This is a genomic window from Microbacterium sp. Ag1, assembly GCF_001005635.1.
GTDB lineage: Bacteria > Actinomycetota > Actinomycetes > Actinomycetales > Microbacteriaceae > Microbacterium > Microbacterium oxydans.
In genome coordinates this window covers 1-110,362 of record NZ_LBCR01000023.1, presented here as the reverse complement: position 1 = coordinate 110,362, position 110,362 = coordinate 1, and the positions used below count along the sequence as shown (strand labels likewise).

Annotated in this window: 113 protein-coding genes (1 of these 113 cut by a window edge); 71 read left to right on the top strand and 42 right to left on the bottom strand. The window is 68.5% G+C overall.

Annotation, left to right across the window (positions count from 1 at the left end; genetic code table 11):
• A protein-coding gene (gene hutI, locus AAY78_RS03495) for an imidazolonepropionase (protein WP_046746963.1) crosses the window boundary here: on the top strand, nt 1-289 show its end. The gene continues 875 nt to the left of window position 1, outside the view; 289 of the gene's 1,164 nt are visible here — the last part of the coding sequence; the start codon falls outside the window, past its left edge; its stop codon occupies nt 287-289.
• Between the two features lie 45 nt (nt 290-334).
• Here the strand turns inward: hutI and AAY78_RS03490 are convergent, their stop codons facing one another.
• Genes AAY78_RS03490 through AAY78_RS03475 form a run of 4 tightly spaced genes read right to left on the bottom strand, consistent with a single transcriptional unit; the run spans nt 335 to nt 5,383 of the window.
• Nucleotides 335-2,200, bottom strand: a complete 1,866-nt coding sequence (locus tag AAY78_RS03490; protein WP_046746962.1) for a glycogen debranching N-terminal domain-containing protein — start codon at nt 2,198-2,200, stop codon at nt 335-337.
• Nucleotides 2,197-3,039: a carbohydrate ABC transporter permease gene (locus tag AAY78_RS03485; protein WP_113680247.1), complete on the bottom strand. Its 843-nt coding sequence runs from the start codon at nt 3,037-3,039 to the stop codon at nt 2,197-2,199. Before AAY78_RS03485 ends, AAY78_RS03490 begins: the two co-directional genes overlap by 4 nt.
• A complete protein-coding gene (locus AAY78_RS03480; protein ID WP_045262335.1) occupies nt 3,036-4,130 on the bottom strand; it encodes a carbohydrate ABC transporter permease in 1,095 nt (364 codons plus the stop codon). Before AAY78_RS03480 ends, AAY78_RS03485 begins: the two co-directional genes overlap by 4 nt.
• 2 nt (nt 4,131-4,132) lie before the next feature.
• Entirely contained in the window at nt 4,133-5,383 is a 1,251-nt protein-coding gene (locus AAY78_RS03475; RefSeq protein WP_046746961.1) for a sugar ABC transporter substrate-binding protein, read from the bottom strand.
• A 166-nt stretch (nt 5,384-5,549) separates the two neighbouring features.
• On the opposite strand from AAY78_RS03475, the gene AAY78_RS03470 reads away from it, so the two are divergent.
• Complete coding sequence (locus tag AAY78_RS03470; protein ID WP_046746960.1) at nt 5,550-6,554, top strand: LacI family DNA-binding transcriptional regulator; 1,005 nt, start codon at nt 5,550-5,552, stop codon at nt 6,552-6,554.
• A 15-nt stretch (nt 6,555-6,569) separates the two neighbouring features.
• Here the strand turns inward: AAY78_RS03470 and AAY78_RS03465 are convergent, their stop codons facing one another.
• Nucleotides 6,570-7,805, bottom strand: coding sequence for an MFS transporter (locus AAY78_RS03465; protein WP_046746959.1), 1,236 nt, complete (start codon nt 7,803-7,805; stop codon nt 6,570-6,572).
• A gap of 82 nt (nt 7,806-7,887) precedes the next feature.
• On the opposite strand from AAY78_RS03465, the gene AAY78_RS03460 reads away from it, so the two are divergent.
• From AAY78_RS03460 to AAY78_RS03430, 7 genes are all read left to right on the top strand, one after another.
• Complete coding sequence (locus AAY78_RS03460; protein ID WP_045262331.1) at nt 7,888-8,193, top strand: ArsR/SmtB family transcription factor; 306 nt, start codon at nt 7,888-7,890, stop codon at nt 8,191-8,193.
• A 59-nt stretch (nt 8,194-8,252) separates the two neighbouring features.
• Nucleotides 8,253-8,819 (top strand): TetR/AcrR family transcriptional regulator, encoded by a 567-nt coding sequence (locus AAY78_RS03455; RefSeq protein ID WP_046746958.1) that lies wholly within the window; start codon nt 8,253-8,255, stop codon nt 8,817-8,819.
• Nucleotides 8,820-8,926: 107 nt separating this feature from the next.
• Complete coding sequence (locus AAY78_RS03450) at nt 8,927-10,351, top strand: DHA2 family efflux MFS transporter permease subunit (protein WP_046746957.1); 1,425 nt, start codon at nt 8,927-8,929, stop codon at nt 10,349-10,351.
• Nucleotides 10,352-10,569: 218 nt separating this feature from the next.
• Complete coding sequence (locus AAY78_RS03445) at nt 10,570-11,346, top strand: DUF2520 domain-containing protein (protein ID WP_046746956.1); 777 nt, start codon at nt 10,570-10,572, stop codon at nt 11,344-11,346.
• Nucleotides 11,343-12,227 (top strand): pantoate--beta-alanine ligase, encoded by an 885-nt coding sequence (gene panC, locus AAY78_RS03440; protein ID WP_046746955.1) that lies wholly within the window; start codon nt 11,343-11,345, stop codon nt 12,225-12,227. The genes AAY78_RS03445 and panC overlap by 4 nt, the downstream gene beginning before the upstream one ends.
• On the top strand, nt 12,224-13,093 hold the full coding sequence (panB, locus tag AAY78_RS03435; protein WP_046746954.1) for a 3-methyl-2-oxobutanoate hydroxymethyltransferase: 870 nt from the start codon (nt 12,224-12,226) through the stop codon (nt 13,091-13,093). Before panC ends, panB begins: the two co-directional genes overlap by 4 nt.
• Before the next feature lie 123 nt (nt 13,094-13,216).
• Nucleotides 13,217-14,437 carry a hypothetical protein gene (locus AAY78_RS03430; RefSeq protein ID WP_046746953.1) on the top strand — a complete coding sequence of 407 codons (1,221 nt, stop codon included), beginning with the start codon at nt 13,217-13,219 and terminating at the stop codon, nt 14,435-14,437.
• Between the two features lie 76 nt (nt 14,438-14,513).
• Here the strand turns inward: AAY78_RS03430 and AAY78_RS03425 are convergent, their stop codons facing one another.
• The gene (locus tag AAY78_RS03425; protein ID WP_052748629.1) at nt 14,514-16,124 is read right to left on the bottom strand and encodes a glycosyltransferase family 2 protein; all 1,611 of its coding nucleotides are present in this window, start codon (nt 16,122-16,124) and stop codon (nt 14,514-14,516) included.
• A gap of 163 nt (nt 16,125-16,287) precedes the next feature.
• Nucleotides 16,288-16,566, bottom strand: coding sequence for a helix-turn-helix domain-containing protein (locus AAY78_RS03420; RefSeq protein WP_046746988.1), 279 nt, complete (start codon nt 16,564-16,566; stop codon nt 16,288-16,290).
• 66 nt (nt 16,567-16,632) lie between these two features.
• Here AAY78_RS03420 and map point away from each other — a divergent pair, with 66 nt between their 5' ends.
• The 4 genes from map (at nt 16,633) to AAY78_RS03400 (ending at nt 21,998) form a co-directional block, all read left to right on the top strand.
• A complete protein-coding gene (gene map, locus AAY78_RS03415; RefSeq protein WP_046746952.1) occupies nt 16,633-17,406 on the top strand; it encodes a type I methionyl aminopeptidase in 774 nt (257 codons plus the stop codon).
• Nucleotides 17,407-17,495: 89 nt separating this feature from the next.
• A complete protein-coding gene (locus AAY78_RS03410; RefSeq protein ID WP_171010932.1) occupies nt 17,496-18,131 on the top strand; it encodes a PadR family transcriptional regulator in 636 nt (211 codons plus the stop codon).
• Between the two features lie 45 nt (nt 18,132-18,176).
• Nucleotides 18,177-19,871 carry an ABC1 kinase family protein gene (locus AAY78_RS03405; protein WP_046746951.1) on the top strand — a complete coding sequence of 565 codons (1,695 nt, stop codon included), beginning with the start codon at nt 18,177-18,179 and terminating at the stop codon, nt 19,869-19,871.
• Nucleotides 19,872-20,006: 135 nt separating this feature from the next.
• Nucleotides 20,007-21,998: a BCCT family transporter gene (locus AAY78_RS03400; protein ID WP_046746950.1), complete on the top strand. Its 1,992-nt coding sequence runs from the start codon at nt 20,007-20,009 to the stop codon at nt 21,996-21,998.
• 39 nt (nt 21,999-22,037) lie between these two features.
• Here AAY78_RS03400 and AAY78_RS03395 read toward each other — a convergent pair whose 3' ends face one another.
• A complete protein-coding gene (locus AAY78_RS03395; protein ID WP_046746949.1) occupies nt 22,038-23,735 on the bottom strand; it encodes an SDR family oxidoreductase in 1,698 nt (565 codons plus the stop codon).
• A 149-nt stretch (nt 23,736-23,884) separates the two neighbouring features.
• On the opposite strand from AAY78_RS03395, the gene AAY78_RS03390 reads away from it, so the two are divergent.
• From AAY78_RS03390 to AAY78_RS03380, 3 genes are all read left to right on the top strand, one after another.
• A complete protein-coding gene (locus AAY78_RS03390) occupies nt 23,885-25,108 on the top strand; it encodes an MFS transporter (RefSeq protein ID WP_046746948.1) in 1,224 nt (407 codons plus the stop codon).
• Between the two features lie 292 nt (nt 25,109-25,400).
• Entirely contained in the window at nt 25,401-25,883 is a 483-nt protein-coding gene (locus tag AAY78_RS03385) for an SRPBCC domain-containing protein (protein ID WP_046746947.1), read from the top strand.
• Entirely contained in the window at nt 25,880-26,197 is a 318-nt protein-coding gene (locus tag AAY78_RS03380) for an ArsR/SmtB family transcription factor (RefSeq protein ID WP_045262318.1), read from the top strand. Before AAY78_RS03385 ends, AAY78_RS03380 begins: the two co-directional genes overlap by 4 nt.
• A gap of 8 nt (nt 26,198-26,205) precedes the next feature.
• Here AAY78_RS03380 and AAY78_RS03375 read toward each other — a convergent pair whose 3' ends face one another.
• Together AAY78_RS03375 and AAY78_RS03370 are read right to left on the bottom strand one after the other, a co-directional pair.
• Complete coding sequence (locus AAY78_RS03375) at nt 26,206-26,760, bottom strand: MarR family winged helix-turn-helix transcriptional regulator (RefSeq protein ID WP_046746946.1); 555 nt, start codon at nt 26,758-26,760, stop codon at nt 26,206-26,208.
• Nucleotides 26,760-26,999, bottom strand: a complete 240-nt coding sequence (locus AAY78_RS03370; protein WP_046746945.1) for a hypothetical protein — start codon at nt 26,997-26,999, stop codon at nt 26,760-26,762. The genes AAY78_RS03375 and AAY78_RS03370 overlap by 1 nt, the downstream gene beginning before the upstream one ends.
• Before the next feature lie 149 nt (nt 27,000-27,148).
• On the opposite strand from AAY78_RS03370, the gene AAY78_RS03365 reads away from it, so the two are divergent.
• Nucleotides 27,149-27,571 carry a MarR family winged helix-turn-helix transcriptional regulator gene (locus tag AAY78_RS03365; protein ID WP_227751321.1) on the top strand — a complete coding sequence of 141 codons (423 nt, stop codon included), beginning with the start codon at nt 27,149-27,151 and terminating at the stop codon, nt 27,569-27,571.
• Nucleotides 27,572-27,642: 71 nt separating this feature from the next.
• A complete protein-coding gene (locus AAY78_RS03360) occupies nt 27,643-27,969 on the top strand; it encodes a DUF7882 family protein (RefSeq protein WP_046746943.1) in 327 nt (108 codons plus the stop codon).
• Nucleotides 27,970-28,116: 147 nt separating this feature from the next.
• Here the strand turns inward: AAY78_RS03360 and AAY78_RS03355 are convergent, their stop codons facing one another.
• Nucleotides 28,117-28,869 carry an SDR family NAD(P)-dependent oxidoreductase gene (locus AAY78_RS03355; protein WP_046746986.1) on the bottom strand — a complete coding sequence of 251 codons (753 nt, stop codon included), beginning with the start codon at nt 28,867-28,869 and terminating at the stop codon, nt 28,117-28,119.
• 107 nt (nt 28,870-28,976) lie between these two features.
• Nucleotides 28,977-29,111, bottom strand: a complete 135-nt coding sequence (locus tag AAY78_RS20160) for a hypothetical protein (protein ID WP_269430544.1) — start codon at nt 29,109-29,111, stop codon at nt 28,977-28,979.
• A 48-nt stretch (nt 29,112-29,159) separates the two neighbouring features.
• On the opposite strand from AAY78_RS20160, the gene AAY78_RS03350 reads away from it, so the two are divergent.
• Nucleotides 29,160-29,348: an SDR family oxidoreductase gene (locus tag AAY78_RS03350; RefSeq protein ID WP_331454394.1), complete on the top strand. Its 189-nt coding sequence runs from the start codon at nt 29,160-29,162 to the stop codon at nt 29,346-29,348.
• Between the two features lie 57 nt (nt 29,349-29,405).
• Here AAY78_RS03350 and AAY78_RS03345 read toward each other — a convergent pair whose 3' ends face one another.
• Nucleotides 29,406-30,548: an epoxide hydrolase family protein gene (locus AAY78_RS03345; protein ID WP_046746942.1), complete on the bottom strand. Its 1,143-nt coding sequence runs from the start codon at nt 30,546-30,548 to the stop codon at nt 29,406-29,408.
• Between the two features lie 121 nt (nt 30,549-30,669).
• On the opposite strand from AAY78_RS03345, the gene AAY78_RS03340 reads away from it, so the two are divergent.
• From AAY78_RS03340 to AAY78_RS03330, 3 genes are all read left to right on the top strand, one after another.
• Nucleotides 30,670-31,050 carry an ArsR/SmtB family transcription factor gene (locus AAY78_RS03340; RefSeq protein WP_046746941.1) on the top strand — a complete coding sequence of 127 codons (381 nt, stop codon included), beginning with the start codon at nt 30,670-30,672 and terminating at the stop codon, nt 31,048-31,050.
• Between the two features lie 2 nt (nt 31,051-31,052).
• Complete coding sequence (locus AAY78_RS03335; RefSeq protein ID WP_046746940.1) at nt 31,053-32,030, top strand: SRPBCC family protein; 978 nt, start codon at nt 31,053-31,055, stop codon at nt 32,028-32,030.
• A gap of 159 nt (nt 32,031-32,189) precedes the next feature.
• Nucleotides 32,190-33,542, top strand: a complete 1,353-nt coding sequence (locus tag AAY78_RS03330; RefSeq protein ID WP_046746939.1) for a flavin monoamine oxidase family protein — start codon at nt 32,190-32,192, stop codon at nt 33,540-33,542.
• Here the strand turns inward: AAY78_RS03330 and AAY78_RS03325 are convergent.
• The 5 genes from AAY78_RS03325 to AAY78_RS03305 all read right to left on the bottom strand — a co-directional run bounded on the left by AAY78_RS03325 (nt 33,533) and on the right by AAY78_RS03305 (nt 37,335).
• Nucleotides 33,533-34,258: a Pr6Pr family membrane protein gene (locus tag AAY78_RS03325; RefSeq protein WP_046746938.1), complete on the bottom strand. Its 726-nt coding sequence runs from the start codon at nt 34,256-34,258 to the stop codon at nt 33,533-33,535. The genes AAY78_RS03330 and AAY78_RS03325 overlap by 10 nt on opposite strands.
• Nucleotides 34,259-34,338: 80 nt before the next feature.
• Entirely contained in the window at nt 34,339-34,728 is a 390-nt protein-coding gene (locus AAY78_RS03320) for a DoxX family protein (RefSeq protein WP_046746984.1), read from the bottom strand.
• A 29-nt stretch (nt 34,729-34,757) separates the two neighbouring features.
• On the bottom strand, nt 34,758-35,486 hold the full coding sequence (locus AAY78_RS03315; RefSeq protein ID WP_046746937.1) for a ribonuclease H family protein: 729 nt from the start codon (nt 35,484-35,486) through the stop codon (nt 34,758-34,760).
• Nucleotides 35,487-35,520: 34 nt separating this feature from the next.
• Nucleotides 35,521-36,303: an ABC transporter ATP-binding protein gene (locus AAY78_RS03310; protein WP_046746936.1), complete on the bottom strand. Its 783-nt coding sequence runs from the start codon at nt 36,301-36,303 to the stop codon at nt 35,521-35,523.
• 78 nt (nt 36,304-36,381) lie between these two features.
• Nucleotides 36,382-37,335: an ABC transporter substrate-binding protein gene (locus AAY78_RS03305; protein ID WP_046746935.1), complete on the bottom strand. Its 954-nt coding sequence runs from the start codon at nt 37,333-37,335 to the stop codon at nt 36,382-36,384.
• A gap of 40 nt (nt 37,336-37,375) precedes the next feature.
• Here AAY78_RS03305 and AAY78_RS03300 point away from each other — a divergent pair, with 40 nt between their 5' ends.
• The 3 genes from AAY78_RS03300 to AAY78_RS03290 are packed head-to-tail and all read left to right on the top strand — an operon-like array spanning nt 37,376 to nt 40,270.
• The gene (locus tag AAY78_RS03300; protein ID WP_052748627.1) at nt 37,376-38,425 is read left to right on the top strand and encodes a FecCD family ABC transporter permease; all 1,050 of its coding nucleotides are present in this window, start codon (nt 37,376-37,378) and stop codon (nt 38,423-38,425) included.
• Nucleotides 38,422-39,471 (top strand): FecCD family ABC transporter permease, encoded by a 1,050-nt coding sequence (locus AAY78_RS03295; protein ID WP_052748626.1) that lies wholly within the window; start codon nt 38,422-38,424, stop codon nt 39,469-39,471. Before AAY78_RS03300 ends, AAY78_RS03295 begins: the two co-directional genes overlap by 4 nt.
• Nucleotides 39,464-40,270: a siderophore-interacting protein gene (locus AAY78_RS03290; protein ID WP_046746934.1), complete on the top strand. Its 807-nt coding sequence runs from the start codon at nt 39,464-39,466 to the stop codon at nt 40,268-40,270. The genes AAY78_RS03295 and AAY78_RS03290 overlap by 8 nt, the downstream gene beginning before the upstream one ends.
• A 23-nt stretch (nt 40,271-40,293) precedes the next feature.
• Here the strand turns inward: AAY78_RS03290 and AAY78_RS03285 are convergent, their stop codons facing one another.
• From AAY78_RS03285 to AAY78_RS03270, 4 genes are all read right to left on the bottom strand, one after another.
• A complete protein-coding gene (locus AAY78_RS03285) occupies nt 40,294-40,539 on the bottom strand; it encodes a hypothetical protein (RefSeq protein ID WP_046746933.1) in 246 nt (81 codons plus the stop codon).
• An 82-nt stretch (nt 40,540-40,621) separates the two neighbouring features.
• The gene (locus AAY78_RS03280; protein WP_046746932.1) at nt 40,622-40,957 is read right to left on the bottom strand and encodes a hypothetical protein; all 336 of its coding nucleotides are present in this window, start codon (nt 40,955-40,957) and stop codon (nt 40,622-40,624) included.
• 61 nt (nt 40,958-41,018) lie between these two features.
• Nucleotides 41,019-41,324 carry a protealysin inhibitor emfourin gene (locus tag AAY78_RS03275; protein ID WP_046746931.1) on the bottom strand — a complete coding sequence of 102 codons (306 nt, stop codon included), beginning with the start codon at nt 41,322-41,324 and terminating at the stop codon, nt 41,019-41,021.
• Entirely contained in the window at nt 41,299-42,369 is a 1,071-nt protein-coding gene (locus AAY78_RS03270; RefSeq protein ID WP_046746930.1) for a M4 family metallopeptidase, read from the bottom strand. Before AAY78_RS03270 ends, AAY78_RS03275 begins: the two co-directional genes overlap by 26 nt.
• 336 nt (nt 42,370-42,705) lie before the next feature.
• On the opposite strand from AAY78_RS03270, the gene AAY78_RS03265 reads away from it, so the two are divergent.
• From AAY78_RS03265 to AAY78_RS03220, 10 genes are all read left to right on the top strand, one after another.
• The gene (locus tag AAY78_RS03265) at nt 42,706-44,022 is read left to right on the top strand and encodes a hypothetical protein (protein WP_046746929.1); all 1,317 of its coding nucleotides are present in this window, start codon (nt 42,706-42,708) and stop codon (nt 44,020-44,022) included.
• A gap of 39 nt (nt 44,023-44,061) precedes the next feature.
• On the top strand, nt 44,062-44,574 hold the full coding sequence (locus tag AAY78_RS19470) for an HIT family protein (RefSeq protein ID WP_082108556.1): 513 nt from the start codon (nt 44,062-44,064) through the stop codon (nt 44,572-44,574).
• Nucleotides 44,571-45,230 carry a methyltransferase domain-containing protein gene (locus AAY78_RS03255; RefSeq protein ID WP_046746927.1) on the top strand — a complete coding sequence of 220 codons (660 nt, stop codon included), beginning with the start codon at nt 44,571-44,573 and terminating at the stop codon, nt 45,228-45,230. Before AAY78_RS19470 ends, AAY78_RS03255 begins: the two co-directional genes overlap by 4 nt.
• A 41-nt stretch (nt 45,231-45,271) precedes the next feature.
• Nucleotides 45,272-45,730, top strand: coding sequence for an HIT family protein (locus AAY78_RS03250; protein ID WP_046746926.1), 459 nt, complete (start codon nt 45,272-45,274; stop codon nt 45,728-45,730).
• Complete coding sequence (locus tag AAY78_RS03245; RefSeq protein WP_082108555.1) at nt 45,648-47,102, top strand: PfkB family carbohydrate kinase; 1,455 nt, start codon at nt 45,648-45,650, stop codon at nt 47,100-47,102. The genes AAY78_RS03250 and AAY78_RS03245 overlap by 83 nt, the downstream gene beginning before the upstream one ends.
• On the top strand, nt 47,103-47,711 hold the full coding sequence (locus tag AAY78_RS03240; protein ID WP_052748625.1) for a 3'-5' exoribonuclease domain-containing protein: 609 nt from the start codon (nt 47,103-47,105) through the stop codon (nt 47,709-47,711).
• Nucleotides 47,708-48,706 (top strand): asparagine synthetase A, encoded by a 999-nt coding sequence (locus tag AAY78_RS03235; RefSeq protein ID WP_046746924.1) that lies wholly within the window; start codon nt 47,708-47,710, stop codon nt 48,704-48,706. The genes AAY78_RS03240 and AAY78_RS03235 overlap by 4 nt, the downstream gene beginning before the upstream one ends.
• Before the next feature lie 41 nt (nt 48,707-48,747).
• Nucleotides 48,748-49,422, top strand: coding sequence for a hypothetical protein (locus tag AAY78_RS03230; RefSeq protein ID WP_046746923.1), 675 nt, complete (start codon nt 48,748-48,750; stop codon nt 49,420-49,422).
• 356 nt (nt 49,423-49,778) lie between these two features.
• On the top strand, nt 49,779-50,669 hold the full coding sequence (locus tag AAY78_RS03225; RefSeq protein ID WP_164734070.1) for an alpha/beta hydrolase family protein: 891 nt from the start codon (nt 49,779-49,781) through the stop codon (nt 50,667-50,669).
• Between the two features lie 13 nt (nt 50,670-50,682).
• Nucleotides 50,683-51,897 carry an MFS transporter gene (locus tag AAY78_RS03220; protein WP_046746921.1) on the top strand — a complete coding sequence of 405 codons (1,215 nt, stop codon included), beginning with the start codon at nt 50,683-50,685 and terminating at the stop codon, nt 51,895-51,897.
• Between the two features lie 87 nt (nt 51,898-51,984).
• On the opposite strand, the gene AAY78_RS03215 is transcribed toward AAY78_RS03220, so the two are convergent.
• On the bottom strand, nt 51,985-52,428 hold the full coding sequence (locus AAY78_RS03215) for a hypothetical protein (protein ID WP_231589646.1): 444 nt from the start codon (nt 52,426-52,428) through the stop codon (nt 51,985-51,987).
• A 161-nt stretch (nt 52,429-52,589) separates the two neighbouring features.
• Here AAY78_RS03215 and AAY78_RS03210 point away from each other — a divergent pair, with 161 nt between their 5' ends.
• The 5 genes from AAY78_RS03210 (at nt 52,590) to AAY78_RS03190 (ending at nt 58,882) form a co-directional block, all read left to right on the top strand.
• Nucleotides 52,590-53,906, top strand: coding sequence for an ABC transporter substrate-binding protein (locus tag AAY78_RS03210; RefSeq protein ID WP_052748624.1), 1,317 nt, complete (start codon nt 52,590-52,592; stop codon nt 53,904-53,906).
• Between the two features lie 2 nt (nt 53,907-53,908).
• Nucleotides 53,909-54,871, top strand: a complete 963-nt coding sequence (locus tag AAY78_RS03205; protein ID WP_052748623.1) for a carbohydrate ABC transporter permease — start codon at nt 53,909-53,911, stop codon at nt 54,869-54,871.
• Nucleotides 54,868-55,812: a carbohydrate ABC transporter permease gene (locus AAY78_RS03200; protein ID WP_082108554.1), complete on the top strand. Its 945-nt coding sequence runs from the start codon at nt 54,868-54,870 to the stop codon at nt 55,810-55,812. Before AAY78_RS03205 ends, AAY78_RS03200 begins: the two co-directional genes overlap by 4 nt.
• Nucleotides 55,809-57,446 carry an amylo-alpha-1,6-glucosidase gene (locus tag AAY78_RS03195; RefSeq protein ID WP_156172606.1) on the top strand — a complete coding sequence of 546 codons (1,638 nt, stop codon included), beginning with the start codon at nt 55,809-55,811 and terminating at the stop codon, nt 57,444-57,446. Before AAY78_RS03200 ends, AAY78_RS03195 begins: the two co-directional genes overlap by 4 nt.
• A 260-nt stretch (nt 57,447-57,706) precedes the next feature.
• A complete protein-coding gene (locus tag AAY78_RS03190; protein WP_197077666.1) occupies nt 57,707-58,882 on the top strand; it encodes an ATP-binding protein in 1,176 nt (391 codons plus the stop codon).
• Here AAY78_RS03190 and AAY78_RS03185 read toward each other — a convergent pair.
• The 5 genes from AAY78_RS03185 to AAY78_RS03165 all read right to left on the bottom strand — a co-directional run bounded on the left by AAY78_RS03185 (nt 58,851) and on the right by AAY78_RS03165 (nt 61,677).
• Nucleotides 58,851-59,276, bottom strand: coding sequence for a hypothetical protein (locus AAY78_RS03185; protein WP_156172605.1), 426 nt, complete (start codon nt 59,274-59,276; stop codon nt 58,851-58,853). The genes AAY78_RS03190 and AAY78_RS03185 overlap by 32 nt on opposite strands.
• A 23-nt stretch (nt 59,277-59,299) precedes the next feature.
• Nucleotides 59,300-59,572 carry a DUF6510 family protein gene (locus AAY78_RS03180; RefSeq protein ID WP_046746918.1) on the bottom strand — a complete coding sequence of 91 codons (273 nt, stop codon included), beginning with the start codon at nt 59,570-59,572 and terminating at the stop codon, nt 59,300-59,302.
• The gene (locus AAY78_RS03175) at nt 59,572-60,297 is read right to left on the bottom strand and encodes a ferredoxin reductase (RefSeq protein WP_082108553.1); all 726 of its coding nucleotides are present in this window, start codon (nt 60,295-60,297) and stop codon (nt 59,572-59,574) included. The genes AAY78_RS03180 and AAY78_RS03175 overlap by 1 nt, the downstream gene beginning before the upstream one ends.
• Entirely contained in the window at nt 60,294-60,887 is a 594-nt protein-coding gene (locus AAY78_RS03170; protein ID WP_046746916.1) for a sulfite oxidase-like oxidoreductase, read from the bottom strand. Before AAY78_RS03170 ends, AAY78_RS03175 begins: the two co-directional genes overlap by 4 nt.
• Nucleotides 60,888-61,020: 133 nt before the next feature.
• Nucleotides 61,021-61,677: a GntR family transcriptional regulator gene (locus AAY78_RS03165; RefSeq protein WP_046746915.1), complete on the bottom strand. Its 657-nt coding sequence runs from the start codon at nt 61,675-61,677 to the stop codon at nt 61,021-61,023.
• A gap of 149 nt (nt 61,678-61,826) precedes the next feature.
• On the opposite strand from AAY78_RS03165, the gene AAY78_RS03160 reads away from it, so the two are divergent.
• The 5 genes from AAY78_RS03160 to AAY78_RS03140 are packed head-to-tail and all read left to right on the top strand — an operon-like array spanning nt 61,827 to nt 68,947.
• On the top strand, nt 61,827-63,926 hold the full coding sequence (locus AAY78_RS03160; RefSeq protein WP_046746914.1) for a beta-galactosidase: 2,100 nt from the start codon (nt 61,827-61,829) through the stop codon (nt 63,924-63,926).
• A complete protein-coding gene (gene gcvPA / locus AAY78_RS03155; RefSeq protein WP_046746913.1) occupies nt 63,923-65,302 on the top strand; it encodes an aminomethyl-transferring glycine dehydrogenase subunit GcvPA in 1,380 nt (459 codons plus the stop codon). The genes AAY78_RS03160 and gcvPA overlap by 4 nt, the downstream gene beginning before the upstream one ends.
• On the top strand, nt 65,299-66,885 hold the full coding sequence (gcvPB, locus tag AAY78_RS03150) for an aminomethyl-transferring glycine dehydrogenase subunit GcvPB (RefSeq protein WP_046746912.1): 1,587 nt from the start codon (nt 65,299-65,301) through the stop codon (nt 66,883-66,885). Before gcvPA ends, gcvPB begins: the two co-directional genes overlap by 4 nt.
• 5 nt (nt 66,886-66,890) lie before the next feature.
• The gene (locus AAY78_RS03145) at nt 66,891-68,138 is read left to right on the top strand and encodes an ATP-NAD kinase family protein (RefSeq protein WP_046746911.1); all 1,248 of its coding nucleotides are present in this window, start codon (nt 66,891-66,893) and stop codon (nt 68,136-68,138) included.
• 50 nt (nt 68,139-68,188) lie between these two features.
• Entirely contained in the window at nt 68,189-68,947 is a 759-nt protein-coding gene (locus AAY78_RS03140) for an SDR family NAD(P)-dependent oxidoreductase (RefSeq protein ID WP_046746910.1), read from the top strand.
• On the opposite strand, the gene AAY78_RS03135 is transcribed toward AAY78_RS03140, so the two are convergent.
• Nucleotides 68,944-69,345 (bottom strand): VOC family protein, encoded by a 402-nt coding sequence (locus tag AAY78_RS03135; protein ID WP_046746909.1) that lies wholly within the window; start codon nt 69,343-69,345, stop codon nt 68,944-68,946. The genes AAY78_RS03140 and AAY78_RS03135 overlap by 4 nt on opposite strands.
• Nucleotides 69,342-69,623 (bottom strand): ArsR/SmtB family transcription factor, encoded by a 282-nt coding sequence (locus AAY78_RS03130; protein WP_171010931.1) that lies wholly within the window; start codon nt 69,621-69,623, stop codon nt 69,342-69,344. Before AAY78_RS03130 ends, AAY78_RS03135 begins: the two co-directional genes overlap by 4 nt.
• 70 nt (nt 69,624-69,693) lie before the next feature.
• On the opposite strand from AAY78_RS03130, the gene AAY78_RS03125 reads away from it, so the two are divergent.
• The gene (locus AAY78_RS03125) at nt 69,694-71,214 is read left to right on the top strand and encodes an SDR family NAD(P)-dependent oxidoreductase (RefSeq protein ID WP_046746908.1); all 1,521 of its coding nucleotides are present in this window, start codon (nt 69,694-69,696) and stop codon (nt 71,212-71,214) included.
• Nucleotides 71,215-71,226: 12 nt separating this feature from the next.
• On the opposite strand, the gene AAY78_RS03120 is transcribed toward AAY78_RS03125, so the two are convergent.
• Nucleotides 71,227-71,565 (bottom strand): winged helix-turn-helix transcriptional regulator, encoded by a 339-nt coding sequence (locus tag AAY78_RS03120; protein WP_046746907.1) that lies wholly within the window; start codon nt 71,563-71,565, stop codon nt 71,227-71,229.
• Between the two features lie 77 nt (nt 71,566-71,642).
• Between AAY78_RS03120 and AAY78_RS03115 the strand changes: the two genes are divergently transcribed.
• Nucleotides 71,643-72,299 carry an FMN-dependent NADH-azoreductase gene (locus AAY78_RS03115; protein WP_046746906.1) on the top strand — a complete coding sequence of 219 codons (657 nt, stop codon included), beginning with the start codon at nt 71,643-71,645 and terminating at the stop codon, nt 72,297-72,299.
• A gap of 81 nt (nt 72,300-72,380) precedes the next feature.
• On the opposite strand, the gene AAY78_RS03110 is transcribed toward AAY78_RS03115, so the two are convergent.
• Both AAY78_RS03110 and AAY78_RS03105 read right to left on the bottom strand, forming a co-directional pair.
• Nucleotides 72,381-73,460 (bottom strand): sensor histidine kinase, encoded by a 1,080-nt coding sequence (locus AAY78_RS03110; protein WP_046746905.1) that lies wholly within the window; start codon nt 73,458-73,460, stop codon nt 72,381-72,383.
• A gap of 10 nt (nt 73,461-73,470) precedes the next feature.
• A complete protein-coding gene (locus AAY78_RS03105; protein WP_046746904.1) occupies nt 73,471-74,142 on the bottom strand; it encodes a response regulator transcription factor in 672 nt (223 codons plus the stop codon).
• Between the two features lie 87 nt (nt 74,143-74,229).
• Here AAY78_RS03105 and AAY78_RS03100 point away from each other — a divergent pair, with 87 nt between their 5' ends.
• The 6 genes from AAY78_RS03100 to AAY78_RS03075 are packed head-to-tail and all read left to right on the top strand — an operon-like array spanning nt 74,230 to nt 77,968.
• Entirely contained in the window at nt 74,230-74,892 is a 663-nt protein-coding gene (locus AAY78_RS03100) for a M15 family metallopeptidase (protein ID WP_046746903.1), read from the top strand.
• A complete protein-coding gene (gene alr / locus AAY78_RS03095) occupies nt 74,889-76,013 on the top strand; it encodes an alanine racemase (RefSeq protein WP_046746902.1) in 1,125 nt (374 codons plus the stop codon). Before AAY78_RS03100 ends, alr begins: the two co-directional genes overlap by 4 nt.
• On the top strand, nt 76,010-76,957 hold the full coding sequence (locus tag AAY78_RS03090) for a D-alanine--D-alanine ligase family protein (RefSeq protein WP_046746901.1): 948 nt from the start codon (nt 76,010-76,012) through the stop codon (nt 76,955-76,957). The genes alr and AAY78_RS03090 overlap by 4 nt, the downstream gene beginning before the upstream one ends.
• A gap of 53 nt (nt 76,958-77,010) precedes the next feature.
• Nucleotides 77,011-77,400, top strand: a complete 390-nt coding sequence (locus tag AAY78_RS03085; RefSeq protein WP_046746974.1) for a VOC family protein — start codon at nt 77,011-77,013, stop codon at nt 77,398-77,400.
• Nucleotides 77,401-77,447: 47 nt separating this feature from the next.
• Nucleotides 77,448-77,708, top strand: coding sequence for a type II toxin-antitoxin system prevent-host-death family antitoxin (locus tag AAY78_RS03080; RefSeq protein ID WP_046746900.1), 261 nt, complete (start codon nt 77,448-77,450; stop codon nt 77,706-77,708).
• The gene (locus tag AAY78_RS03075) at nt 77,705-77,968 is read left to right on the top strand and encodes a type II toxin-antitoxin system RelE family toxin (protein WP_046746899.1); all 264 of its coding nucleotides are present in this window, start codon (nt 77,705-77,707) and stop codon (nt 77,966-77,968) included. Before AAY78_RS03080 ends, AAY78_RS03075 begins: the two co-directional genes overlap by 4 nt.
• A 92-nt stretch (nt 77,969-78,060) precedes the next feature.
• Here the strand turns inward: AAY78_RS03075 and AAY78_RS03070 are convergent, their stop codons facing one another.
• The 5 genes from AAY78_RS03070 to AAY78_RS03050 are packed head-to-tail and all read right to left on the bottom strand — an operon-like array spanning nt 78,061 to nt 83,998.
• Nucleotides 78,061-79,077, bottom strand: a complete 1,017-nt coding sequence (locus AAY78_RS03070) for an ABC transporter substrate-binding protein (protein ID WP_046746898.1) — start codon at nt 79,075-79,077, stop codon at nt 78,061-78,063.
• Between the two features lie 10 nt (nt 79,078-79,087).
• Complete coding sequence (locus tag AAY78_RS03065) at nt 79,088-79,870, bottom strand: ABC transporter ATP-binding protein (RefSeq protein ID WP_046746897.1); 783 nt, start codon at nt 79,868-79,870, stop codon at nt 79,088-79,090.
• Nucleotides 79,867-81,012, bottom strand: coding sequence for a FecCD family ABC transporter permease (locus tag AAY78_RS03060; RefSeq protein WP_197077665.1), 1,146 nt, complete (start codon nt 81,010-81,012; stop codon nt 79,867-79,869). The genes AAY78_RS03065 and AAY78_RS03060 overlap by 4 nt, the downstream gene beginning before the upstream one ends.
• Complete coding sequence (locus tag AAY78_RS03055) at nt 81,009-82,799, bottom strand: prolyl oligopeptidase family serine peptidase (protein ID WP_046746896.1); 1,791 nt, start codon at nt 82,797-82,799, stop codon at nt 81,009-81,011. Before AAY78_RS03055 ends, AAY78_RS03060 begins: the two co-directional genes overlap by 4 nt.
• Entirely contained in the window at nt 82,796-83,998 is a 1,203-nt protein-coding gene (locus tag AAY78_RS03050; protein WP_046746895.1) for a hypothetical protein, read from the bottom strand. The genes AAY78_RS03055 and AAY78_RS03050 overlap by 4 nt, the downstream gene beginning before the upstream one ends.
• A gap of 110 nt (nt 83,999-84,108) precedes the next feature.
• Between AAY78_RS03050 and amiA the strand changes: the two genes are divergently transcribed.
• The 7 genes from amiA (at nt 84,109) to AAY78_RS03020 (ending at nt 91,862) form a co-directional block, all read left to right on the top strand.
• Nucleotides 84,109-84,207, top strand: coding sequence for a streptamidine family RiPP (gene amiA / locus AAY78_RS20155; RefSeq protein WP_017831216.1), 99 nt, complete (start codon nt 84,109-84,111; stop codon nt 84,205-84,207).
• Between the two features lie 85 nt (nt 84,208-84,292).
• Nucleotides 84,293-85,102 carry a hypothetical protein gene (locus AAY78_RS03045; RefSeq protein WP_046746894.1) on the top strand — a complete coding sequence of 270 codons (810 nt, stop codon included), beginning with the start codon at nt 84,293-84,295 and terminating at the stop codon, nt 85,100-85,102.
• A complete protein-coding gene (locus AAY78_RS03040; protein ID WP_046746893.1) occupies nt 85,099-86,088 on the top strand; it encodes a CocE/NonD family hydrolase in 990 nt (329 codons plus the stop codon). Before AAY78_RS03045 ends, AAY78_RS03040 begins: the two co-directional genes overlap by 4 nt.
• Nucleotides 86,085-87,488, top strand: coding sequence for a YcaO-like family protein (locus AAY78_RS03035; RefSeq protein WP_046746892.1), 1,404 nt, complete (start codon nt 86,085-86,087; stop codon nt 87,486-87,488). The genes AAY78_RS03040 and AAY78_RS03035 overlap by 4 nt, the downstream gene beginning before the upstream one ends.
• Nucleotides 87,489-87,526: 38 nt before the next feature.
• Nucleotides 87,527-88,531 carry a hypothetical protein gene (locus AAY78_RS03030; RefSeq protein WP_156172604.1) on the top strand — a complete coding sequence of 335 codons (1,005 nt, stop codon included), beginning with the start codon at nt 87,527-87,529 and terminating at the stop codon, nt 88,529-88,531.
• The gene (locus tag AAY78_RS03025) at nt 88,528-90,171 is read left to right on the top strand and encodes an ATP-binding cassette domain-containing protein (RefSeq protein WP_046746890.1); all 1,644 of its coding nucleotides are present in this window, start codon (nt 88,528-88,530) and stop codon (nt 90,169-90,171) included. The genes AAY78_RS03030 and AAY78_RS03025 overlap by 4 nt, the downstream gene beginning before the upstream one ends.
• Nucleotides 90,168-91,862, top strand: coding sequence for an ATP-binding cassette domain-containing protein (locus tag AAY78_RS03020; RefSeq protein WP_046746889.1), 1,695 nt, complete (start codon nt 90,168-90,170; stop codon nt 91,860-91,862). The genes AAY78_RS03025 and AAY78_RS03020 overlap by 4 nt, the downstream gene beginning before the upstream one ends.
• Here the strand turns inward: AAY78_RS03020 and AAY78_RS03015 are convergent.
• Complete coding sequence (locus AAY78_RS03015) at nt 91,840-94,374, bottom strand: DEAD/DEAH box helicase (RefSeq protein ID WP_046746888.1); 2,535 nt, start codon at nt 94,372-94,374, stop codon at nt 91,840-91,842. The two genes, AAY78_RS03020 and AAY78_RS03015, sit on opposite strands and share 23 nt — an antisense overlap.
• 169 nt (nt 94,375-94,543) lie before the next feature.
• On the opposite strand from AAY78_RS03015, the gene putP reads away from it, so the two are divergent.
• The gene (putP, locus tag AAY78_RS03010; RefSeq protein ID WP_046746887.1) at nt 94,544-96,055 is read left to right on the top strand and encodes a sodium/proline symporter PutP; all 1,512 of its coding nucleotides are present in this window, start codon (nt 94,544-94,546) and stop codon (nt 96,053-96,055) included.
• Nucleotides 96,056-96,107: 52 nt separating this feature from the next.
• Here the strand turns inward: putP and deoD are convergent, their stop codons facing one another.
• The 3 genes from deoD to AAY78_RS02995 form a co-directional block, all read right to left on the bottom strand.
• Entirely contained in the window at nt 96,108-96,818 is a 711-nt protein-coding gene (deoD, locus tag AAY78_RS03005; protein WP_046746886.1) for a purine-nucleoside phosphorylase, read from the bottom strand.
• Nucleotides 96,819-96,918: 100 nt separating this feature from the next.
• Nucleotides 96,919-97,578 (bottom strand): DNA alkylation repair protein, encoded by a 660-nt coding sequence (locus AAY78_RS03000; protein WP_046746885.1) that lies wholly within the window; start codon nt 97,576-97,578, stop codon nt 96,919-96,921.
• A gap of 84 nt (nt 97,579-97,662) precedes the next feature.
• Nucleotides 97,663-98,700, bottom strand: a complete 1,038-nt coding sequence (locus tag AAY78_RS02995) for an FUSC family protein (protein WP_046746884.1) — start codon at nt 98,698-98,700, stop codon at nt 97,663-97,665.
• A 184-nt stretch (nt 98,701-98,884) separates the two neighbouring features.
• Here AAY78_RS02995 and AAY78_RS02990 point away from each other — a divergent pair, with 184 nt between their 5' ends.
• The 10 genes from AAY78_RS02990 (at nt 98,885) to AAY78_RS02945 (ending at nt 110,203) form a co-directional block, all read left to right on the top strand.
• Entirely contained in the window at nt 98,885-99,340 is a 456-nt protein-coding gene (locus tag AAY78_RS02990; protein WP_046746883.1) for an SRPBCC family protein, read from the top strand.
• Nucleotides 99,341-99,476: 136 nt separating this feature from the next.
• Nucleotides 99,477-100,055 (top strand): TetR/AcrR family transcriptional regulator, encoded by a 579-nt coding sequence (locus tag AAY78_RS19150; protein ID WP_052748621.1) that lies wholly within the window; start codon nt 99,477-99,479, stop codon nt 100,053-100,055.
• Nucleotides 100,056-100,238: 183 nt separating this feature from the next.
• Nucleotides 100,239-101,555 (top strand): cytosine permease, encoded by a 1,317-nt coding sequence (locus tag AAY78_RS02980; protein WP_231589645.1) that lies wholly within the window; start codon nt 100,239-100,241, stop codon nt 101,553-101,555.
• Nucleotides 101,552-102,700 carry a DUF917 domain-containing protein gene (locus AAY78_RS02975; protein WP_046746881.1) on the top strand — a complete coding sequence of 383 codons (1,149 nt, stop codon included), beginning with the start codon at nt 101,552-101,554 and terminating at the stop codon, nt 102,698-102,700. The genes AAY78_RS02980 and AAY78_RS02975 overlap by 4 nt, the downstream gene beginning before the upstream one ends.
• Nucleotides 102,700-104,250: a hydantoinase/oxoprolinase N-terminal domain-containing protein gene (locus tag AAY78_RS02970; RefSeq protein WP_046746880.1), complete on the top strand. Its 1,551-nt coding sequence runs from the start codon at nt 102,700-102,702 to the stop codon at nt 104,248-104,250. The genes AAY78_RS02975 and AAY78_RS02970 overlap by 1 nt, the downstream gene beginning before the upstream one ends.
• A 66-nt stretch (nt 104,251-104,316) precedes the next feature.
• The gene (locus tag AAY78_RS02965) at nt 104,317-105,384 is read left to right on the top strand and encodes a DUF998 domain-containing protein (RefSeq protein WP_082108552.1); all 1,068 of its coding nucleotides are present in this window, start codon (nt 104,317-104,319) and stop codon (nt 105,382-105,384) included.
• A gap of 73 nt (nt 105,385-105,457) precedes the next feature.
• A complete protein-coding gene (locus AAY78_RS02960; protein ID WP_046746879.1) occupies nt 105,458-105,706 on the top strand; it encodes a hypothetical protein in 249 nt (82 codons plus the stop codon).
• Nucleotides 105,707-105,774: 68 nt separating this feature from the next.
• A complete protein-coding gene (locus AAY78_RS02955) occupies nt 105,775-108,657 on the top strand; it encodes a helix-turn-helix transcriptional regulator (RefSeq protein ID WP_046746878.1) in 2,883 nt (960 codons plus the stop codon).
• Between the two features lie 74 nt (nt 108,658-108,731).
• Nucleotides 108,732-108,935: a cold-shock protein gene (locus AAY78_RS02950; RefSeq protein WP_017831237.1), complete on the top strand. Its 204-nt coding sequence runs from the start codon at nt 108,732-108,734 to the stop codon at nt 108,933-108,935.
• A 242-nt stretch (nt 108,936-109,177) separates the two neighbouring features.
• On the top strand, nt 109,178-110,203 hold the full coding sequence (locus AAY78_RS02945) for an iron-siderophore ABC transporter substrate-binding protein (RefSeq protein WP_046746877.1): 1,026 nt from the start codon (nt 109,178-109,180) through the stop codon (nt 110,201-110,203).
• The last annotated feature ends 159 nt before the right edge of the window (nt 110,204-110,362 follow it).

The window sequence follows — 110,362 nt, the reverse complement described above, 5'->3', positions numbered from 1 at the left end:
GACCGTGGCGCTGGCCTGCGACACGAACCCGGGGTCGAGCTTCACCTCGTCGATGCCGTTCTGCATCGCCGTGGCCGTGCGCGACATGGGGATGACCCCGGCCGAGGCCGTGTGGGCCGCGACGGCGGGCGGGGCGAAGGCACTGCGCCGCGACGACGTCGGCGTGATCGCGCCCGGGGCCAGAGCCGACCTCGTGCTGCTGAAGGCGCCGACCCGCATCCACCTCGCCTACCGGCCGGGCGTTCCCCTCGTCGACACCGTCTGGAAGGACGGACGAGCGATCGACTGAGGCCCGCGGGCGCTCAGCCGATCGCTCGTCCGATCCGTCCGGGTGTCAGCCCAGGGCTTGCGTCACGACGACGGCCGCGGCCGCCGACCACGCTTGCGGGCGGCACGCGGCGGGGTAGGGAAGGGGCGCGCCCCCGGGCACGCGCGCATCACCTGCGTGCAGCTCGGGCACGCGGTAGTCGAACCCCTCCGCCAGGTCGAGCAGCTGCTCGGCGACCACGCGTGCTTCGGCATCGAGCCCGGCGCGGATCATGCCGTGCGCGGCGATCGCGGTGTCGTGCGCCCACACGCTGCCACCGTGATAGCTGAGCGGCCAGTATCCGGCAGCATCGGTCGACATGGTGCGGATGCCGTAGCCGCTCGACATGCTCGGCGCGGTCAGCAGCGCGGCGCAGGCCCGCTCCTCCTCGGGGTCGAGAATGCCGGTGCCGATCAGGTGTCCGATGTTGCTGGTGAGGGTGTCGACCGGGGCGCCGTGGGCGTCGAGGGCGATCGCGGGGTAGCGGCCCTCTGGCGTGGTGATCCAGTACGCAGCACGGAAACGTTCGCGCAGGTCGGCAGCCCACGCCCGCAGCTCAGCGCCGCCGGGTTCGCCGAACGTGTCGAGCAGATCCGCGCCGCGCACAGCAGCCTCGTACGCATAGCCCTGCACCTCGCTCAGCGCGATGGGGCCCTCGGCCAGGCGTCCGTCTCGCCACTGGATCGAGTCGCCGGAGTCCTTCCAGCCCTGGTTCGCGAGTCCGTGGCCCGACTCGTCCGCGTAGTCGATGAAGCCGCTGCCCGAGGCGTCGCCGTGCACCGTCATCCACGTCAACGCGGCGCGAAGTGCCGGGAGCAGTGCCCGCACCTCTCGCTCGGGCATGCCCTCGGCGTGGGCGTCGGCGAGCAGACAGATCCAGAGCGGGGTCGCATCCACCGTGCCGTAGTAGAGCGGCGGCAGGCGCACGCCCTCGTTCGGCAACGACAGGGCGCCGCTGCGCAGCTCATGCGCGATCTTGCCCGGAGCCTCGGCCGTCGAGGCGTCGTGCCCGGTGCCCTGGAGCCGGGCCAGCACCCGCAGCGTCGAGGCCGCCATGTCGGGGTCGACCGCGAGGGCGAGGCGGGCTGCCCACAGCGAGTCCCGACCGAAGAGAGTGAAGAACCAGGGGGCTCCTGCGGCGTAGAACGCGTCGTCCGGATGGTCGGGCAGCGCGAGGCGGAGCGCCGAGAGGTCGGCGGTCGCCTGCGCCATCCAGCGGGCAGCGCGCGAATCCGCGGGGACGGCGGGCTGCGGAGCCCGCGACGGACGGGCAGCGGTGACAACGAGCGTCGGGTCGTCGAGGTCGACCGCCCAGCCGAGGGCGACGGATCCGCGTGGCGGCACCACCGCATCCCACCGCAGCATCAGAGCCTCCCCGTCCTGCGTCACCGCGGCTTCGGGAGCGGTGAGCGTGAACGACGCCTCGCCTGCACGGCAGATGGATCCGTCCCAGCTCCACGTCGCCTCGGTACCCAGCCCCGCCTTGACCTCCTGCATCGGCGCGAAGTCCGGGAGCACCCGCACTGTCACCGCTGTGGCGACCGGTGCGTCGAGGTGGGAGGTGATCGTGATCCGCTCCGAGAACGCACCGGCGGCGACCCGGCGATCACGGTCCATCCGCACCTTCGGGTCGGCCGTTTCGTCGTCGAGCCCGCGCAGCAGGTCGGTCAGCACCGTCTGCTGCGGCACCGCCGACACGCACCCGATGGACTCGAGCGCGGTGCCGTCGACGGTGATCTCGATGCTCCGGATGTGCCGGACGTCGCCGTGGTAGATCCCGTGGATCGGTGCGGTACCCATGCGGCCGATGTCGTCGGACCAGGCCTGGGTCGGCGCCTCGAGCATGATCACGGCGTCGTCCAGCAACGGCTGGAGGGGCGGGGTGGGGGTCATTCCTTGACGGCTCCTTCTGTGGAGTTCATGATGCGGCGCTGGAAGACGAAGAACATCACGGCGACGGGGATCGTCATGATGAGCGCGGCCGCCAGCTTGAGCGGATACTGGGTGCCCTGGCTGAGTCCACCGCTGGCGAGGGACGCGACGCCCTTGGTCAGGGTGGTCAGGGCCGGGTCGTTGGTCGACACGATGAAGTGGCTGAGCTCGTTCCAGGAACCCTGGAACGACAGGATCACGATCGTCACGAGTGCGGGCGTCGCCATCGGCAGCACCACCGACCAGAACAGTCGGAACGTGCCGGCGCCGTCGATGCGCGCCTGCTCCTCGACCGACTCGGGGATGGACTCGAAGAAGTTCTTCATGATGAACACCCCTGCTGCATCGACGAGCAGCGGCAGGATCATCCCGGCATAGGAGTTGAAGATGCCGAGCTGGTTGATCACGAGGAACTTGGGGATGAGCAGCACCACGGTGGGAACCGACATCACCGCCACGAGTGCCGCGAACACGACACCGCGCCCGCGGAAGCGCAGTCGGGCGAGCGCGTACCCGGCGAGCGAGTTGAAGAACACCCGACCCGCGGTGACGAAGATCGTCACGATGGCGCTGTTCACGAACCACGACGGGAAGTCGGAGTTGCGGAACAGGCGCTCGTACGCCGCGAACGTCCAGACGTCGGGGATCAGCGTGATCCCGCTGGACGCGGCATCCTCATCGGTCTTGAAGCTCGTCGCGACCTGGATCAGGAATGGGTAGATGTAGATGATCGCGAGGATGATCAACAGCGCGTAGAGGGCGATCTGCCAGGTCAGCTGCTTCGACGAGAGCCGCCTCATGAGGATGCTCCCTTGGACGACTGGTACGCGCGGATGCGACGCTTCGACACAGGCCGGTCCCGCAGCACCCAGCGCTGCAGGAGCGTGAAGATCACGATGATGACGAACAGGATGAACGCGATCGCCGCACCCTGCCCCCACTCCTGGTTCTGGAACGCGGTCTGGTACGAGAGGTAGGCGGGGGTGAGCGTGGTCTTGCTCGGCGCACCCCGCGTGCCCGTGTAGATCTGGTCGAACACCTGCCAGCAGCCGATGAGGCCGAGGGTCAGCACGGTGAACAGGGTCGGGCGCAGCTGCGGGAGCGTGATGCGCCAGAAGCGCTGCCAGCCGTTCGCGCCGTCCATCATGGCCGCTTCATCGACGTCGGCGCCGAGGTTCTGCAGACCTGCGAGGAAGATGAGCATGAACGTGCCGGAGGTCGTGAAGATGGCCATCAGGATGTACGCGCTCATCGCGACGGACGGACCGGCGAGCCACTCCCACCACGACACTCCGAGTGTGCCGCCCTGGGTGAGCGCCGCGGGACCGGCATCGACGCCGACCGTGCCGAGTGCCAGATGCAGGATGCCGCGCGGATCGTTGAACCAGTTGGGCCCGTTGATGCCGAACCAGGAGAGCACGTCGTTGACGGCGCCGCTGGAGGTGAAGAGGAACATCCACAGCACCGTGATCGCGACGGTGCTGGTCACGGAGGGGAAGTAGTAGGCGGTGCGGAAGAAGCCGCGGCCGCGGAGCATGGCGCGGTTGACGAGGATCGCGAGGAACAGGGCGAGCGCGGTCTGCAGCGGGACCACGAGCAGCACGTACCAGGCGTTGTTGCGCAGCGCGGTGCCGAAGTCCTTGGTCGCGAGACCGCCGTCGGTGAGGACGGCCGAGAAGTTGTCGGCACCGACGAACGAGACCGATCCGGAGAGGGGGCTGCCGCGGCCGCCCCAGTCGGAGACGCTCACCCACAGCGCCATGAGCACCGGGATGAGGAGGAAGACACCGAGGATCACGATCACCGGCGCCGTGAACAGCCATCCGGCTGCCGCCTCGCCGCGGCGGAGCCCGGAGGCCCCACCGCGGCGAGACGCTGCCTTGACCGCCATGGTTACTCGACGACCGCTTCGAGGTTCGACTGCACGGAGTCGAGGATCGTCTTCGGGTCGGCTGTCTTCAGCGACTCGAGCTGCGAGTTGAAGTCGGCGATCACGTCGGCGGTGCCGGCCTGGTTCGGGGGGAACTGGGCATAATCCGCACCGGCGAGGAACGGGGCGAGCTCGGGGTTCGCGGCGGTCCACTCGTCGGCGGCCGACTTGATCGACGGCATCGGGCCAAACGCCTTCGAGAACGCCAGCTGGCTGTCGGCGCTCGTCAGGTACTCGACCAGTTCGAGGGCGGCCTGCTGGTTCGGGCTGTCGGCAGCCATGCCCCAACAGTTCGTGAACTGCAGCGTGCCCTTGCCGCCCGCGCCCTCGGGGAGCTCGGCGACCGTGTACTCGAGGCTGCTGTAGTCGTTCGACAGCGCTCCGGTGATCCAGTTGCCCTCGATGACCATCGCGGCGGACTGCTTGCCCAGGGCCTCGCCGCCCCAGCCGGCCCCGACGTCCTTGGCGTAGGCGAAGGTGCCGTCGACCAGGTGCGACTTCACGTAGTCGAGGGCCTCGACGTTGGCGGCGTCGTCGGCGATGACCGTGCCGTCGTCGACGAGACCGCCACCGGCCTGCGCCATGAAGACGCCGACGCGCTGGTACTCGGCGCCGAAGGCCAGGCCCACGTGGTCGGCGGTGGTGAGCTTCTGTGCCACCGCGGAGAGGTCGTCCCAGGTCTTCGGGAGGTCGGCGTCGGTGAGGCCGGCGTCGGTCCACATCTGCGTGTTGATGATGAGCGACAGCGTCGAGAAGTCCTTGGGCGCGCAGTAGAACGTGCCGTCGACCGTGAAGTTCTCGACGAGCGACGGGTAGAAGTCGTCCTTGTTGGAGAGCTGGTCGCCGTAGGCCTTGAGCGATCCGTTCGCGGCGTAGCCGGAGGCCTGGTCGGTGGAGAGGTAGAACAGGTCGGCGGGGTCGCCGGCGGCGAAGCCCTGCGACAGCTCCTGGTCGAGGTTGCTCGCGGTCTGCAGCTTCACCTTCGTGCCGGACTCGGCCGACCAGGCGTCGACAGCCGACTGCACGGCCGCGGTCTCGGCGTCGCCGGAGGAGCCGATCAGCACCGTGAGCGCGTCGTCGGAGGAGGTGAGCCCCTCGCCGTCGGCCTTGGTGTCGTCTCCGGCGAAACCGGAGCCGCAGCCGGTGAGCACGAGCGCGCTCGTGAGCAGCACCGCCCCGGTGCCGAGGACTGCGCGAGTGGTGTGCCGTGTCATGGTCTCTCTCCTTTGATGAGTCACTGCGGGTTCGATGAATCTCTGGCGACGGTCTCGGGAGGACCGTGCGGGATCGACGCAGAAATTTGAACGATCAAACTCTGCGTGGAATAGGCTAAGCGGGAGTCGCGGGAAGTGTCAACCCGGACACGGATGAGGAGGTGCGATGGCGAAGGCGCCGACCGTCGAAGACGTCGCCGAGCGCGCTGGCGTCTCGCGGCAGACCGTCTCGAACGTGCTCAACACCCCGGACATCGTCCGCCCGGCGACCAGGGAGCGCGTCCTCACGGCGATCCACGACCTCGGCTATCGCCGCCATGCGGCCGCCCGACGACTGCGGCTGCGACGCAGCTCGACCATCGGGATCCGTCTCGATCCGTATCTCGGTGGCATCTCGGGTGTCGTGCTCGACCGTTTCGTGCACGCCGTCACCGAGCGGGCGAGCGAGCGCGGCATGCGCATGCTCGTCTACGCCGCACGTACGCGGGAAGAGGAGATCCAGCGGCTGTCGGAGCTGTGGGAGGGGTCGGAGATCGACGCCGCGATCATCACCGGCACCTCGCGCGACGATCCGCGCGTGCGCAGCCTCGACCAGGATGGACTGCCGTTCATCTCGTTCGGCCGACCGTGGGGTGAAGACGATATCGCCGATCCGCGCCACCTCTGGGTCGACGTCGACGGCGCCGCGGGAACACGGGCGGCGACCGAGCACGCACTGACGCACGGCCGACGGGTGGCGTTCCTCGGATGGCCGACGGGCTCGGGGACCGGCGACGACCGTGAGCGCGGCTGGCGCGAGGCCATGGCTGCGGCCGGAGCGCAGGGCGAACGGCTCACCGCGGAGGAGGGGGTTCCCCTCGGGCGTGCCTGTGTCGACGCGGCGCTCGCCGCGGGGTATGTGCCCGACGCTCTCGTCTGCGCCAGCGACTCACTCGCGGTCGGTGCGCTGCTGGCTGTCGCCGCTGCCGGACTCTCGCTTCCCGTGATCGGCTTCGACAACACGCCGACGGCCGAGGCTCTGGGCTTCTCGAGCGTCGAGCAACGGCCCGAGGATGTGGCGACGGCCGTCCTCGAACTCCTCATGGGCCCGACGGGGGAGATCGTCGCCCCGCGCACCCTTCAGGCCGGCTCTGCGCATGCGCTGATCACGCCCGAACTCGTCGTGCGCTGACGCGCTCCTCCGCTTCTATGCCGCGCGGCGCATACGCAGCGTGAACGCGATACCTGCCAGTGCGATGACGACGATCCCGTAGCCCACGCACACCGCCTCCAAGCCGACGACTCCGACCAGCGCACCCGCGATGACGGCCGGTACGCCGAAGGCCAGATACGCCAGCAGGTAGATCACGGCGAAGGTGTCGGCGCGTTGGGTCGCCGGGATCCGCGGGGCCAGCGAGGCGACGACTCCCGAGAACGCGGTGCCGAACCCCATACCGGTCACGGCGGCCGCGACGAGGTAGAACGGCAGTGAGCCGATGCCGAGGGCTATGAGCGACAGCAGGGTTCCGGTCGCCAGGGCCGCCGTGCCGAACAGCACCATCGACCGCGCTGCGAGCTTCCGGAGAGTGAACGCGGTCAGGGCTCCGACGCCGGCGAGCAGCACCACGCCGAGCCCCTGCCAGACGTGCGCCTCGCCGCCGAGCTCGCCTCGGACGATGTTGGCTCCGAGCGACAGGAACAGTCCACCCGTGGCCCACCCCGCGATGACCGCCGGAGCGCCCCGCCAGAAGTCGGCCCTGATCGCGGTCGGGATCGACAACCGGAAGCTCAGTGACGCCCAGACGCCCGGCTTGCGCGGTGCGGTCTCCGGAACGAGGAAGAACAGTGCCGCGAGCACGATGTACGCCGTGCTCAGCGGCGCGAAGACATCGAGCAGGGCCTCACCGCTGACGTCGAGCATCACTCCGGAGGCGAGGGCCCCGAGCGCGAGACCGATCCCGGGGCTGAGTGCATTCCACAGCGCGGCGGTACCCGCGCGGCCGCCCGGCGCGAAGTCGAGCACCGTGGCCGAGAGGGCCGAGATGAGCAGCCCGCTCGCGATGCCCTGCAGGATGCGCGCGAGGAACAGCGTCGCCACGGCATCCGCATGCCAGAACAGGAACATGCTTCCGGCGAGCAGTAAGAACCCCGCGATCACGACGGGTCGGCGTCCGACATGGTCCGACAGAGAACCGGCGGTGAGGAGCGTGAGCAGCAGCGCCACCGCGTAGACCGCGAACACGGCACTGATCACGACGGGGGCGAAACCGATCTGCTGCGCCAGCACCGGATAGAACGGCGACGGCGCGCTCGCACCGACCATCATCAGGATCTGCGCGATGATCGCCAGCACGAACCCGAAGCGGGTGCGCGTCTGCGGGGTGGTCGTCGGCGGGGTGGTCGTCGATAGGGGGACGGCGACGATCGGCTCAGTGGTGGTCATGGCGTCTCCTCGTTTGGTTCGAGAATCATCGAACTATCGGAGCGTACGCGCGTTTCGCCAATTGTTCAACTATTATCGAACCATGCCTGGCGACCTTCCTCACCCGGAGCGCTCCGAGATCCAGCTCACCGACGTGCTCTTCGCGCTCAGCGACCCCGAGCGTCTCGCCATCACGCGACAGCTCGCGGACGGCCCTCTCGACATGGCCGCCTGTCATGCCACCGACCCCAACCTCCCGAAGTCGACCAAGTCGCACTTCATGAAGGTGCTGCGCGAAGCAGGTGTCATCCGCAACGAGCCGAACGGGCGCCGGCGGATGCTCACGCTGCGGCGTGACGACCTCGACGCCCTGTTCCCTGGGCTGCTGGACTCGGTGCTGCGCGACTGACTCCGCCTCGGGCCGGAACGTTCTTGCCGAGTCGAGAGAGTGAGTGTACAGTCACTCATATGTCCACGACCCGCAGTTCGATCCTCTCCACGGCAGACGCCCGCAAGCCCGTCGTCGCCGCGGCGGCACTGGCGGCCTTCGCTCGAGGCGGGTATCACGGCACGACCGTCGCCGACGTCGCACGCGAGGCCAAGATCTCGCCGGCCTACGTCTTCAAGCTCTACTCGGGTAAGGAGGCGCTGTTCGTCGTCGCCCTGGAAGCCTGCTTCGATGCGATCCTCGTCGCCCTCGAAGAAGGCGCGGATGCCGCGGACGACACCTCGCCCGAGGGTCTGCTCGACGCGATGGGGGATGCCTACGCGCGCCTGATCTCCGACCGGAAGCTGCTCATGCTGCAGGTGCATGCGCAGTCGGTGGCGGAGATCCCGGCCATCGGCGAGGCGCTTCGCGCAGGGCTGGAGCGCATCACCGTCTTCGCCCGACAGCGTTCTCGCGCCGAGGATGGCGCCGTGCAGCGGTTCATCGCCTACGGGCAGCTCTGCCACCTGATCGTCACCACGCAGCTCGACGGGCGCCCGGGGGATTGGGTCGCCCTGCTGACCAAGGGGATCACCCACCCCGACTGACGTCGGTCCCTAGAGAGGGCGCTTTCGCTTGCCGTCAAGAGTGAGTGAGCGGTCACTCATCCGCATCGCCGAACCGAACCAACCACCCACAAGAACAGGAGCATCCCATGACCTCTCCCACCGCCACCGCGACACGAGCCACCGCCGCGCCGCGCAGCTCCAGGCGTTGGCTCGCACTCAGCGTGCTCGCCCTCGCGCAGTTCCTCGTCGTGCTCGACGCCTCGATCGTGAACATCGCCCTCCCCGTGCTTGGTGCCCAGCTCAGCATGAGCACGGCCGCCCTCGCCTGGGTGATCACCGCCTATGTGCTGGCCTTCGGCGGACTCCTCCTCCTCGGCGGACGTCTCGCCGACCGTTACGGACACCGCCGCGTGTTCCTGATCGGCACGGGCGGCTTCGTCGCGGCCTCCGCGCTCGCCGGTCTCTCCATGTCGAGCGAGATGCTCCTCGGCGCGAGGGCTCTCCAGGGTGCTTCGGCCGCGCTCCTCGCCCCCGCGGCGCTCGCGCTGCTCACCCATCTCTTCCCTGACGACAAGGAGCGCACGAAGGCCCTCGGCGTATGGGGAGCCGTCGCCGGGATCGGCTCGGCGGCCGGAGTCCTGCTCGGCGGTGTGCTCACGGCCACCCTCGGCTGGCAGTGGGTGTTCTTCGTCAACGTCCCTGTGGGCGCGCTCGTGCTGATCGCGATCCCGTTGCTCATCACCCGCGACGGCGCCCGCACCCCCGGGCGTCTGGATGCGGCCGGTGCCGTCACCGTCACGTCGGCTCTGGTGGCTCTGGTCGGCGCCCTCAGTGCTGTCGAACAGCTCGGATTCGTGCACCCGCTGCCGATGATCCTGTTCGCAGCGGCGCTCGCGCTGGGTGTCGCGTTCGTCCTGATCGAGCGGCGCGCTGTAGAGCCCCTGGTGCCGCTGGCGGTCTTCCGCAACCGCAACCTGGCGCTCGGGAACATCGTGATGCTGCTCGGCGGGGCGGCGATGGTGGCGCTCTTCTTCGCTCTCTCCGTCTACATGCAGGCCGTGCTCCACTACGACGCGCTCGCTGCCGGCCTGTCGCAGCTGCCGCTCGCGGGTGTGCTCGTGCTCGTCGCGGGAGGTGCACCCGCCCTCATCGCGCGCGTCGGCACCCGCCCGGTCCTGATCGGCTCTCTGCTCGTCCTGGCCGGAGGGCTCGCCTGGCTCGCAGCCGCGCCGTCCGATGCCACGTTCCTCGCGCAGCTGCTCGGGCCGACGATCCTGGTCGGAGTCGGTCTCGGCTGGGCTGTCGTGGCGACGACCCAGCTCGCGGTGGACGGCGTCGACGGCGGGGAATCGGGTCTCGCCGGGGGTCTGATCAACACGAGTCAGCAGATCGGTGGCGCGGTCGGACTCGCCGTTCTCGGGACCGTCGCCGGTCTGCGCACCGCGGCGCTGTCCGCGGAGGGAGCCTCCGAGGCGACTGCCCTCACCGGTGGATTCTCCTGGCTCTTCCTCGGCGCGGCGGCGCTCGCCGTCATCGGAGCGGGGATCGTCGTGGTCTGGCCGCGCGACTGAGCTCGGCGGGCGGGAGGCCCCTGGGGTGCGTCCTCGCACCTCAGGGTTTCGTCGATTCCGCCAGAGAGCGAATAGACCCGCAAAAGTTGACAAGAGTAACCAGAATGCCATATGTATGTGGCGCTCACGTACGCACTCTGCTCTCTGATTTGGATCGTATGCGGTGCCGGGCGGATACTTCTGGCACCCGCGCCGCGTGACCCGGCCCGGCAATCGACATGCACACATCCGCCTCTCTCGCACCAGGGACGACCATCGCCATCGTCGGCGCCGGCCGTCTCGGACGCGTACTCGCGCGGGCTCTGCGGGCAGCGGAGCTCGGCGTCGTCGGACCCCTCGGGCGGGACGAGCGGATTCCGGATGTGGATGTCGTCCTCCTCAGCGTTCCGGACGCGGCCATCGCCGAGGCTGCGGCCATCGCCCGGCCCCATGCGCGCTTCCTCGGACATGTATCCGGTGCGACGGCGCTCACCGATGTGGATTTCAGCCTCCATCCGCTGCAGACCTTCACCGGCGACGAGCCCGCCGAGGTGTTCCGCGGCATCGGTGCCGCGATCGCCGGTCATACGCCCGCAGCTCGTGAGGTCGCGGAGCAGCTCGCCCTCGCTCTCGGTGCACGCCCGTTCGAGGTCGACGACGCACACCGTGCGAGCTATCACGCGGCCGCGTCGTCCGCCTCGAACTTCGTCCTCACCGTGCTCGACGCGGCGGAGGACCTGGCTTCGAATGCGGGGATTCCTCGCGACGTCGCCCGGTCGCTCCTGGCTCCGCTTGTACGTCAGACGGTCGAGAACTGGGCGAAGGACGGCGCTGCCGCTGTGCTGACCGGGCCCATCGCCCGCGGCGACGAGGAGACGGTCGCACGCCAGCGTGCTGTCGCCGAAGGGCTGGAGCTCGACGACCTGTTCGACGCGCTGGCCGCAGCCACGCGCGAGGTCGCTGCCCGACCCACCGCCACCGCACCCGCCACCGCACTCGAGGAGCCCCCGGCATGAGAATCCTCCGCACGATCCGCGAGGTCCGCGCCGCGATCCGAGAAGCCAGAGCCGCGGGTGGGACCATCGGCCTCGTGCCCACCATGGGTGCTTTCCACGATGGCCATCTCTCCCTCATGCGTGCCGCGCGCGAGGCGTCCGACCTCGTCGTCGTGTCGCTGTTCGTCAACCCGACCCAGTTCGGCGCCAACGAAGACCTCAGCGCGTATCCGCGCGACGAGGCCCGCGACGCCGGACTCGCGGAGGCCGCGGGCGTCGACATCCTCTTCGCTCCCACCGCGTCCGAGATCTACCCCGACGGGTTCGCGACGAACATCCACGTCGCCGGTCTCACCGACGTGCTCGATGGCGCGAGTCGTGGGGCGCACCACTTCGACGGCGTCGCCACGGTCGTCACCAAGCTGTTCGGGATCGTCCGACCGGACGCCGCGTACTTTGGGCAGAAGGACGCGCAGCAGGTGCTCGTCGTCCGCCGCATCGTGCGGGACCTCGACCTCGACGTGCGGATCGTCGCCTGTCCGATCGTGCGGGAAGCGGACGGCCTCGCCATGAGCTCCAGGAACGTCTACCTCGACGCGGAGGCCCGCGTGCAGGCCTCCGCTCTGAACCGGGCGCTCGATGCCGGGGCTGCGGTGTTCGAGGCGGGTGATCCGAACGCGGGGAGCATCCTCTCCACGGCGAGACGAGTGCTCGCCGATGCCGGGATCGACCCCGAGTACCTCGAGCTCCGAGATGCCGAGACGCTGCGCCCCCTCGCCCGCGTCGATCGTGACGCCCTGCTCGCGGTCGCCGCACACATCGGGGCGGCCCGCCTGATCGACAACCACGTCCTGCACGTCGCCGATGCCTCGGCGACAACCGATACGGAGGTCAGCGCATGAGCGCTCATGCCGCTCCCCGCACCCAGGTCACCCTCGCCGCCCTCGGGGCGAAGAAGGCGGCCGGTGAGCCCATCGTCATGGTCACCGCGTACGACCACCCGGGCGCACAGATCGTCGAGGCCGCCGGCGTCGACGTGGTGCTCGTCGGCGACTCGGCCGCGATGACCGTCCTCGGCTACGACAGCACGGTGCCGGTCACGCTCGACGAGATGCTGATGCTGACCAAGGCGGTGCGGCGGGGGCTCACAGTGCCTCTCCTCGTCGGCGACCTGCCCTTCGGCTCGTACGAGGCCTCCGACGAGCTCGCCATCGCGACCGCGCAGCGCTTCATCAAGGAAGCCGGCTGCGACCTCGTGAAGATCGAGCGCGGCGGGACGACGGTCCAGCGCGCCAGGGCGCTCGTGCAGGCGGGCGTCCCGGTCGTCGGGCACGTCGGGCTCACGCCGCAGACTGCCACCGCGCTCGGGGGCTACCGTGCGCAGGGGCGCTCCGCCGAGGCCGCGCTGGCCGTGATCGAGGATGCGCTCGCGTTGCAGGATGCCGGGTGCTCGATGATCGTCGTCGAGGCGGTGCCGTCCGAGGTGACGGCTGCGCTCATGCCGCTGCTGGACGTCCCCGTGATCGGTATCGGAGCGGGTGGCACGGCCGACGGACAGGTGCTCGTCTTCCACGATCTGCTCGGACTCTTCGACGGGTCGGCCGCCAGGTTCGTCAAGCGGTATGCCGAGCTGCGGACGGACGCCATCGCGGGGGTCGGGGCGTACGCATCGGAGGTGCGCAGCGGCGCTTACCCCGCGTCCGAGCACGGATACGCGATGGCGCAGGGGGAGGCCGCGCGTCTCGAGGAGCTGCTCGCGCGCCGGTAGTTCGCGCCCCGCCGACGGCTCGTGTTCGCAACTCTTCTGCACCGAAGACGGCTTCATCGAGTTCTCGACAATCGGTGGCTTCGAGTCCTGGGGTGATGCCGGGGACGACCTAGCGTTGCGCGGATGGAACTCTCCGAGCACGTCCACGTCACGTGGGCACTTCATGTCGAGATGTCGGTCTCAGGATGCCCCGAGCTCACCCGCGTCATCGGTGTGCCTCGGGATGCCCCCTCGTACTGGCTGATCGAGGCCTATCGGCTGAGTCTCGGGCTCGATCCGGAAGCGCCCGAGCTCGAAGCGGACGCGGGTCGGTCGCTGCACATCGACCTGTGCCCCTGGCGGGCCCCGACGCAGCAGGTGTCGGTCCCCGGTGTCGCCGATGTGGTCGACGTGGTGATCAGCGGGCCGTACGCGACACGGATGGGCGACCCGCGGGTCACCGTCGTCGACGCGGAGTCCGTCCCGGTGCTCCCGTCGCCGGTGGGAAGCTGGCAGACACAGCGACCTGCATTCCGCGCAGAGCATGTGGGGTTCGAGCTCGCCCAGCGGTTCGGCCTGGTGCAGCCGCGCCTCGACCCTGCGGCTTGCGGGGTCGGCGGCGATGCTCTCCGTCCGTTCTCACCGCTGGCGGCACTGTGCCAAGGGCTCTCCCCGGTGCGTCGTCTCGCCCTCCTCGCGCACCTCGACGACGCGGAGCTCAACGACCCGGTGCCCTTCGAGGAGACCCCGGCGGGCTCGGAGTTCGCGGAGTCGGCGACGGCCGGCATCCGGATGCTCGTCGCGCGGATCGGCCCCGATGGTGTCGATCAGGATCCGACCGATGGGTGGCTGCCCCGCGCGATCGTCTCCGATGCCGTCGACGCCCTCGACTGGCCGGACACGGCGGTGCCGGGCCTTCCCGACCCTGCCGATGCTCTCGCGTCGCTCGCACGTCGGACCAAAGCGATGCGCAGGCTGCGCGGGCATGTCGTGGTCACGAACCTCGGACGCGGGCTGGCGGACGGTGAAGTGCGGGCATTCCTACGGATCATCGACGGCGTGCGGGCGCTGGGGAGAGAGAGGCTGTTCCCCAGCGCCTGGCCGCGTGCCGTGACCCTCGCCCTCCTGGCCGTCGCCGATGGCTCCGCCTCGACCTTCGACGAGCTGGTCGGCGTCGTCGCGCGCGGTGAGGCTGCGGTGGAGGAAGGGCCGGGTGACGGAAGGTTCTCCGAGTGGTCGCCTCGGTCAGGCGACGTGTCAGCGGTGCAGCGAGTGGTCGAGAGTCTCTGTGCGCTCTCGTCGCCGAGCGCGTTCGGCTCGATCACCCCCGCGATGCGCGCCGTCGCGCGGGCGGCGCTCCAGTGACACGGCGGGCGCGTGTCGACGGCAGTAGGCGCGTGCGGATGCGCGGCGTCAGCCGGTCTGTGTCAGCTCTTCTTCGTCAGTTCTTCCGGGTGAGGGCGCGCACGCGGCGGACAGCACGTCCGGCGAGGTCCTTCAGCCGGCCGCCGGGCCACTCGCGGTGCAGTTCGACCGTGCCCTGGTCGGTCGCCACGAGGGTGCAGGAGCGGCCCGCGAGGAGCGGGGACCGTCCGGCGCGGGCGAGCACGGCAGGGGAGGCTTCGAGCGGGGTCTCGAAAGTCCACCCCGCATGTCGGACCTTCACGGTCAGCGCTCCTCCGCGGGAGTCGTCGTCGGGACCGAACACCTTGACGGGGTCGATCGCCACGCGGGCGGAGTCGAGCTTGCGGGGAAGTCGACCTCCGAGACGGCGCTCGGCACCGGTGTCGCGGTCGCGGAGGAAGAGGTCAACCCGGTCGTTGCGCAGCTCGCGGTTGGCGACCACGAGGTTCTCCGGGAGTCCCTCGGTCGTCGAGGCCGGGAGCGAGATGAGTCGCGTCACCTTCTTGGGGCGTGCGGATCCGGACTCGGCGTCCGTCGACTCTTCGACCGCGGATTCGAAGACGAACGCGTCCTGGCCGCTCCTCGTGAGGGTCACGCGGATCGTGAAGTGCAGACCGCCACCGCGAGACCAGTGCACCTCGGTCACGACGGCGCGACAGGTGATCTCGGATTCGAAACGCGCGAGCTCCAACAGGTCGTCACGTCGCCCGGCGCGCAGCAGAGCGGCGCGGATCCGATGCGGGAATCCCAGGCCGGCATCGACGCCGGGTCCGAAATGCTCCTGCGTCAGGGGCGTGACCACATCGAGCAGGCGTTCACGGTAGTCGTCGGGGTACCTGGCCATCTGTCGGCCCGAGAGCCGCTTGAGGATCTTGCCTCGGAACCAGTGCCGCAGAAGGCGATCGCGCAGCTTTCCCGGCTCGGTGTGCGCTTCGACGAGGTCGAGCACCGTTTCGAGATGCGGGAAGTACGACTCCGGGTCGATGCGCGAAGAGCTCGCGCTGCCCGGCTCCTTGACCCAGGCGTAGCACGGCTCGCTCGCCAGGACCGAGATCCTCGACGCCGCGAAGTACGCCTGCATCACGAAGAGATGGTCTTCCAGCCGCACCTTGCCCTCGGGAAAGCGGATGCCGTTGGCCCGAAGGAAAGAGGTGCGGAACATCTTGTGCGGCGTCAGCATCTCGAGCAGCGGGTCGGTTCCGAGGACCGCATCCGGGATGTCGTGGCTGAAGATCCGACTTGGAAGGCGGCGGCCGATGCCCACCTCCTTGCCGATGATCACATCGGAGGAGTGCAGGTCGGCGTAGTCGCACAGCTTCTCGAGTGCACGGTCGAACAGATAGTCGTCCTGATCGACGAACTGCACGTACGTCCCGCGAGCCGCATCGACGCCGTGGTTGCGCGGCATGCCGGGCCACCCGGAGTGCGCCAGCGACAGCACGCGTACGTGGGGGCGGTCGCGGGCGATGTCGGCCAGCCGAGCAGAGGTGGGCTCGCCGGATCCGTCGTCGCACAGAAGCACTTCGAACGACGCAGTGCCAAGACTCTGGCGATCGAGTGACGCGATGAGATCGTCGAACGAGGGGCCAGGTCGCCACACCGGTACGATCACGCTCACACGGATGGTGCCCGCGTCGCTGCTGCTCATCTCCGGTCGATCACTCTGTGACAAACGTCTCACTCCCCCAAGTCGACAACTCCCAGAGCTAACCACGTCTTCCTGTGTGCGTCACCGGGCTTACGCGACGGCCGGGCGTGTGCGCGAGGGCCTCGACTCGGGCTGTCTGTCGCGGGTGAAGCGCCGGCGCGGGTCAGGAGGCGATGCTCGGTGCGCGGTCGCTGTCTGCGCGAGAACCGATCTCCGCCCACACCGAGTCCAGGGAGAGACCCAGCACGTCGGTCACGGCCGCGATCGTCGAGAAGGCAGGCGTGGCCACGCGCCCAGACTCGATCTTCCGCAGCGTCTCGGGGGAGATCCCGGCTTCCAGCGCGACCGACAGCATCGACCGATCTCCGCGCGCCCGACGCAGGACGACACCGAGGCGCTCACCGCGTTCGATGTCTTCGGGGCTGAGGGGGAGGCGGACCATCATGGCGCCTATTCTAATACCGGGATAGTATTACCGGGATTGTTATTGGAACAACGAGGGAACATCGTGATCGAGATACTGAACGCCGACCAGCTCGGTCGTGCACGGGCGACGGGCGCCCTCGTCGGCGACATCCTCCAGGAGCTGAAAGCTCGCGCCGCGGTCGGTGTGAACCTGCTCGACCTCGACCGATGGGCCCGCGAGCTGATCGAGCGCGCCGGCGCCGAGTCCTGTTACGTCGACTACGCGCCTTCATTCGGCCGCGGACCCTTCGGTCACTACGTCTGTACCGCGGTGAACGACGCGGTACTGCATGGCATGCCCCACGACTATCGGCTCGTCGACGGCGATCTGCTCACGCTCGACCTGGCCGTCACGCTGCGAGGAGTCGCCGCCGACGCGGCCATCAGCTTCGTGGTCGGCGGGAATCCTGCCGCCGAAGACCTGGCGATGATCGCGACGACCGAGCGCGCGCTCGCCGCCGCCATCGCCGTCGCGCGTCCCGGAGTGCGTATCGGCGACCTCTCCCATGCGATCGGAGCTGTCCTGAGTGCTGCCGGTTACCCGATCAACCTCGAGTTCGGCGGGCACGGCATCGGATCGACCATGCACCAGGATCCTCACGTCGCGAACGACGGTCGACCGGGCAGGGGATATGTGCTTCGCCCCGGCCTGCTGCTCGCCCTCGAACCCTGGGTCATGGCCGACACGGATGAGCTCCGCACGGATGCCGGCGGTTGGACTCTGCGGAGCGCCACCGGATGCCGCACGGCGCACAGTGAGCACACGATCGCCATCACCGAGGGCGGCGCCGAGATCCTGACGCTGCCGTCCCGCTGACCCGGCATTCGGATCCAGAACTCCCACCCCGCGCTCAGGGTTAACGATATATCGTTGAGTATCGTTCACACCTACAGCGGGAGGTCATCATGAGCAACGCATTCCCCTCCAACCCGTTCGGCGGCAGCGGCGGATCCGGCAGCAGCGGCGGATCCGGCGGGTTCTTCGGCGGACCCGGCTTCGGCGCCGGCTCCGGTGGACCGGCATCCGCGATCTTCGAGGCGATGGACCAGCTCCGGAAGTCCTTCGAGTCCCGCCCCTCCGGCGGTTCGCGCATGGCCCGCGGTGACGTCCGTACGGCCGTGCTCTCCCTGCTGGCCGAGAAGCCGATGCACGGCTACCAGATCATCAACGAGATCGCCGAGCGCAGCGGCGGCACGTGGAAGCCGAGCGCCGGTTCCGTGTACCCGACCCTGCAGTTGCTCGCCGACGAAGGGCTGATCGAGGCGGAGGAGCAGAACGGCCGTAAGACCTACTCGCTCACCGAAGCCGGCCGCGCGGTCGCCGACGAGAGCTCGGAGACCCCGGCCCCCTGGGTCTCGTCGAACGGCAAGGATGGTCAGCGCGACAACGCCCGCTTCCACGCTCTGCCGAAGGCGGGCGTCGACCTCGCCGCCGCGGCTGCCCAGGTGGGTCGCAGCGGGTCCGCTGAGCAGGTGCAGCAGACGATCGAGGTCCTCGACGAGGCCCGCCGTAGGCTGTACACGATCCTCGCGCAGGACTGACCGCGCAGTGCGGCATCGAGTGGGGGTCTGCGAAGGGACCACGCGATGACGGATGCTGCGGCACACGGCGTGCACCGCGCCAGGTACCGTCGCATCCTGTCGTTCGCCGGTCGCGAGTTCTTCAAGATCTGGTGGTTCGAACTCGTCCTGCCCCGCTTCGGCATGAGCCGAATCGCGGAGCGGACACGCGGGCAGCGGATGCAGACGTTCGCTCGTCGGTTCCATGTGCTCGCCGTGGAACTCGGCGGACTCATGATCAAGGTGGGACAGTTCATGTCGTCGCGCCTCGACGTGCTGCCGCCGGAGATCACGAAGGAGCTCGAGGGGCTGCAGGACGAGGTTCCGCCCGTGCCCACGCCGGCGATTCGTGCGCTCGCCGAAGCCGAGCTCGGGATCCCGCTCGAACGTGCCTATGCCTGGTTCGATGAGAACCCCGTCGCGGCGGCTTCCCTCGGGCAGGTGCATCGCGCCCGACTGTCGGCGCTCGATGCGGCGGACACCGGGCTCGGCGAGGTCGTCGTGAAGGTCCAGCGACCCGGCATCGACGAGATCGTGGCGGTCGACCTCGCGGCGCTCCGCCGGGTCGCGCGCTGGCTGACGCGCGTGCGCATCGTCGCCGACCGGGTGGATGCGCCCGCGCTCGTGGAGGAGTTCGCCGCGACCAGCCTCGAGGAGATCGACTACCTGCATGAGGCCGCGAGCGCGGAACGCTTCCGCGAGAACTTCGCCGACGATCCCCGCGTCGACACCCCGGAGATCGTCTGGGAGCGCTCGACCCGTCGGGTGCTGACTCTCTCGGATGTCACGGCCATCAAGATCAACGACATCGAGGCCCTCCGCGCCGCAGGAATCGATCCGTCCGAGGTCGCCGCGGTGTTCGCCGAGGTCATGTTCGATCAGGTGTTCACGCACAGTTTCGTGCATGCCGACCCCCACCCCGGCAACATCTTCGTCACGCCTTCGCCGGTGGTCGAGGGCGGCACGGGGCGCGGTTTCCGCCTCACGTTCATCGACTTCGGCATGATGGCCGAGATCCCCGCGAGCCTCCGCGACGGATTGCGCACGCTCCTGATCGCGGTGGCCGGCCGAGACAGTCGTGGCCTCGTCGCCGCCGCGCAGGAGATCGGCGTGCTGCTGCCTTCCGCCGACACGGCCGAGCTCGAGCGCGCGCTCACCACGTTGTTCGCCCGTTTCGGCGGCATGGGGTTCGCCGAGTTGAGCAAGGTCGATCCGCGCGAGTTCCGTGATTTCGCCGAGGAGTTCGGCGACATGGTGCGCTCGCTCCCGCTGCAGCTGCCCGAGAACATGCTGCTGCTCATCCGTGCCGTCTCACTGACCTCCGGCATGTGCAGCGGTCTCGATCCCGCGTTCAACGTGTGGGATGCGGCAGAGCCCTACGCCGGCCGTCTGCTTCGCGACGAGAGCGGCAACATCGTGCAGGCCTTCGCGAACCAGGCGATGGGCACGATGTCCACGACCTGGGCGTTGCCCGGCCGCATCGACACGATCATCACGCGCCTCGACGACGGCAACGTCACCTTCGACACCTCACGACTCGAACGCCGCCTGGACCGGCTCGAGGGCATCGCGCGCCGCATCGGCTCCGGCGTCCTGTTCGCGGCGTTCCTGGTCGGCGGTGCGCTGCTCGTGCCGTCGGTGCCGCCCCTGGGCATCACCCTGGTCTGCGTCTCCGCCCTCCCGCTGCTGCACTCGCTGTTCGGCGGGCGCCGCTCGCGCTAGCTGCGACGCGCCCGAAAACCCAGAGCAGACAGCGTCCGCCCGGCGCGTCGCTGCCCGACGCGCCGCGGTTCGCGCGGACTCTCTGGGTTTCGGCCCCGACACGGTCGGACACCTCGCATGACAAAATGGACTCTCATGGACACTCCTGACGAGAAGCCCGACGAACGCTCCGCAGGATCGAACCCTCCGCGTCCGCGCACGGACACAGTCGGAACCGGTGCCAACCGCCTCCCGGCCAAGGCTTCGGAGACTGCCCGCAAGATCGTCCGCGACATCACGACCGTCCCGCCGCGCAGCGTGCACCCGGCGCTCGTTCCCGGTGTCTCGGTCGAGGAGACGGGGCGCACCTACCGCACCGACCCGCTCGTCTTCGGTGTCGCCGCCGCGTTCGCCCTCGGCTTCATCGCCTGGGGTGTGTTCGCGGGCGACAACCTCGCCGGCACCACGAGCACGGTCCTCGCCTGGGTGGTGGAGTACTTCGGCTTCTTCTTCACGACGATCGCCACGATCATCCTCGTGTTCATGCTGTTCGTCGGCTTCAGCAAGTACGGGCGCATCCCGCTCGGCCGTGACGACGAGGAGCCCGAGTTCTCGATGTTCTCGTGGATCTCCATGCTCTTCGCGGCCGGCATGGGCATCGGCCTGGTGTTCTGGGGTGCCGCTGAGCCGCTGACGTTCTTCGAGAACCCGCCGCCCGGCACCGTCGAGGCGAACACCCTCGAGGCCATGCACACCGCGCAGACCCAGGTGCTCTATCACTGGGGTCCGCAGGCCTGGGCGTTCTACGCGCTCGTCGGTGGAGCCATCGCGTACGGCGCCTACCGCCGCGGCCGCACGCCGCTGATCTCCTCGATCTTCGCTCCGCTGCTCGGCGAGAACCGCACCACGGGTCCGGTAGGCCGCACGATCGACATCTTCTCCATCATCGTGACGTTGTTCGGCACGGCAGCCTCCCTCGGACTCGGAGCGCTGCAGATCGGTCACGGTGTCGAGCTCGTCAGCGGCATCGGCCCACTCGGCAACGGCATCCTCATCGCGGTCATCGCGGTGCTCACGGCCTGCTTCATCGCCTCCGCGGTGTCCGGAGTCTCGAAGGGCATCCGCGCACTGTCGAACATCAACGCCGTGGTCGCGATCCTGCTCGCCTTCTTCGTGTTCTTCGTCGGTCCGACGCTGCTGATCCTGAACGTGATCCCGTCGGTCGCCGTGCAGTTCATCGGCGATCTGCCGACCATGATCGGCCGCTCCGCGTCGCAGGGTGAGACCGCGCAGGCCTTCCTGTCGAGCTGGACGATCTTCTACTGGGCATGGTGGATCTCCTGGTCGCCGTTCGTCGGCATGTTCATCGCGAAGATCTCCCGCGGGCGCACGCTCCGTCAGTTCGTGTCGGTCGTCATCGTGGTGCCTTCCGCCATCTCGCTCGTGTGGTTCGCGATCTTCGGCACGACGGCGATCCAGCAGCAGATGGACGGCGCAGGCCTCACCGTCGACCCGCCGGAGGAGGTGCTGTTCGGGGTGCTGGAGAACTTGCCGTTCCCGCTCATCACCAGCATCGTGCTCATCCTCCTCATCGCGATCTTCTTCATCACCGGGGCTGATTCCGCCTCACTCGTCATGGGCACGCTGTCCCAGCAGGGCCGCCCGGAGCCATCGCGGTGGGTCGCGGTGGTGTGGGGAGTGCTGGTCGGCGTGATCGCCGCGGTGCTGCTCGTGAGCGGATCGGAGGGCAGCGGGCTGCAGTCGCTGCAGAACGCGACGATCATCGCGGCGCTGCCGTTCGCGATCATCATGACGTTCATGATGATCGCGTTCATGAAGGACCTGCGGCGGGATCCGCTGATCCTGCGCGACCGGTATGCCCGCGCCGCCGTCCGCCACAGCGTCATGGCCGGGCTCGAGGAGTACGGCGACGACTTCGCCCTCGTGCCTGTCGAGTACGACCACTCGGAGGACGACCTCGCCTGGATCGACGAGGACACCGTCGACGACACGTTGGCCGAGGTGTATGAGGCCGCGACCGAGGCGATCGACATCATCCCTCCCGCGGAAGTGGATGCCGTTGTCGATGCCGCGTTGGAAGACGGTCCGAACGACCCGGACCCCGCCCCGCAGCCGCGCGCGGATTGAGGGTACCCCGGCCTCGTCTGCGGGCGTCGGGTCAGGCGTTCACGCGGGATCAGGCGACTTCGCGGTGAAGTCGCCTGATCCGGCGGGTTCGCCTGTCCCGGCGGGTTCGCCTGGGACGGCGGGTTCGCCTGGGACGGCGGGTTCGCCTGGGACGGCGGGGTCGCTGGTCTCCGCGGGGTGGGGCGGCGCCGATGGAGAGGTCTCGAGGTCCTCGGCGGCGGCCGTGATGCGTGCTGCCATGCCCGCGAAGATCGCGCCGTGGAAGGGCAGCACGGCGAGCCAGTAGAGGCGTCCGGTGAGACCGCGCGGGAAGAAGATCGCGCGCTGCTCGTAGCGGGCGCCCTTCGCATCGGGCACGGCACGCAACTCGAGCCATGCCTCTCCCGGCACCTTCATCTCGGCGCGGAGGCGCAGCAGCGATCCGGCATCCGAGGTCTCCACCGCTTCGACGCGCCAGAAGTCGATCGCGTCGCCCACGCGTGCGGCGGTACGGCTGCGGCGCCCGCGGCTGAGGCCTACGCCGCCCACGATGCGGTCCATCCAACCGCGCACCGCCCACAACAGGGGCGAGGAGTACCAGCCGTTCTCTCCGCCGATGCCGAGGATCACGCGCCACAGCTCTGTGGGTGACGCGGTCGTCGTGACCGAACGGGAGTCGGTGAACACGGTGCGTCCCGCCCAGTCGGGATCGCTCGGCAGCGGGTCGCTCGGAGCGCCCGAGACCTCGGAGTCCTGCCAACTGGTCTCGATGGTGTCGCCTCGCACGCGGCCGAGCGCCAGGTCGACCGCGCGCCGATACGGGGTCAGACCGCCTTCGGGCTGGGGGATCAGCTCGTCGATGGCGTGATCCTTCATGATGCACTCGTTCTGCAGCGACGCCACGAGGGGGCGGGCGATCGATCGCGGGACCGGTGTCACGAGATTCACCCAGTGCGAAGCGAGGCCCGGAGTCAGCACGGGGAGGGCGGCGATGGCCCGCTGGCGCAGTCCCGCCTCCACCGCGTAGCCGTTCATCATCTGGCCGTAGCGCAGCACGTCGGGGCCGCCGATATCGACAGCGCGGTTCACGTCGGAATCCACCTGCGCTGCCCCGAGGAGGTAATGCAGCACGTCGCGCACGGCGATGGGCTGGATCCGGTTGCGCACCCATTTCGGCGCCGGCATGTACGGCAGCACGTCGGTGAGGTGGCGGATCATCTCGAACGACGCCGATCCCGATCCGATCACGACGCCCGCCTGCAGCACGAGTGTCGGCACTCCCGAGTCCAGGAAGATCTCGCCGACCCGCACACGCGAGCGCAGATGCGGGGAGAGCTGTGCATCATCCGGATGCAGACCGCCGAGGTAGACGATCCGCCGCACACCCGCTCGCGCAGCCGCCTCTGCCACCGTCTGCGCCGCGCGCTCGTCGCTCTCCTCGAAGCCCTTGCCGGCCGACATCGAGTGGATCAGGTAGTAGACGACGTCGACGTCGTCCATGGCCGCGGCGACGGCATCCGCATCATCCGCCGACCCCTCGACGATCTCGCAGTCGGCGCCCCACGGGAACGACGCAGCCCGCGCCGCGTCCCGCGCCAGCACACGCACGCGGTATCCGGCGTTCAGCAGCCGCGGAGTCAGTCGACCGCCGATGTAGCCGGTCGCCCCGAGCACCAGAGCACGCGGGGGAGTCCCGTCGTCGCGGGGGATGGCGCGCAGAGCCTCTTCACGACCGGTGGGCTGGGTGAGTTCGGACATGGCACGAGCGTAGGCCCGAGGATGCGCGCGCGGAAACGGGGTTGCGGCCTGCGTCGGGGATGAGTAGAGCTGCGACGCCGGGAGCACTGTCGGGGGCGCATGCGTGATCGTGTCGGTCGCGGCCTGCTGTGCACCGTACGATCGTAGACATGGCCTCCATCGAATCGATTCGACGACCTGTGCCCGACCAGGCATCCCGCCGCGCGCGCATCGCCGTCTCCGCGCTCTTCCTGACCAATGGGGCGCTGTTCGCGAACATCCTCCCGCGGTACCCGGAGATCAAGTCCGCTCTGGGGCTGGACAACCTCGGGTACGGATTCGCGATCGCGGCATTCCCCGCCGGAGCCATCGCCGCCGGCCTTCTGGCCGCAGTACTCATCCGTCGGTTCGGTTCCGCTCGCATCGCCGTGATCGGCACCGTGTTGACGAGCTTGGGTCTGTTGTCGGCGGCCCTCGCTCCGTCGGGCCTGCTGTTCGCGGTCGCCCTGTTCCTCGGCGGAGCGTCCGACGCGATCACCGATGTCGCCCAGAACGCCCACGGCCTGCGGGTGCAGCGTCGCTACGGGCGGTCGATCATCAACGGCTTCCACGCCATCTGGTCCATCGGCGCGGTGCTGGGTGGGGCGATGGCTGCAGTGGCGATCGCGCTGGAGCTGCCGCTGGCCGTGCACCTGGGCATCTCGACGGCCGTGTTCGCCACGGTCGCGCTCGTCGCCCTGCGCTTCTGCCTCCCCGGCCGTGACGACGAGGTCGACGAGGAGGCCGCGGCCGAGCCGGCCGAGCTCGCCGGAACACTCCGTCGCGGAGTGACGCCGCGTACCGTCATCGCGATCATCGCCCTGACTCTCATCGCCATGGCCGGCGCCGTCGCCGAGGATGCGGGCAACTCCTGGGCGACTCTGTATCTCGCCGACTCGCTCGGAGCCGCTGCGGCGATCGCTCCTCTCGGTTTCATCGCCCTGGTCGGTGCGCAGTTCATCGGTCGGATCATCGGCGATCCGCTCACGGACCGCTTCGGACAGAGGTGGGTCGCGCGGGTCGGCGGCGCCATCGCGGCGGTCGGCATGACGCTGGCGCTCGCGTATCCGTCGGTGCCCGGCACGATCCTGGGGTTCGCGGCCGTCGGCTTCGGCATCGCCACGCTCATCCCCGCGGCGATGCATGCCGCGGACGAACTGCCGGGACTGCGGCCGGGCGTGGGGCTCACGGTCGTGTCGTGGCTGCTGCGCCTCGGGTTCCTGCTGTCTCCGCCGTTCGTGGGGTACATCGCCGAGAACGAGAGCTTGCGGGCGGGGCTCCTCGTCGCGCCGGTGGCCGCCCTCGTCGCCGTGGTGCTGGCGGGCTTCCTCGAGAAGCGGCGTCCCCGCGTCTGAGTCCGGCACGGGGTGCTGCGGCTTGGGTGCCGGTGTGCCCTTGCGTTCCGCGGGTTCCGGATGGCGGAAGAAAACACGGATGCCGGGCGGTCTTCCTGCGATTCCTCATGCATTCGTGATTTCCTCCGACAGGTGACGCCGGCGTGAGGCGCGATGCAGAGTGAGCTATATGAGGTGAGCAGTGACGTACTGCAACCCTAGGGTTGCGCATGGAGTCGAGAGGTGCAACTCTGGAGTTGCAGTCGGCTGATCCGGCCGGCGGGACATGCAGGAAATCCCGAAAGGACCCATCATGGTGAACATGACCCACAACGAGGCATCCGTCGTCGACGAGGAGACATTCTCGGTGCGGCGGAGCATCCAGATCGCGGCACCCGTCGACAAGGTGTGGCGAGCCGTGGCAGAGCCGCAGCACATTTCGCGCTGGTTCGGGCGCACGGTGCTCGAGGGTAGCGGCGTCGGAGCGATCGGCACGATGACGTTCCCCGACTACGACGTGATCCCCCTCCGGGTCGAGGAGTTCGACGAGCCGCGGCGCATCACGTACCGATGGAACAATGACGATGCCCTCGGCGCGCTTCCGGACAGCATCGACGAGTCGACCTCGACCGTCTTCACCTTCACGCTCGAGGAGGCGGATGGCGGCACGCGGCTCACGGTCGTCGAGAGCGGGTTCGAGCGCACCTCCGACCCCAGGGCCAACCTCGAGTCGCACCGTACCGGCTGGGATCTGGAGCTCGACAAGATGGTCGCGCTCGTGGAAGGCGAAGCGTGACGACCGAGACACTGCTTCCCGTGTTCGCGGCACTCGCGGACGAGACGCGCTGGAGCATCCTGACGGCACTCGGCGAGGGGGATGCCTCGGCATCCGCCCTCGCCGGGCGCCTTCCGGTGTCCCGTCAGGCGATCGCCAAGCACCTCGCCGTGCTGCAGGAGGTGGGACTCGTCGAGCCGGTCCGGGTGGGGCGCGAGGTGCGCTTCCGCGTCGTCGGTGCCGAGCTCTCCGCGACGGCCGCGAAGCTCGACGTGATCGGACGCGAGTGGGACCGCCGCCTCGCTGCGATCAAGGAGATCGCGGAAGGGCTGTAGCGCGGGGGTCACTCCGCCGCGTGGGGGCCCTTCTCGTCCCGGATCACATTCCGGAGCTCCTGGTCGAGGTCGGATGCCTCTTCTATCGACGCGGTCATACCGGCGAGGAACCGTGTGACCACGGCCCGCTCCTGGTCGGAGAGCTCGTCGACCAGGGTGAGCATGCGGCGATGCATGGCACCGAGGGTGGCCCTGACCTCCTCGTCGCTGCTCACGCTCGGAACCACGACTCCGGCGCGGCGGTCCGTCGGATGCGCCTCGCGACGGACGTGTCCGCCCTTCTCGAGGCGGTCGATGAGAGTGGTCGTCGAAGCGGTGGAGATGTCGAGCATCCTGGCGATGTCGATCGGACGGACGATGCGGCCCGCGCGCTGCTCGCGCAGCAGGAAGCGCAGCGCCATCAGGTCGGTCTCGTTCATGCCCATCGAAGCGCGGGTGCGCGCACGCATCGCGGTCTCGGCCGCGCGGTAACGCCGCAGCATGTTCAGGACATCGACGGTGCTGGCGCTCTCGGCGTCGGGGTACCAGTACCCCGAGCGTGCGTACTCCTGGGGCTCGGTCATCAGGCCACCGCCTCTCCGTCTGCCACGGGAGAGGACTCCCGCGTCAGCATCTCGATCGCACCTGTCGCGACCCCGGCGGGGACGATCAGGAGGAAGCCGCCCGTGATCGCGTCGTTCTCGGCCACGATGATCTGCTCGATCCGATCGCGCGGGACGGTGGGGAACTGTCGTTCCAGGCGCTCGAGGAGAGCGGCGTAGTCGATGTACATCTCGTCATCGAGTGCGGATCGCTCGACCATGACGTCCTTTCTTGCGGTGTATCCATCCTCTCACCCGTGCGACAGTGTGATGCACGCGGGATTTTGCTAGTCAGACAGATAAAAAGACTTCCGAGCTAAGATGGGTTTCGGAATCGACGAGGGGTGTGATGGGGAACAGTCTGGGGGTCATGGCGTCTCGGCTCGACCGCGACGTCGATGAACTGCTGCGCGTGGAGGCGCGGCTCGCGCGGCGCCTCGTGGCGGGGCGCCAGCCCAACGAGACCGACCGCTCGGCCCTTCGCTTCATCGCAGCGGCCCCGGTCGATGCGCCCGTGACTCCGAGTGATCTCGCCGCTCACCTGGGGGTCAGTACTGCGGCGATCACCTCCGTGATCAGGCGTCTGTCCGATCGCGCTCAGATCGTGGTGACGGCGCATCCGGACGACAGGCGCTCGAAGGTGATCCGTCCTTCACTCCGCGACATCAACTCGCCCGCGGACGAGGTCTCGCGGCGGGTGGCGCGGGTGGAAGAGGAGTTCACCTCCGCCGAGCTTGCCGTGATCTCGAGGTTCCTGCGGCGGCTCACGGCGGAGATCGATGCGATCGAATAGTCTCGTTTGCCATTTAGCTAGCTAAACTAGTAATCTAATTCCTGTACAAAACGCACAGGAATGAGGGACTCATGGGCCAGCTCAGTTACGCCGGGGAATCGCAGATCGTGGAGATCGACGATGCGACACTCGCCCACCTTCGACTCGTCACCGTGACCAAGCTCCGCCGAGGAGAATCGTTCCCGCTCACCCTGCGCACGTCGCGATCGGGCACGGAGACGCTGTGGATGCACGCCTCGATTCCCGTGCGCTTCGCCGTCGCGGAGGAGATCGAGCTTCAGCGCCCGCTGCTGGTCAAGATGATGGCCGCAGCGAGCTCTGCGCACGGTCTGGACCTGACGGACATGGAGCTGGCGCCGCTCCTCTCTCCGGCGCCTGCGATGCACGCGGTCGCCTGATAACTCGCCTCCGCCGCCGACGTGCTCCTGGGCAAGGCGTGCGCGACGACGGCCGAGGCTCGCAGCGACGACATCGGGGGGTGTCTGCTTCGCTGCTGATGGCATCCGACCACCGGGAATCGGGTCCCGGGGTCGGATGCCATTCGTTCAGAGGGCGGTGTAGCCGCCGTCGACCAGATGGTAGCTGCCGGTGATGAAGCTCGCGGCGTCACTGGCGAGGAACGCGATGAGGTTCGCGACCTCGTCGGCCTGCCCCAGGCGTCCGATCGGGTGCTTCGACACGAGGAAGTCCTTCGCCTCGGGTCCCATGTTCGCGAGCAGCGGGGTGTCGATGAACCCGGGGCCTACGGAATTCACGCGCACGCCCTGTGCCGAGTACTCGAGTGCCGCCGACTTGGTCATGCCGACGACGCCGTGCTTGGCGGTGACGTAGGCGGGGGAGTTGGCGAACCCGACGCTGCCGAGGATCGACGCGATGTTCACGACCGACCCGCCGCCGTTCGCGAGGATCGAGGGGATCTGCGCCTTCATGTTGCGGAAGACCGCGTTGAGGTTGATCGCGATGACCTTGTCCCAGGCCTCGTCCTCGTACTCGGCCGTCGGAGCGGACGCTCCGCCGATGCCGGCGTTGTTGACGCCGATGCGCAGCGGGGCGAGCGAGTTCGCCAGCTCGATGGAAGAAGCGATCCACGAGGCATCGGTCGCGTCGCCGACCGATGCCTCGGCGGTTCCACCGGTGGCGCGGATCTCCTCGACGACCGCGTTCGCGTGATCCGCGTTCAGGTCGTTGACCACGACGGATGCGCCGTTCTTCGCCAGCAGGAGGGCGGTCGAGCGACCGATTCCGCTGCCTGCTCCCGTCACGATCGCCGAGCGGTTCGAGACGTCGTACTGAGCCACGAGGGACTCCACTTCCGGGCGGGCACGGTGCCGGGAGATCTTCTCGGACGGTCCGTCCTTCACTCCAGCCTACGCCTGAAACGCGGAGGTGGATTCACATGAATGGACTAGTCGCGCCCGGAATCGCCCGCTCCCGGTGTCCAGATCGGATCAGGACTGATCGCCGCGGAGATACGGGTGCTGATCGACCCCAGCTGTCGCGCCTGCGCGGCGGTGAGCGTGTCGAAGACGAGACGCTGCACCAGCCCTATTCCGATGGGGTCGCTGCGGCGGTCGAGGCTGTGGCGCAGGTGCAGGATCTGTCACCGGACGCCATGAAGCAGGTCATCATCGGCAAGAACCGCACCACTCTGCTGGAGCGGTTCCTCGACCCGACCGAGGTGGCCGACCTGGTCGCCTACCTCGCGAGCCCCCGCGCGTCGGCCACGAACGGGGCGGCTGTGCGCGCGGACGGCGGGGTGCTCACGTCGATGCTGTGACCAGTCGAGGGGGCGATCGATGCCGCCGCGCCGCTTGGTCCGCGATGAGAGGTGGATTCACGCGGGGGATGCGTGCGGCAGTGAGCGTGCGAATGCGGAGATGTCGTCGGCGAGCAAGGCCGGCTCCTCGTGCGGCGCGAAATGGCCCCCGCGTGGCATCCGGGAGTAGCGGACGAGGTTGTACGTGCGTTCGACCCAGCTCCGCGGCGGCGACGCCAGGTCGTGCGGGAACAGGGCGACGGCGGTCGGCGCCTCCACCCGTTCTATGCGTGAGGTCAATCCCGCGGCGTGCTCGTAGTAGGGGCGGAACGACGTGCCGATCGAGTTCGTGAACCAGTACACGGACGCCAGTGTCAGCAGGTAGTCGTCGCTGAAGCGGGAGGAGACGTCGCCGCCGCAGTCGCTCCAGGATCGATGCTTCTCCAGGATCCACGACAGCAATCCGACAGGGGAGTCCGAGACAGCTGGCGCCAGTGTGAGCGGCCGCGTCTGCTGCTGATGCTGATATCCGCCTTCGGACGCCGACCACTCCTGTACCCGGTCGAGGTGAGCCTGCTCTTCGGCGGTGATCGACTCCTCGTCCACGTGTGCGGGAGCGGCTGTGGACAGCAAGTGGATGCCGACCACCTCGTCGGGGTACGCCTGCGCGAGACGAGAGGTGATCCCCGCTCCCAGGTCGCCGCCGTGCGCGAGGTATCGGGGGAAGGCGAGATGATCCGTCATCAGCAGGTGCCACAGGTCGTGCGTCTCAACGCCGAGTCGGGGGCGTTGCGGTGAGAACGGCAGTCCGGGAAGCGCGGGCACGATCACCGTGGCGGCGTGGGCAGTATCGCCCGCGAAACGCGACGGCGTCGCGAGGCGCCGAGCAACATCCACGAGTTCGAGTGCTGTGCTCGGCCAGCCGTTCGTGAGCAGAACGGGAACCCCGGTCCCTCCCTGCTCGGCATCGAAGCGGAGATAAGCGACAGGCGTCCCGTCGATGTCTGCCTGCCGCCAGGGCAGCTCCTCGATCTGTTGTTGCTGCGCGCGCCAGTCGAAGCGGTTCAGCCACACGTCGACGAGCCGGCGAAGCTCCGCCTGCTCGGTGCCCGCCTCCCAGCCCTCCACGGGCCACGGCTCGGCCCAGCGCGCGTTGCGCAGCCGCCGGCGCAGATCCTCGAGGTCATGCTCGCCGACGTCGAGGAGGGAGTGCCGGGACAAGGGAGACCTCTTCCTGGACGGCGTGGGCTGTGATGCGACGCTATCGCGGGGCACCGACACCGAGGCGCGATTCACGAATCCCCCTTGACACACCCGCCGCACAGGCATAACGTACAACCAAATGGTTGCACAAAGAGAACTGAGCGAAGCGGAGGTCGACCGTGTCTTCCACGCACTGGCGACGTCGACCCGGCGCGACATCCTGCGCCGGACGATCGAGCGGGAGCAGTCGGTCTCGACCCTCGCCTCCGAATACGAGATGTCGTTCGCCGCGGTGCAGAAGCACGTCGCCGTGCTCGAAGCCGCGAACCTCATCGTCAAGCGCGCCGAGGGACGCGAGCGGCTCGTCCGCGCGAACCCCGAGATGATCGCCCGCGCCAGGGCGCTCCTCGCCCGATACGAAGAGCTGTGGCGGTCGCGCATCGCCCGACTCGACGATCTGCTGGCCGAGACTCCTCGGTCCAACTCGTCCGACAGCACGAACACCGAACAAGGAGACTGAACATGCCTGTCACCGACGTCATCACCGATGCCGACAACCTGACCATGACCGTGGTCGCCGACTTCGCCGCCCCCATCGAGAGGGTGTGGAGCGCCTACTCCGACCCGCGGCAGCTCGAGCGCTTCTGGGGCCCTCCCGGATGGCCGGCCACCTTCACCGCGTGGGACCACACCGTCGGCGGTCGTGCGCAGTACTCGATGAACGGTCCGCGCGGGGAGAAGTCGTCCGGGTCGTGGGAGTTCATCTCGATCGATGCGCCGAACGCGTTCGAGGTCATCGACTCGTTCGTCGACGAGAACGGCACACCGCTCGACGGCTTCCCCGCCCAGCGGATGACCTTCGCCTTCGAGTCCACCGCCGACGGCACCCGCATGACCACAACGAGCCACTTCGACTCGGTCGACGCCCTCGAACAGGTCGTCGAGATGGGTCAGGTCGAGGGGATCAAGATGGCCATGGCGCAGCTCGACGCCGTGCTGCAGGATCTCCGCGACTATGCGCAGGGCAAGGGCACGCGGCTGGAACTGCTCGACGACACGCACGTGCGCATCACCCGGCTGGTCGATGGACCGCGCGAGCTGGTGTGGCGCGCGCACTTCGAGCCCGAGCTCATCCGTAAGTGGATGCTCGGACCCGACGGGTGGGAGATGACGGAGTGCGTCGCCGCCACCGAGGTCGGCCAGTCCTACCGGAACTCGTGGGCGCCGGTCGGCGACACCGAAGGGCAGCCGTTCGGGTTCGAGGGGGAGGCGCTCCTGATCGATGCTCCGCGCCGCGCAGTGACCACCGAGCGGATGCAGGGCATGCCGACCGAGACCCTCAACGATCTGAACCTGTATGAGGAGGACGGCGCGACCCTCGTCACGCTGCTCATCGAGTACCCGGACAAGGAGACGCGCGACATGATCCTCGCCACCGGCATGGTGGACGGCATGGAGTCGTCGTTCGCCCGCCTGGAGCGGGAGCTGCTCGCCGTCTGAGTGTGAACAACTCCTCAGGACCGGCCGGACCCCCGGCGGTCCGGCCGGTTCTCCGGCTCTCGGCGCACTGTTCTTGAGGAGTTGTTCACGCGCCGCCTGCCGCACCCGACGCGGAGTCGGCAGGCGGAACCCGATGAGGCGGGATAGGGTGGCGTCACGATGAGGATCACGCGCCGCACTCTGCTCCTCGGCGCCGGAGCCGGTGTCGCTTCGGTGCTGCTCGTCTCCTGCACCCCCGAACCTGCGCCCACGCCCACCCCGACGCGCACGCGTGAGCCGGAGCCTCCGCCCGGGGTTCCCGCCGCGGCAGGGAGCGTGCGCAGCACCTGGACAACGGACCCGTACTCTCTCGGCGCCGTCAGCTTCACCCCGGTCGGTGTGCTGTCCGATACCCGCTCCGCCTTGGCGCGACCCGTCGGCAAGCGGCTGTTCTTCGCGGGCGAGGCGACCGACGTCGACGCTCCCGGCACGGTGCGCGGAGCCATCGCCTCGGGCACCCGCGCCGCCGAAGAAGTCATGGTCCCGGCGACCTCGGGCGAACGCATCGCCGTGGTGGGCGCAGGACTCGCCGGCGCGACGGTCGCCGCGCTCCTCGCCGAGGGCGGCATGGAGGTAACGGTCTTCGAGGCACGAGACCGTGTCGGCGGGAGGATCCACTCGCGCCTCGACGACTCCTGGCCCGTACCGGCGCAGCTCGGGGCCTGGCTTTTCAACGCGGACGACAGCGAGGTGCTCGATCGCCTGAGCAGCGGGGAGGTCGGGATCGTCGATCTCTCCGGCGAACTCTGGCGTGGAGCCGATGGCGACATCGACCCGGTCGACCCGCAGCCTTTCGACGCCGCGATCACGACGGCCCAGGCTGCTCCCGAAGACACCTCCGTGGCCGACGCGCTGACCGCCGCGGGTATCGACCCTGCTGACCCCGCGACCGCCGCATTGCTCGCGATCCTCGCCGCCCGCACCGGAGCCGGCGCCGACGAACTCTCGAGCTGGTTCGCGCCGCCGTTGCCCACAGGAGACCCGAAGGCGGCGACGGGCGACCTCACGCCGTTCATCGAGAAGACGCTCGACGGCGTCACCGTCGGCCTCAACTCGCCCGTCGCGAGACTGGCGTACGACGACTCGGGGGTGAGCGTGCGTCTCGGTACCGGGGAGGCGCTGTCGTTCGACCGGGTCGTCGTCACCGTGCCGCTCGGGGTGCTGCAGGACCGGAGCATCGAGTTCGACCCGCCCCTGCCCTTCTCCAACCGCGGCGCGGTCTCCGCTCTCGGCATGGGCGCGATCGAGACGGTGTGGCTGCGCTGGGACGAGGCGTTCTGGGACAGCGAGGAGGCGATCTGGCACTCTGTCGGTGCCGACGTGGCGATCCCGACCTGGATCAACCTGCGACCCGCGACCGGGGAGAACGTGCTCGTGGGGATCGTGGGCGGAGCGGCTGCCGCCGACTTCGCGCAGCTCGACGAGGACGAGGCCATCGAAGCCGCCCTCGCCTCGCTCTCCCTCTACGTCTGACCGACGCGCTCGTCTATCGAGGCCTGCACGACCGTCGGAGTCTCCGCGCTCTGCTCGCCCTCCCTGCGCAGCGTTCGCGGCAGCGGCATGCGGCTGATGAGCACGAGCACCGAGGCGACCAGGGCGAACGTCGCGAGGGCGATCGCGGACGACACGAGGAACTCCAGCGGTCCGCTCACCTGTCGCGGGTCGAGGAAGTAGTAGGGGTACCAACCGATCAGTGGCCCACGGATCATCGTGAACACGCCCCAGAGCACGGGATAGGCGAGCGTCACCGGCACCACCCGCCACGGGACGGAACGGTGCCCGGGGGCGAGCGCCCATGCCGCCACCGTCACTGCGGGCAGCCAGAAGTGGAGCACCTGATCCGACCACGGGACGTCGATGCGGATACCGCGGACTCCGGCCTGCCAGACGAGGATGGCGAACACGAGTCCAGCCGTGATCGTCCAGGTCAGCACGAGAGCCAGCGCGACCGTGAGCCAGCGCGGATCGCGTGCCGTGCGCAGGGCGATCACGCCCGCGATGCTCAACAGCACCACGAACGCGATGTTCGACTGGTTGGTCAGATAGGCGAAGAAGTTCTGGCTGGCGATGGTGTTCGACGCCAGGCCCCAGGCGAGTCGATGGATGAGCGCCACGAGGCAGACGGCGGCGGCGCCGAGGCGGAGCAGGCCGAAGACGGTGCGGGCCTTCACCGCTGCGTCACCACCCATTCCGTCATCCGCCGAGTCTACGGACCGCTCCTCGGAGGAGCCGCCGTGCCGCAGCGGGCGCCCTCACCCGCGACGGTCGCTCAGCGCCGCGGCTCCCGGGTCGACCACAGCGCCAGAGCGACGAGCACGGGCTGGAAGAACAGTCTGACGAAGCGCTTCATGTCGGTGTCGAGACCGAATCCGTCGCGGTGGTGCATCCACTGCGCCACGTTGCCGGGGAACACGGCGACGAAGAACAGGGCGGCGATCGTGCCGACGGTGCGCCGACGGCGGCGTGCCAGCAGCAGAGCGGAACCGAGCGCGACCTCGGCCACGCCGGAGGCCAGCACCGTGGTGTCGGGGTCGAGGGGCAGCGACTCCGGCACCTGCGCCTGGAACTCCTCGCGCGCCACCGTGAGGTGGGAGACGCCGGCGAAGACGAGCGATGCGCCGAGGAAGATACGGCCGATGGTGCGGGCAGGAGTCGACATGGTGCGAGTGTACGCCTCCGCCACTGCGCTCAGATCAGCCGACGGAGTGCCTCTTCGAGCGAGACGCCCTGAGCCTCTGCACGGTCTCGCAGCCTCGCGTGCTCGTCGGACGACAGCGGGATGCGCAGCTCGATCGGGTCGTCCTCCGGCGCATCCAGCCCGTCGAGGAGATCGGAGGCCTCGGCCCACAGGGTCTCTGCGCCGGGCGCCGGTGTTGTGGGAGTGGAAGCCGGAGCCGAGGGGGCGGACGAGGCGACCGCAGCTGAGGCGGCGACCGCAGCTCCGGCATCCGTCACCATCGTGAAGCCCGGTCCTCGCCGCGGTTCCTGCTTGGCCTGGTACGCCTTCGCTGCCGCGTTCGCCCGCTCGTCGGCGGCCTCGTTCAGGGGGTGACCTGCGTGGCCCTTGACCCAGGAGAACTCGACGTCACGGCCGCGGATGGCTTCGTCGATGCCCTCCAGCAGGTCGCGGTTCAGCACCGGTCCGCCGTCGGACTTGCGCCAGCCCTTGCGCTTCCACCCCGGCATCCACTTGGTCACGGAGTCGATCACGTACCGGCTGTCGCACTCGATCAGCAGCTTCTCGTCGGTGCCGGCCGTCGCGCGCAGCAGTTCCAGCACGGCGCGCAACTCGCCCTGGTTGTTGGTGCCGTGCGGCGAACCGCCGGCCGCCCAGTTCGCGTCGTCGATGTACCAGGCCCAGCCGTTGGGGCCGGGGTTGCCCAGGGCGGAGCCGTCTGCGGCGGCGGTGATCGTCATCCTCCAACCGTAACGGTGGGGGACGACGCGGAATTCACCGCCGGACCACCATCGGGGTACCGGTGACCGGATCGGGTGTCACCACCGCGTCGATGCCGAAGACGTCGCCGACGCGCTCTGCCGTGATGAGTTCGGACGGGGTGCCGGTGGCGATCACGTGCCCCTCCTTCATGAGCACGAGGTTGTCCGCATACCGAGCCGCCTGGTTGAGGTCGTGCAGCACCGCGATGACGGTCTTGCCCTGCGTGTTGAGGTCCCGCAGCAGATCGAGCAGCTCGTACTGGTGCGCGATGTCGAGGAAGGTCGTCGGCTCGTCGAGCAGCATCACCGGTGTCTGCTGGGCGAGCAGGAGCGCGACCCAGACGCGTTGCCGCTGCCCACCGGACAGCTGGTCCACGTAGCGCTCGGCGAGGTCGGTGGTGTTGGTCGCGGCGAGAGCCTCGCGCGTGGCGGTGTCATCGGTGGACGTCCACCGCTGCAGTGCGGAGTGGTGCGGATACCTGCCGCGCGAGACCAGGTCGGCGACGCGCATCCCCTCGGGGGCGATGGCGTCCTGCGGCAGGAGTCCCATCCTGCGGGCGAGCTCCTTGGAGCCGTACTCGCCGAGCGCGCGTCCGTCGAACAGCACGTCGCCTGATTCGGGCTTCAGCACCCGGGCGAGGGCGCGCAGCACGGTGGACTTGCCCGAGGCGTTCGGCCCGAGGATCACGGTGAACGACCCCTCCGGCAGCGCCAGATCGACGCCGTCGACGACGACCTTGCCGTCATAGGCGACGACGAGTCCACGGGCTTCGAGTGCCGGGTGCGGCGTGGTCATTGTTCCTCCGGGTGTTCGAATCGCCCGAATGGTTCCGTTTCCGGGTGGGATGGAACCAATCGAGCGATTCGAAAGGGGTCAGCCGAGCAGGTCTTCGACCTGGTCGATGACAAGGTTGGCACCGATCACGCCGATGCCCACCATCCAGGTGTCGTCCTCCACCTCGAAGGCCTTGTCGCCGGCGGGGCCGGGCTGGGCGCCCCACAGTCCGGTGATCCGCTCCTGCGTGGTCGCGGTCGGGTCTCCGCCGGGGCTCATGTAGAACACCACGTCGCCGTCGATCTGCTCGTAGAGCTCGGGGCTGAGCTCCATCATCGAGTACTCGTTCCAGTCGCGGTCGGCGCCCAGGTCGAACCCCATGTCGGTGAGCAGCGAGCCCGAGAACGTGCCGGGCCCGTACAGGCGGAAGTTGTCGGCACGGAAGCGGACGATCGATGCGGTGGTGCCGTCGGCTTCGACCGCCGAGCCGACCTCGGACGCACGGTCCTCGACGCCCTTGATGAGCTCGTCCATCTTGTCGCTCTGGTCCACGGCGGCGGCGGTCAGCACGGCCTGCTCGGTCCAGTTGGTGCCGGTGTCCTCCGAGAAGACGGTGGGCGCGATGGCCGACAGCTCCTCGTAGAGTGCCTCGTGCCGCACCTTCGAGCCGATGATCAGGTCGGGGGCGAGGTTCGCGATCGCGTCGACGTCGGGCTCGGCGATGAAGCCGATCGATTCGGTGCCGTCGAGATCATCGGCGAGGTAGGCCGGGAAACCGCGTCCGGCCCCGATCTCCGGTGCGCCGACCGGAGTGATGCCCAGGGCGACCAGCGCGTCCATCTGCGGGGAGTCGAGCACGACGATCCGCTCGGGTACCGACTCGAACTCCGTCTCGCCCATCGCGTGCTCCACGGTATAGCTCGAGTCCGTGGCGGGAGCGGATTCCTCCGCTGCGGGGGTGCTCGAGCATCCTGTGGCGATCAGGGTGATCGCGGCCAGAGAGGCGACAGCGGTGGCGAGCGGACGGAAGCGCGTTCGATGAGGTCTGTTCACGTCTCACAACCCTAGTGATGTTTGGTTAGGCTATCCAAATATGAGTTCCGAACCGGTCGTCGTCACGCGTCGTCGTGCCCCGCTCGCGGCATCCCGCTTCCCCGTGTGGTTCGGCATCGCCCTGGTCGTGGCCGTGCTGGCGATCTCGCTGGCATTGAGCCTCGCCGTAGGTGCGCGGTTCGTGCCCCTCGGCGAGGTGGTGCTCTCGCTGTTCGGCACGGGGGACCAGAACGTCCTGAACATCGTCGGCGAGCTGCGCGTGACCCGCACCGTCAACGCGGTCATCTGCGGCGTCGCGCTGGGTGCTGCCGGTGTGCTGATGCAGGCGCTCACCCGCAACCCGATCGCGGACCCCGGGATGCTGGGGGTCAGCGCCGGCGCCTCGTTCGGCGTGGTCGCCGGCATGAGCGTGCTGGGCGCCCTCGGCGTCGGCGGCACGATCTGGCTCGCGCTCGCCGGAGCCGCTCTCGCTTCTGCGGTGATCTTCTGGTTCTCGGGCACCCGGTTCGCCTCCGGTTCGCCCGTGCGACTGATCCTCGCCGGCGTCGCGTTCTCGGCCATCCTGGCCGGGCTCTCGCAAGCGATCGTGCTGACGGATGAGACGGTGCTCGACGCGTTCCGCTTCTGGCGAGTCGGCTCCCTCACCGCCCGACCTGTGGAAGAAGCGCTGCCGCTGGTCGTCTTCATCATCGTCGGCGTGATCCTCGCTCTGCTGCTCGGGCCCGCACTGAACCTGATGGCACTCGGCGACGACAGCGCGATCGCCCTCGGGGTGAAGCCCGGTGTCGTGCGCGCGCTCGTGCTCCTCGCCGTCACGCTGCTGTGCGGCACGGCGACCGCGATCGCCGGTCCCATCGCGTTCGTCGGTCTCGTCATCCCGCATCTGCTCCGTCGCCTCGTCGGACCCGACCTCCGCATCGTGCTGCCGCTGTCGCTGCTCGCGGCCCCGGCGATGCTGCTTCTGGCCGACACCCTCGGCCGCGTGATTGGCGGAGGCGGCGAGGTGCAGGTCGGCATCGTCACGGCTCTGATCGGCGGCCCGCTGCTCATCGCCTTCGTGGTCGGCAGGCGGACGGCGGGGATCTCATGAGCCTGCGCACCGTCGCGCTGACGTCCGACGACCGTGTCCTCCGCGGAGAGCGCTGGTCCTTCCGGTTCAGCCATCGCACGGCCCTCGTGTGCGGCATCCTCGCCGGCGTCCTGCTGGTGCTGCTGGTCGCCGCGCTCATGATCGGCGAGTACATCATCACCCCGGCCGCACTGATCGAGACGCTCCTCGGTCGCCCACCGGAGCGACTCGACGAGTTCTTCGTCCTCGGGCGCCGCCTGCCGCGAAGCCTCGTCGCGATCGTCGTCGGCGCGAGCCTGGCCGTCGCCGGGGCCGTGTTCCAGAGCCTGACCCGCAACCCGCTCGCCAGCCCCGACGTGATCGGCATCAGCAGCGGTGCCTCGGTCGGCGCGGTGGTCGTGATGCTCGTGCTGGGCGGATCCCTGGCGCAGGCGGCCCTCGGAGCGGTCATCGGTTCCCTCGTGATCGCGGGCGTGATCGTCGTGTTCACCGCGCGTTCCGGGCTCCACGGCGTGCAGTTGATCCTCACCGGTGTCGCGCTGTCGGCCACCGCCATGGCCGTGGTCGACTACGTGCTGACGCAGGTGTTCGTCGCGAGCGCGACCACGGCGCAGACCTGGTTGATCGGATCGCTGCAGGGCCGGGGATGGGGTGATCTGCTGCCTGCGCTGATCGCGTTGCTCCTGATCATCCCGCTCCTCGTCTGGGCGGCGCCGGCTGCGCGGATGATGGCACTCGGCGACAGTGTCTCGACCGCACTGGGCGTGCGGACGGTGCGGGCGCGATGGATCCTGCTCGTCGCCGCGACCCTGCTCGTGGCGGTCGCCGTCGCCACGGCCGGGCCGATCTCGTTCGTCGCGCTGATCGCCCCGCACATCGCCCGGCGTCTGACCGGTGCGACGAGCTTCCTCGCCTCGGGGCTCGTGGGGGCGCTGCTGCTGCTCACGAGCGACCTGCTCGCGCAGAACATCTTCCCGGCGCCGATCCCGGTCGGCGTCGTCACCATCACCGTCGGCGGCGCATTCTTCCTGTGGCTGCTCTGGAGAGAGGGGGCTCGGCGTGGCTGAGCACACCATCGACCGCGTCCGTCCTCCACAGCGTCCTCGCCGTTCCGGAGCTCGCGTCTTCGCCGCCCGCGTCACGGCCGTGCGCGATCTCACCCCGCACATGCGGCGGCTCACCATCTCCGCGGCGGAGTTCGCCGACTACGCGCCCGCGGGACCGGACGAGTACCTCGGTCTGCTGCTGCCCCGCGACGAGAGCGTTCCGCTCGTGCTGCCCGCGAACGATGGGACGGAGAACATCCGTGCGGCTGTCGCGGCCATCCCCGACGAGGAGCGGCCGGATCTGCGCTGGTACACGTTGCGCGACCACCGCCCCGAGGCTCGCGAGATCGACGTCGACTTCGTCGTGCACGGCGACGAGGGTCCGGGAACCCGGTTCGCCGGGCGAGCGCGGGTGGGCTCGGCTCTCGGCATCCGCGAGTGCACGGCCCTGTATGCCCCACTGCCCGAGACCCGCGCCCGAGTGATCATCGGCGACGAGTCGTCACTGCCCGCGATCGCCCGCATCCTCGAGGCGACGGAAGCTGCGGAGACGCATGTCTTCATCGAGATCGCGGATGCCGCGGAGAAACAGGATCTCGCGGGCGCCGTCACCTGGGTCGAGCGCCGGGGCGAGCTGCCCGGTACGCGACTGCAGCAGGCGGTGCGCGCCGCTGAGCTGCCCGAGGTGATCGACTATGCGTGGGTGTGCGGAGAGCGACTCGCGGTGCAGGAGCTGCGCCGTCACCTGGTCGACCGTGGCGTCTCGAAGGACCGGATCACGTTCTCGGGCTACTGGCGGCTGGGTGAGGCGCGGGGCTGAGGTCGGCGGCTCCGGCCGGTCCGTCAGTCCTTCTCCGGGTCGTCGTCCTGGGGTTCCCGGTTCTCGGTCGCGGTGGCTTCCGGCGCGGGAGGGGCGACCGGGAAAAGGACCGAGCTCAGGTCACCGCTGGTCTCTGCGCCGAGTCCGATCGACAGCGGATCGACGACGGGTGCCGTGTCGAGGACTTCCGATTCGGAGCGCTCGAGCGGTTCCGAGGGCAGCACCCACTGGTTCTCTTCTTCTTCAGGCTTCTGCTGGAACAGTCCCATGGGGTCCATTGTGACCCCGTGCGGCCGAGACGGGGCCGCATTCACACGCGATTGATCGGATGCCGCCGCGCGCCCGGGGGTGTCAGGTGGAGGCCGCGCGGCGGAAGGTGAAGTACCCCGAGACGCCACCGTGATTGACGACACCCGTGCCGGTGCTCATCAGCCGATCTGAGGTGGTGGCGCCGGAATCGACGAAGGCATATCCCGTGTGCTCGAGCCGCCACCCCAGCCTCTCGACCTCGCCTAGGAAGTAGCCGACGCTCTCGTTCTGGAGGTAGTCGTTCTCCGCGGAACCCCAGGATGACGGGGCCCCGGTGAGGCGACTGACCTCGACGTGCAGGTGCAGCAGGGGGTCGCCCCTGGTGTACGCATCTCGTGCTGCTCCGAGCAGCCGTTCTGCTTCTTCCGTCGTCAGCATGATCCCCCTTCACGAGACCGCCGGTCGACGGCTCACCTGAGAGCGTACGTCGGATGGGGTGTCAGGTGGAGGCCGCGCGCACGGCGTCGACGAGCGTGCGCCAGGGGCCGTCGAGCGCGGAGTCCGGCAGCTCGCGTTCGCGTCGCTCGGACGGCGTGCGCGCTCGGATGCTCCACATGAACCGATCGGCACCGACGCCGCCGTCCGGTTCCTGGTCCCACGGGCAGCGGTCGATCAGATCGATCCATTCCACGGCGTCGTCGGGTTCCGCTTCCACCCGCCACTGACGGCGGATGCCGGCGATGCCGCCGGTGCGCACCACCGCGATGACGACCTGCGCGTCAGTCGGTGGAGGGGACTCGCTCATCCTCATAGACTCCCACGGTCGTCCATGCCCGTCGAGCGGCTGCGGCGGTGGCGGCATCGAGGGTCGTGGCCGCGGCGATGGTGGCGTCGGCGAACTGTGTGAAGGTCGCGGTGCTCGAGAGGCCTCCGGTGAGGGCGCGATACCAGACGGTTCCCGCGCGCTCCCAGGCGTTGCCGCCGAGGTCGGTGGCGAAGAGGGCGAACGCGCGGTTGGGGATGCCGGAGTTGATGTGCACCCCGCCGTTGTCTTCGGTGGTGCGGACGAAGCCGCTCATGTGGTCGGGCTGCGGATCGCGGCCGAGTTCGTCGTCGTCGTAGGCAGTGCCCGGTGCGATCATCGAGCGCAACGCCGCGCCCTCCACGGCGTCGGTGAAGATCTCGGCGCCGATGAGCCAGGTGGCCTGGCCGGCGGTCTGGCCGAGGGAGTACTGCTCGGTCAGGGCGCCGAACACATCAGCGATCGACTCGTTCAGGGCGCCGGGCTGCCCCTGGTACTCGAGGTTGGCGGTGTGCTGCACCACGCCGTGGGCGAGCTCGTGGCCGATGACGGTGAGCGAGGCGGTGAAGTGCTGGAACACCTCGCCGTCTCCGTCGCCGAACACCATGCGCTCGCCGTCCCAGAACGCGTTGTCATAATCGACGCCGTAGTGCACGGTCGCGTCGAGCGGGGCGCCCGCGTCATCGAGGGAGTTGCGACCGAACGCCGCCAGGAGCATCTCGAAGGTGGCCCCGAGCCCGTCGTAGGCCTCGTTCACCGCGGTGTCTTCGACGGGGGCATCGTCTTCGCCGCGCACCACCGCGCCGGGCAACTGCTGAGTGTTGCCCGCGTCGCTGATGGTGCGGTTGGGGGCGTCGGACAGCTGCGCGACGAGATCGCCGTTCTCGTCGATCGACAGGTCGATGCGGGCGCGGAACGGCGGACGCCCGGCGGTCAGGGTCTGTCGCGCGGCAGCTGCGGCCTTCGGGAAGCGGCCAGACTCGGCCAGACGCGCGAGCAGATAGGAGGGGACCACTCCATGACGTTCTCCGGATGCTGTGCTGCTCATGGTGCGACCCTACGCCGGGGTGCCGACATTTTGTGTCAGTGGGAACACCAGTTGCGATACTGGGGCATCCGCGCGCCGCTACTGCGCCTTTGGAAACAGGTGGCTTCTGCGCCGATCGGTTGACAGAGTTTCGCACCAAAGGTAGCGTGCAGGGAATCGGAAGGGAGGTGCGAAATGACGCTCAAGATTACCGCTAAGCCGGTCCGTAAGCTGCGCCCCTTCAAGCCTTGAGGCAGAAGTGGCATGCACTTTAAATAGTGGGGGGCGTGGCGTCTTCGAATCTTCGTCCACCGTCGCGCCCCCTCAAAGGCGCGACAAGTACACGAAGAGGGCGTTATGGAAGTCATCTCCCAGTTGCGAGCTGCAGTTCCCCAGAGCATCGACGAGATGCGGGCAGCGCGCGAGGAGGACGAAATCTCAGCGATTCGCCAAAGCATCATCCGGTATGCAAGGTCGGCTCGCGGAGAAGCGAATGTATTGTTGCGTGAGCGGCTTGAATACGCACTGACGCACGCACCGTATTACCAAGCCGGCAAGATGAAGCTCGATGCCGACGCGATCTTGAGCTCTGTGCCGCCGCTGAGGAAGACAGAACTTCAGAACCGATTTGCGGAGTTGATCTGTCGTGGCTCAGACGGGGAAGTTTTCGGAGATGACCTGTACGTCGCGAGCACATCGGGGAGCACTGGTGTCCCCACGACCGTCATCCGGGACACGGAATCCGCATTCTGGGACACGGTCGCCCATCAGCGCATAGCCGATGAATACCGGGTCTCCGATGATGATGATGTTTGGGATTTCGGGCTGCGTGATCCTGAAGATCCCATTCTCTCGGTGGAACCTCTATTGCCGGGGCGTTTGCGATGGAAATTCAGGCGATTCGACTCCGGTCAGTCCTTCAACGACGAGATCATTTCCGGTGCGGTTGAGCTTTCGTCCCCGGGCCTGATCATCGGCGCTCCGTCTCGGCTGATCGACGTTGCTGCATTTCTCGAGCGAAACAAGATCACAGTCCGGCCGAAGGTGGTGATCACCACCTTCGAGCAGATCAGCTCGTCTCAACAGGAGTATCTCTCGAAAACGTTCGGCGCGCCGGTGCGACGGATGTACGGAACCGCCGAGACGGGGATGGCGGGTTGGGACTGTGAGGAGGGAAACCTGCACTTCGACACGGACTGCGTCTGGCCCGAGACCGAACCCTCATCGGCACAGGAGGATGCGTATCGCATCCTCCTTACTCCCTTGAGGAACGCGGCGATGGCACTGCTCCGGTATGAGACGGGTGACCTGACCAACTCGGCTTTGTCCGCGGCGTGCCCGTGCGGGGCCGGGACGCCGATGGTCACCAGCCTGATCGGGCGTGAGTCTGCCGTGTTGTACGACCCGGAGGGGCGATCCTACAGTCCGTTCAGCGTGCTCGAGGTGGTGGGGCGTCTGCAGGCGAGAACAGCATTCCAGCTTCAGCAGCGCGACAGGAGTCACGTAGAGGTGCATCTCGCAGGGCCCGTGAACGACCCTGAGACGCTCGCGACGCGAATCGTCGACGAGCTGAGCGCCACTCCTCAGAACACGCTGAGATTCGTCGTGTTCGAAAGCTCGGAGCTCAAACAGGCCGCGACAGGCAAGATCAACCCCGTGCTCCAGCTCATCTAGTTTTCCGTCGCGCGCCACGCTGTCTCCTGCGCCGCACACATGGACGACAGCCTCGATCGGCGTCCCACCCATACACCTGCCGAGGATGGTGCAATGCCCTATATCTTTCCCGATCGGAAATGCTCGAATTGCGAACGATTCGACGGGGCGCTCGCCTACGCGCCGATCGTCCAGAGTGAACTAATGGTTGCCTTCATAAATGAGCGCCAACGATCTCGAGGGGCCCTTGTCGTGGCGCCGCGGCGACATATTCTCACGCTGGAAGAGATGACCAATGCTGAGCGCAAGGAGATGGCCCGGGTCGTCGCCCAAGTGGCCGCAGGTGTCCGCGATTCGCTCAAGCCAGATGGCGTGCACCATTTCTGCAATGCAGGCGAGCCGGCGGGCCAGTCTGAACCCCATCTCCATGTTCAGATCGTTCCTCGGTATGCCGATGCCGAGTACGGGTTCGGGCCGAGCGACGATATTCCGTTGACGAGCCTTTCTGAGCAGATGAGAATCGCACACGCGATCGCCGTAGCGTTGAATCCATTGCCCGAGGGGGAACAATGAGCATTGCCGCCGATGAGTTTCAGATCGCGGGACGATCGTACGGTATCGACGAGCACGGAGTGCTCTGTCAGGTGGACCCACAATCGTTTCAGTATTCTGAGGAGTACGTATCTCGGTACGACAACCCCGAATACCGCGAGAACGAGAAGAAGCTGAGCGCTATCAGACTCGAATTCTGCAAGGCTTCGCTTGGTCGGGACATAGTCTCGCTGTACGATCTCGGATACGGAAATGGCGCCTTCCTGCGGCATGCCCGCGGCGAAGTCTCCTTGTTGTACGGATATGATGCGGCCGAACTCGAGGTTCCGGGAGTCACGCAGTCGGTAGACACGACGATGAACGTCGATGTGCTGACGATGTGGGATGTGCTCGAGCACATCTCAGACCTGTCCTTTCTCGACGGTATCGGAGCGGAGATGATCGCTGTCACCGTTCCGTATTGCCATTGGCGTACAGAAGGGATCGGGTGGGTCGAGAGTGAGTACATCCATCTGAAGCCTGACGAGCACGTGCGTCATTTCGACCCGGACTCTCTCGCCGAGACGATGAGATCCCATGGATGGCGAAATATTGCCCTTTGCAATAGCGAGGATGTGGTGCGCACTTCGAGACATCTCTTGGCCAACACCTTCACCAGTGCATACGTAAGGGGCTGAGCGAGTGGAAGCAATCATGCGGACAACAGGGAAGGAAGTCCATGCCTGATCAGACGGATGAACGTGCCGATGCGCGACAAGACTGTCCGCTCTGCGCTGAGTTCGAGTCGACCCCACACGTCCTGGCGCGGACCCCGCATGCAGTGGCGTTCATCCCCCCTTGGTCGAGGGGCGTGCCGAGCGTGGCAGTCGTTCCTCGCGTGCACGCGCAGTCCTTCGAGAAGATGGGCTTCGATGAGTTCGAGTCCACGTTCGAAGCGGCCGTGGAGATCATGCCATCGCTGCGCAAGGCATTCGACCCCGAGGGAATGAACTTCTGGTGGGACGAGGGCGCCGCCGCAGGGCAGGTGCTTCCTCATACCTTCATCGAGCTCGCCTGTCGTTTTCAAGACTCTGACTACAGGTACCGGCCTCTCGATGAGCTTCCCCTCCGACCGGACGGCGAGCGTGAGGCGATTCACAAGCGGGTCCTCGACGAGATGGGGCGCGATGGTGTTTGAAACACGCGAACCACCGCACATCGTCGTCTTCGGCGATCTGATCGTCGACTACTGGCTCGCAGATGAGGCGAGCCGCGCAGGCGAGATCGAGAGCAGACCGCGGAGATATTCCCATGTGGATCTGGGCGGAGCCGCGAACACGGCGGCGAACGCTGCTGCTCTCGGCGCGCGAGTGACCTACGTCGGGTGTGTGCCCGACAGTGCTCTATCGGTCATCCCCGAGATGGAGAAGGCCGGCGTGACATTCTGCCGAATTTCGGGGTGTCTGGCGGACACAGCAGGTGCGCGATTCCGACTGCGAGTGGATGGTGGTCTTCGCCGGAGAAAGGGACGCGATGCGAAGCACAACCACAAGTCCGTCGCTGACGACGTACGTGTAGCGATGGCGTTGCTCAGCGCCGACGCTGTGATCGTATCGGACTACGGTCAGGAGGATACGGGCGCGCTCGTGCAGCTTCTGTCCAACATGCGACGGTCGGTTCCCACCCTCGTCGTCGACACGGCCTCGCCTCATACGTGGGCCGGCGTTGGCGTCGATGTCCTCAAGATGAATCATCGCGAGTATGCACATGCGCTCAGCACGTCATCGCTTTCGGCGGCGCACGATGGTTCGGGCGAAGCAGACGATGGCATAGGCGAGGAGGCAGCATCGCTTGCATCGCTGCTGAACTGCGCACTCCTGGCTGTCTCGAGTGACGTGCACGGCGTCTACCTCTTCGACAGTGAGAGACAGGTCGGTAGAACGCACCCCGGGACGATCTCCGAGGAAGACGCAACAGTCGGTGCCGGGGATCTGTTCGTTGCGGCCATCACGCTGCATCTTGCGTGCGGAATCGGACCGGTCACTGCAGCTTCCCTTGCCCAGGCGGCTGTCGATTTCTCGCTCGGTCCGCGACGGACGGTGCGCTTCGGGCGCTCGAATCTGTACTCGGACGACCAGTTCGCGCGGGTCAAACCCAGGTCTGTTTTCACCAATGGGTGCTTCGACCTCATACACGGCGGTCACCTGTCCCTGCTGTCGTACGCGCGCAAGATCGCAGACTTCGTCGTCGTCGGGCTCAACTCGGATGAGAGCATCAGGGAGCTCAAAGGGCCTTCCCGCCCGGTGCTTCCCTTCGAGTGGCGAAAGGAAACACTGGAGGGGTTGGGCCTGGTAGATCGGGTTATCGAGTTGGACGGCATATCTCCCGTCCCTTTGGTCGAGAAGTTCCGACCGAACATCTACCTCAAGGGCGGGGACTACTCGCGTGTGAGCCTGCCATTCTTCGACGAGATCTCCCCGCTGGTCGACTCGATCGAGTTCACGCCGCTGGTGTCCGGCCGCTCATCATCGCTCATCGCCGATCGAGTGCTCACACGTCCGGGGAACTAGATGGACTTCACATACATCTCCATCGATGTCGAGACCGATGGACCTTCAGTGGTCGAGAATTCTCTTCTCAGCCTGGGGGCGGTTGTGGCCGGCCGCCAGAGTTCGGGTGAATACAGCTCCGGTGTCGAGCTCGAACAAGGAATACAGGTCGACTTCGCGCCCGTGACAGAACACTGGGACCCTGCGGCGCTGGAAGCCACAGGAATCGATCGGAGATGGCACGAAGCCGAAGGCGTGGATCCCGAAGCGGGCATGAAGGTCGTTGAGGCCTGGATCGAGAGAGTTTCCGAGGACACTGTGCCCGTGATGGTTGGTTACGCGGTGGCCTTCGATTGGATGTTCGTCACCGCGTATATGCATAGGTACCGCGGGGGGTCCCCGTTTCATCACTCGCGGTACCTGGACATCAAGTCCGTGTTCGTGGGCGGCGCCCCCGTCGAGTACGGGAACGCGACGCGAGCAGTGATCCAGGACATGTGTCTGCGAGAGAAACCAACCAACAGCCACGTGGCACTGGAAGATGCGATTGAACAGGCCCACCTGTTCAACGGGGTGATGGCAACCGTGACGAATCAGAACGTGACAAAACAGGAGGAGTTTCCACGATGAGTTCTAACCAGAAAACAGCTTGGGAGAATCCGGATCGATACCTCGAAGTGCTCGATTCGCCGCTGCACCGATTGATCGTCACGGTTCAGGATTCCCTCACCTATGGGACATCGAACTATTGGCGGTCACGGGGGGTGAAGGCGGCTCATCTGCCCATCACCACGGGCGCGATCTCAAGCCCGATGGGGCGGGGGAGCGACTCGAGCCCGGTTCATATCGAGCTGTTCGGAGTCCCCACGTACCTGGCGGACTCCATGCAGTTCGGTCTCGAGTACGCGCTCCGTCTTGCGGAGAAGGGGGCGTACTACGTGATGCCATCGTTCCGCGGGGAGGATGCGGATTCCACTCATCTCTGCCAGTTCTACCACTCGGAGGTAGAGATTCCCGGCAGCCTCGATGACGTCGTTCAAGAGGCGGAGCACTATCTGAAAGCGATCACTCGGCAGGTGCTGGAAGACGCTGGGCCTGAGATCGAAGCCTACTGCGGTACGATCTCGCATCTGGAGCATCTCGTCACGCAGGATCGCTTTCCCCGAGTCACGTTCGATGAGGCAGCCCGATTGCTTGACGATTCCAAGATCATTCAGCATGACGGGTGGCGCGACCTCACGCGAAGTGGCGAGCACGACCTCATTCGGCTGCACGGAGGCCCTGTCTGGCTGACACATTGGGACTCGCTTTCGGTGCCGTTCTACCAAGCCACCACGCAAATGCAGGAAGTAGCGCTGAATGCTGACCTGCTGTTCGGCCTGGGTGAAGTCCTCGGGTGTGGTGAAAGGCATCAAGGCGCGTCGACGCTCCGGGAATCGATGAGACGTCACGAGGTCGATGAGGGCCCCTACGAGTGGTATGTGAGGATGAAAGAGGAAGCGCCGCTTCAAACCTCCGGCTTCGGAATGGGCACAGAGAGATTCATCGCATGGGTTCTGCAGATGGAAGACGTCCGCGATGTGCAACTCATGCCACGAGCCAACGGTCGACAGCTCGTCCCGTGATAAGTCCTTCCGACGTCGATTTCTCTCCGCTTCCTGCTCCGGTGGCGACACTGTTCACCGACGTGCTGATCGCCTTCGAGAGCGCAGGAATCGGTTGGACGCTGAGCGGCAGCGCGTGCACCGGGGAGTTCGACCGCTGGTCTGACCTCGACCTGAAGGTGTCGATTTCCACGGGGGAGGCGACGGAAGTCGTCCGAGCGGCGGTGACGTCTGCCGGCGGTCAGGTGTTGTCGCAGTACTCGGGCGTCGCCGTGCATCGCCCTCAGCTCGAGGTGATGTACGTGCTGACGCATGCGCACATCGCCAAGATCGATGTCGACGGTGTCGCCGCGATGCTTCCCCGCGGGGATGCCGATTGGCCGCTCGTGTGGGCGCCCCCGTGGATCTATCAGATCTCGATCCGCATCGCCCGCGGAGAGTATCTCGCGGCGGCAAGGGCGATTGACCAGTACCGAGAGGACGCTCTCATCCCTCTGATGGAGCGGCGTCTGCACCGAGGGTTGACCGGGCATCGCCGCCTTGAGGAGCGGCTTTCCGAAGCCGATCTCGCGCGCATCATTGGCACGTACGCGACGAGACCGAGCAGAGTCGAGTTGACAGCCGCATGGTCGAATCTCTGCGATCTCGTCCGTGAAGAACTCACTCGTGGCGGCTATGCCGCGACGCGCGCTCTCTTTGAGCGATTCGTGCTCGCCGCCTCATCCCAACTGAGCTGAACACTGAATTGTCTGTATCGAACGAGTGGCGCCGCGACCTGAGGGGCGGCACTGTCGAGCTGTGCTGGATGGACCGAGGGGTGCACTACTCGGTCCCGACTGAAGCGGCGTCCCATCGCGAGGGACCGGCCGTTTCGGTCTGCGTCAACGGCGGCCATGACGGCGCTCGTTGCACCCGCAACAACGGGTTCGAGCCGAGAGCAGCGGCCCGTTCTCGGGGCGTTCGCGAAGAGATTGACGCATGGGAGAAGACCCCGGACGGCGACTTTCTCCTCGCCGTCAACGAGCGCGGTCTCTCCGGCGTTCGCATATGGAATCGCCATGGGCGCCTCGAGTGGAGGACGACCATGCCTGGCGTGATCAGGGAGATCGTGTGGCTGGGCCGTCCCGATCATTTCGCGGCCATCCTGGACCACCCCGGCAGCCCCTGCGACATCGTCGTCGCGGATCGGAGTGGTGTTGTTCGCAGCGTGGTTCCTGACTCCGGTTTGGACGTCTCACTCTTCGGCTTTCAGCGGATCGAATGGAGATCGTTCGACGGCGTCCCGATCGACTGCTGGCGGCGAACCTCGCGCCGCCCGAAAGGAGCGGTCATCGCCTTCCACGGGGGGCCCGCGCTCCAGGCGCGCCCCCGGCAGTCCTCGACGTTCGATGCGCTCGTTGCGGCCGGATTCGAGGTGTTCGACGTGAACGTCCGCGGCAGCGCAGGGCGAGGAGAACACTATCGCGGGCTTGACGACGGACCCCTCCGGGTGGACGCGGTGCACGACGCCCTCTATGCGACCGATCTGATCGCGGAGCTGACGGAGGGCGTCCGTCTCTGCGTTCTCGGCGTCTCCTATGGGGCGCTCTTAGCCGCGAATGTCGTGGCTTCGAGAGATTTCGTCCAGAGCGGTGTCGGAATCAGCGGTCTGTACGACCTTGAGGACTACATGTCCACGACAGGCGGTTCCCGCATCGAGTCGATAGAGGAGTACGGGGTTTCGTCCGATTGCTGGAAAGCGGTGACCCCCAAGTTAGATTCCCCTCGCGCAGGACGGATGTTGATCGTTCACGGCGGTGTCGACGAGAACGTGCCGATCGAACATGCCAGAAGAGTGGCTTCGACCTGGGGCTGCGGTGTCGACTTTCTGACCTTCGACCGCGAAGGACACGGCGTCCACTCGGCTGAGAACAAAGCCCTCCTCGATGGGGCGGTTGCGTCCTGGGTATCGCATAGATTGAACGACGGTGTGCATCGTGAGTAGCCGAGGGCCGGCTATGACTCTGCTGCGCAGCCGAGCCTTCCGCTGGTACTTCATCGGGCGGACTACATCGACTTTCGGGTCGTCTTTCGGGATACTCGCCCTCACCTTCGGTGTGCTTCACTTCGGGGGCGGTGCGATCGATCTGGGATTGGTTCTTGCGGCACCCGCATTGCCTGCCGTCGTCTTCATCCTGCTCGGCGGCGTACTGGCGGACCGCTTCGAGCGGAGAACGATCGTCGTTCTCGCTGACCTGATGATGGCTCTGACCCAGGCCTTGACGTGTCTGATGTTCGCTGTCGGGTGGTACAACGTCTGGGCGCTCGTCGTGATCCAGCTGATCAGGGGAACTGCCAGCGCGTTCTTTCTTCCCGCAGCCACCGGAATACTGCCGACGATCGTGCCCAAAGAGCATCTGCGCGAAGCGAATGCGCTACTTGAGGTCGCGCAGAACGTGGTCAGCGTCGTCGCTCCAGGGGTGGCAGGTGTAGTCGTCGCGATCTACGGGCCAGCGGTGGCACTGGGAGTGGACGCGGGCACGTTCTTCATCAGCGCCTGCTTCGTCGCACTGGTCCCCGCTGCTGTACGGAAGGCCGGCGACACGCAGACGAAGTCGAAGAATCGCGGCATATGGATTGATCTTCGAGTCGGTTGGAGGGAGTTCGCGTCTCGGCCCTGGGTCTGGCAGATGGTCGTTTCGTTCTCCATCTATCAGGCGACCCTGCTCCCCGCTATCGCGCTCCTCGGACCAGTGGTCTTCGAGGACAACGGCTACGGTGTGGCCGGCTGGGCAGCCGTTCTCGCGGCCAGAGCGATCGGCTCGGTCGTCGGAGGTCTCGTCGCCTTCAAGGTCCGCGTGTCGCGACCACTCCTCCTGTGCGTGATGCTGGTACTGCTCGACGCTCCCTTCCTCCTCGCGATCGCCAGTTCCTTGCCTGTCGGCTGGGTCTCAGCCGCTGGGTTGCTGTCCGCTGCGGGGGTGGCAGTTGCGGGAACACTGTGGGTGACGACGCTGCAGAGCCGGATACCCCCGGACGCGATCTCGCGAGTCAGTTCATACGACTGGCTCGGCTCGCTGTCGCTGAACCCAGTGGGAAACGTGGTGATCGGAGTCGTCGCGGCGGCTTTCGGAGCCCCGATCGTGATCTACGTGGTGGTCTTTATCCTGGTCGCCATGCAGTTGCTATTGACTATGAGCGCTTCTATACGTGCTCGACAGGATGACGTCTAGCGGCGTGGGAGGAGGCGTTCCCTCGCGCGGGAGCGAGGATTGTGCTCTTGAGCGCGAGGCAGCTCCCCTCCCTTCCTCGTCCGGTGATCAGTGCTGCTCGATGCTCAGCACTGTCGTGCGCAGTCCGTCGGATTCGAACTGCACCGGCATGCCGGGGTGGTCGACAGAGAACCAGAAGACACCGTCGACGGTGTCGTACCTGCGGCAGGTGAGCGCGCCAAGGGGAGTCGTCAGGCTCACCGTCGACACACTCGTGGTCTCGGGATCGAACGCGGAGTGGCCCTGGAGTTCGAGCCAGGTCACCCGGTTCGAGACGACCGCCTTCGGGTCCTCGACCGACCAGCGGTCGAGCGTCGCACCCTCGTCGTCCACGTCGTGATAGCGGTTGACGTGCTCGCCGAGCGGGCCGTCCGGACCTTCCAGGAGCAGGTGGATCGTCGTGCCGTTTCCGATGGCGTCGCGGATCTCCGCGGCGGTGAACGGTGTCGGAAGGAGTGCGGGGTCGATCAGGTTCGGATCAGGATCGGTCATGGAGCCAGTCTGCGTCATGCCCCGCTCGTTCGTCACGGGATGGTCTCGATGGCCCGGTCCCCACCACGATTCCTTGACAGGATTGCGTTCTGTATACAGAATACCAGTACGCCCGAAGGGTGTTCCCGACCTGATCTTCCAATGATGAAAGAGGTAGCGAGATGGCACGTGCGAACGTGACGCGGTTTCTGGCACTGGGGGCCGCCGGCGCTCTGGCACTCGGACTCGCCGCGTGCAGCGGTGGAGGTGGAGGAGGCGGTGGAGGCGTCGACGCCGACGGCAACGCCACCGTCGTCTGGTCGACCTGGGGCACGGCCGACGAGCTCACCCGCTATGAGGAGTTCAACAAGGACTTCATGGAGCGCCACCCCGACATCAAGGTCAAGCTGCAGCCCGTGGCGGACTACGGCGACTACCACTCCAAGCTGCTCGCTCAGCTCACCAGCAACACCGCCCCCGACGTGTTCTACGTGGGCGACGACAAGATCGGCCAGTTCGTCGACTCGAACCGGCTCATGCCGCTCAGCGACCTGATGGACTCGAAGGAGAGCAAGACGAAGAAGGACGACTTCTTCCCCGGGCTCTTCGGCGCTGCCGAGAACGACGGCGAGGTGTACGCCGCCCCGAACGACTCGAACCCCGACGTGTTCTGGTACGACAAGCAGGCGCTCGCCGCCGCCGGCATCACCGAAGACCCGGCGACCCTGGCCGAGAACGGCGAGTGGACGACCGACAAGTTCCTCGAGATGAACAAGAAGCTCCACGACGCGGGCCTGACGGGAACGATGTACTGGAACTACTGGGCGACGCACTGGAGCTGGCTGTCGTCGCAGGGTCTCGACGCCCCGTACGACGACTCCGGTGCGTTCGTGGCGAACAAGGATGCCGACACCGTCGAGTCCGTGCAGCAGCTCGGCGACCTGTTCGAAGACGGCACCTTCGTCGTGGCGGACACCCTGCCGGACGGGGCCGGGGCCGACAGCGTGTTCGTCACGCACAAGGCCGGCTTCTTCGTGCAGGGCCGCTACACGATCGGCACGGTGAGCGCGACGGGCGAGCAGGACAGCTACGACATCGTGCAGTGGCCGACTCCCGACGGCGAAGCCGCTCCGACCGGAGTCGCGACCAGCTTCCTCGCCATCAACGGCAAGACCAAGGTGAAGGACGCCGCGTTCACGTTCTGGACCGAGTTCCTCTCGGCGGAGGGGCAGACATTCCGTCTGCAGGGCGGCGGCAATGCCGTCCCGTCGATCAAGGGCGCCGATGATGTGGTGCTCGAGGGCGACTACCCCGCGCATGCGCAGACCTTCCTCGACATGCGTGACATCGGATTCGAGGACTACCCCGCCGAGGCGCGCGTGCCTGGCCTGCCGACCGCGATCGCGGACGAGTTCCTGAAGCTCTACCAGGGCAAGACCGACGCGCAGGCCACCCTCGACACGATCGCCGACGTGGTCAAGGACCGGTCGGAGAAGTAGGCGTGAGCACTGTCACCGAGAACGGGCGGATGCCGCAGGTCACCCCTGCGGCATCCGCCCCGCCCCTGCGCAAGGAGGCGCTCTGGCGCCGCCGTGATCGGCGGTGGGGGTACGTCTTCGTCGGCCCGCAGCTGATCGGCATGGGCCTGTTCGTCGTCCTGCCGTTCGCCGCCAGCCTGGTGCTGGCGTTCGCCGACTGGGACGGTCTGTCCGACCTCACGTGGGTGGGGTTCGCGAACTTCGCCGACCAGCTGACGGATCCACTGCTGTGGCGAGCGATCATCAACACGCTCATCATCGCGATCGTCACGGTCCCCATCGGTCTCGGCCTCTCGGTGATCGTCGCGGTCGCGCTCGAGAAGCTCAAGACGCGCACGCTCTACCTGATCCTGTTCTTCGCGCCCGTGGTGACCTCGACGGTTGCCGTGGCGATGATCTGGCAGCAGATGTTCCGCTCCGACGGCCTGCTCTCCACGACGATCTCGAAGGTCTTCGGGGTCACCCCGCCCGACTGGCTGCAGGATCCGAAGCTCGCCCTCCTCGCCGTCTGCATCGTCACGATCTGGTCGTCGATGGGCCTGAACGTGGTGATCTTCCTCGCCGGGCTGCAGAACATCTCGCCCTCGGTGATCGAGGCCGCGCGCATCGACGGCGCCGGTCCCTGGCGGTTGTTCACCAGCATCCGTCTGCCGCTGCTCTCGCCGATCGTGTTCTTCTCGTCGGTCGTCGCGTTCATCTCCTCCCTGCAGACATTCGACACGGTCTACGTGCTCGTGCAGGACGCGGGCCCCGACAACGCGACCCGCACGATCGTCTACCACATCTTCGATCTGGGCTTCGGGCGGTTCGAGTTCGGTCCGTCCAGTGCCGCGAGCATCATCCTGCTCGTGCTGACCCTCGTCATCACCGCGGTGCAGTTCGGCGCGCAGAAGAAGTTCGTCCACTACGAGGATGACCCCGCATGAGCATCCAGACGCCTCCCCTCACCGGCCCCGCTCCGGCGACCGACTCCACCGTCGCGATCACCGCGCCCGGCTACCGTTCGCGTGGCCGTGGTGGCCCTGCCGTCGATCGCGCGCGCCGCCGGCTTGGTTCGACCGCGTTGCACGTCGTTCTCATCATCGCCGGGATCGCGATGGTGTTCCCGTTCATCTGGATGCTGCTGACCTCGTTCAAGACGCTGCCGCAGCTGCTGAAGAACCCCCTGCAGTTCCTGCCAGACCCCTGGACCTTCGACAACTACACCGAGGCGTGGAACGCGGTGCCGTTCGGGCAGGCCTACCTGAACAGCGCCTACATCGCGATCCTCGTGGTGGTGGGCACCCTGCTCACGGCCTCGATGGCCGGCTACGCGTTCGCGCGCATCCGATTCCGCGGCAGCAAGGTGCTCTTCATCGTCTTCCTGGCGACGCAGATGATCCCGAAGCAGGTGACGCTGATCCCGTTCTACCTGCTGATGTCGAACCTCGGCTGGGTCGACTCGCATCTCGCGCTGATCGTGCCGGGGATCATGGCGAACCCGTTCGCGGTGTTCCTGATGCGTCAGTTCGTGCTGGCGCTGCCGCGCGAGCTCGAAGAGGCGGCCATCGTCGACGGCGCCGGCCGCTGGCGCATCTTCTGGAGCGTCGTGCTCCCGAACCTCAAGCCCGGTCTCGCAGCCCTCAGCATCATCGTGGCGCTCGATGTCTGGAACGCCTTCCTGTTCCCGCTGGTGCTGCTGAACTCGCCCGACCTGTTCACGGTTCCGCTGTTGCTGAACGCGTTCGAGAGCCAGCAGGGGTCGGTCAACTACGGACTCGTGATGGCGGCCTCCGCGATCGCCACCGTGCCGATGCTGATCGTGTTCGTGATCGGCCAGCGCAAGATCCTCAACAGCATGGCTGCGTCGGGACTCGGAGGACGATGATGACAGATGCTGCAGCGCTCGCCGGTCGTCACCTCGACCTCGTCATCGCGCCCTTCACGCTGCCGCGCTCGCGGGTGCTCGTGTTCCGCGCGGAGCACGGGGAGGGCGTGCGCGTGCACACCTCGGAGTACGAGAGGCGGCTGTCGGAGTGCCGTGTGCTGGACGCGCTGGGTGTGGTGGATGCCGCGGGAGCGGTGCTTCCGGTGACCGACGTGCATCCGGCGCGGGTGACGTTCGGCGATGCGGCGGCGACGCTGACGTTCGCCGATCCGTCGACCCTGAGCCTCGGGGGAGAACCCGGGCTGCGGGTGCGGTTGCGGCGACCGGACGGGCGTGTGGATGAGCATCCGCTCGGTGACGGACTTCGACTCCGCATCGATGCCGATCGTGCCGTCGTCGTCGAGCCCCGCGACCATGCTGCCGCGCTCGCCGCGACGGAGGAGGTCTGGGCCGACTGGTTCGCGAAGTGCCCGACCGTGCGCGACGACCTGCAGGAGATGACCGCGTTCTGCTGGTGGGTGCTCGGGGCGAACGTCGTCGAGCTGCCCTCTCTCGGCGACGCCAGGGCGATCGTCCCGTCGAAGATCGGCTATGTCGGCCTGTGGCAGTGGGATGCGTACTTCATCGCCGCCGGGTTGCGACACGGCGACCCGGAGCTCGCGCGCGAACAGCTCGACCTCGCCTTCCGGTTCGCCCAGTCCGACGGGCAGCTGCCCGACGTGGTGCACGAGCTCGGGGTGCTGGCCACCAGCGATGATCTGCCCGAGAGTGACCGCGCCAACCTGCGTCGCGCCGGCTCGCAGATCGCCGATCCGAGTGCCCCGGTGCCGCTGACGAAGCCGCCGCTCGCCGCCTGGGCGCTGCGCAAGGTGCTCGAGGCCGAGGACGCCCCCGACTACGCGAGGACGCAGCTGGCGCGCATCGTCCGCTCGCAGGACTGGTGGTTCGCGGGAAGCGACCTCGACCACGACGGGATGCCCGAGTACGGTCACCCGTACTCCTCCGGCCTCGACGACAGCCCGATCTTCGACGGTCCGTTGCCGACCGCGGCCCCCGACCTCGGGGCGTACCTCGTGCGCCAAGATCGGGAACTCGCGTCGCTGCTGGAGAGGTACGAGCCGGATGCCGACGTGTCGCGGTACCGGGAGCGGGCTGTCGCCACGCAGGAGCTGCTGCTGCGCATGTGGGATCCCGAGCGTGGCCGCTTCCTCGCGTTCGGCGGAGGGGAGCCGCAGCTCAGCGACACCGTCGTCGGCCTGATGCCGCTGCTCACGGGCACGCTGCCGACGTCGATCGCCGAGGTGTTGCGCGCAGCCGTCGACGACCCCGAACGCTTCCGCCTGCCCTGGGGTCTGCCCACGGTCGCGGCCTCGGACCCGGACTTCTCGGACGAGCGCATGTGGCGTGGCCCGGTGTGGGTCAACACGAGCACGCTCATCGCGGAAGGGCTCGAGGCGTCGGGCTACGCCGAGCGGGCGCGGGAGCTGCGGGAGCAGACCGTTGCGCTGGTGATCCACGGCGGTGGTCCGCACGAGTACTTCAACCCGCACACAGGTCGGAAGGCCCGCACGGCGACGACCGCGTTCGGCTGGTCGGCTGCGCTCTTCATCGACCTCGCCGTGCAGCTCAGCTGACGCCTCCGCCCCCATCGGGAGCTGTCCCCCTTCCAGAGGCGAGGCATCGCGAACACCCGTGCAGGGAGATAGGACGACTGTCGCTGGCAAGACGGCGAGTAGGCGTTGGTGAAACGGCGAAGGAATAAGGGCAGAACGGCGAGATTAGGGCGGCGGATTGGCGAACTCGCGTCTATCATGAGCAGAGGGAGCCAACACCGCTCATCCCTCGCCTTGTCTTTCCGAGGATCCAAGAGGCCTTGAGGGACACCAGAATCGTCGTGATCCAGGGGGCGCGTCAAGTCGGTAAGTCCACGCTCGCAGGGCAAGTGCTTACTGGCAGCCCTGTTGTCTCTGTCACGTTGGACGATCCCGCATCACTCGGCTTCGCGCGTGCGGACCCGGTTGGTTTCGTCGAGCAAGCCCCGAATGCGACGTTGTTGATCGATGAGCTGCAACGCGCGCCGGAACTCGTCGTGGCGTTGAAAGCATCCGTAGACAGAGACAAGCGGCCAGGGCGCTTTCTGGTCACCGGTTCGGCGAACCTCCTCGAGCTCTCATCGACTCACGAGTCGTTGGCGGGGAGGGCGGAGCGAATCGAACTGTACCCGCTGAGCCAGCGCGAACTCTCATCCGGTTCCGGATCCTTCATCGATGCCGCATTCGCCCCCCGTTCGCTGGCGTCGCATTCGAGTGCGCTCAATCGTGCCGACTACATCGCTCGCGCTGTCGATGGCGGATATCCGGAGGCACTGCAACGTCGATCGAGTCGTCGACGGGAGAACTGGTATGAGGCGTATGTCTCCCAGATCGTGAGACGTGATGCGCCCGACATCTCGGGGCTGCAGCGGATCGCCGATCTCCCCAGTCTCCTGCGTCTCATCGCCGGACGGATGGGGAGCACTATGGTCTGGTCATCCCTCGCCGCCGATGCTGGTATTCCGCGGAGAACACTCGACCCGTACATTGTGCTGCTCGAGACGCTCTACCTTACGCACACCCTTCCCGCGTGGTCCGTGAACCTCACATCCCGTGAGGTGAAACAGCCCAAGGTGTTCCCGGTGGACTCCGGGCTAGCCGCTAGCGTCCTAGGTATCGCCCCCGATGGACTAGGACCTGGTGCGCCCCTTTCCGGGCCGATGCTGGAGTGCTTCGTCATCGGTGAGCTTCGGCGCCAGTTGACATGGGCCCGTCAGCGTGCGTCCCTCTACCATTTTCGGGACAGCCGTGGGGTGGAGGTCGATGCGGTGCTCGAGACTCCGGACGGAAGGGTCGTCGGAATCGAAGTCAAGGCGACGGCGACTGTCCGCGCGAAGGATGCCTCCGGCCTCAGCGTCCTCCGGGACCGTCTCGGCGACAGATTCGTCGCGGGCTATGTCCTGCATTCAGGCCGCTCATCGGTCGCGGTCGGTGACCGGATCGCGGCTATACCGATGGATTCGTTGTGGGCGGCGTGATCATCGTCCGCCCTTCCATCGGCGAACACGGCCAGTCCACCAGCGTGCGGACGCGGCGTTCGGACACGATCTCGAGGGCCCACTCCCGCGCGTTCGACATGAACTCCACGGGGGCGAGCAGCGCCCAGTCGAGGTCGCTCTCGCGCAGGGCCGGCTCGACCGTGCTCTCATCCCATCCGCTGAGGACGCTCACTCGCTGCACTCCCGCCGCTTCCGCTGCAGCCACCAGTTCCGCGCCGTTCGTGAGCGTCTCGCCGAACTCGCCGTTGAAGGTGATGAGGTGCACGGCGACGCAGCTCTCGACCGCCTGGCGGAAGGTCTCGACATCGGTCAGGTGCGCAGCGACCTCGCCGAGGCTCACCGGTGAAGAAGTCGGGTGCGCCGTTCCTGTCATCGGGAGCGCGGTGCCCCGGGGTGCTAACCGGAGGAGTGGACCGCGTGCAGCAGTCCGACGCGCATCGACGTGCCGTCGGGCGACTGCAGCACGGTGAAGAGTGTGCGGGTGCAGGTGCGGCACCGCACGATGGCGGCGTGGCGATCGAGCTCGACCACGGTCTCGGCGAGGGCAGCGAGCGCGCCGCAACCGCCGCAGGTGCCGACCAGTGCGGTGACGTCCGCGCCGAACAGGTCCCAGAGCATGCCGGCGATCGCGTTTCCGTCGACGGTCTGTGCGGGGGCGGCAGCATCCATCACTTTCCTCCGAATCGTTCGGTGCGCACATGTTCCGGCGCATGCCCGAGGCCGACCAGCAGGTCGGCCACATGTTCGACGAACCCGGTGGGCCCGCACACGAAGACCAGGGGAGCGCGTTCCGGTGGCCAGGTGGCATCTCGGAGCACCTCTTCGGTGACGCGCCCGACAGCGCCCGCCCATCCGTCAGGAGCAGAACGGGTGAACGCCCATCGCACATCCGCGGCGGCCCCTGCGGGTGCTGCCTCGAGTTCACTGCGGTAGAGGGCCTCGTGCGGAGCCCGCACCGAGTAGAGCAACCTCACCGCGTCGGTCGCCCCTGCGGCCTGAGCTGCCCGCACCATCGACATCAGCGGCACGATGCCGGATCCCCCGGCGATGAGCTGCACGGGACCGGGAGTCTCCGGACGCCACACGAAGTATCTCCCCAGTGGGCCCTTCACCTCGAGCTGATCGCCGACGCGGACGTCCCGCACCAGGTACGGGGAGACCTCCCCGTCGGGGATCTCGTCGACCGCGAGTTCGATCATCTCGCTGTCGCCGAAGGAGGCGAGCGAGTAGGAGCGGACCGCTTGGTAGCCGTCTTCGGCGGTGAGCCGGATATCGACGTGCTGTCCCGGATCACTCCCCGGCCAGCCCGGCACGCTGAGGCGGATCGTGCGGGCCGAATCCGTCTCCGCGTGCGCGCCCGTCACCCGCGCCTCACGCCAGCCGCCCACCGTCACCAATAGCGCTCCTCCGTCCACGGATCGCCGTGCATGTTGTAGCCGTTCTGCTCCCAGAAGCCCGGGGCGTCCTCCTCCATCAGGGTGAGTGCCCTGAGCCACTTCGCGCTCTTCCAGAAGTAGAGGTGCGGCACGATCAGGCGGGCGGGGCCGCCGTGCTCCGGGGCGAGCGGCTCACCCTCGAACTCGACTGCGATCCACGACTGCCCGCCCAGCAGATCGTCGAGGGGGATGTTCGTGGTGTACCCGCCGTAGGAATGCGCCATGGCGAAGGAGGCGGCGGTGTCGATCCCCCCGAAGAGCGTGTCCAGGGAGACCCCGCGCCAGGAGGTGCCGAGCTTCGACCATCGCGTCACGCAGTGGATATCGGTGTGCACGTCTTCGATGGGCAGCTCGTGCATTTGATCCCACGTCCAGGAGACGACCTCGCCGACCTCGTTGCGGATGCCGAAGCTCCACTCCGACATGTGGATGTTCGGTGTCGGCCCTGCGGAGAGCACGGGGAAGTCCTCGGTGAGGTACTGCCCTGGCGGGAGTTCCGGGGTGCTCTCCCTGCGTCGAGCGCCGAAACCTCGGGAAATCACGGCCATGATCTTGCTCCTGTCGGTGGATGCGACCCTGCGCGTCAGGCGTACTGGTTCAGACGGTACTCCGCGGAGGGTGCCCAGGGCGAGGAAGAGTCGCGTCCGGACGGGAACAGAAGGACGTGCGGGTGGAGCAGGACTACGCCGTGAAGTAAGAGCTCGTGGCGTTGTCGAGGATGCGCTGCATGCCGTGCATCCAGTTGAGCTTGAGCGCTTCGACGGCGCCGGGGACGTCGCCGTCGGCGAGGTGCCGGGCGATCTCGGCGTGCTCGGCAGCGACGCGTTCGACCTTGACGTCTTCGGGCACGAGGAGCGACTCGTAGCGGTGGAACGAGCTGCGCACGTTGTCGATGACGGCGAGCAGGCGGGCGTTGGGGCAGGCCGACAGCATCATGCTGTGCCACTCGTCGTCCTTGGTGATGACGAGCTGATGCTCGACGAGCTCGTCGGCGAAGGCGTCGGCCATCTCCTTGAGCTGCGCGCCGATGCGACGCAGCTCGTCGGGCGGACTCAGCTCGAGTGCGAGGCTCTCGAGGGCCGCCATCACAGGGGCGAGGTCGCGGAATTCCGAGGCGCTGAGCGGGACGAAGCGGAAGCCCTTGCCGTTCTCGCTCTCGATCTGTCCTTCGGATTCGAGGGCGATGAGCGCCTCGCGGAGCGGGGTGCGACTGACGCCGAGTTCGGTGGCGAGCTGCACCTCGTTGATGCCCTCGCCGGGCTGCACGAGTCCGGCGCGCATGCGGGTCAGCAGCTCCTGCCGAACCTGCGAGCGCAGGTTCTTGCGTTCGATCGCCATGCATCCCCTCTTCTGCCGCCTGCCCGTCAGCCTATGGGTTGACGGGCCTCTGACGACGTCTTAGTGTGTGTATACAGAATACAGCCGATCCCGGATTTGCACCAGTGCCCGGCCGGGATCAGCCGGTGATGACTCAGAGAGGAGACTTCGTGCCCGCACCCGGTGGCGACCCGCCCACGCGACGCGTCCGCCTCGACGCCCTCGCCTACGGCGGCGACTACAACCCCGACCAGTGGTCGGAAGCGACCTGGCACGAAGACATCCGTCTGATGCGTGAAGCCGGCGTGAACATGGTGAGCCTGCCGATCTTCAGCTGGCCGCAGCTGGAGCCGGAGCCCGGCATCTTCGACTGGGCCTGGCTCGACCGCATCATCGACCTGCTGTGGGAAGCGGGCATCGCGATCGACCTCGCCACCGCCACCGCGACCCCGCCGTCGTGGCTGCTGCGCGCGCACCCCGAGATGGCGCCGTGGGACGCGGACGGCCACCGGCTCGAGTTCGGATCCCGCCAGACGTACTGTCCCTCATCCCCGATCTGGCGCGAGAACGTCGCCCGCATGGCCAGAGCCATGGCCGAGCGCTACGGCGAGCACCCGGGCCTTGCGATGTGGCACATCTCGAACGAGTACGGCGATCACACCTCGCGCTGCTGGTGCCCCGAGTCGGCCCGGCACTTCCGCCGCTGGCTGCAGCACCGCTACGGCGACCTCGACGGCCTGAACGAGGCCTGGGGCGTGAACGTGTGGGGCCAGCGCTACACCTCGTGGGAGCACATCGAGACGCCGAAGAAGGCTCCGGGCCCGGTCAACCCCACCAAGCTGCTCGACTTCGAGCGCTTCTCGTCGGATGCGTTGCTGGAGCTGTTCCAGGTGGAGATCGACGTGCTGCGCGAGGTCACGCCCGACATCGCGGTGACCACGAACTTCATGAGCATGTTCCGCGACCTGAACTATTGGGACTTCGCCGCCGTCGAAGACGTCGTGACCGATGACGCCTACCCCGAGCCGGCCGACCCGACCTCGCACGTCGGCGCCGCGCTCAACTACGGCCTCATGCGTTCGCTCAAGGGCGGGCAGCCGTGGCTGCTGCTGGAGTCCTCGGCCAGTGCGACCAGCTGGCGCGACGTGAACGTGCCCAAGGCGCCGGGCAAGATCCGCATCGAGAGCCTGCAGGCGGTCGCGCACGGCTCCGACGCCGTGATGTTCTTCCAGTGGCGCCAGGCGAAGTACGGCCAGGAGAAGTTCCACTCCTCGATGCTCGGCCACAGAGGCGAGCGTTCGCGCAGCTTCCAGGAGACCAAGGCGCTGGGCAATGAGCTCAAGAAGCTCGAGCCGGTGCGCGGTACCCGCGTGCGCTCGAGCGTCGCCCTCGTCGTGGACTGGGACTCGTGGTGGGGCACCGGCGCTGCGGAATCGCTGCCCTCGCAGCGGTTACAGTGGGCACAGCAGGCCCGCGCCTGGCACCGGGCGCTGTACACGCTCGGCCAGCCGGTGGATGCGGTGCGTGCGACGGGGCCGTTCGACCGCTACGACGTGGTCGTGGTGCCGAACCTCTACATCGTGGAGCAGCCGCAGGCCGACGCGCTGCAGGCGTTCGTCGAACGCGGAGGGCACCTCGTGGTCGGGCCGTTCTCGGGAGTGGTGGATGCCACCGAGAAGGTGCACGACGGCGGAGCGCCAGGACTGCTGCGCGACCTGCTCGGCATCGAGGTCGACGAGCAGTGGCCGATCGCCGACGGGCTGACCGAGAGCATCGACTTCGCGGGCGAGGTCCTGACGGTGCCTTCCTGGAGCGAATGGCTCGAAGCGGATGACGACGTCGAGGTGCGTGCCACGTATGCGAGTGGTGAGCTCGACGGCCTGCCGGCGGTGACCCGTCGCGCGGCGGGGGAAGGGTCGGCCTGGTACGTCAGTGCGATGTTCGAACCGGACGGTCTGCTCACGGTGTTCCGCGACGTCCTGCGCACCGCGGGCCTTCCCGCTCGCGAGCGGACGGACGTCGACGTCGAGGTGGTCACCCGAGCAGACGACGCCACCGACTACACGTTCTACCTGAATCACGGGCGCTCGCCCGTCGCGTTCGAGATCCCGTCGCCGGGCGTTGACCTGCTCACCGGCGTGCGTCATGCGGGCCGTCTGGAGCTCGAACGCTTCGGCGTGGCGGTGCTCGCCGCTCCCCGTGCCGACACCCTCTCTCTTGCCACCCTGACCCCGCCTTCGGGCGCTGATGACGTGAAGGAGGACGCATGACCACTCCATTCGTGCATCCGTACATCCCCAACTCCGCCCCCGAGTCGAGGGCGGCGATGCTCGCGGCCGTCGGCGCCGCGTCGGTCGACGAGTTCTACGCCGATGTGCCGGAGTCTCTGCGACTCGGCCGGGCGCTCGACCTGCCGGCACCGTTCGCGGCCGAGCAGGACCTCGCCCGACACGTGCGCGGACTGCTCGCCAAGAACCGCTCGACCGAGGAACGACTGAGCTTCCTCGGCGCGGGCACCTACAACCACTACGTGCCCGCCGTGGTGGATGAGGTCATCGGCCGCAGCGAGTTCCTGACCGCCTACGCCGGCGAACCCTACGAGGACCACGGCCGCTTCCAGGCCCTGTTCCAGTACCAGTCGCTGATGGCGGAGCTGTTGGAGATGGACGTCGTGAACGTGCCGGTCTACGACGGTTACCAGGCGACGGCGACGGGCCTCACGATGTCGGGGCGTCTCACCGGTCGCGGGCGCGTGCTGGTGGTCAGCGACGTGCTGCCGGCGAAGCTCGCGAAGGTGCACGACTACGTGCGGGCCCATCTGACGCTCGAGCACGTGCCGCCCGTGAACGGCACGGCGGACGTGGAGGGGATCAGGACCGCACTCGGCGACGATGTCGCCGCCGTGTGGGTCGAGACGCCCAGTGCCACCGGCGCAGTGGAGGCGGCGCTGCAGGAGATCGCGGACGCCGCGCACGCTGCCGGAGCCGTGCTCGTGGTCGGCACCGATCCCATCGGCTACGGGGTGCTCACCCCGCCCTCGGTCTCCGGTGCCGACATCGTCACCGGAGACATCCAGTCCCTCGGCCTGCATCAGTGGTTCGGCGGCGCTCACGGTGGCTTCATCGCTGTGCACGACGACCCCGCGTTCGTGATGGAGATGCCCTCGCGCCTGTTCGGGCTCGCCACCACCGACGTGCCCGGCGAGTACGGCTTCGGCGACGTGGCCTACGAGCGCACCTCGTTCGCACACCGCGAGGAGGGGAAGGAATGGGTCGGCACGGCCGCGGCCCTGTGGGGCATCGCCGCCGGTGTCTACCTCGCACTGATGGGTCCCACCGGCATGGCGGAGCTCGGCGAGGTGCTGCTCGCCCGCACCCGGTACGCGCAGCAGGCACTCGCCGCTGTTCCCGGTGTCTCTCTCGATGACGACGCCGTGCATCTGCGCGAATTCACGGTGACCCTTCCGGTGCCAGCGGCGGAGGTCGTCACGGCGCTCCGCGCCCGGGGCATCGAACCCGGCGTGGTCGTGGGCGAGCACCGCCTGCTCGTCTGCGTCACCGAACTGGTCTCCCAATCCGACATCGACGTCCTGGCCGGCGCGCTTGCCGCAGTCGTCGCCCCCGAACTCGCAGAGGAGCAGAAGTGAGCCTCCCCGTCGCGCCCAAGCCGGCGCTCCGCCGATTCCAGCAGGCCCGCTGGGACGAGCCGATCATCTTCGAGCTGACCACACCCGGTGAACGCGGCGTGCTGGTGTCGCAGGTCGAGCCGGGCGTGCGCGAGGTGGTGGGCGATGTGGTCGCCGCGCTGCCGGACTCCCTGCGTCGCCCGTCTCGTCCCGCGCTGCCCGAGATGGGGCAGATGCGGGTGCTCAAGCACTACCTGCGTCTGTCGCAGGAGAACCTCGGTGCCGACTTCAACGTCGACATCGGCCAGGGCACCTGCACCATGAAGTACGCCCCGAAGATCAACGACCAGCTCGCGAACACCCCGCAGCTCACCGCGATGCATCCGCACCAGGATCCGGCCGATGCGCAGGGCGTGCTCGAGATCGTCTGGCAGTTGGAACGGGTGCTCGCCGAGATCTCCGGCATGGACGAGGTGTCGCTGCACACGCAGGGCGGCTCGGCGGCGATCTGGTCGAACATCGCCATGATCCGTGCCTTCCATGAGGCGAACGGCGAAGGCGAGCAGCGTCGCGAGGTCATCACCACGATCTTCAGCCACCCCTCGAACGCGGCCGCGGCGAAGGCGGCAGGCTATGAGGTCATCACGGTCTACCCCGACGCCGAGGGCTATCCGTCGCTCGACGCGCTCAAGGCCGCGTTGTCGCCCCGCACCGCGGCGATCATGGTCACGAACCCGGAGGACACCGGCATCTACAATCCGGCGATCCGGGAGTGGGTCGACGCCGCGCACGCGGTCGGAGCCCTCGCCTCGTACGACCAGGCCAACGCGAACGGCATCCTCGGTGTCACGCGCGCCCGCGACGCCGGCTTCGACGTGTGCCACTTCAACCTGCACAAGACCTTTGGCACCCCGCACGGCAGCGGTGGACCGGGATCTGGCGCGAACGCCGTGAGCGCGGCGCTCGCCCCATTCCTGCCGGGACCGCGCGTGGTGCGCGACGATGACGGGACCTTCGGGGTGGTCGAGGCGGGAGAGCTGTCGATCGGCGCGGTCGGCCCGTTCTTCGGCGTCATCCCCGCGCTCGTGAAGGCCTACTCCTGGATCATGGCACTGGGGGCTCCGGGGCTGCTCGCCGCCGCGGAGACCGCCGTGCTGAACAACAACTACCTGATGGCTCGTGTGCTCGCGATCCCCGGAGCATCCGCGCCGTATGCCACGGGTCGCCGCCGCATCGAGCAGGTGCGCTACTCGTGGGAGGAGCTGTACCAGGAGACCGGCATCTCGTCGGAGGAGATCGGCGTGCGCATGTCCGACTTCGGGATGCACTACTGGACGAGTCACCACCCCTACGTGGTGCCGCAGCCGTTCACGCTCGAGCCGACCGAGTCATACTCCATGGCGGAGCTCGACGAGTATGCGGCGACCCTCGCCGAGGTGGCACGTGAGGCGCGGGAGACCCCCGAGGTGGTGCGCACCGCCCCGCACAACCAGACCGTGCACCACACGCACCATGACGATCTGGACGACCCGGAGCGGTGGGCGATCACCTGGCGCGCATACCAGCGGAAGTACGCGGTGGAGCTGGCCGCACGGGCGGACTGACCGCGATGCTCGGACTCGTCGTCAACCCTGTCGCCGGAGTCGGAGGGCCCGCGGGGCTCGCCGGCTCCGACGGTGCGGACGTGCAGCGCCTCGCCATCGCGCGCGGCGCCCGTTCGCGCGTGCAGGAACGGGCGGTCCTCGCCCTGACGACGCTCGCCGAACGGCATCCGGGACTCGTGGTCGCGACGGTGCCCGGAGCCATGGGCGCCGATGCGGTGCGCGTCGCAGGTCTCGTGCCGTGCGTCGTCGGGGCGGGCTCGAGCGATGCGGGCGTGACCGAGGCGGGTGTGACCGAGGTGACGGAGGCGGCGGATACCTCGCGTGCGGTCGCAGCGTTGGCCGCGGCGGGGGTCGATCTGCTCCTCGTCGTGGGTGGCGACGGCACCCTGCGCGACGCGGTCTCGGGGCTCGGCGCCGCGGCGCATCCGTCGGGTGAAAAGCCCGATGGCGGAAGGTGCGACGACGGATCCGCGCTCGACGCCGAAAGCTGCCGACAGGCGCACGGTCTGCCGGCCGTGCTCGGAGTTCCGGCAGGCGTGAAGATGTACTCGCCCGTGTTCGCGGTCAGTCCGCGGGCCGCGGGATCGATCGCCGCGGACTGGATCGAGCACGACGGACTCCCGACCGAGGAGCGTGAGGTGCTCGACATCGACGAGGCCGCGATGCGGCGCGCCCGCGTCGACCCCACGCTGTACGGAATGCTCCGGGTGCCGCATCGTGCGGGCCGCACTCAGGCACGCAAGGCGCCGACGCCGGTCACCGAGGCGGCTGCGGTCGAAGCTGCGGCCCGCGGGGCTGTCTCCCGCATGCGACCGGGCGTGCGCTATCTGCTCGGCCCCGGCGGCACGACCGCGGAGCTCGCTCGGCAGCTCGGCGTCGAAGGATCGCCACTCGGCGTCGACGTCGTTCTCGACGGTGCCGTCCTCGTCCACGGCGCGAGTGAGCAGGAGCTGCTCGCCCAGATCGCCGAGGGCCCGGCGCGGGCCGTCGTCACCGTGATCGGCGGGCAGGGGTTCCTGCTCGGGCGCGGCAACCAACAGCTCTCGGCACCCGTTCTTCGTGCGCTCGGCGACGACCCGCTCCTCGTCGTCGCCCCCGAGCAGAAGCTCATCGACCTACAGGGTCGGCCGCTCCTCGTCGACACCGGCGACCCGGAACTCGATGCGAGACTCGCCGGGCATGTCCGCATCATCACCGGCGTCGGCACCACGAGTCTCTATGCCGTGACCGCACCCGAACTCTCCCTCACCTGACACATCCCGACCCCGACAGACCCGTCTGCACGTACCCGAAAGGACACCCCATGCGTCTCGAGAACAAAAAGGCCATCGTCACCGGCGGTGCCGGCGGCATCGGTCGCGCCACGTCACTCGCACTCGCTGCCGAGGGCGCGGCGGTCGCCGTCGTCGACCTGAACACGGAGGCGGCCGAAGCCGTCGCGGAGGAGATCCGTGCGGCCGGTGGCATGGCCATCGCGATCGCGGCGGATGTGGCGAGCGAGTCCGACATCGAACGGGTGATCGCCACGTCGGTGGCCGAACTCGGCGGAGTGAACGTCGTCTTCAACAACGCCGGGATCATCCGTCGCACCACCGCCGTCGAGACGACCGTCGAGGAGTGGGACCGCGTGTTCGGCGTGAACGTGCGCTCGATCTTCCTGATGTGCAAGCACATCGTTCCGGTCATGGAGGCTGCGGGTGGAGGCTCGATCATCAACACCGGGTCGGGCTGGGGCCTCAAGGGCGGTGGCCAGGCCATCTCCTACTGCGCCTCGAAGGGCGCGGTCGTGAACATGACGCGCGCGCTCGCGATCGACCACGGTCCCGCCGGCATCCGCGTGAACTCGGTCAACCCCGGCGATGTGAACACCGGGATGCTGCGGGAGGAAGCGCGTCAGCTGGCGCAGGACACCAACGCGTTCCTCGCCGAAGCCGCCGATCGCCCGCTGCGCCGCATGGGCGAGCCGAGCGAGGTCGCACAGGCGGTGGTCTGGCTGGCGAGCGACGACTCCTCGTACGTCACCGGCTCGGCCCTCGTCGTGGACGGCGGCGGGATCGCCTAGCCCTGTCCGTCGGCCTTCATCTGGATCAGCTGGATCAGGTTGCCGCACGTGTCGTCGAGAACCGCGACCCAGGCGGCACCGATGTCGGTCGGCGGCTGGGTGAACACGACGCCGAGCCCGGTCAGGCGTGCGTGTTCGGCGGCGAGGTCGTCGACGGCGAACTGCGCGAGTGGGATGCCGTCTTCGACGAGCGCGTCGCGGTAGGGCTTGACCGCGGGGTGCTCCGAAGGCTCGAGCAGGAGCTCGGGTCCGCCGGGCGCTTCGGGCGAGGTCACCGTGAGCCAGGCGGCATCGCCGAGGGGGATGTCATGGTGCTTCGTGAAGCCGAGCACGTCGGTGTAGAAGGAGAGGGCCTTGCGCTGGTCGTCGACGAAGATGCTGGTCAGTTCGATTCTCATGGGGTGCTCCGTGTGGTCGGCCACCGCTCGGCGATGCGGGCGATGGGTTCCGGATGGAAGAAGTGGAACTTGGAACGGCCTTGTCGTTCCGTGGAGATCAGTCCGGCGGATTCGAGTACCGCGAGGTGCTGGGAGACCGCCTGCCGGGTCAGCGTCACACCGTGCTGCATCGTCAACGTCGAGCAGATCTCGAAGAGCGTCTGTCCGTCCCGCCGCGACAGCTCATCGAGGATGAGTCGCCTCGTCTCGTCGTCGAGCGCGTGGAACAGATCGGCCATGGGATCACGATAGGCAAGTGGATGCTTGCATATCAAGCCTGTCCCAGGACACTCGCGTAAAATCGGGACAATGACCGACGCCCCCTCCGACGCTGCACCCGACCTCGGACCGGGCGTCGACCCCGAAGATCTCGCCACCACGCTGCGCGTGCTGCGCGAGCTGCACCGGATCGACAACGAGCACCCCGATTTCATCGCGGTACGCCAGGCCACCGCGGCGATGTTCAAAGACGTGAAGCGGGTGCGCCGCAAGCAGATCCGTGACGCGATCGCCGAGGCCGACAAAGCCGTGGTGGCCCGCACCGCCACGGGTGCCCCCGACCGCATCGATGATGAGACCCGTGGCAACGATCTCGCCACCAGCGTCGTCGACGCCCCGATCGCGGGCGAGCTGCTGAAGCCCCGCAACTGCTACATCTGCAAGCAGCCGTACACACAGGTCGACGCTTTCTACCACCAGCTCTGCCCGGACTGCGCCCGCTTCAGCCACGGCAAGCGCAACGCCCGCACCGACCTCACCGGCAAGCGCGCCCTGCTCACGGGTGGCCGCGCGAAGATCGGCATGCACATCGCGCTGCGGCTGCTGCGTGACGGCGCACACACCACGATCACGACCCGCTTCCCGCGCGACGCCGTGCGACGCTTCTCGGCCCTGCCCGACTCGGCCGACTGGCTGCACCGCCTGCGCGTGGTCGGCATCGACCTGCGCGACCCTGCTCAGGTGATCGGCCTGGCGGACTCGGTCGCCGCTCAGGGCCCGCTCGACATCCTCATCAACAACGCCGCACAGACCGTACGCCGCTCGCCGGGTGCTTACTCCCTGTTGGCGGATGCCGAGCTGCAGCCCCTCCCCGACGGACCCCTGCCCGAGATGGAGACCTTCGGGCACACGGCCGACCCGCACCCGCAAGCGCTGCAGGCCTCGGTCGATGCGCATCCGCTGCTCTCGGTCGCGGCCCTCGGCGGCACGGTCGCCGAGCAGGGTGGTCAGGCACTCACGGCCGAAGATCTCGCGCGCCTCGCGATGGCGCCCGGATCGTCGTCGCTCGAGAAGCATGCCGACGGCACCGCGATCGACGCCGGCGGCCTCGTGCCCGACGTGAACCGCGTCAACAGCTGGGTGCAGTCGATCGAGCAGGTCGATCCGCTCGAGATGCTCGAGGTGCAGCTCGCGAACACGACAGCGCCGTTCCTGCTGATCAGCCGTCTGCGTGCCTCGATGGCCGCGTCCGATGCGCACCGCAAGTACGTGGTCAACGTCTCGGCGATGGAGGGACAGTTCTCCCGCCGCTACAAGGGTCCTGGACACCCGCACACGAACATGGCCAAGGCTGCGCTCAACATGCTCACCCGCACCAGCGCGGGGGAGATGCTGGAGAAGGACGGCATCCTCATGACCGCCGTCGACACGGGCTGGATCACGGACGAGCGTCCGCACTACACGAAGGTGCGCCTCGCCGAAGAGGGCTTCCACGCCCCGCTCGACCTGGTCGACGGTGCCGCCCGCGTGTACGACCCGATCGTGCGCGGCGAGGCCGGGGACGACATCCACGGCGTGTTCCTCAAGGACTACGAGCCCAGCCCCTGGTGAGGGAAGTTCGGGTCAGTGAGCGCGCTCGGCGAGGTTCGCCGAGGCCCACTGCCCGAGCTGGTTCAGGATCGGCAGCAGTCCTTCTCCCGCGGGTGTGAGCGCGTACGACACGGTCACCGGCGGACCGGCATCGACCGTGCGTGCGACGAGTCCGGCGTCGGCGAGCTCCGCCAGGCGATCGGAGAGCACGGTGTCGCTGATGCCGTCCACGGCGCGGCGAAGTGAGACGAACGTCGTGGGTCCGCCCCCGAGCGACGACACGATCATGCCGTTCCACCGCTTCCCGAGCACGCTGAAGGCCAGTGTGACGGCGGCGTCGCACACCTGACGCCCTTCGTCGGTCCCGGACATCCCCCCATCCTACCCGTGCTACGTTTACCGATGTCGCTAAGAAAAACAGAGCGACTACGAAAACGAGAGGTAGGCCCATGTCCCTGTTCCGCCTGGATGCCAGCATCCTTCCCGCGTCGTCCGCCAGTCGTGCGCTCGCCGACATCGTCGAGGCCGAGTGGACCGCGTCGCACCCCGATTCGACCGTCTTCCGTCGCGATCTGGCGAGCGACCCCGTGCCCGCGACCGCGTGGGCGGATGCCGTGACGGGCGGATTCGTCGACGAGGCCCAGCGGACCCCTGCGCAGAACGAGGCTCGCGCCCTCGCGACGCAGTTCGCCGACGAGCTCATCGGCGCCGACGCTCTGCTGTTCGCGGTGCCGCTCTACAACTACGGCGTCTCGCAGCACTTCAAGACCTGGTTCGATCTCGCCTACACCGACGCACGCATCGATCCGACCGGCACCGCGTTGAACGGCAAGCCGGCGACCCTGGTCACCGTGCTCGGCGGCAACTACGCGCCCGGTTCGCCCAAGGAGGGCTGGGACCACTCGACCGGCTGGCTGCGACGCGTGCTCGAAGACGTCTGGGGTCTCGATCTGCGCGTCGTGCAGCGTCCGTTCACGCTGGTCGGCGTCAACCCGGCGCTCGACGCGTTCGCCGACACCGCGCGCGAGCTCAAGGAGAACGCCGAAGCCGACGCCCGCACCTACGGCCGCGAGCTCGCCGCGACACGCGACCCGCGGGTGGCCTGAGCCCCGTCTTCGAATCGCGCAAATGGTTCCTTCTGGGCCCCGCATCCGACCGTTTGCGCGATTCGAAACACCTGCGGACAGTCAGCCGGGAAGGCCCGTCGGGTAGGGGTGCGGCAGCCACACGGTCACGATCAGACCGCCGTCCGTCCGCGGGGTGAGGACGAGCGTGCCGTTGTGCGCCTGCGTGATGCGGTCGACGATCGCAAGGCCGAGCCCCGCCCCCGCATGGTCGTCGCCGCGGGTGCGCTCCGCCCCGCGCTGGAACGGTTCGACAAGGGTGGCGACCTGATGCGCAGGCAACTGTTCACCGGTGTTCTCCACGACCAGCGCGACCGCGTGCGGCATCGAGTGCGTGCGCACGGCAACGGCCCCGCCGGTCGGAAGGTTGTGCACGATCGCGTTGAGGACGAGGTTCATGACCAGCTGCGGCAGCAGCGCCGCCGACCCGAGCACCGACGCGGGGACGCCGCCGACCTCCAGTGCGACTCCTCGACGGTCGGCGAGGGGAACCAGCGCCTCGACGGCCTCCTCGGCGAGAAGGGAGAGATCGACGATCTCGCGCGGGAACGTCCGGCGATCCGCCCGGCTCAGCAGCAGCAGCGCCTCCGTGAGGTCGATCGCACGCGTGTTCACCCGCTGCAGTCGGGCGATCAGCTCGTCCACGTCGCGGTCCGGGTCGTCACGGGCGACCTCGAGCAGCGCCTGCGAGATCGCGAGGGGAGTGCGCAGCTCGTGCGAGGCGTTCGCGGCGAACCGCTGCTGCTCGGCGACGTGGGCTTCGAGCTGCTCGAGCATCGAGTCGAAGACATCGGCCAGATCGCGGAACTCGTCGCGAGGGCCGGGCAGCGCGATCCGGTGCGAGAGCGAGCCCTGCGCCGCCAGTCGCGCAGCGTCGCCGATGCGTTCCAGAGGTGCAAGCATGCGTCCGGCCAGCAGCCATCCGCCGCCGAGCCCGATGGCCAGCAGTGCCACCATGACCGTCGAGGCGACCGGCACGAACGCCCTGATCAGGTCGGAGCGGTTGGGAACGCGGATGTCCGCGGAGATCTGCACGTCGGGCACGTAGCGCAGCAGGTACAGGGCCACCGCGGCGAGCAGCAGCAGTCCGGAGACCACCACGATGCCCGCATAGCTGAGGGTGAGCTTGAGGCGAGCGCTCATCCCACGGCGCCTAGGCATCGGCATCCGTTCCGATCCGGTATCCGACACCCGGCACGGTGAGGATGATCCACGGCTCGCCCAGGCGTTTGCGCAGCGAGGAGACCGTGATGCGCACGGCGTTCGTGAACGGGTCGGCGTTCTCGTCCCAGGCGCGCTCGAGTAGCTCCTCCGCGCTGACGACACCGCCCTCGGCGTCGACGAGCACCTCCAGCACGGCGAACTGCTTGCGGGTGAGCGCCACGTAGCGGTCGTCGCGGTACACCTCTCGGCGGAACGGATCGAGGCGAAGGCCGGAGACCTCCAGCACGGGAGGTCGACTGCGCTGGCGGCGACGGTCGAGGGCCCGCAGACGCAGTACCAGCTCGCGCATCTCGAACGGCTTGGTGAGGTAGTCGTCGGCACCGATCTCGAAGCCGCTCGCCTTGTCGTCGAGGCGGTCGGCCGCGGTGAGCATGAGGATGGGGATGCCGCTTCCCGACGCGACGATCCAGCGGGCGATGTCGTCGCCGGAGGGCCCGGGCACGTCGCGGTCGAGCACGGCGAGGTCGTAGGAGTTGATGCTCAGCAGCTCCAGCGCCGTGTCGCCGTGGCCCGCGATATCGGCCGCGATCGCCTCGAGGCGCAGCCCATCGCGGATCGCCTCGGCGAGGTAGGGCTCGTCCTCGACGATCAGCACACGCATGGCAGCGATCCTACGCACCCCGGCATATCGCGAGCATATGGAAAAGCGCATACGCCCTGGCAACCGGCTCCCTTCTTCACTGGGAGCATGAACACCAACAGCTCGTCCCTCCCGCTGCGGGCACGTCGTCGCCGTCGGGCCGCCGGCGTCGTGGTCGCGCTCGCCGCCGCCGTGATCCTGGCGTTCGCGGTGCAGCAGTCGTTGTCCGTGGCTTTCGCCGACACGGCGAAGACGTTCCCCACGCCCGTGCCGACCCCGGTGCCCGACGACGTGGAGCCCGTCGACGTGCCGGGCGACGCCGACGGGGCGATCCGTGACGGGGATCAGCCCACGGTGTTCGATGTGGACCGCGTCGCGGTCGGCAACCTCGACCCCGCGCTGCTCGACGCCCTGCAGGGGGCGGCCTCGGATGCCGAGCGCGATGGCATCACGTTCCTGGTGAACAGCGGATGGCGCTCGCCGGGGCTGCAGGAACGGATGCTCCAGGACGCGATCGCCGACTACGGGTCGGAGGACGAAGCGCGCCGCTGGGTGGCGACGCCGCAGACCTCGGCGCACGTGTCGGGCGACGCCGTGGACGTCGGCCCCCTGCCCACGCTCGACTGGCTCGCCCAGCACGGCTCCGACTACGGACTGTGCCAGACCTACGCGAACGAGTCATGGCACTACGAGCTGCGCCCCGAGGCGATCGATCAGGGGTGCCCCGAGATGTACGCCGACCCCACCGAAGACCCGAGGATGCAGCGATGACCATCATGACCGTCCCCCGTCCCGCGATCGCCTCGCGCCTGCAGGCGCCGACGCTGACCACGCTCCCGGACGCCGTCGCCGAGAACCTCCGGATCGTCAGGGCGGCGACCCCGGTGCCGATCATGGCCGTCGTGAAGGCCGACGGCTACGGACACGGTGCCGTCGTCGTGGCAAGGGCTGCGGTCGCAGCGGGCGCCGAGTGGCTCGGGGTGACGCAGGTCGCCGAGGGTGTCGCACTCCGCGAGGCCGGACTCGCGGTGCCCATCCTCTCCTGGCTGAACCCGGCGGGCATCGACGCCGAGGCAGCGGCGGAGCATCGTATCGACATCGCGGTGGGTTCGGCCGAAGAGCTGCGTCAGCTGAGCTCGGACACGTCGCACCCGGTCAGGGTGCACCTGCATCTGGACACCGGGATGGCCCGTGGCGGGTCTCCGCTGGACGAGTGGCCAGAGCTCTTCCGACTGGCGCGCGCCAGCAGAGGGCGGATCGAGGTCGTGGGGGTCATGGGTCATCTGCCGCGCGCCGACGAGGGCGATCCGGGCGCGAACGCCGCGGCCGTGCTGCGCATGCGGCAGGGCAGGGATGCGGTCCTGCGTGCCGGGCTCGGACCGGTGCTCGTGCATCTGGCGGCGACGTCCGGGGCGCTGACCGATCCCGCGACCCATTTCGGGATGGTGCGGATCGGCGCAGGACTCGTCGGGATCGACCCCTCGGAGACGACGCCACTGATCGGGGCTTCACGATGGACCGCGCCCGTCGTGCATGGGACTCTCGCCCCGGCGGGCACGGCTGTCGGGTATGCGGGAACGCATGTCAGCCGTGCGGAGACGCACCTCGCGGTGGTGGGCGTCGGCTACGCGGATGGGATCCCGCGAGAGCTCGCGCCGGGCGCCGGCGTCGAGATCGGCGGCGTGCGGTATCCGATCGTCGGACGGGTGTCGATGGATCAGATCGTGGTGGACACGGGTGCCGCGCTGTTCCCGCGCGGCACGATCGCGACCGTGTTCGGGCCGGACGGGGGCGCGGTGCCCTCGGTGCAGGAGTGGGCGCGGTGGGCGGGGACGATCCCCCACACCATCGTCACCGGGATCGGAGCGCGAGTGCGGAGGAGCGCGGCATGACGAGGGTGCTGGTCATCGGGGGAGGGCAGAACGCCGAGCACGACGTGTCGTTGGCGTCGGCGGCCGCGGTCGGTGCAGCCCTGCGGCTGGGCGGTCACGAGGTGACGTGCGTGACCATCGATCGAGACGGCATCTGGCGCGTCGACGGGCGCCCGAACGGGGGATCCGCCGCCGAGTCGCTGGCGCTCGCGCTTCCGCTGCTCACTCGCACGGACGTGGTCTTCCCGGCCGTGCACGGTGCACTCGGCGAGGACGGGGCGCTGGCAGCTCTCTGCGCCCTCGCCGGAGTGCGCGTGGTGGGCTCGGGGCTGCGCGCCGGTGCGATCGGCATGGACAAATGGACGACGAAGCTGGTGGCGGACGCGGTGGGGATCGGCACCGCCCGCGGGCGGCTGATCACGGCGGACGACATCGGGGATGTGGAGTTCGACGGCGAGGTCGTGGTGAAACCGGTCTCGGCGGGGTCGAGCCACGGCGTGAGTCTCGTGACCCAGGAGGAGGATCTGCTCGCCGCGCTGCACGAGGCCGCGCGCTTCGACCGGCGCATCCTCGTCGAGGAGGTCGTCAGGGCGCGCGAGATCGACGTGGCCGTGCTGCGCGAGAAGGGGGGCATCCGGTGGGCGGCTCCGCCGCTGGAGATCCACGCGACCGGCCTCTTCGACACGGCGACGAAGTACGACGGAAGTGCGCGTTTCACGGTGCCGGCGCAGCTCGACGCGGGCGAGGCGGCGGCCCTCAAGCGCGCTGCGATCGCGATGTTCGACGCCCTGGGGTGCGACGGCGTCGCGCGGATGGACTTCTTCCTCACGGACAGGGGTCCCCTGCTGAACGAGGTGAACACGATGCCGGGGCTGACCGCGGCGTCGCAGGTGCCGCGGATGTTCGCCGCGGCGGGAGTGGATTACGTCGACCTGGTCGGGAGGCTCGTGCGCGCCGCGTGGTGAGAGGGAGCCGAGAAGGCATCGACAAGCGCGCCGAGGAGGCGGATGCTGGAGCCATGGCAGCTTTCACAGCGGACAACGCGTTCAGCGGATTCAGCGTCGACGACATCGACGCGGCGGAGGAGTTCTACGGCGCGACGCTCGGGCTCGACGTCGAGCGCAACGCGATGGGGTTCCTCGACCTGCGCCTGCCCCGTGGCGGCTCGATCCTCGTGTACTCGAAGCCGAACCACACGCCGGCGAGCTTCACGATCCTGAACTTCCCGGTGGCGGATGTCGACGCCGCCGTGGACGAGCTCATCGCCCGGGGCGTCCAGACGAAGATCTACAGCGACGAGGAGTTCCCCTCCGACGAGCGCGGCATCGTCCGCGGGAACGGGCGAGGGCCGGACATCGCGTGGTTCCGCGACCCCGCGGGCAACGTCCTCGCCGTCATGCAGGCGTGATTAAGGTATCTTATACCGCTTATGTACATAAGGGGTAGAATGGGGCCATGAACACGATCAGCCGCAACGTCCCGTCGAAGGATCTTCGCGACAGCTTGGCCGACGTTCTCGGAGGTGTCGCCTACGGTTCCGAGCGCGTGGGCGTCACCCGCCACGGGAAGCTCACGGCCGTCGTGATCAGCGTGGCTGATCTGGAACTGCTCGAAGAGCTCGAGGCCGCGCGCGATGCGGCCGAGTTCGCGACAGCCAAAGCTGCCGACGATGGCCGGCGGGTGTCGCTCGATGAGCTCGTCACGGAAGTTGCGTGACGAGCTATCGGGTCGAATTCACCACAGCGGCCGCGAAAGAGATACGCAAACTCGACGCGCAGATCCGTCGACGGATTCTCGTCGGCATCGCTGAGTTGGAAAGCGATCCCCGCCCTCCCGGCGTCCGGAAGCTCTCCGGCTACGACAATGCCTGGCGGGTGCGCATCGGCGACTACCGCGTTCTCTACGAGGTGATCGACGACCAGGTGCTCGTGACCGTGGTGCGTGTCGCCCACCGTCGAGACGTCTACGAGATCTGACGCCTCACCCTTCTGACATCGTGGAGATGTCTCTTCCGTCTGCTCCCCTGGAGAGCACACGCTCTCCAGGGGAGCAGACGGGGAAGTGATGCTCAGTCGAAGACGACGTCCGGGTGGAGGCCCTCGGCGATCAGCCGCACGGCCGAGACGTTCCCGAGTGTGCCGGGGAACAGGTCGGTCGACGGCACCGCGATCAGTCGACCGTCGCGCACGGCGGGCATGTCGGGGAACGTCGCGGCGAGGTAGGAGCGGACGGCCGCCTCGTGCGCGGGGTCGGACACCGCGAAGACGATCGCGTCCGGTGCCTCTGACGCGAGCGACTCCGGGGTGATCTCGGCGGCGAAGAAGTCGGCGAACGCGGGATCGTCCGGCGTGAAGACGTTGTCGGCACCGGCGCGCTTCAGGATGTCGTACTCGATGCCGGCGCCGATCGCGGTGAGGGTCGTGCCCTCCACGAAGACCTGGGCGACGCGGGGGCGATCCTTGCCTTCGAGCGCCGCATCGACGGTCGCGAGCTCGGCCTTGGACGACTCGATCAGGTCGTTCGCCTCGTCCTCGACGTGGAAGATCTCGCCGAGGTTCTCGAGGTCGATGAAGAGGTCGTCGACCGTGCCCTCCATGCGCCGGTCGAAGCATCCGCCGGTCGCGGTGTACGCGGCGACGCCGGCCTCGGAGAGCTGCTCGATGCTGGCGAAGCCCTGCTCCGCGGTGAACTCGTAGGTGGTCGGCGAGTAGACGAAGTCGGGTTCGACGGCGAGCAGTTCCTCCCGGCTGGGCGGTGCGTCTCCGCCGATGACGGGCACATCGGCCGCGAGGTCTGCGACGTCGCTCGGCAGCTCGTCCGCGGTGGCCTGCGCCTGTCCGACGAGCGAATCGGCGAGACCCAGGCGCAGCAGCAGCTCGGTCTGCGAGGGGTGCAGTCCGACGACGGCCGTCGGCGTGGCCGGGATCTCGACCGTGCGGCCGCAGTTCTCGATGCTGATCGCCTCTCCGGAGGAGGCGGGCGCTGCTCCCGTGGAGACTCCGCTCCCGCAGGCGGTGAGGGCGATCGCGCCGAGGCCGACGGAGACGGCGGCGAGCAGGCGGGTGGGTCGGGTACGTGGTGTCATTCTTCTTCTCCTAGGTGAGGGGTCGGGGTTGTCTGGGGTGGAAGGTCATCGCGCGTGCTCCCGTGTCGACCTCGACGGCGATGCGGGCGGTCACATGGAAGACCTCGTCGACGAGCGCGGGGGTGAGCACGGTGTCCGGAGCGCCGAAGGCGACGATCCTGCCCTCGTCGATCACCGCGACGTCATCGCAGAACGCGGCGGCGATGTTGAGATCGTGGAGGGCGGCGATCACGATCGTGCCGAGTCCGCTCACCACACGCATGAGATCGAGCTGGTGCGCGATGTCGAGGTGGTTCGTCGGTTCATCCAGCACGAGGATCTCGCCGCTCTGCGCGAGGGCTCTGGCGAGCATCACCCGCTGGCGCTGACCGCCCGAGAGTCGACGCACCAGCCGGTCGCCGAGATCGTGCACGTCCGCGGTGCGCAGGGCCTGGTCGACGATGCGCTGATCCTCCGGGGTGTCCCGGCTGAACGGCGGACGGTGGGGTGAGCGGCCGACCAGCACCGTCTCGCGCACGGTCAGATCGAACTCGGACGGGGCGTCCTGGAGCATGACGGACACGGTGCGCGCGAGCGTACGCGGCGGCAGCTGCGAGACGTCGACCCCGTCGATCAGGACACGCCCCCGCTGCGGACGCTGACCCGTGAACAGGGTGCGCAGCAGGGTGGATTTGCCGCTGCCGTTCGGGCCGAGGAGCCCCACGATGCGGCCTGTGCCAACCTCGAGGTCGACCCCGTGCAGCACCGTGCGACCACCGCGGGCGACACTCACGCCGTCGAAGTGCACGCTCATCGGTCGAACCCCGCCCGATCGCCTCCGCTGCGCATCAACCACAGGAAGAACGGAGCCCCGACGAAGGCGGTGAGGATTCCGAGCGGGATCTCGGTGGGCATCGCGACCGTCCGTGCGAGCAGGTCGGCGACCATCAGGAACAGTGCACCGCCGAGGATCGTGATGGGCAGCATCCGCCGATGGTCGGAGCCCACGAGGAGTCGGGCCATGTGCGGCACGACGAGCCCGACGAATCCGATGCCGCCGCTCACGGCGACGATCGCTCCGGTCAGCAGCGAGGCGAGCACGAGCAGCACGCCGCGCACCCGGGTCGTGCGCACTCCGACGGCCATCGCCGACTCGTCGCCCGCGAGCAGCGCGTTCATGGAGCGGGAGAGTCCGAACACCGCGATGCAGGCGATCGCGAGCGCGACCGCTGGGATCAAGAGCGTCGACATGTCGGCGGCTGACACGCTGCCGAGCAGGAAGAACATCACGCTCACGACGTTCTGGGCGTCGGTGGTGAGGGTGAGGTAGCTGGTCACCGCGCTCAGCAGGGCACCGAGCGCGACCCCGGCGAGGATCATCCTGGTCGGGGACAGCTCTCCGCGGATGCGCGCGAGCATGGCCACCAGGAGGCAGGCGACCATCGCCCCCACGAACGCCGCACCGCTCATCGACAGACCGAGGAAGGTGGCACCGCCCGAGACGATCACCAGCACGGCGCCGACGCTCGCGCCCGAGGAGACGCCGAGGATGTAAGGCTCGGCGAGGGGATTGCGCACGACGGCCTGCATCATCGCTCCGGCGAGAGCCAGTCCCGCTCCCGAGAGTGCGGCCAGGAGCGACCGGGGCACCCGGAACTGCCACACGGCCTGGTCCTGCAGCGGGGTGAGCGTTCCGTCCGTCATCCAGGGCATGCCGGGGATCAGGTGGCCGATCACGATCTTGGCGGCATCGAGGGGGGAGACGGCGACGGGGCCGGTGGCGGCGGAGACCACGAGGACGAGAACGGCGAGCACGGCGATCGTCGTCACGGTCGGGCCTACCGGGAGCACCCGTCGACTTCCTCTGCGGGGCAGAGTGCGCTGTTCGCTCGGCTGCCGTCGGAAGGGCAGGCGTCTGGCGCGTCGTTCGGTGAGAACGGCCGTCGAATCGCTCATCGGGTGCCTCCGGTCGTGCTGCCTGACGCGATGCGCTTCGTGGCCGTGACCGTGACCGATGCTGCGAAGTCGAGCACTGCGAGGCCGAGGTCGTGCAGGGCGACGGACTCGTTCGCGCCGTGGCCTGCCCCCGCTGCCGTCCACGAGCGGGCCGAGCCGCCCGTTCGACGCAGCGACTCGACCATCCGATGCGTGTCGCGTGCGAGGACCCTGGTGTCTTCGCCGAGCACCACTCCCAGGTAGGAGGGGACCGGCGCACCGACCGGAAGCGACTCGGCGCGTGCGAGCGGAGACAGCGCGCCGAGCCGGGCACGGGACGCGGGTGTGCCGTCGTCGCCGAACTCTGCACGCCAGCTCGACCCGAGCGGATGATCGTCGAGGGCGAGCAGGTCGAGCGGGGCCGCTGTGGTCACGAACCCCGCGCACAGCTCCGGATGTTCGAGCGCGCACGCGGCGGCGACGACCCCACCCAGCGAGGCCCCGGCGAGGACGAGCAGATCCGGGCGGGTGATACCGGCCGCGATGAGACCGCGGGCGACGTCGGCGAGGTCGGCGACCGTGCGGCGCTTGCGCTCGCCGTATCCTGCCTGGCGCCAGGCCTCACCGCGCTCGCCTCCGCCACGGAGCTGCGCGGAGGCGTAGGCACCTCCGAACCCGACCCATGCGGGCACGGTCGGTTCGAACACGGGCAGGTGCGGCACGCCGAAGCCGCCGTAGCAGGTGAGGATCAGCGGCAGCGGGCCCGTCGTCCCCGCGCCCGGGATCCCCTCCGCGGCACTCGGCGACGTCACGTGCGCCGTGAGGGTCGCGCCGTCGCCGGCCGGGATGTCGTGGCGCACGGTGGTCGCGCGGGAGGAGGAGGGCGGCAGGATCGTGGTGCCGAGCTGTGCGCGCTCGACGATGCGGGGTGGCGTGAGGGGGCCTTCGACGCCCAGACGCAGTACGCCGTCGTCGACGCCGATCATCGTCGTGGTGAGCACATCGACGTCGGAGGAGGCAGGTTCTGTGCGGTCGACCTCGATGCCGTCGTCGAGGTCGATGAGCACGCTCCGCCCTTCCGTGACGGCGAGCACCACCACCCGGTCGTCCTGCACCGCGACGTCGACGATCCGTACATCGGGGTCGTGCCAGTGCCAGGGCGCGCGGTCATCTGCCGCATCGGCTGCGGCGTCGATCAGCACGGCATCCAGACCCCGGTCATGCCATACGAGCACCCCGGTGCCGAGTCGCCAGGCGCGGAACAGCGCGGACCACCGTCCCAGCGGCGTCCCCGTCGCCCGGTCGGTCAGAGTGGTTCCCGCACCGGCGGAGCTGAGGGCGCGCAGGCCGCTCTCTCCTCCGGGGAACAGTCGCAGCCGGCCCTCGCTCGGCAGGGGAGCCACCTCTGTCTCGCCCGTCTCCACGTCGAGGGTCACGAGCCGGCGGTCGCGGCTGGCGACCACGTCGAGGCTCCGCGAATCGGCCGCCCAGAGCACGGTGTCGTACCGGAGACGGATGTCGGGGTGGAGGCGCAGTGTGCCGGCGGCGACATCGACGAGGCCGAAGACGGCATTCTCGTCGGCGGTGGGTGCCCATTCCACCGCGATGCGGCTGCCGTCGGGGGAGGGGAAGATGCGATGGAGGTGGCCGTCCGGCTCGATCACGGTCGAGCCGTCGAGGCGATGGATGCCGCGGCGGCTGCGGTCGGCGGCCCGCCCCAGGGTGAAGCCGCCGACCGGGAGCCCCGGCCGACCGTGGCGTTCGGCGCGCGCGAGGGCATCGTCGAATACGGCCCGATGCGCGTTCATCGGCCCACCAGGTCGTCGACGCGGTCGCCATCGGACGCCCAGAGCAGATGCCCGCCCTCGTCGAGCGGGGTGGGGAGCTCGACCGTCGAGATCTCGGTTCCGTCGAGGAGGAGGATCGTGCCGTCGCCACCGCTGGTGACCGCGATCGTGCCGCCGACGGGGTCGATCGCGATGGACCGGCGCTGCGCGGGGCGACCGTCGACGCCGTCCCACGGCAGCCGACCGGCGCGAGGGGGATGCGTCATCGCCGGGATCGGCACGACCCGGGAGACACGTGCCTCCTCGCGATCGATCACGAGCACCGCGTCTCCGTCGGGGTGGATGACCGAGACGGCTGCAACACCCGCAGCCAGCGCGAACCGGAACGCGAGCCCCGGCGGCAGCGGCACGGCGCGGGAGGTTCCGGATGCGAGGTCGATCTCGACGAAGGTGTTCGTCCATTCCGGCCACGATCCCGGCGAGGCCGGACCCCCGCGCACGATCCCCGTCACCCGCCCGGTGTCACCGGCGAGACGCAGGTAGTACGCCCGTCCGTCGACGGGCCAGGGGACGATGCCGATGGCCCGGGGCGCACCGCCGTCGACGACGAAGCGCTCGAGGCCGCGGCTCGTCGCGATGCCGATGATGCCGGAGGCGGGGTCGATCACGTCGCCGTGGCCGTCTGCGGCGAGGTCGGTGAGGAGGCCTCCGCGGAGTACCGGCGTGTGGGGGCCGACCGCGAGCGCCGCGGCGAGGGGGATCGTTTCGACGGCTCCCGGTTCGCGGTGACGGAGCACGATCGTCGGTTCGCCCGAGGCCTGGTCGGGAGCCACGACGACCCCGGGTTCGCCGACACGGGCGCGGAACCGCGTGGACGAGTCGGTCGCGAGATCCACGACGGTCACCAGGTCGCTCCAGGCTTCGTCGTTCATGCCCAGGCCGGAGGTGACGACCACGTGACGACCGGACGGGTCGCAGGCGAGGTGCTCGGCGGGGATGGCGATCGGGATGCGTCGTACGGTGCCGCCGCCGACGACCAGAGCGCCGCCGCGGTCGTCGGCGAACGCCCAGCGGTCGTTCGTGCCGGAGGGCAGGCGGAGGAATCCGGCGTGCTCGGCGAGCCAGCTGTCGGCCACCGCGACACGCCGGGAGTCGCCATGAATCTCGAAGACGGTCCCGGCCCGGTGATCAGCGGCGAGGAGGGGGAGGGAGGAAGGCATGTTCGCCAGACTAGTAGATATTGAGAATCATTATCAATTAGGGTCGATCTCGTCCCACCGTGGACCCGCCCCGCACACCGCGGGTCGGAAACTCACTGAAGGAGAACGAAATGGAAAAGCAGATCCTCGCCGAGATCGAAGAGTCCGAGCAGCTGGCGCACCTGTCGGCATCGCACTCCAACGCACTGGTCGAGAACCCCTTCGACTGATCGCGGATCCTTCCGCCGCGCTTTCGAGCGCACTCCAGTCCGGCCGGGCGTTCGCGCCCGGCCGGGCCCTTCACCGAGAGACTCCATGACTTCCGAATCCCGCATCCTGCCGCTCCCCGACTCGGGAGCCCATCTCGTCCTCGGCGCAGACGGTCGCCCCCGGATCCGCCTGCGCACCGGACGGTTCGCCCTGATCGACGCACCACCCGCCGAGCTGTTCGACGCCCTCGAGACTCCGGACGGTGGTTCGGACGGTGCGGCCTCCGCGCTCCTCGACCGCCTGATGCTCGAGGTGCAGGAGCGCGAGTCGGTGGACGCGCTCCGCCGCTGGCCGGACGAGCGCCGCGACGTCTGCGTGCTGGGAGCAGGCGCGCTGGTCGACGGGCTCGAACGCGTCCTCCAGTCCTGGGGTGCGCGGGTCACCGTCCTCGATCCGGAGTCCGCACTGCCCGATGACACCTCCCTCGTCGTCGCCTACGCCGACGACGGGCTCGACCGCCGTCGGTGGTCCGACCTCGACATGCTTCCCCTGCGGGGTGTCGCCTGGCTGCGTGTGCACCGCGAGGGCGAGAGCATCCTGATCGATCCGCTCGCGCTCGACGAGCACGACCCGACCTCGGCCCAGGTATCAGCGCGACGGCTGGCCGCGAGCAGCGCGCCGGCTTCGACCGAGGCATGGCAGCAGTCCGGGCCTGCCCCGGCCACGCCCGTCGACGACGCGACCGCGGTGCTCGTGCTCGCCCGGCTGCTGCACGTGATCCTCACCTGGGCGCGAGCCGACGCCGACCTCGACCACCTGCGCACGACCCTGTGGAAGCTGGTGCCGTCGACCGGATCGGTCACCGAGCACACGGTGCTCCCCTTCCCCGCGGCACCGCCGAGGCTGCTCCGATGACCCCGCCGCGCGATGCCCGTCCTCATGTCGTCGTCGCCGATGACGGCGCCCGGCTGCGCGGATGGGCCTGGTCGCCCGCAGAGACGCGAGGCGTGGTGGTCATCCGCACTCCCTACGGGGCCTGGCGCCACGCCGACACCGCGCGGGCGTGGGTGAGGCGCGGCTACCGCTGCGTGATCCACGACGTGCGCGGCCGACACTCGTCCGACGGCGAATGGCACCCCTACCTCTCCGAGCGTGCAGACGGCCGCGCGGTGGTCGATGCCGTCAGGGCCGAGAGCCCCGGGCTGCCGCTCCTGCTCTCCGGCGGGTCGTATGCCGCCCACACCGCGCTCGAGGCGGCGAGGTCGGTCGACGTCGATGCACTCGTGCTCCTCGTTCCGGCTCTCGGGCTCGCCGAGACCGCGTGGGACGAGAACGGGCGACCACACCTGCGAGACCGGATCGGGTGGTGGCACCAGCACGGTCGCGGGGCGCGTTCCCTTCCCCCGCTGAGCGATGAGGAGCTCGAGGCCAGGGTGGCGCGGGCATCCGAGGTCGGCGTGCACCGGGCCGCTGCGGAATGGGGGTGGTCGCGGGAGGTGCTCTCCGGCTGGCGTCGCCTGTGGTCAGCGCCCGCCGTCGATCTGCACCGTGCATACGGCGACCTCCGCGTACCCCTGCTGCTCGTCCGCGGCGACCACGACTTCTTCTTCACGGATGCGGGCCGGCTCGCCGATGCCTGGCGTGGGCCGCTGCACCTGGTCGACGGGCCCTGGGGCCACCGGCTCGCCGCCGACATCGACGATGACGACGTCCGCTCCCGACTGCGCAGGGCGGGCGGCATCGGCGGGGTGCTGGACACCTGGCTCACCGAGACCGGTCTGCCGTCGGCGGGAACAGCGTCGGCATCCGAGCCCGCAGGCGTCGATCGGCATCCGACCCGCCGCACCAGATCGGCCTTCGAGCCCGAGACCGGTCGCTGGCGCTACGAGAGGACAGCATGAACGCGCACGACACCCCGAATCACTGCACCGCTCGAGCGACCCTGCCTGCCGAGGCGCTCGTCGACGCGGAGGCCGGCATCATCCGCTCCGTGCGCGAGGTTCCGCATCCGATCGGCGCTCCGCACCGGTATCTGGCTCTCACCGCATCAGTGGCCGATGCCCGCCTGCTCGGCGAATGGCCCGCTGATCGGGTCTCGCTCGGCACCTCGTTCGGAGACCCCGCGCAGGCGCGCATCGCGGCCATCGGTGAAGGCGTGGAGCGGTACTGCGGCAACTGGTTGCCCGACGTGCTGCCGCCGCACGACCTCCGCGTCGCCTCAGCGGAAGAACTGCGCGCCGACGGGGAGACCGTCATCGATGATGCGGATCTTCCGCGCTTCGCCGATTGGCAGCTCTCCCGTCCGGGCTTCCCGTATCAGCGGCTGGAGGCGTCCACGCCGACGCTGTGGGCGCGCTGCGACGATCTCGACGGGGGCTCGGTGTGGATGCCGGATTCCCTCGTGCACCTGAACTGGCGGCAATCCCGCTTCCGCTCCCTGCCCCGCACGCATCATCTCAACTACGCCGGCATCGCCACGGGGGCGGGTTTCGACGATGCGCGCGACCGCGGGGTGATCGAGGTGATCGAGCGGGACGCGCTCGAGGTGTGGTGGCACCTCGACGGGCCGACGTTCGGCATCGACCCTGCGACGGTCCCGGGCCTCCTCGATGATCTGGAGGGGAGCAGCCTGCGTGTGTGGCTGGTCGCCATGCCGTCGGAGTTCGCCCCGGCGATCGGTGCTCTCGTGCACGATCCGGAGCGCGGCCTCTACGCCGCGGGGTTCTCGGCCGCACTCGATCCTGCACGTGCCGCACGGAAGGCCGTGCTGGAAGCCGTGCACACCTGGATCTACACGCAGGGCTGCACGACGGCGGACGGATGGGTGTTCCGCGCCGTCGCCGAGGGGTTGATGGCCAAGGGACTCACCCTCGAGTTCCGTGCGGACGCCGACTACACGACCGCGGCCGGAGTCGAGTTCGAGAAGGTGATCGACCTCGGCGCACACGTGCAGGTCTGGCTGGACCCGACCGTGCACGGAGAGGCGCGCCGGTTCCAGGATCCGGTGCAGGGAGTACTCCCGTTGAGCGCAGTGGAACCGGTGACGATGGACGAGGTCCATGCGCGCCTGGCTGATCGCGGCCACCGCGTGCTCACGCGCGACCTCACGACCTCCGACGTGCGGCGCACCGACCTGCGCGTGGTGCGCTCGATCGTGACGGGGCTGGTCCCCAACGCACCGGCCGCGTTCTCGTACCTCGGCATGCCCCGGTTCCGAGAGGCGGCGCAGGAGCGCGGCTGGCGGACGACCTGGAGCGGCGGACCGGAGGACTTCACGCTCCTCCCGGCCCCGCACATGTGAGGCCGACCATGGCGCAGAGCTTGCGGGAAGAGCATGGCGTGTCCGCACCGCTCGACCAGGTGCACTCGACGCGGGTGCCGTCCGGCCCGTTGCCGCCCGGCCCGAGGGTGAACGCCTGGGGACGGACCGGAGCCGTGGCGGACGAACCTCCTGTCGGTGTGCGCGAGCTCGTCGACGGACTGTGGCACCCCGGGGAGTTCCATCGGGTGGAGGACGGCACGGCCACGAGCATCCGCCGTCGCCCGGTGCCCTCAGCCGGGGCGTGCTACCCGGTGCAGACGCACCTCGTCGACGCGGTCGGTGTGCGCTGGGCGGTCGACCACGACGGAGGCTTGTTCCTGCGGCGTGATCCGCGTTCCGATCGTGTGGACGGATGGCCGTCGACCACCGCGGGGGACGGCATCGCGCGGGTGGTGTTCACGGTCCAGCCGGGTCGATCCTTCGGCCGCTACCGGCATCGGGCCTGGCCGCTCTGGATCGCCGACACCGCCTACGCGGTCGCCGCGGTGCGCTTCCTGCTGGGTGCGCGGGCGGGGCGCGGGCAGGTCGGGCCGTCGTCCCGGCTGCGCGGACTGCTCGGCGTGCCCCGCGCTTCCGACGTCGACAGCTGGCTGCGGCGGGGGCTCGTCCCCGAGATCCCGCTCGCCGCGGTCGAGCTCCCGCACACCCCGGTGCCGATCGACGCGGCACGTCGTGCTCTCGGCTCCAGGCGCTCGCCGTCCACGTCCGAGTTCCTCGTCCGGACCTCCGCGCGAGATCGCCTGTCCCCGCGCGGGGAGATCGATCGCGTCGCGCGCGCCTCCGGACAAGCCTGGGTGCGGGGTGCGAGCGCCGTCCGTTCCTGGTCCGTGCCGACCACGGCTCCGGCACCGGTCATCGGCACCGCGCTCTGGAACGCCCACCTCACCGCGGCCGGTCTCTGCTACCGCGCGGCCCTCGACGGAGGCTGTAGCGCTCGCCCGGTGTCCGGCTTCTCCTCGACCGGAGGGCGGTGGATCCTCCATGCGATCGCCTTCCTCGACTCTCCCGGAGGCTCACGATGATGATCGTCCCCGAGCTGTGGCGCGAAGCGCGACGGCACCCCTGGCTGCTGGCCTGGAGCACCCTCCTCCTTCTCCTCGTATACGCGACGCACCTGCTGCAGGCGCTGGCTCTCGCGTGGTCGCTCGCTGCTCTCGTGCGCGGTGAGGGGCAGGGCGCGGTCGTCGGCATCGGGGCGATCCTCGTGATCGGAGTGACGCGGATGCTGCTCACCATCGTGCAGGGAGATGCCGCCGCGCGTCTCGGCGGGAGGGTGAGGGAAGACCTTCGCGGCGCGGCCGTCTCCGCGGTCCTCGTGCCGGAGCGACTGCATGATGCCGGTCTCAGGGACGGCTCGACGCAGCTCGCGCTCGGCGACGGGATCGACGGCACGGACGCCTATGTGTCGAAGTACATCCCCGCCGTGGTGCAGCTCGTCGTCGGCAGCCTGATCGCCGTGTGCCTCGTGGCGGTGCTGTCCCCGCTGATCGCGCTGTGCGTCGCGGCGGGGATCCTGCTCGCGGTGCTCGGCCCGCTGCTGTGGAAGCGCATGCTCGCCCGTCGAGGCTTCGAGCACTGGGACAGCTACGAGGCTCTCAGCGGCGACCTTCTCGAGTCCCTTCGCGGAATGTCGACGTTGCGCGCACTGGGAGATGTCCCCGCCACACGGGCGCGCCTGCACACGAGATCGGAGGCGCTGCGCCTGGCCACCGAACGCGTGATGCGCACGTCGCTCGCGGAGACGGCCATCACAGACCTCGCCGTGCAGGCCGGCGTGGTGGTCGCCGCGGGGCTCGCGGTCGTCGCGGTCCTGACCGGTGAGCCGCCGGCCGTCGAGGTCTACGCGCTGCTGCTGCTCTCCTCCGAGGCGTTCCGTCCGGTGCGCGAGCTCTCCCGACACTGGCACGCGGGTTTCCTCGGTCTCACCGCCGTACCAGGGCTCGTGGCCCTCGGAGCGTTCCGTCGAACGCCCCCTCTCGCAACGACGCGGGTGGAGCCCGACACACACGCTCGTCCTCGGGGCCAGGAACTCCGCATCTCCGGGCTCTCCTACCGCTACCCCGGTGCCGATCGTGACGTCCTCCTCGGTGTCGATCTCCTCGCCGAACGCGGAGAGGTCCACGCGATCGCCGGGCCTTCGGGCGCAGGCAAGTCCACGCTCTTCGACCTCGTCCTCGGATTCCTGCCCGCGGCAGCGGGAACGGTCGAGCTCGACCGGCGTCCGCTCCAGCCGAGCGATGTGGCGGTCGTCTCGCAGCGGCCCGTCCTCTTCGCAGGCACCATCCGGGAGAACATCGATCTGTTCGGTGCGGATCGGGAGGACGTCGAACGCGCCTGTGCCGCGGCGGGTGTGCTCGACGAGATCAGGGCGATCCCCGGCGGCTTCGAGGCGATGGTGGCGGAGGCCGGGACGAGTCTGTCGGGAGGACAGCGCCAACGCCTCGCCCTCGCCAGAGCGCTGCTGGCCGGTCGTCCCGTGCTGCTCGTCGACGAGCCGACCAGCGCCCTCGACGACCGCAGCGCCCTGACCGTCGCCGAGACGCTCGAACGCGTCGCCGAAGAGAGGATCGTGCTCATGATCAGCCACCGCCCCGAGGCGCTCGCCCGCGTGGCCGACGTGCGGGTGCTCCGTGACGGGGTGCTCGTGGAGGAGGCTCCGTGACCTCGTCATGGGCCATCCTCGCCCGGCTCCTTCCGCCACTGCGACCGGAATGGCGTCGCATCATCGGCAGCTACCTGATCGCCACCACGAGTCTGTGCGCCCTCGCCGCCATCGGGGTGCTCACCGCACTCGGCGTCGGCGGCGCCGTCGTGCACGGCACCTGGCCTCCGGCTGTCTGGTGGGTGGCGCTCGGCGCCCTCGTGCTGCTGCGCACCTTCCTCACCTGGCGGGAGATGGACGTGTCGCACGCCCTCGCGTACCGGGTGCTGGCGCGGCTGCGGATGGCTCTCTTCGATGCCTACTCCCGGAGCGTTCCGGGGCGGCGCCGGGAGCATTCGGGCCGCGCGGCCTCCGTGGCGATGACCGACATCGAGAAGCTGGAGTTCTTCTACGCGCACACGGTGGCGCAGATCGGAGCCGCGCTCACCCTGTTCCTGGGAGCCGTGGTCTGCGCGTTCGTCGTGATGCCCGTGGCGGCGCTCGTGATGCTCGGCGGAGCGGCAGCCGTTGCGCTCACCGCCTGGGCGGGAGCAGGTCCGGCGCGCCGGGTGGGGGCGCGCGAGCAGCAGGAACGGGAGGATCAGTCGGAACGGCTGGTCGATGCTCTCGGCGCCGTGCGGGAGGTTCTCGCCTACGGCCTGCAGGGTCGCGTCGTGCGCGAGGCGGTCGCCGGTACCCGGAGGTCGGCGGCGCTCAGCCGTCGGAGGGAGGCCATCGCCCATCTCGTCGACGGCACGCGCGAGCTGATCCTCACCGCCGTGGTGATCGGCGTGATCGCGGCGTCCCTCATCCTCGGCGGCACGGCGGGCGGCACGGTGGGCGGCGCTCAGGCCGCGCTGCTTCCCGCGGTGATCGCGCTCGCGGTCGCCGGGGTGGCGGCGGTGGCAGAGGCCGCCCACACGGTGTCGGAGCTGCACCCGCTGATCGCGAGCGCCGACCGTGTGGGGGCGGGTCTGCACCGTGCTCCGGTCGTGGCGCCGGTCGAGCGCCCGATCGCACTGGCCGATGGCCCCGTCGGAGTGCGCTTCGAGAAAGTGTCGTTCTCCTACGACGACAGGACCGACGTGCTCGGAGGGTGGTCGATGGACGTCGATCCGGGAGAGCACGTCGGTCTCGCCGGGCCGTCCGGAGCAGGCAAGAGCACGGTCATCGCGCTCGCCGCCCGCCTGTGGGACCCCTCAGCCGGCACCGTCGCGCTCGTCGACGCGGGAGGCGTCGCCTATCCGCTCGGCCGCATCCGCGACGACGAGCTGCGCCGTGTCGTGGCAGTGGTGGAGCAGGACGCCCGTCTCTTCCACGGCACGGTCCGAGAGAACCTGATGCGCGGAGCGGACCCCCGCACCGACGAGCAGCTGCTCGAAGCCCTCACAGCGGTGGGGGCCGATGACTGGATCACCCTCGATGATGAGCTCGGTGAGCACGGTGCCCGGCTGTCGGGAGGTCAGCGCGCCCGGCTGGCCTTGGCACGGGCACTGTGTCGTGCGCCGCGGGTGCTCATCGTCGACGAGATCACCGCGAGCCTGGACGCCGAGTCCGAGCGCATCATCTCCGACGTGCTCGCACGGTTCGACGGGACCGTGATCGCCGCCTCCCACCGACGCGAGACGCTGGCGAGGTTCGCCAGGATCGTCGCGGTGGATCGGGTGGGGGCAGTGGTCGGGCCTGCGCCTACAGCCGATCGACTCCGGTGACGGTGACGACGGCCTCGCCCGCCTCGTCGGAGTCGGCGAGATCGATCGTCGCGGAGATGCCCCAGTCGTGGTCCCCGGCCGGGTCGTCGAAGATCTGCCGCGCGGTCCACACCGCCGGCCCCTCGGTGAGGATCAGCAGCTTCGAGCTGCGTGCATCCGCTCCGGTGAGGATCTCGTCGTGGTCGGCGAAGTATCCGTCGAGCGCGTCCGACCACGCGTCGGCGCCGAACCCCGGATCGAGCTCGGCCAGCGCGTTCACGTCTTCCCTCGCGGCGAGCTGCACCCGGCGGAACAGTTCGTTGCGCACCAGGATGCGGAAGGCGCGGATGTTGCTCGTCAGGCGCTTGGGTGCGGGAGGGACGATCGGCTCGTCCGGTCGATGCGGATCGAAACGTCCGTTGTCCACCCCGGCGATCAGCTCCTCCCATTCGTCGAGCAGGCTGGAGTCGACCTGACGGACGAGTTCTCCGAGCCACTCGATGAGGTCGCGGAGGTCTTCGTCCTTGAGCTCCTCCGGGATGGTCTGCGAGGCCGCACGGTAGGCGTCGGAGAGGTAGCGCAGCACGACGCCCTCGGAGCGCGCGATCTTGTAGTAGGCGACATATTCCCCGAACGACATGGCCCGCTCGTACATGTCGCGCACGACCGACTTCGGGTGCAGCTCGAAGTCGCGGATCCAGGGCTGAGCGGCGCTGAACGTCTCGAAGGCCGCGGTCAGCAGCTCATCGAGCGGCTTCGGGTACGTGATCTGTTCGAGCAGCTCCATGCGCTCGTCGTACTCGATGCCCTCCGACTTCATGGCCGCGACCGCCTCGCCGCGTGCCAGGAACTCCTGCTGGCTCAGCACGGCGCGGGGATCGTCGAGCGTCGACTCCACGATCGAGATCATGTCGAGCGCGTAGGAGCCCGTACCCGTGCCGGCGGCGGGATCGGGGTCGAGCAGTTCGAAGGCCGCGAGGGCGAACGGCGACAGCGGCTGGTTGAGTGCGAAGTTCGGCTGCAGGTCGACCGTGAGGCGGATGTCGCCATCCGGCGTCTTCTCCACGATGCCCGATTCGCGCAGGGTGCGGTAGATGCCGATGGCCCTGAGTGCGAGCTCGCGCTGACGCTTCCGCGGTTCGTGGTTGTCGTATACCAGCGCGCGCATATTGGCGAACACGTCGCCGCCGCGGGCGATCACGTTGAGCATCATGGCGCTCGTGATCTGCATGTGGGAGGTCAGGGTCTCCGGCACGGCGTCGATGAGCTTGCGGAACGAGGGCTCTCCCCACGACACGAACCCGTCGGGTGCCTTCTTGCGCACGATCTTGCGCTTCTTCTTCGGGTCGTCGCCGGCCTTCTTCACCGCCGCGACGTTCTCGCTCTCGTGCTCGGGAGCCTGGGCCACCACCGTGCCGGCGGTGTCGTACCCCGCACGACCAGCGCGGCCGGCGATCTGATGGAACTCGCGGGCGTTCAACTGCCGCATCCGCGTACCGTCGAACTTCGTGAGGGCGGTGAGCAGCACCGTGCGGATCGGCACATTGATCCCGACGCCGAGAGTGTCGGTGCCGCAGATCACGCGCAGCAGACCGCGCTGCGCCAGCTGTTCGACGAGGCGCCGGTACTTCGGCAGCATGCCAGCGTGGTGCACGCCGATGCCCGCACGCAGGAACCGCGAGAGCGTCTTCCCGAACGCGGTCGTGAATCGGAACTCGGCGATCAGGGCGGCGATCTCGTCGCGCTGCTCGCGGGTGGCCACCTTGGTGCTCGACAGTGCCTGGGCGCGTTCCATCGCTGCGGCCTGCGAGAAGTGCACGACGTAGATCGGCGCCTGCCCGGTGTTCAGCAGATCGTCGATCGTCTCGTGGATCGGAGTCGTCTCGTAGAAGAAGTGCAGCGGCACGGGGCGCTCCACTCCCGTCACGGTGGCCGTCTCACGGCCGGTGCGACGGGTGAGGTCGGCCGCGAGCTCGGTGACATCGCCGAGGGTCGCCGACATCAGGATGAACTGCGCCTGCGGCAGCTCGAGCAACGGCACCTGCCACGCCCATCCGCGGTCGGGGTCGGCGTAGAAGTGGAACTCGTCCATCACGACCTGCCCGACGTCGGCATCCGTGCCCTGGCGGAGGGAGAGATTCGCGAGGATCTCGGCGGTGCAGCAGATGATCGGGGCGTCCGCGTTCACCGAGGAGTCGCCCGTGACCATGCCCACGTTCTCGGCGCCGAACACGTCGACCAGGGAGAAGAACTTCTCGCTCACGAGCGCCTTGATCGGTGCCGTGTAGTAGCTGCGACGGCCGGCCACGAGCGCGCTGAAGTGCGCGCCGATCGCCACCAGTGACTTCCCGGTGCCGGTCGGCGTCGACAGGATCAGGTTGTTGCCGGACACGATCTCGATGACCGCCTCGTCCTGCGCGGGATACAGACTGATGCCCGTCGATTCCGCCCATTCGACGAACGCCAGGTAGACGGCGTCCGGATCCGCGGCGTCCGGAACGAGGGCGGGGTCGAGCCGCGGAGAGGAAGTCATGGTCCCTCGATCATCCCATCCGCCGATGAGTGCCTGATGCGGCGCGAGGTCAGATCTTGCCGACCGCGCCGAAGTCACGCCGCGCCGAGGCGCCTCGGGATGCGCGAGGCCGCGCTTGACATCATCGAACGACGACAACCGGAGGCTGCACCGCCCAGGGGGGACGACGATGCCCGACCAGATCTTCACCTTCGCCGCACTCGCGCTGTACTTCGCAGCGATGCTGCTCATCGGCTGGATCGCCTTCCGGCGAACCGGCGATCACGAGGACTACATGCTCGGCGGGCGCAATCTCCCGCCGTGGGTGGCCGCGCTCAGCGCCGGTGCCTCCGACATGTCCGGCTGGCTCGTGATGGGGCTACCCGGTGCGATCTACGTCTCCGGTCTCATCGAGGCGTGGATCGCGATCGGCCTCACCATCGGCGCCTACCTGAACTGGCTGCTCGTGGCTCCTCGGCTTCGTGCCTACACGCAGGTGTCGCGCAACTCCATCACGGTGCCGAGCTTCTTCGAGAATCGGCTGCGCGACACGACGCGACTGCTCCGCGTGGTCTCGGGTGTCGTCATCCTCGTGTTCTTCACCCTCTACATCTCGTCGGGCATGGTCGCTGGCGGCGTCTTCTTCGAGAGCTCGTTCAACGGCGACTATCTGACCGGCATGCTGCTGGTCACGGGAGTCACCCTCGCGTACACGCTCTTCGGAGGGTTCCTCGGCGCATCGCTGACCGACGTGGTGCAGGGTCTCATGATGGTGGTCGCCCTCGTGGTGATCCCGGTCGCGGCGATCGTCGCGATCGGTGGGCTGGCCGAGACGGGCGAGCTGATCAACGAGGTCGCCCCCGACCACCTCTCGATGCTCTCGGGAACGGCGCTCACCGGCGGCACCATCCTCGCCATCGTCTCGTCGCTCGCCTGGGGACTCGGCTACTTCGGACAGCCGCACATCATCGTACGGTTCATGGCGCTGCGCTCACCCCAGGAGGCGAAGAGCGCTCGACGCATCGGCATCTCCTGGATGATCGTCTCCCTCGGCGGCGCGGTGCTGTCGGGCCTGGTCGGCATCGCCTACATCGCCAAGACGGGCGTCGACCTCGCCAACCCCGAGACCGTGGTGCTGCTGATGTCGCAGACGCTGCTGCATCCGTTCGTCGCTGGCCTCGTGCTCGCCGCGGTACTCGCCGCGATCATGAGCACGATCTCCAGCCAGCTGATCGTGTGCTCCTCGGCGCTGGTCGAGGATCTGTACGGCGTGTTCCGGCGCACGCCGCCTTCGCAGAAGACGCTCATGCTGATGGGGCGGCTCGGGGTGCTCGGCGTCGCGATCGTCGCGGCGGTGCTGGCGATCACCCCGAACGACACGATCCTCGGCCTCGTCTCCTTCGCCTGGGCAGGATTCGGTGCCGCGTTCGGGCCGGTCATCCTGCTCAGCCTCTACTGGCGCAAGCTCACCAACTGGGGTGCACTGGCGGGGATGTTCGTCGGAGCCGCGACGGTGTTCATCTGGAAGGCGCTCGACACCGGGCTCTACGAACTTCTTCCCGCGTTCGTGTTCGCGATGCTCGCGGCGGTCGTCGTGAGCCTGCTCACATACCGGCACGACGAGGAGATCCAGCAGGAGTTCACCGACACCGGCGCGATGGTGGCGCTGCCGCGTCCGCACGCGGTCGGCGACACCCCGTAAGACTGCGCGCGTCGGCGCATGCGCCCGATCTCGCGGGCAGGCGGATGCTGCGCTACGCGGTCGCGGCGCGCAGGGCGATGCGGATCATGTCGCCGAAGGTCTGCTCTCGCTCCTGCGCGGTGGTCTCCTCGCCCGTGATGATGTGGTCGCTGACGGTGCAGATGGCGAGGGCGCGCCGACCGTGGTACGCCGCGAGCGTGTAGAGCCCGGCGGCCTCCATCTCGACGCCGAGGATGCCGTGCTGCACGAAGGGCTCCGTGAGTTCGGGGCGGGTGCTGTAGAACTGGTCGCTCGAGAACAGCTGCCCCACGTGCACGGTCGACTCCAGGGGCTCGGACTCGCTCGCCTCGACCGCAGCGCGCAGCAGCGAGAAGTCGGCCACGGGTGCGTAGTCGAGTCCGTGGAAGCGCACGCGGTTGATGCCGGAGTCGGTGCTGGCGCCGTTCGCGATGATGATGTCGCGGATCTTCACCCGCTCGGTCAGGGCGCCGCACGAACCGACTCGCACGATCGTCCGCACGTCGTAGGAGTCGAACAGCTCGTTCGCATAGATCGCCATCGACGGCTGGCCCATGCCCGAGCCCTGCACCGAGACGCGGTGCCCCTCCCAGGTGCCGGTGAAACCGAGCATGCCGCGCGTTTCGGAGTACAGCGCTGCATCGTCGAGGAACGTCTCGGCGATCCACTTCGCCCGCAGCGGGTCGCCGGGGAACAAGACGATGGGGGCGATCTGACCGGGCTCTGCGGCGATGTGCGTGCTCATGGCCTCAGCGTAGTCAGCCTCATCCGGGAGTGCCCGCGAGCCCCAGTGCGGTGATGAGCTCGTACGCGGCCGAACGTGCCTGCACGATCACGGTGCCCGCTCAGCCCTCGCGGCGGCGCACGATCTCATCGATCCAGAGCGGGGCGAACGGTGAGGTGCAGCCGGGCGCGGTCGGGTAGTCGGCGAGCACCTGCAGGCGCTCGCCGATCTCCCGCGCTCTGGCGCGATGCTCGGGGTGGAAGATCCCGATGTTAGCGAGGGTCTCGTTCATGGCCCATTGCAGGCGTGACGGCGCCGTCGCCAGATCCCGCTCGATCAGATCGAGCAGCTGTGAAAGGTCCAACCCCTCCGCGTCCTTTGTCACGCGCACGGTCGTGAGCGACCACGCGGCGGCGGCCACTGTCGGGTCGGGGTCGTCGAACCAGCGCACTCGCAGCTCCTCGGCGAGGGGAGTCTTCTTGGCGACGTAGTTGACGAACCAGTCGTTGACCTTGGGGGCGCGGGTCTCGCGCAGCATGGCGTCGAGCTGGTCGGCGCCGAAATCCCTGGGGCGACAGATCAGGAGGGCGAGCAGCCGCGCAGGCGTCTCGCCCGTGGCCCACAGATCTTCGGCGAGGTGCTGATCCGTCTTGATGCGCTTCGCCAGGGCGCGCAGTCGGCTGAGGTTGATGCCGTGGTCGTCCCCGCGCTTCTCGTTGGCTGCGCGCACCTTCGGGTCATCCAGCGCGGCCAGTTCCCCGAGCGCTTCGACGGTGTTCATCTTCCCAGCGTAGGCCGGTTCGAATCACGCGAATGGTTCGATTCCGGCGCCGGATACCACCCCGTTGCGTGATTCGAAGACCGCTCAGTCCTCGTCGACCAGCTCGCCGCGGATGCGACGGAGGTCTTCCATGAGCGACCCGATCAGGATCCAGTGCTGTGATGACGGCGGACGGATCACCAGGGGAGCGGTGAGGGCGGGGATCGCCGACGTCATGTCGTCCGGCTCCGGAAGCGCCTCCGCGATCTGCACGGCGAGACGCACGTCGTGGCCGGCTCGCCGCAGCTGCTCGGCGATCGCCGTGACCGCCGGCTCCTCGCCGATCGTGTCGTCGTAGTGGTCGAAGTACGCGCGGGTCATGCCGATGGTCTGCGTGACGATGGGGGAGAGCCGGTCGAGCAGCGCCCGCAGCTCGCGCAGGTCGGCGCGGTGGGTCGAGCGCCGCGGGTTCAGGGTGAGCGACTCCTCTCCCGCGGCGATCGCGGCTTCCGCCGCCTCTTTCATCGGACGCAGCAGTCGCACCTCCAGCATCAGCTCCTGCAGTCTCGCGGGCGTCTGCGGTTCGGGCAGCGCGTCGGCCAGGCGGTCGAGGCTCGCGGCGAGCTCGCGGCCCAGCAGGCCCACATCCCGGCGGGCGGGTGCGACCAGCACCGGCGGCACGATGAGTGCGTTCACGACGATGCCGATCACCACGCCGATCAGCGTCTCCACGATGCGGGCGAATGCGTACTCCGGGCTGGAGGACCCCAGAGCCAGCACCAGCATCGCGGAGATCGCGACCTGGTTCCCTGTGCCTGGAGACGCGCGGAAGATCCAGGCCACCAGCATGGCGACGACGATCGCGAGCAGCACGATCCAGCTCGGCGACCCCAGCAGCAGACCCAGCGCCACGGCGATCACGACACCCGCGATCACCCCGATGCTGCGCTCGAGCGCCTTCGACAGCGACTGGTTCACGCTGGGCTGCACGACCAGGAGGGCGGCGATCGCGGCGAAGACGGGCAGTTGCGCCGGGAACACCCATCCGGCGATGAGCCAGGCGGCGATGGTCGCGGCTGCCGACTTCACGACCTGCAGCAGCGGAGAGCGCTGTGAGGCACGGATCGCGGCGGGGATGCGCATGACCTCAACGCTAGTCGTGCCGGTCGGTGCGTCGGGGAGCGCCGCTACGGGGCCGGCTGAGGGTCGCCCATCGCGCGTCGACCGGAATGTCGGGGAACCGGCGGCGGATGTCAACCCCGTCGCCGATCCCCGCGATCTGCGGCTGAATGGGATCACACGAACGACGAACAGTGAGGAGCATCCCATGGTGCAGATCATCGAGACCATCGACGTCGACGTTCCCGTCCGCACGGCCTACAACCAGTGGACGCAGTTCGAGAGCTTCCCGAAGTTCCTCGACGAGGTCGAATCGATCACCCAGATCGACGACACGCACACCCACTGGAAGGTGAAGGTCGGTGGCGCGACTCGCGAGTTCGACGCCGAGATCACCGAGCAGCACCCGGACGAGCGTGTCGCGTGGAAGAGCACGGGAGGCGAGACCGAGCACGCGGGCGTGGTGACGTTCCACACGCTCACCGACACCTCGACGCGGGTCACGGTGCAGCTCGACTGGGAACCTGAGGGACTGCTCGAGAAGCTGGGCTCGCTGGTCGGCGTGGGGGGACACGCCGTGAAGAAGGACCTCGAGAACTTCAAGGAGTTCATCGAGGGCCGCGGAGTCGAGACCGGCTCATGGCGCGGCGACGTGGAAGCCTGACCGGAGATCAGATGCAGAGAAGGCCCGACGGCTCAGCCGTCGGGCCTTCTCCATGTCGGAGGATGTCGGGCTCGGTCTTGCGAACCAGGAGGTGCGGGGTTACGCTCTGCCTAACTAATAGTCGTTAGGCACTCACATGACCAGAGCAACGATCCTCGCGGAAGCACGCACGATCTTCGCGCGCCAGGGCTACGCGGAGACGAGCCTGCGCGAGATCGCCGAGGCCGTCGGGATCAAGACCCCGTCGCTCTACGCGCACTTCCCGAGCAAGGAGGCGCTGTACGCGGAGGTGTACGCCGCGGTCTCGGTCGAGCACACCGCCTTCTTCGACGAGCTGGTGCGCAGCAGCAGCACCCTCGAGCCGCTCGCTCGTCTGCAGCACCTGCTGGGCGGGATCGAGGCGTACTACCGCGACCGTCCCGACCTCGCGGAGTTCAGCCTCAGGGCCGCGGTCTCCGAGTACGGGCCCGGTGGCGAGCAGCTGCGTCAGATCTTCCTCGACTCGGAGTCGACCCTGGCTGCAGCCGTGCGCGAGACCTACGACGACGGCGTCTCGGCTGGGGCCTTCGTCCCCGGCGATGCCGACGGCTTCACCGCGCTGGTGTTCGTCGTCATGGACGGTCTGTTCCTGCAACTCACCCATTACACGCCGGAGATCTACCGCGAGCGCTTCGACCAGGCCTGGCGACACCTCTCCACGATCCTCTCCCGATGAACCCTGCCGCACAGATGCGGTGAACCTCGACGATCGCCGGCAGGGAGCCACGAGCTCCCTCCGGCACCGCGTCACCCGGCCGCACCGCGAGCCGACCCCCCGACCCGCCCTGCGAGGCGTCCGCACTCCGGGAACCCGAATCCCCGCCGACGCGCTCGCAGGGCCACATCCCAAGGAATGATGATGACCACCACCGACTACGAGCACGGCGTCGTGCCTCAGGACCAGCGCAAGAGCTGGCTGTCGATCGCCACCGTGTGGATCGCGATCGGCATCGACCTCTCCGGGGCGTTCCTCGGCGTCTCGCTCGCATCCGGAATGGCCTTCTGGCCGGCGATCGGCGCGACGATGCTCGGTTCGCTCCTGCTCGGACTGCTCGCGATGGCATGCGCGTACGTCGGCGCAGCCACAGGACTCTCCACCGCGATGATCTCGCGCGCCGTGTTCGGCCGGGTGGGCGGAGCGATCCTCGCCCTGGCGATCGCCGTCAGCCTCGTCGGCTGGTACGCCGTGCAGGCGGGCTTCTTCGGCGCCAACGCGCAGATCGCGTTCGCCGAGTTCACCGGCATCGATGTGCCGGTGCAGGTGTTCACGGCGATCGGCGGCGTGCTGATGGCCATCACCGCGTTCTGGGGCTACCGCTCGATCAACCGCCTCAGCACCCTCGCCGTGCCGCTGCTGCTCCTGCTCCTCATCGTCGGCGTCATCGTCGCATTCACCGTGAACGGTGCGGCGGGGCTCGATGCTCCGGTCGAGGCGACGTTCACGTTCGGCGGTGCGGTCTCGCTCGTCATGGGCATCTTCATCCTGGGCGTCGTGCTCGCCCCCGACATGGCGCGCTGGGCCAAGACCCCGAGACAGGCCATGATCGCCGGCTTCGTCGGCTTCTTCTTCGGCAACTCGATCATCCTGGTCGTCGCGATCCTGCTCGCCCGCATCATGGACGGCACCGAGCTGATGGCGATCTTCTTCGCGCTCGGCCTCGGTGGCGTCGCGGTGATCGTGCTGATCCTGGCGCAGTGGACAACGAACACGACCAACCTCTACTCGGCGGGTCTCTCGTTCGCGTCGATCAGCGAGCGGCTGAGCCGACGCACCGTGACCGTCGTGCTCGGCGTGATCGGCATCGTCGTCGGTGTGATCGGGGCCGCCGACTACTTCGTGCAGTTCATCCTCGTCATCGGCACCATCATCGCCCCCTACGGCGGCGTGTACCTGGCATCGTTCTTCACGGGCCGCAAGACGGTGCGCTGGGCCCATGGCGCCACCGTGCCGATGGTCGACGGCTGGTCGATCGCCGCCTGGGTGGTCGGCATCTTCGTGGCGGTCGCGACCACGAACCCGGCGGACGGACCCGGCTTCGGGTGGTTCACCCTCACGTCGATCTCGGCCCTCGACGGACTGCTCGTCGGCTTCGTCGCGTACCTCGTGCTGCTTCCGCTTCGCCGCCGCGTCGCTCCCGATGCGCCGGCTCCGGCCACGGACGAGGTGATCGCATGAGCGCTGTCGTCACGACGCCCATGATCACCGAGGCCGACATCGACGAGATCGCGCTCGGTGCCGCCGTGCTCGGCACCGGTGGTGGAGGAGACCCGCACGTGGGATCGCTCATGGCCAAGCGGTTGATCCGCCTGCACGGACCCGTACGACTGCTCGCGGTCGATGAGCTGACCGACGACGACTTCGTCATCCCGATCGGAGGCATCGGCGCGCCATCGGTGAGCGTGGAGCGCATCCAGGCCGAGTCCGAGCTCAGGGCGGCGCTGGACGCCATCGAACGCGCGGTCGGTCGCACGCCCACGGCCGTGATGCCCATCGAGGTCGGCGGAGGCAACTCGATGATCCCGATCGCCGCGGCCGCCCTCGCCGGGCTGCCGGTGGTTGACGGCGACGCCATGGGTCGTGCCTTCCCCGAGGCGCAGATGGTCACCTTCCACCTGGCCGGCTATGGACCAGGAACGACGGTGCTCGTCGACCATCACGGCAACGAAGTGGTCAGCCGTCCTGTCGACGGTGCATGGTCGGAGCGCATCGCGCGCTCCGTCACCGTCGAGATGGGCGGAGGGGCGACCATGATCGACTACGCGTACGGCGGCGACGTGGTGCGCGAGTGCGCGATCCCTGGCACGCTCGGGCTGGCCCAGCGCATCGGTCGTATCCTGCGCGGACGGGATGCGGCCGGCAGGGAGCTGCGCGACGACGAGCGCATCGACGCCCTGTGTGCCGACCTCGACGCCGTGCGGCTGTTCGACGGGAAGGTCGCCGACCTGCAGCGCGCCGTCGACGGCGGCTTCACCCGCGGTGCGGCTGAGCTCGTCGGTGTCGGCGACGACCGGGGGAGCGCGTTCCGGCTCGACTTCCAGAACGAGATGCTGCTCGGACGGAGGGACGGTGTGCTGGCTGCCGTCACTCCCGACCTGATCGCGGTGCTCGACCTGGCCACGGGCATGCCGATCACGACCGAGTCCCTGCGCTACGGCGCTCGGGTCGCGGTCATCGCGATCCCCAGCCACGAGAAGTGGCGCACGCCGATCGGTCTGGAGACAGCGGGACCCGCTCACTTCGGCTACGACGTGCAGTGGGTTCCGGTGGAGGACATCGCACAGCGGTCCGCTGCGCGCACGACGGACGGGGAGGTCGCGTGATGGCCGGCAGGTATCGCATCGGCATCGACGTCGGTGGCACGAACACCGACGCCGTGATCCTCGACGAGCGTCTAGAGGTGGTGGCCTCGGTCAAGCGTCCGACCACGGCCGATACGGGCGATGGCGTGGCTGCTGCGATCGACGCCGTGCTGGCGGCCTCGGGTGTCGACGCCGCGCTCATCGGCCATGCGATGCTCGGGACGACGCACTGCACCAACGCGATCGTCGAACGGCGCGGTCTCGGCCGCGTCGGCATCCTCCGCCTCGGGGCACCGGCCACCACGGCTGTCCCTCCCCTGGAGGGGTGGCCGGACGATCTGCGGGCGGCGATCGGCGAGCACGTCCACCTGCTGGCCGGCGGATTCGAGGTCGACGGCCGCGTGCTCTCCCCTGTCGACGAGGAGGCGGTGCGCGCAGCCTGTCGGAAGATGCGCGGCGAGGTCGACGCGGTCGCCGTCGTCGGCGTGTTCTCCCCCATCGATGAGAGCCAAGAGGAACGCGTCGCCACGGTCGTGGTCGAGGAGCTCGGCGTCCCGGTCTCGCGGTCGGCACGGATCGGCTCGCTCGGGTTGCTCGAGCGCGAGAACGCGACCGTGCTGAATGCCGCGCTGATGCAGACGCTCCGGCAGATGGCCGCGGGCTTCGTCGCGGCTCTGCGGGACCGGGGCATCCCTGCCACGCCGTACTTCGGCCAGAACGACGGCACTCTCATGCAGCTCGAGTACGCGCTCGAGTTCCCCGTGCTCACCATCGGCTGCGGGCCCACGAACTCCATCCGCGGAGCCGAGCACCTCTCGGGCGCCACCGACGCCCTCGTGGTGGACATCGGCGGTACGACGACCGACATCGGCGTTCTCGTCGACGGGTTCCCCCGCCAGTCGGCGCACGCGGTCGAGATCGGCGGCATCCGCACGAACTTCCGCATGCCGGATGTGCTCTCGGTCGGCCTCGGCGGCGGCACGATCATCCGTGAGACCCCGGCGGGTGCCACGGTCGGTCCGGACAGCGTCGGCTATCGGCTCCCGCAGGAGGGACTCGCCTTCGGTGGCTCCACGCTCACGGCGACTGACGTCGCCCTGGCGGTCGGCGGGGCTGCGATCGACGGCATCGACGCGCCCGTCGTCCCCGCAACGGTAGGAGCGGCGGCCTGGAGCGCGATGCGGGCGATCCTGGAGGACTCGATCGACCAGATGAAGCCGAATGCCGCCCCCGTCCCGGTGATCCTGGTCGGCGGTGGGGGAATCATCGCCCCGACCGTGCTCGATGGCGTCGCCGAGCTGATCCGTCCCGACCACTTCGGGGCTGCCAACGCGGTCGGCGCCGCCCTCGGCGAGGTCGCCGGACAGATCGAGAAGATCTACCGCGTGGACTCCGCCGACCAGCGGGCCTCTCGGGCGGATGCTGCGGCGGAGGCGACAGAGCGTGCCCGACTCGCCGGTGCCGACCCGGCGACGATCGAGGTCGTCGCGGTGGAGGAGCTGCCCGTCGCGTACTCCGACGGTACGGCCGTGCTGATCCGCGCTCGAGCGGTGGGGCGCCTGGCCGCCTGACGTCCCCGCCGCACGCCTCGGACGGGTGGGGTTCCGCCCGTCCGAGGCGCGTGCTTGCATGGGCGCATGGAGCACGACGCGAAGCTGCGCGGCGAGACGAGGGCGATCTGGGCGACCGCGCTCTGCTTCGTGGTCGGTGCCGTCGCGGGCATGCTCGTGCTGGGCGGTGACGCGCGCCCGCTCACGGGGGAAGGTGCGCTCGCGATGCCGGCGGCGGTGGTCGCCGGGGTCATCGCGGCGGGGGCGTTCCTCACGAGCACCCTGGTGCACCGCCGCGGCGAGACCGCCTCGATGCCGCGGTGGCAGGCGGTGGTGTCCGATGTCTCGACCGGAGCCCTGACCATCGCGTTCGGGGCCGTCACCGTGATGGGGGTGCTGCTCGCCGCAGAGGTGCTGGCGGCCGGCCTCCAGGGCTTGCAGCTCGCGGCGGTCGGTGGCGGGGTCCTGACCGGCGTGGCCGCGGCGGTCGGCGGGCGCTTCGCGTTCGGGGCCGGCATCGACCTGCGCACGTCCGACCTCGCTGCGCTCCTGTTCGGCTTCCTCGTGATCGGCACGCTTTTCGCGATGGTCACCGCCGCCGATCCGCGTTGGTGGGAGCAGAACTTCTCCCAGCTCGGCGTCGGATGGGCGTTCAACGGCACCCTCGTGGTCGCCGGTCTGCTCGTCGCGACCGTCGGCTCGTACATCGGCCGCGACCTGCACCGGATGCTCGGCGACGCCGTGCTCTCCCGCATCGCCCTCGTCGTGGCGCTGTGGGCGGCGTCCGGGATCGCGCTCGCCGCCGTAGGGCTGCTGCCGCTGCACCGCGTGCCGGTTCCGCACGACATCGCGGCTCTCGGCGCGCTCGTGCTGTTCGCCGCGGCCGCTGCCACCACGGTCGCGAGGGTCCCTGGACATCCTCGAGCGCTGTCGATCACCTCGATCGGTGTGGGTCTGCTGGTCGTGATCGCGCTGGTCCTGTGGGTGCCCTTCGGCGTGTACTCCACCACTGCGGTCGAGGCGATCGTCGTCGGACTCGGGTTGCTGTGGATGGCGACACTCGTGCGTGTGCTCGCGATCCTGGTGCCGGCCGGGTCTCGACCATCCGGGCGTCTGCGGCTGATGCGGGCCGGCGCGGGGCCGGGCGAAAGATAGGGCATCTGTCCGATGTACCGGGGGTACCTCAGAGCGGAGTGTAGGGATACAGCGAACCGTCGAGGAGAACCCCATGTTCGAGCACCCCTATCTCCACCAGCAGCTCACCAGGCATGACCAGGAGCAGATGGAGCGCGCCGCTGCGAGGCGCCTCTCCCTGATCGAGCACGCCGACCAGATCGTGCCGCGGCCGGAAGGAGCGATCCGGCGGATGCTCCGCCACGCGTTCGGTCGCTCGGCGGGCGACTCGGCAGCGACGGCGCCGGGGAGGGCGCGGGTCACGGCCGCGTGCGACACGGCAGCGGCGGCGCACGCGCAGTGAGCAGAACCATCGCGCACAGCGCGCATCCGACGGACCCGAATGTCGGTCGGGGGTGGGACGATGAGTCCATGCCCCCTTTCGCGTCGAGCGCTGCGATGGTCGGCCGTGAGGCCGAGCTGGCAGAGGTGCGTCGATCGTTCGCGGGGGTGCGCGACGGCATCCCCGCAGCCTTGCTCGTCGAGGGCGAGGCGGGTATCGGCAAGTCACGGCTGCTGCGGGAGTTCGCCACCGAGATCGCACCGACCGCCGACGTGCACGTGGGGTGGTGCCTCGACCTCGGCGCTTCGCGCACGCCGTACGGCCCCCTCACCGGAATCCTCCGCTCGATCGTGCTGCGCATGGGTGTCGACCGGGTGCGAGAGTCGGTGGGTGTGGGTGTCGAGGCTCTCGGCATGCTGCTCCCCGAGCTCGTCGATTCCCCGACCGACCGCGATCGCACCAGCCCCGAGCGTCTGCGCGACGCCATCGCCTCACTCATCGAGGCGGCTGCCGAACGTGCCCCTCAGGTGCTCGTGGTCGAAGACCTGCACTGGGCGGACGAGTCCACTCTCGCCATCCTCTCCTTCCTGCTGCGGGCCCTCAGCCGCGGCCGCATCCTGCTGCTTCTCACCTGCCGCACCGACGACGTGCGTCGTGGCGATGCCGTGAGCCGCTTCATCGGCGAGGCCACCAGAGCCCGGCTGCTCGAGCGCCTCACTCTGGGCCGCCTCGACGAGACCGCCGTGCGGGAGCTGGCCGAGCAGATCACCGGCCGTGCGCTCACCGCGAGTGCGCTCGACCGCATGCAGGAGCGGGCCGAGGGAGTGCCCTTCTTCATCGAGGAGATCGCCGGATGTTCGAACGGCCCGCTCCCCGATGGCCTTCGTGATCTGCTGCTGGCTCGTTTCGATCGCCTCGGCGACGACGCGCGCCACGTCGTGCAGGTCGTCTCCGGTGCGGAACGCCCGCTCTCGCATCCGCTCATCACGAGCCTGGTCGAACTGCCGGAGCAGCGGCTCGACGAAGCGATCCGCGAGGCGACCCGCAGCGGCATCCTCGTTGTCGGCGACGACGACTACCGTTTCCGGCACGCTCTGCTGCGCGAAGCCGTGCACGACGACCTGCTCCCCGGCGAGCGGGCGCGACTGCACCGCGCATACGCCGAGGCGCTCGAAGCGCAGTGCGCCGGGTCCGATTCCAGCGATGCCGCCGCGCTCGCGTACCACTGGCAGCTGGCGCAGGACGATCGGAAGGCCCTGGTCGCCGCCGCCGACGCGATGCGTCACGCGAAGGGACAGTACGCGTTCGCGAGTGCCGCCCGTTTCGGCGAGCTGGCCCTGGAGCTCTGGCCGCTCGTGCCCGACGCCGCAGACGCGGCCCGCATCGAGCGTCTCGACCTGCTGCTGGTGCTCGGCTCCATCCTGCGCAATGCGGGTGATGGTGAACGGGCGCTCGCCGTGGCCAACGTCGCGCTCGCCGAAGTCGACCCGGAGACGGTCGATCCGCGGCTGCACGCTCGCCTCCTCCGCAACAAGGCGCTGTATCTCGTCAACCTCGGGCGCCTCGGAGCCATCCCGCTGCTGCAGCAGGCTCTCGCGATCGCCGACGAGCGGATCGGCGATGAGGTGTTCCGGGCGGAGCTGCTCAACCAGCTGGCGAGCCGCCGGATGATCGCGGGCGATCGTGAGGAGGCGATCCGGCTCGCTGACGAAGCCGAGCGCGGGGCGGCCGGAGCCGAATCCACGGATCAGCTGTCGATCGCCGCGAACGTGCGCGGAGGTTCGCTGGCGCACCTGGGCCGCATCGACGAAGGCGTGCGCGAGTACGAGCGTGCGCGTGAGCTCGCGACGGGTTCCAACGCCGAGATGCGCTATCGGGTGAACTACTCCGACCTGCTCACGCTGTTGGGGCGCTACCGAGAGGCCGTCGAGGTCGCAGAGGAGGGGCTGCGGCGCGCTCGCGAACTCAGGGTCGAACGCACCTCGGGGTCGATCATGGCGCAGAACATGGTCGTCCCCCTGCTCGAGCTCGGCGAGATCGACCGGGTCGAGGAGATGCTGTCGCGGGACTTCGTGCAGGGGACTCTGCGCGTGTTCCGCATGTACATGAGCATGACGCGCGTGCGGGTGCTGGCGTGGCGCGGGCGGTCGGCGGAGGCCGCAGAGCTCCTGCAGGCCTGGCTTCCCGCGTTCGAGGAGACGGGCGTCTCCGAAAGGCAGATCTGGTACGACCGCGTGATGATGATCGTCGCCGTCGCCGAGAGTCGAGGAGACCTTCGCGGGGCGCTCGACACCATCCTCGAGATGCTGGAGAACGATGAGCCGGCGCTGCTGCACCAGCGTCGTCTGCTGCTGGAGGGAGGCGCGATCATCGCCGAGCTGCGGGCGGCAGGAGTCGACGTCTCGGGGGCGTCCACCGCGATCCGTGCCGCGTGGTCCAGCCAACCGGCGCAGCTGCAGCACGACGCATGGGAGACGATCCTCGACGCCCTCCTCGACCCGCACCCTGACGCTCTCGCCGAGGCGCTGCGGTGCGCGGAGGGGGAGGACGTGCCGGTGATCTTCCGCGCCGTCCTCCGTCTGGAGCAGGCGCGCGTGCTGGTTCGCGATGGAGACCGGGTCGCTGCGGGCGCTGTGCTCGCCGAGGCTGAAGCCCTCGCGGAGTCTCTCGGCAACGCTCAGCTCCAGTCCGCCGTCTCCCGGTTCGCCACAGACGCGGGGTTGAGGGGAGACGCGGTGTCAGCGTCGAGCACCGACCCGCTCACCGTGAGGGAGCGGCAGGTGCTCGAGCTCATCGCCGAAGGCCTGAGCAACCGCCAGATCGGTGAGCGCCTGTTCATCAGCGTGAAGACCGTGAGCGTGCATGTGTCCGCCGTGCTGCGCAAGCTCGGCGTGAGCACACGCACCGAAGCAGCTCTCCTGAAGAAGAATGACCAGCCCCGCACTGCGGCGGAGCCTGCCGTGGTAGCGTGACAGTGCGCGCGTCTCGGATGTTCCGGTTCGGCGTAGGCCGTGAAAACGGCTAAGTCAACAGAAAGTAGAAACACATGGCCACTGGCACTGTGAAATGGTTCAACGCGGAAAAGGGCTTCGGCTTCATCGCTCCCGATGACGGCTCGGACGACCTTTTCGCCCACTACTCGGCTATCGCCGGCTCCGGTTTCAAGGAGCTCCGCGAGAACCAGAAGGTCGAATTCGACGCTGAGCGTGGCCCCAAGGGCATGCAGGCGGCGAACATCCGCGCTCTCTGAGCGCGCGCTGACTTCCTGAAACCGGTCGGACCCTCACGGGTCCGGCCGGTTTTTTCGTGCGCTGCCGCCGTTCGAATCGCGCGAATGGTCCCATCCGGCGGCAGTTCACTCCCATTCGCGCGATTCGAACGGGGAATCTCAGGGTGAGGATCACCTAACCTCCGTGTTAGATTAGGCCAGGCTTACCAAAGGCTGGGCGCATCACCCGTGCCGCCCCCTCACCCCGAACCGAAGGAACGCCTGTGCGCACCTCTCGAATCCTCGCCATCGGCGCGGCCGCCGCGCTCGCCATCGGCCTCTCCGCCTGCGCATCCTCCGCGCCGGAGTCGACCTCGAGCGCCGGCGGCAACCCCGCCTCCGACGACGCCTTCCCCGTCACCGTCGAGCACGTCTACGGCGAGACCACGATCACCGAGAAGCCCGAGCGCGTCGCGACCGTGGCCTGGGCGAACCACGAGGTGCCGCTGGCACTGGGCATCGTTCCGGTCGGCATGAGCAAGGCCGCCTGGGGCGACGACGACGACAACGGTGTGCTGCCCTGGGTCGAGGAGAAGCTCGACGAGCTGGGTGCCGAGACGCCGGTGCTGTTCGACGAGACGGACGGCATCGACTACGAGGCCGTCGCCGACACCGAGCCCGACGTGATCCTCGCCGCCTACTCCGGTCTGACGCAGGAGGAGTACGACACCCTCTCCAAGATCGCCCCGGTCATCGCCTACCCGAAGGTCGCCTGGGGCACCTCGGTCGACGACATGATCGAGATGGACTCCAAGGCCCTCGGCCTCGAGAAGGAGGGCAAGGCCCTGATCGAGCAACTCGACGCCGACGCGCAGAAGGCCCTCGAAGCGAACAGCGTGCTCAAGGACAAGAAGGTCCTGTTCTCCTACATCGATCCGACCGATCTCAGCCAGATCGGCTACTACACCGCGATCGACACGCGTCCCGGCTACCTCCACGACCTCGGCCTGCCGTTCCCCTCGATCGTCGAGGAGAACAAGGACAGCGACCAGTTCTACCTGACCGTCAGCGCGGAAGAGGCGCAGAAGTTCGACGACGTCGACCTGTTCATCACCTATGGCGACGAGTCGATCATCCCGCTCCTGCAGGCCGACCCGCTGCTGTCGAAGATCCCGGCCATCGCCGAGGGACGCATCGCCGTCCTTCCCGACGCCACCCCGATCGCGGCCTCCGCGAACCCGTCGCCGCTGTCGATCCCGTGGGGACTCAGCGACTACCTCGCACTCCTGGCCGCGCCGCTGTCCAAGTAGCCGTTCCATCCGCAGCAGCGGAGTGAATGCTCAGTGACCTCAGCAACCGTCATCGCACCAGAACCGGGCGCCGCCGACCTGCGGCGACCGGTGCTGGTGCGAACCATCTGGCCCCTCGTCGGGCTGGTGGTGCTCGTCGTCCTCCGCGTCCTGTCGATC

Excerpts from the sequence above, each read along its gene's own strand:
- AAY78_RS03370 (WP_046746945.1), bottom strand. The coding sequence starts at position 26,999 with ATGGTCGAGCGATCCGCACTCGATGACGAGATGTACATCGACTACGCC.
- AAY78_RS03330 (WP_046746939.1), top strand. The coding sequence starts at position 32,190 with ATGAGGATCACGCGCCGCACTCTGCTCCTCGGCGCCGGAGCCGGTGTC.
- AAY78_RS02995 (WP_046746884.1), bottom strand. The coding sequence starts at position 98,700 with ATGCGCATCCCCGCCGCGATCCGTGCCTCACAGCGCTCTCCGCTGCTG.
- AAY78_RS19150 (WP_052748621.1), top strand. The coding sequence starts at position 99,477 with ATGACCAGAGCAACGATCCTCGCGGAAGCACGCACGATCTTCGCGCGC.
- AAY78_RS03165 (WP_046746915.1), bottom strand. The coding sequence starts at position 61,677 with ATGGCGATCGAACGCAAGAACCTGCGCTCGCAGGTTCGGCAGGAGCTG.
- AAY78_RS03235 (WP_046746924.1), top strand. The coding sequence starts at position 47,708 with ATGAGTTCTAACCAGAAAACAGCTTGGGAGAATCCGGATCGATACCTC.
- deoD (WP_046746886.1), bottom strand. The coding sequence starts at position 96,818 with ATGAGCACGCACATCGCCGCAGAGCCCGGTCAGATCGCCCCCATCGTC.
- AAY78_RS03025 (WP_046746890.1), top strand. The coding sequence starts at position 88,528 with ATGATGATCGTCCCCGAGCTGTGGCGCGAAGCGCGACGGCACCCCTGG.
- AAY78_RS03400 (WP_046746950.1), top strand. The coding sequence starts at position 20,007 with ATGGACACTCCTGACGAGAAGCCCGACGAACGCTCCGCAGGATCGAAC.
- AAY78_RS03185 (WP_156172605.1), bottom strand. The coding sequence starts at position 59,276 with ATGACAGGAACGGCGCACCCGACTTCTTCACCGGTGAGCCTCGGCGAG.
- AAY78_RS03080 (WP_046746900.1), top strand. The coding sequence starts at position 77,448 with ATGAACACGATCAGCCGCAACGTCCCGTCGAAGGATCTTCGCGACAGC.
- AAY78_RS02955 (WP_046746878.1), top strand. The coding sequence starts at position 105,775 with ATGCCCCCTTTCGCGTCGAGCGCTGCGATGGTCGGCCGTGAGGCCGAG.
- AAY78_RS03145 (WP_046746911.1), top strand. The coding sequence starts at position 66,891 with ATGCTCGGACTCGTCGTCAACCCTGTCGCCGGAGTCGGAGGGCCCGCG.
- AAY78_RS03490 (WP_046746962.1), bottom strand. The coding sequence starts at position 2,200 with ATGACCCCCACCCCGCCCCTCCAGCCGTTGCTGGACGACGCCGTGATC.
- AAY78_RS03110 (WP_046746905.1), bottom strand. The coding sequence starts at position 73,460 with ATGAGCGCTCGCCTCAAGCTCACCCTCAGCTATGCGGGCATCGTGGTG.
- amiA (WP_017831216.1), top strand. The coding sequence starts at position 84,109 with ATGGAAAAGCAGATCCTCGCCGAGATCGAAGAGTCCGAGCAGCTGGCG.
- AAY78_RS03045 (WP_046746894.1), top strand. The coding sequence starts at position 84,293 with ATGACTTCCGAATCCCGCATCCTGCCGCTCCCCGACTCGGGAGCCCAT.
- AAY78_RS03090 (WP_046746901.1), top strand. The coding sequence starts at position 76,010 with ATGACGAGGGTGCTGGTCATCGGGGGAGGGCAGAACGCCGAGCACGAC.
- AAY78_RS02980 (WP_231589645.1), top strand. The coding sequence starts at position 100,239 with ATGACCACCACCGACTACGAGCACGGCGTCGTGCCTCAGGACCAGCGC.
- AAY78_RS03480 (WP_045262335.1), bottom strand. The coding sequence starts at position 4,130 with ATGGCGGTCAAGGCAGCGTCTCGCCGCGGTGGGGCCTCCGGGCTCCGC.
- AAY78_RS03335 (WP_046746940.1), top strand. The coding sequence starts at position 31,053 with ATGCCTGTCACCGACGTCATCACCGATGCCGACAACCTGACCATGACC.
- AAY78_RS02970 (WP_046746880.1), top strand. The coding sequence starts at position 102,700 with ATGGCCGGCAGGTATCGCATCGGCATCGACGTCGGTGGCACGAACACC.
- AAY78_RS03475 (WP_046746961.1), bottom strand. The coding sequence starts at position 5,383 with ATGACACGGCACACCACTCGCGCAGTCCTCGGCACCGGGGCGGTGCTG.
- AAY78_RS03275 (WP_046746931.1), bottom strand. The coding sequence starts at position 41,324 with ATGAGCGAGTCCCCTCCACCGACTGACGCGCAGGTCGTCATCGCGGTG.
- AAY78_RS03280 (WP_046746932.1), bottom strand. The coding sequence starts at position 40,957 with ATGCTGACGACGGAAGAAGCAGAACGGCTGCTCGGAGCAGCACGAGAT.
- AAY78_RS03220 (WP_046746921.1), top strand. The coding sequence starts at position 50,683 with ATGACTCTGCTGCGCAGCCGAGCCTTCCGCTGGTACTTCATCGGGCGG.
- AAY78_RS03375 (WP_046746946.1), bottom strand. The coding sequence starts at position 26,760 with ATGACCGAGCCCCAGGAGTACGCACGCTCGGGGTACTGGTACCCCGAC.
- AAY78_RS03465 (WP_046746959.1), bottom strand. The coding sequence starts at position 7,805 with ATGACCACCACTGAGCCGATCGTCGCCGTCCCCCTATCGACGACCACC.
- AAY78_RS03015 (WP_046746888.1), bottom strand. The coding sequence starts at position 94,374 with ATGACTTCCTCTCCGCGGCTCGACCCCGCCCTCGTTCCGGACGCCGCG.
- AAY78_RS03115 (WP_046746906.1), top strand. The coding sequence starts at position 71,643 with ATGTCCCTGTTCCGCCTGGATGCCAGCATCCTTCCCGCGTCGTCCGCC.
- AAY78_RS03385 (WP_046746947.1), top strand. The coding sequence starts at position 25,401 with ATGGTGAACATGACCCACAACGAGGCATCCGTCGTCGACGAGGAGACA.
- panC (WP_046746955.1), top strand. The coding sequence starts at position 11,343 with ATGAGAATCCTCCGCACGATCCGCGAGGTCCGCGCCGCGATCCGAGAA.
- AAY78_RS03295 (WP_052748626.1), top strand. The coding sequence starts at position 38,422 with ATGAGCCTGCGCACCGTCGCGCTGACGTCCGACGACCGTGTCCTCCGC.
- AAY78_RS03170 (WP_046746916.1), bottom strand. The coding sequence starts at position 60,887 with ATGGCCGTGATTTCCCGAGGTTTCGGCGCTCGACGCAGGGAGAGCACC.
- AAY78_RS19470 (WP_082108556.1), top strand. The coding sequence starts at position 44,062 with ATGGACGACAGCCTCGATCGGCGTCCCACCCATACACCTGCCGAGGAT.
- AAY78_RS03265 (WP_046746929.1), top strand. The coding sequence starts at position 42,706 with ATGGAAGTCATCTCCCAGTTGCGAGCTGCAGTTCCCCAGAGCATCGAC.
- AAY78_RS03245 (WP_082108555.1), top strand. The coding sequence starts at position 45,648 with ATGAGCTTCCCCTCCGACCGGACGGCGAGCGTGAGGCGATTCACAAGC.
- AAY78_RS03470 (WP_046746960.1), top strand. The coding sequence starts at position 5,550 with ATGGCGAAGGCGCCGACCGTCGAAGACGTCGCCGAGCGCGCTGGCGTC.
- panB (WP_046746954.1), top strand. The coding sequence starts at position 12,224 with ATGAGCGCTCATGCCGCTCCCCGCACCCAGGTCACCCTCGCCGCCCTC.
- AAY78_RS03120 (WP_046746907.1), bottom strand. The coding sequence starts at position 71,565 with ATGTCCGGGACCGACGAAGGGCGTCAGGTGTGCGACGCCGCCGTCACA.
- AAY78_RS03325 (WP_046746938.1), bottom strand. The coding sequence starts at position 34,258 with ATGGGTGGTGACGCAGCGGTGAAGGCCCGCACCGTCTTCGGCCTGCTC.
- AAY78_RS02990 (WP_046746883.1), top strand. The coding sequence starts at position 98,885 with ATGGTGCAGATCATCGAGACCATCGACGTCGACGTTCCCGTCCGCACG.
- AAY78_RS03240 (WP_052748625.1), top strand. The coding sequence starts at position 47,103 with ATGGACTTCACATACATCTCCATCGATGTCGAGACCGATGGACCTTCA.
- AAY78_RS03100 (WP_046746903.1), top strand. The coding sequence starts at position 74,230 with ATGAACACCAACAGCTCGTCCCTCCCGCTGCGGGCACGTCGTCGCCGT.
- AAY78_RS03135 (WP_046746909.1), bottom strand. The coding sequence starts at position 69,345 with ATGAGAATCGAACTGACCAGCATCTTCGTCGACGACCAGCGCAAGGCC.
- AAY78_RS03060 (WP_197077665.1), bottom strand. The coding sequence starts at position 81,012 with ATGAGCGATTCGACGGCCGTTCTCACCGAACGACGCGCCAGACGCCTG.
- AAY78_RS03255 (WP_046746927.1), top strand. The coding sequence starts at position 44,571 with ATGAGCATTGCCGCCGATGAGTTTCAGATCGCGGGACGATCGTACGGT.
- AAY78_RS03200 (WP_082108554.1), top strand. The coding sequence starts at position 54,868 with ATGAGCATCCAGACGCCTCCCCTCACCGGCCCCGCTCCGGCGACCGAC.
- AAY78_RS03425 (WP_052748629.1), bottom strand. The coding sequence starts at position 16,124 with ATGAGCAGCAGCGACGCGGGCACCATCCGTGTGAGCGTGATCGTACCG.
- AAY78_RS03360 (WP_046746943.1), top strand. The coding sequence starts at position 27,643 with ATGGGCCAGCTCAGTTACGCCGGGGAATCGCAGATCGTGGAGATCGAC.
- AAY78_RS03215 (WP_231589646.1), bottom strand. The coding sequence starts at position 52,428 with ATGACCGATCCTGATCCGAACCTGATCGACCCCGCACTCCTTCCGACA.
- AAY78_RS03390 (WP_046746948.1), top strand. The coding sequence starts at position 23,885 with ATGGCCTCCATCGAATCGATTCGACGACCTGTGCCCGACCAGGCATCC.
- alr (WP_046746902.1), top strand. The coding sequence starts at position 74,889 with ATGACCATCATGACCGTCCCCCGTCCCGCGATCGCCTCGCGCCTGCAG.
- AAY78_RS03410 (WP_171010932.1), top strand. The coding sequence starts at position 17,496 with ATGAGCAACGCATTCCCCTCCAACCCGTTCGGCGGCAGCGGCGGATCC.
- AAY78_RS03445 (WP_046746956.1), top strand. The coding sequence starts at position 10,570 with ATGCACACATCCGCCTCTCTCGCACCAGGGACGACCATCGCCATCGTC.
- AAY78_RS02960 (WP_046746879.1), top strand. The coding sequence starts at position 105,458 with ATGTTCGAGCACCCCTATCTCCACCAGCAGCTCACCAGGCATGACCAG.
- gcvPA (WP_046746913.1), top strand. The coding sequence starts at position 63,923 with ATGACCACTCCATTCGTGCATCCGTACATCCCCAACTCCGCCCCCGAG.
- AAY78_RS03315 (WP_046746937.1), bottom strand. The coding sequence starts at position 35,486 with ATGACGATCACCGCCGCCGCAGACGGCTCCGCCCTGGGCAACCCCGGC.
- AAY78_RS03130 (WP_171010931.1), bottom strand. The coding sequence starts at position 69,623 with ATGGCCGATCTGTTCCACGCGCTCGACGACGAGACGAGGCGACTCATC.
- AAY78_RS03300 (WP_052748627.1), top strand. The coding sequence starts at position 37,376 with ATGAGTTCCGAACCGGTCGTCGTCACGCGTCGTCGTGCCCCGCTCGCG.
- putP (WP_046746887.1), top strand. The coding sequence starts at position 94,544 with ATGCCCGACCAGATCTTCACCTTCGCCGCACTCGCGCTGTACTTCGCA.
- AAY78_RS03210 (WP_052748624.1), top strand. The coding sequence starts at position 52,590 with ATGGCACGTGCGAACGTGACGCGGTTTCTGGCACTGGGGGCCGCCGGC.
- AAY78_RS03070 (WP_046746898.1), bottom strand. The coding sequence starts at position 79,077 with ATGACACCACGTACCCGACCCACCCGCCTGCTCGCCGCCGTCTCCGTC.
- AAY78_RS02975 (WP_046746881.1), top strand. The coding sequence starts at position 101,552 with ATGAGCGCTGTCGTCACGACGCCCATGATCACCGAGGCCGACATCGAC.
- AAY78_RS03195 (WP_156172606.1), top strand. The coding sequence starts at position 55,809 with ATGATGACAGATGCTGCAGCGCTCGCCGGTCGTCACCTCGACCTCGTC.
- AAY78_RS03460 (WP_045262331.1), top strand. The coding sequence starts at position 7,888 with ATGCCTGGCGACCTTCCTCACCCGGAGCGCTCCGAGATCCAGCTCACC.
- AAY78_RS03065 (WP_046746897.1), bottom strand. The coding sequence starts at position 79,870 with ATGAGCGTGCACTTCGACGGCGTGAGTGTCGCCCGCGGTGGTCGCACG.
- AAY78_RS03035 (WP_046746892.1), top strand. The coding sequence starts at position 86,085 with ATGAACGCGCACGACACCCCGAATCACTGCACCGCTCGAGCGACCCTG.
- AAY78_RS03055 (WP_046746896.1), bottom strand. The coding sequence starts at position 82,799 with ATGAACGCGCATCGGGCCGTATTCGACGATGCCCTCGCGCGCGCCGAA.
- AAY78_RS03285 (WP_046746933.1), bottom strand. The coding sequence starts at position 40,539 with ATGGGACTGTTCCAGCAGAAGCCTGAAGAAGAAGAGAACCAGTGGGTG.
- AAY78_RS03485 (WP_113680247.1), bottom strand. The coding sequence starts at position 3,039 with ATGAGGCGGCTCTCGTCGAAGCAGCTGACCTGGCAGATCGCCCTCTAC.
- AAY78_RS03250 (WP_046746926.1), top strand. The coding sequence starts at position 45,272 with ATGCCTGATCAGACGGATGAACGTGCCGATGCGCGACAAGACTGTCCG.
- AAY78_RS03085 (WP_046746974.1), top strand. The coding sequence starts at position 77,011 with ATGGCAGCTTTCACAGCGGACAACGCGTTCAGCGGATTCAGCGTCGAC.
- AAY78_RS03430 (WP_046746953.1), top strand. The coding sequence starts at position 13,217 with ATGGAACTCTCCGAGCACGTCCACGTCACGTGGGCACTTCATGTCGAG.
- AAY78_RS03365 (WP_227751321.1), top strand. The coding sequence starts at position 27,149 with ATGGCGTCTCGGCTCGACCGCGACGTCGATGAACTGCTGCGCGTGGAG.
- AAY78_RS03105 (WP_046746904.1), bottom strand. The coding sequence starts at position 74,142 with ATGCGTGTGCTGATCGTCGAGGACGAGCCCTACCTCGCCGAGGCGATC.
- AAY78_RS03000 (WP_046746885.1), bottom strand. The coding sequence starts at position 97,578 with ATGAACACCGTCGAAGCGCTCGGGGAACTGGCCGCGCTGGATGACCCG.
- AAY78_RS03405 (WP_046746951.1), top strand. The coding sequence starts at position 18,177 with ATGACGGATGCTGCGGCACACGGCGTGCACCGCGCCAGGTACCGTCGC.
- AAY78_RS02950 (WP_017831237.1), top strand. The coding sequence starts at position 108,732 with ATGGCCACTGGCACTGTGAAATGGTTCAACGCGGAAAAGGGCTTCGGC.
- AAY78_RS03140 (WP_046746910.1), top strand. The coding sequence starts at position 68,189 with ATGCGTCTCGAGAACAAAAAGGCCATCGTCACCGGCGGTGCCGGCGGC.
- AAY78_RS02965 (WP_082108552.1), top strand. The coding sequence starts at position 104,317 with ATGGAGCACGACGCGAAGCTGCGCGGCGAGACGAGGGCGATCTGGGCG.
- AAY78_RS03395 (WP_046746949.1), bottom strand. The coding sequence starts at position 23,735 with ATGTCCGAACTCACCCAGCCCACCGGTCGTGAAGAGGCTCTGCGCGCC.
- AAY78_RS03270 (WP_046746930.1), bottom strand. The coding sequence starts at position 42,369 with ATGAGCAGCACAGCATCCGGAGAACGTCATGGAGTGGTCCCCTCCTAT.
- AAY78_RS03050 (WP_046746895.1), bottom strand. The coding sequence starts at position 83,998 with ATGCCTTCCTCCCTCCCCCTCCTCGCCGCTGATCACCGGGCCGGGACC.
- AAY78_RS03125 (WP_046746908.1), top strand. The coding sequence starts at position 69,694 with ATGACCGACGCCCCCTCCGACGCTGCACCCGACCTCGGACCGGGCGTC.
- AAY78_RS03320 (WP_046746984.1), bottom strand. The coding sequence starts at position 34,728 with ATGTCGACTCCTGCCCGCACCATCGGCCGTATCTTCCTCGGCGCATCG.
- AAY78_RS03340 (WP_046746941.1), top strand. The coding sequence starts at position 30,670 with ATGGTTGCACAAAGAGAACTGAGCGAAGCGGAGGTCGACCGTGTCTTC.
- AAY78_RS03310 (WP_046746936.1), bottom strand. The coding sequence starts at position 36,303 with ATGACCACGCCGCACCCGGCACTCGAAGCCCGTGGACTCGTCGTCGCC.
- AAY78_RS03180 (WP_046746918.1), bottom strand. The coding sequence starts at position 59,572 with ATGGATGCTGCCGCCCCCGCACAGACCGTCGACGGAAACGCGATCGCC.
- AAY78_RS03450 (WP_046746957.1), top strand. The coding sequence starts at position 8,927 with ATGACCTCTCCCACCGCCACCGCGACACGAGCCACCGCCGCGCCGCGC.
- AAY78_RS03420 (WP_046746988.1), bottom strand. The coding sequence starts at position 16,566 with ATGGTCCGCCTCCCCCTCAGCCCCGAAGACATCGAACGCGGTGAGCGC.
- AAY78_RS03455 (WP_046746958.1), top strand. The coding sequence starts at position 8,253 with ATGTCCACGACCCGCAGTTCGATCCTCTCCACGGCAGACGCCCGCAAG.
- AAY78_RS03040 (WP_046746893.1), top strand. The coding sequence starts at position 85,099 with ATGACCCCGCCGCGCGATGCCCGTCCTCATGTCGTCGTCGCCGATGAC.